We start from the raw sequence: 115343 nt of genomic DNA, 5'->3' as shown, positions 1-115343 counted from the left end.
TATTGGGAAACTTGGCGATCCACAACTGGTTATTCTCATCGGTCACACAGGCCTTTGGCCTTGCTCCGCCTAATGATGACCCCGGTGAAATCAGCATTTTCAACCAGGTGTAATATTCATCACTATCAATATTTTCAACTTTTTCAATGTGCAGGGCGGCATGCTCTAATTCTTGTAGTGCCGCGATTGGCGGGGCGGCAAAATCACTGTTGTTATCCAGAAAATCATCACATCCTGATTTCCTGAATCGAATGCCGCCCATTCGATAAGCATCATGTACGCCCAGAAGATAATCCAGCTCAGTCAGTCGACTATTCGCCCGCATACCCTTACGTGCTTCAATCGCTGCGCGACGCTGCATCAAAATACGCCCCCAGCGATCGGGTGACGAATCGAGAAAAGCACGGAAGTTTTTATTTGCTTCGTCGTTGTAAAGTTCCCCTGAATGAAGCGTCAGCATAGGATCGATTTGCAAACGGTGGGGAGAGGTTAAAAATGCGTTGTCATATGAAAAGCTAAATACACCGCCACGACTGGAATCACTGTAAGAAAGATGGCCCAGCAATAAAGGCTTCTCTATGGGTTGCCAGTCTGCATAGACCTCAATGCTTTCACGACTCATTTTGAACCTTCCAGCAGTTTAATGTTTTGCAGCTTGATACCGACCTCATCGTGAGCCGCCATTTCTGCAAAATTGTTTTCCATTCCCAGCACGGCCATGATTTTTAAATAGGTGCCAATGGCAACGCCCGGATCGCCTGCGAAGGCCTTGTTTATCGTCTTATGATCAAAACCGGTTCGCTCGCATAGCAATTTTTTGGTGAAGCCACGGCGTTTCATCGCCAATAGCAAATCCTCACCAAAGTGCATGAGGATTTTGCGTTGCCTGGGAAACAACACATTGTGCAAATCTCGTTTTGCCATCAACCTATCCCCGGGACTAAATTCCCAATTTTAGTTTAATAATGGGAATATAATCCCTTTTTTGAAGTTGTACAATCAATCTTCGTTTTGACCCTTTCAACGCGAATTCGCATAATTTATGCCTCTGAGCGGGCAGCGAGAACATCACCCCAACCTGATTTCTGTACGAAAAAGCGCAGAACTGTCATAGAAATGTCAGTTCAGTGTATATCGTTAAGCTCATTATCAATGCGAAGCGCAGGGGAAAAAGCGTGCGTGACAGTGGATAGGCTGGCCATTACCGTTTCATGATGGCGATAGCCATGGGGATGCATGTCAGACATGGTGAAAGTATGCGACATTTCTGATCGTTAATGCCCTGCAAAGTTGCTATTGGTTATCCTCGCAGCAGCGCACCCATAGCACGCTTTATCCGGCGCTTGTCACTAAGATTTAGCGCATGACTGGCGCATGTCGTGGAAAATTTGTTAAGAAAGTGGATGTTCTTGAGTGGCTTATTTGCATTAATTGTTCAATTTACTCTGGGCTCAACCGCAATGCACTGTGCGGTATTTCAATTTGTTGACGCACCCTATCCATGGAACCAGACCAGGAGAATTCACGTGAAAGCAATCGCAACGGCAACCACAAGTCAGTTGATGCTTATGAGTGGCATCGGCGCGCACGCAGAAGGGCTGACCACCTCTGCCGATGGAAAAAACCTGACCGTCAGCTTCGGAAAGCCCACCATGAAGCAGGTCCTGCATTACCGTAAAATGTACGACAAAAAACCCTTCCCCGATGCCGAAATTTATTACTACGACAACGGCACCTATAAAATCATCTCGCAGGGGGAAAACCATTATGGCGTGTACGTGATGCAGGGCGATTTCGATGACGAGACCTTCACGGTGCGCTTTATTTCGCTGCCGTCCACTGACTGGGGCAACAAAACCGCCTTCCATCAGTTGACCTTTGTGCGCGGCGATAAGCAGAACGTGTTTATTCAGAACGCGATTGTCGATACCGGCGAGGCGATTGCCCAGCAGAACGGCACTTACACCCAGGAAAAGAACACCGTCACCAACCCGGTGTCCACCAGTTGGAAACACGAGTAGCGTTGAGGTGGCAGCCTGGCTGCCACCGTATTTTACCGACGGCGACCGCCAAACAGGCTGCCCAGCACGCCGCGAATAATCTGGTTAGTAATCTGTCGTCCCGCGCTTTTCGCCATGGTTTGCACCACGCCATCCCGCTTGCCGCCGCGCGGACCGGTGCTGCCAAACAGGATGTCTTTTAATCCCCCCAGAATACCGTCATCAACCGCCACCCGGTTGCCTTTGGCTTCGGGCGCATTGGCCTTGTCACTGGCGGCCTGCACGCCCTGTTGCAGACGTTCGTAAGCCGATTCCCGATCGATCTCCGTGTCATATTTGCCCGACAGCGGAGAATGGTTGATCAGCCCGTTGCGCTCGTCCGTGTTCACCGGCCCCATGCGCGAGCCGGGGGCGATCACCATCGCCCGTTCCACCACCGACGGGCTGCCTTTGGCATCCAGAAAGGAGATCAGCGCTTCGCCGGTGCCCAGCGCCTGGATCGCCTCTACGGTCGTAAAGGCCGGATTGGCGCGCAGGGTTTCGGCGGCGGTTTTCACTGCTTTCTGATCGCGCGGGGTAAAGGCGCGCAGCGCATGTTGCACCCGGTTGCCCAACTGGCCCAGCACCGTATCCGGAATGTCCGCCGGATTCTGCGTCACGAACCAGATCCCCACGCCTTTGGAGCGGATCAGGCGGATCACCTGTTCTATCTTCTCCAGCAGCACCGGCGGGGCATCGTTAAACAGCAGGTGCGCCTCGTCAAAGAAAAACACCAGCTTGGGTTTATCCAGATCGCCTGCTTCCGGCAGATGCTCATACAGCTCTGACAGCATCCACAGCAGGCTGGTCGCGTAAAGCTTAGGCATCTGATACAGCTTCTCGGCCGACAGGATGTTAATGATGCCCTTGCCGTCGCTGTCGACGCGCATCCAGTCGCTAATCTCCAGCATCGGCTCGCCAAAGAAGTGCTCCGCGCCTTGTTCTTCCAGCGCCAGCAGCCCGCGCTGAATCGCGCCCACCGAGGCGCTGTTGATATTGCCGTACTGCGTCTGAAAACTTTTCGCGTTATCGCCGATGTACTGCGTCATGGCGCGCAGGTCTTTAAAATCCAGCAGCAGCAGGCCCTGATCGTCGGCAATGCGGAAGATGATCTGCAGCACGCCGCTCTGTACCTCGTTCAGGTTAAGCAGCCGCGCCAGCATCAGCGGGCCCAGATCCGACACGGTTGCGCGCACCGGATGGCCTTTCTCACCGAAAATGTCCCATAGCACCACCGGATTGCGCTGCGGCTCCCAGTCGGTCACGCCGATGTTGGCCAGCCGCGCCTGCAGCTTTTCACTGCTCTGGCCTGCCATCGCCACGCCGGTTAAATCGCCTTTCACGTCCGCCATAAATACCGGCACGCCGATGGCGGAGAAGGATTCCGCCAGCTTTTGCAGCGTCACGGTTTTGCCTGTGCCTGTGGCACCGGTGATCAGACCGTGGCGGTTTGCCATCTGCGGCAGCAGGTGCAGTTGAACGTCAGGGGTTTGGGCGATAAGCAGGGGAGCGGTCATAGCGCAGTACTCATAAACAGTCAGTCATGCGTCAATCATAGCCAGCGGGGCGGCAGCCGTCAGTAAAGATTACGTGCTGCCGCCTGGAAATTTACTTCTCCACCTCTTCAAAATTCAGCAGCGTGACGCCAATCCCCTGCTGGGCGTGCGTCACGTTTTTGCGCAGCGCGACCTGCACCTCGCCCTGTAGCATCACCACGTAAGGCGAGTTCTGCTGAAGCTGCTGTTGCAGCGAGACGTAATCGGCCCGGCGCTTCGCGGCATCGCTTTCTCCGGCGGCTTTACGGGTCAGGGCGCTCAGTTCAGGAATGTCCCAGCCCACGCGCCAGGCCAGGGTTTTGCTGCCGTTCGGCACGTTATAGGCAAAGGTGCTGGCGTTAGTGTTCGGGTCGATGTAGTCCGCGCCCCAGTAGGTAAAGATGGATTCGAACTGACGGCTGCGCATCTTGCTCCACAGCTCGGATTCCGCCACCGGCTGGATATCCAGATTTACATCCGCCTTCGCAAAGCTCGACTGCAGCGCCTGGGCAATATCGATATACGGCGGCTGATTCACCACCGACAGCGCGATGTGCGTGCCGGGCTTAATGCCGCCTTTGGCTAAAATCGCTTTGGCCTTCTCGACATCGTAGTGGAACGGTGTGGTTTCCAGCGCGCCGTCAAAACCCTGGGGCAGGAAGCTCTGGTGCACGCGATATTGCCCCTTCAGCAGCTGATTCGCCAGGCTGTCGTAGTCCACCAGCCAGCGCGCCGCCTGCCATAAGGCCGGATTGCCCAGCGCAGGCTGCTGCGTGCTTTTGGTGTTAAAGCCCAGGTAGTAGATCAGGCTGGAGGGAAAGGCGGCGATGTGCACGTTGGGATCGCTTTTCAGCGAGGCCAACTGATCCGGCCCCAACTGGTACGCCGCATCTACATCGCCCTGCTGGATCAACAGCCGACGGGTGCCCGGATCGGCCACGCCTTTCAGCAGCACCCGTTTCAGGTGCGCTTTCTGGGTGCTGTTGGGATTGGCCTCCAGCACCAGCGCCTGCAGGGGCACGAACTGCTTGATTGCGTAAGCTGCGCTGCCCGCCGAGTGGGTTTTCAGCCAGCCGTTGCCGAAGTCGTTACTGGCGGCATGGGACTGCGCCAGCTTGCTGTCAACGATGGAGGAGACCGGCGCGGTCAACAGGCGCAGGGCCAGATCCTGCCCGATCTCTGCCGGCCAGCGCAGCTCCAGCTGATGATCGTTGTTCACGGTGAACTGCTGATCGATGTTCTCCGGCGTCCAGCCAAATTCACTCAGGATAAACGAGGGCGCTTTGTTCAGCTTTACCGCGCGGGTGAAGGAGAACACCACGTCCTTTGCCGTTAACGGATTGCCGCTGGCAAAGCGCGCCTGCGGGTTCAGGTCAAACACCAGGCTGTTTGGGGTTTTACCCGGCTGCCAGTGCAGGGCCGCCAGAGGGGACAGCTTCTGCGGATCGTTATGATCCGGCTCCAGTAACGTCTGATAGATATTACGCAGGCTGCTGTTGCTGACGGTTTCAAAGCTTTCCGCCGGGTCAAAACTGATAATGCCGTCCAGCGGCACGGCGACCACAAACGTATCTTTCGGCGTTGCCGCGTGGGCGGCAGAGGAGAGAGCAAGGGCGGTTAGCAGGAGCAGCGGTTTGCGCATGGCGGTTATCCTTAATGATTGATAACCCTACTGTAACCCGCGCCAGAGCAGGTCAAAATGCCGGTTTGTTCTGAGCTATGCCAGTTTCGTCTTAGCCGAGTTGTTTCAGGTGACAGGCCGCCCTGATGCGGGCGGCTCAGATCGTCAGTGGAAGTTATGAATCACTTCCAGCACGCCGTTAATAATGAACTGCACGCCCATGCACACCAGCAGAAAGCCCATCAGACGCGAGATCGCCTCGATGCCGCCTTTGCCCACCAGGCGCATGATCGCCCCTGAACTGCGCAGGGAAATCCATAAAATCACGCTCACCACCAGGAACGTCAGCACCGGCGCGACGTTCAGTACCCAGGCCGGAAAATCCACCCCGCTGCGCACGGTAGACGCCGAGGAGATGATCATCGCGATTGTCCCCGGCCCGGCGGTGCTGGGCATCGCCAGCGGCACAAAGGCGATGTTCACCGGTTCCTGCGCGGTTTCCAGCTCATCGTGCTTGTGTTTGGCTTCGACTGAATGGCCCACTGGCTTCGCCGGAAACAGCATCCGAAAACCAATAAAGGCCACGATCAGCCCACCCGCGATGCGCAGCCCCGGAATGGAGATGCCGAACGTGTGCAGCACCGCGCTGCCCGCGTACCAGGCCACCATCATGATGGCGAACACATAGATGCTCGCCTGCAGCGCCTGACGGTTGCGCTCCCGAAAATTCATCTCACCGGCCAGGCCCAAAAACAGCGCCACGGTGGTGAGCGGGTTGGCGAGCGGCAGGATCACCACCAGCCCCAACCCGATTGCTTTGATTAACTCCAGCATGCCTTATCCCGCTTAGTGTTTAGGCCGTTCCAGCGCTTCCAGCAGCTCCGGGAAGAAGTCTTGCAGGATCTCCGGCGTCATCAGCTCCGGGTACTGCATCAGGTGCTCGCGAATGCGTTCGTTCACGTCCGGGATGAGGCGCTGTGCCGCATCGCTGGCGCTGATTTTATGCTTCTTCATGCTGCGCAGCAGGTCGGCGGGCAGGTTATCTTCGTCTTCGTTGTCTTCCACCATCTCCAGCGCATCCAGCTCGTCGAACATCTCCATCAACGCTTCGGTCTGCGGCGTGCGGGATTCATATTCGCGCGGATGCTCTTCGGCCATATAGCGCAGCATCAGGCGCATCGGCGTGCCATCCGGGGACTTGGGTGGTTCGGCGGCGAACCAGGTCAGCAGCTGGTGGATGGTGACCTGATGGACGTGATAACCGTTATCCACCAGTTCGTCGGCCAGCAGTTCAGCGCTTTCGTTTTCAATCAGGCAGATATGCGTGCGGTTAGGATCGTACTCTTCGAGCCACTGGTAGATCTCTTCGATCACTCCGTCGTCGTACTCGAACTTTTTGTTTACATAGCTCCCTTCTGACGCATTTACGCAGGCTGTGATCAGGTCTGGATCAAAGTAAATTGCGATGTTGATACCTTTCATGCGTGCCGTCCTGTTCAAATCCAAAACATCACTATAGCGCTCAACGCATTAGGAAGGAAAACTTATGACTTAACGTGTTGCGATACACGATGATGCAGACAACGGGCGGGCCACTGGCAGGCGGTAAACAGGCGGAAGGGAAGGGCGATAAACCTGCCAGCGCGGGGCTGGCAGGCGGCGGTCAGGAGATAAAGTTTTTACCCTGTTTCAGTACCACGTCACAGGCTTTTGTTTTGAGCTTCTCGCCCATCGGTGAGTTGCTGAGGCTTTGCAGGTTCAACTGCTGGCCATTACCGGTATTCAGCAGCCCGGCCACGCCCTGGGTGTAATCCGGTTTCTGCTCCTGCGCGGCGGTAGTATTCAGGCCCAGCTTGCTCAGCACCTGGTCTTTTACCGACTGCACGTTGTTTTTCACCACGTTGTGTTCCACGCAGTACTGCATCACGCCGGCGGCATTGGTCATGCTGTTGGCGCTCATGGCTTTGTCGTTGCTGTTCAGCAGGCTGGTAATGGAGGACATCGACAGCCCGCCGTTCTGCTGACCTGCTGCACCGTTGTTTTGCTGGCTGAGCTGGTTGGCGGCACTGCTCAGTTGATCCTGCCAGCTTGCGGCTGACGCATTGCCCGCCAGCAGTAGAGCTGCCAGGGCGCAGGCGATATGGCGCTTTTTCATTTCGACCTCGATTGGGTTTTATGCTTCGTGCTGTTAAGAGGCGGTGCGGATGAGAAAGTTCCGACGAAATGATGAGGGGAAGGCGGTTTGGGAGGATTCTGGCGGTGGTAAAACGTGTGTTTATCCGGTTCAGTGTGTTTTTTCGCCGCTTAGCGCACAACACAGTGGAATTGGGTTGCTTGCTGGGCACGTAACGGTATAATCGCCAACGTTTTCCGCATCCTCTTCAGTGCCGAAGTGGCGAAATCGGTAGACGCAGTTGATTCAAAATCAACCATCGAAAGATGTGCCGGTTCGAGTCCGGCCTTCGGCACCAAAAGCATGTAAATGGACCTCAACTGAGGTCTTTTTTTATGTCTAAAATCCAGTATTTATCTACCTTTCCCGCTATATTAACTCTCTCAAGGTCAACCGACATCAACGTACATCTACCAACACATGTTGGTACAGATGATGGTATTTCCGGCTCGATAATGCTTGTACCAACAGGGAGGGGATAAGCATGGCGTTAACAGATATCAAAGTCAGAACAGCCAAGCCAACGGATAAGCAATACAAGCTGACTGATGGCAGTGGTATGAATCTTCTCGTCCACCCTAATGATTCTAAGTACTGGCGTTTGCAGTACCGTTTTGACGGCAAACAAAAGATGCTGGCACTTGGGGTTTACCCTAAAATCACACTGGCGGATGCCAGAGCACGTCGTGACGAAGCGCGTAAGCTGCTAGCGAATGGCGTCGATCCGGGAGACAAAAAGAAAAATGATAAGGTTGAGCAGAGTAAAGCTCGAACCTTCAAAGAGGTAGCGATCGAGTGGCATGGCACCAATAAAAAGTGGTCTGAAGATCATGCCCATCGTGTGCTATAAAGTCTGGAAGATAATCTCTTCGCAGCGCTTGGTGAGCGTAAAATCGCTGAGTTAAAAACTCGCGATTTATTAGCACCCATTAAAGCCGTAGAGATGTCTGGACGTCTTGAGGTTATTGCCCGTCTTCAACAGCGCACTACGGCCATCATGCGTTATGCAGTGCAAAGTGGGTTAATTGATTATAACCCGGCACAAGAGATGGCTGGGGCGGTTGCTTCCGGTAATCGACAACATCGTCCGGCGCTGGAATTAAAGCGCATTCCTGAGTTACTACAGAAAATAGACAGCTACACCGGCAGGCCGCTAACCCGCTGGGTAACAGAACTCACCCTGCTTATCTTTATTCGATCCAGTGAGCTGCGTTTTGCTCGCTGGTCAGAAATCGATTTTGAAACGTCAACGTGGACCGTCCCGCCTGAGCGAGAGCCTATTCCTGATGTAAAACATTCTCAGCGAGGCTCAAAGATGCGTACACCGCATCTGGTGCCGCTTTCAAAGCAGGCGCTGGCGATCTTAAAGCAAATAAAACAGTTCTGTGGCGAACATTGGCTGATTTTTATTGGCGATCATGATCCGCGTAAGCCAATGAGTGAAAATACCGTAAACAGTGCCCTACGCGTGATGGGTTATGACACTAAAGTTGAGGTTTGCGGGCACGGCTTCCGCACAATGGCCTGTAGTTCATTGATTGAGTCAGGTTTATGGTCCAAGGATGCGGTCGAACGTCAGATGAGCCATATGGAACGTAATTCAGTGCGCGCGGCATATATTCATAAGGCGGAATTTATCGATGAACGTAAACTGATGCTGCAATGGTGGGCTGATTTTCTGGATGCCAATCGGGAGAGAGCGATTACGCCGTTTGATTATGCGAAGATAAATCGGGGCAATGTCTAGCATATGCGTTTAATTAAATAAAACTAATCAGCCATCCTCCTAAGCGAGGATGGCTGATGGACTTTACTGGAAGTAGTGTTTCTGAGTCCACCGTAACGATTACCCCTCATCAGCGATAATAACCACGCAAACTTGTTAGCAACTAGAGTATTAATCAGGTTATTCCACTAACGGGGCATAAAGAATGGCTAACAGGGTATAACGACCAGCCCTTAATGAACACGATTCCTCGTAAACATAGCTTTAAATTGCTGAGGATTGATACGTAGTGTGCGTATGCTATTAAGAACGTGATTCTCGGAAGCTTTAGCCACTTTCGATATCTGCATGGCCCCAAGAAGATTGTGTGGTAGTATACGGACGAGATTAATGAGTTTGTCAAAGGTGAGATTGCAGTAGGGGCTGTGCAAAAATAAAAACCATCAAGACATATTCAAGACTTGATGGTTTATCACTTAATAAAAAAATAATATCGGTTATATCAATCGTAATAATCGGGAGAGTTCATCCAATCTGGTCCAACCTCACCAAGCTCGATAGTTATACTTGAACTAATAACTTCAATGCTATTGATTTCAATATCATTATCATCTTTGTTAAAATTAATTATAATATCGATATCTATATCCTCTGAAGTATTGAAGATTCCTCCCCCCATACCAATAAATTCTTTATCAATACCATCCCAGGTATTGAAGTAAAGATTAGTCTCAATATCAACGTTACAGTTCACTGTATATTGTATCGAGAAAGATTCTTCTTCAGTATCAATAATGCTTAGGTTTGAGAGGAAATTTTCAAAATCATTTATAGGTTGTTGTTGGTCATCAACCATTGTTAACTCTGAAGATTCAACGTCATAGTAGAACGATGAACTTGCTTCTACATTAACTGTTAAGTTATAAAGCTGATGTGGTATTGATTCTATTATTTCTTTATTTAGCTCATCAATATTGAAAGCTTTCAGAGCATTAATGATATTGACTGACGCATTCGAGTGGAATGCAGTTAACGCATTAGACAGTTCATCAATGGAATATAAAAAAGGTGATGTTTCACAAAATCCTTTCCAATCATTATCTTTTGATACGGCTAAGATTTTTGTATTATTGGATTCAGCCCAAACCTCAAGCGTAGAAAGGGCTAATGCGTCAGGGAACTCATTTTTTTTATCTATTTTTACAGCAAATGGTGCTATTTTATTAAAATACAAATCTATTATTTTACTTAGATTTGATAGCTCAGCACATTTTATTTCTCTAGCGCCAGCCATTTCCTTAAACTCATTAAATCGAGATTTAGATATTTCGGACTCATCATCTAGGAAAAGTTCGGCCATTAACTCTTGTCTACGTTGAGGAGTAATTCCCCACGAGTTTCCGATATCTTTAAGGTTTTTTTTCGTTTCAGTCTTGTTCTTTTTAGCATCTTCAATAAGATGAGATAATGTTTCATGCTGAATTATATCTACCACAATAAATTTAATTTCTGTATTTTTGAATTGTGATAGTTTTGATAGTATGCCAACTTCAAATCCATAATGATGATGAATGTAAATAGATGTATCTAAAGTTATTGCACCTATCTCGCCATTTGAAATTAAATTTTTTAATTCATCAATATTAACATTAGGCATTATAGTTACCTTATAATTTAGTTTGTTAAAAATAGCTCATCTGCCAGTTGGTTTAATATGAAATTACCATTCTGCGTACGCATAATTAACTTTGCATGATTTGTTTTTTGTACTATTGCCTTGTATTTTTCTTGCAAAGGAATGGGTGGCAATGATAATTCAAAGCTAAGTAATTCCTTTCGGTTTAATTTTGGTATATTTGCTCTATCAGGTAGTGTTTCAGTATATTTAGTAAATAAATCAGAGAGCAAAAGTTGCCATATAAATTCACGGTTCGTTTTCCCAGAGATAGGTTTTACTGGATACATATCAGCCGAACATAAACCACCGAAATCAGGAAGGGCACATTTTTTTAAGTAAGGTCGAATTTTTGAATACAGCACATAGTTTTCATCAAAAAGGAATTTTTTACTGATTAAATTTTCTTCCCGTGCAGTTAGTGCAGTTAAAAGTAATCCAGTGTTCCTTTCAATCCTATCAGGTCCGATATGTATTAAGTCGATAAACTTGTCTTCTCTTGGATCCACCATTGGTGCGTCCAGAGTCACAATATCACCTAGTTTTACTTTATTTCCACAATCATCTAACTGGGGGAAAATCTCCACAAATGTAGCGCGCAAAAAATCATCAGCCAGTTTAATGGCTTGCTCGCGTTTTTGGCGTATACCATCGGCTTTATCAAGGATAGCAGCAATGCGTTTTTGTTCTTTTAACGAGGGAAGCCTAATTTTAATATCTTGTATCTTTTTTACTGATAAATGTTTTACAGTCACAACATCTGTTGTGGCATGAATTTTATCCAATTCCTTTTGCAAGAAATGATATAGAAAATTTTTATCAAGTGTTTCAGGATTTGGCGTAATTTTACATACCCGTTGGTTCAACAACGCATCAGTACCTTTCCAATACTCACGATTGAAATCTCCATCCATCCCAACAAGTAAATCGCCTTTTTTAATAAGGTATTTTAAGTCATAACTACCTTCATAATAGGTCTCGGTTCTTCCAGAAAGAATATCTCTAATACGGATTAGTGGAACACCATTTTTCTGATTGAAACCACTTGAAGGAAATGCATATCCAGACAATATATCTATATGTTTGCCAAGAGTGACTAATTGATATTTACTCACAGCATCCCCTCCAGCTCATCCAGATCCGCCAGAATCTCTTTTTCCAGATCTTTTAATCGTTTCAGTATCACCTTCGGGTCTTCATACTCATCGGCCTGATACACCACCTCTTTGTAACGATTGATGGAGAGATCGTATTTCTGCGCAGCGATATCCGCTTTCGGCACCACAAACGCCGCCTGTGTGCGATCCTTAAAGTCAATATCAGCATCAATCCCTTCCGGGCTCTGCTGTTTCAGCAACGAAGCAAACTTCTCACCCATAAAGTTATCTACCGGCAAACCACGTAAAGCACGGTAATGCTTCCAGCTTGCCAGCAGGTGCGGAAGATCGTTCTCTTTTATCGGGTTGCGCTTGTCATCCAGGCTGTAGCCGTCATTTTGTAGATCGTAGAACCAGACTTCGTCCGTCTGGCCGCCTTTGGTAAAGATCAGGATTGCCGTTGCTACGCCTGCATAAGGCTTGAATACACCGGAAGGCAGATTAATCACCGCTTCCAGCTGGTTATCTTCCACTAGTGTTTTACGCAGTGACTGGTGCGCTTTACTGGAGCCAAACAGCACCCCCTGCGGCACGATAGTGGCGCTGTGACCGCCCACTTTCAGCATTTGCAGAATCCGCGCCAGGAACAGCAGTTCGGTTTTTTTGGTTTTCACCATGGCCGACAGTGTGGAGTCGATATCTTCCTCGTCCAGTGAACCAGTAAACGGCGGGTTCGCCAGAATCAGGTTGAAGGCGTTTTTACTGGCCTGCGGGAAATTGGTGCTGAAGCTCTGGCTCATGGTGTCCTGATAATGAATATCCGGCTCTTCCACTCCGTGCATAATCAGGTTCATGGCAGCGATACGCAGCATGGTGGTATCAAAGTCGTAACCATGGAACATGTTGTTATCCACATGGTCACGCCACGGCGTCAGCAGATCGCCAGTAAAGATTTTTTGCTCTTCCAGTTTTCCGCGTTCATTGGTGCCAATCTCGGTATGAATTGATTCCAGCGAGCTGTATTTTTCCAGCAGATATTCATAGCTGGTCGCCAGAAAGCCACCGGTGCCACAGGCAGGATCGCAAATCGTCTCGCCGCGGGCGGGATTCGGCTCCATCATTTCAACCATCGTGCGGATAATGTGGCGCGGCGTGCGGAACTGGCCGTTGATTCCGGCAGTTGTCAGCTTGCTTAACAGGTATTCGTAAAGGTCGCCTTTGGTATCGCCGCGATCCAATGGCAGGTTTTTGATCACCTCAACCGCTTTGGTCAGCAGTGACGGCTTAACAATCTCCAGACGGGCATCTTTCATAAAGTTGCCCAGCAGCGTTACCTTCGACGCATCGGCCTGGCCGAGCTGACGGAAATGCTGGAATACGCCGTCGCGCACTACTTCCATCATCTCGTCCGAGCCAAGGTTGCTGTAGTGGCTGAAGCGGAACTCCTGCTGCTCAGGCGCAAAGCGTGGTTTAAAATCAACGCCTGCGATTTGTTTACGCTTCTCGTCCCGTTGTTCCTGGGTATCCAGCATCCGGGAGTACATCAGGTAGGTGACCTGTTCGATTACGGTCAGCGGGTTAGTGATGCCGCCTACCCAGAAATCTTCCCATAGGCCGTCGATTTTACTTTTTAAGTCACCGGTGATCATTGTTAACGTCTATACCTTGTTATAAATACAAAAGCCCCGCTACCGGGGCTTGTCATTTATGCATTATACCCTCGCTGTATCGGTCACAACACCCAACTCTTCGACTATCTTTTGCAACCGGGCGATCTGCTCTATATCCGGGAACACCCCGGTAACGCCTTCGTTGTGGATATGCGTAAACGGTTGTTCAAAGAGCTGCCGCATTTCAATTGTGCCGTAATCACGTATATGGTTTTTCAGCAATGACAGGAAGCGCAGTTGCTGGCTGGTCAGGCTGTTGTCAGCGGCGAACTGGGCAAAGCGCACTTCCACTGCGTCGCTGTCCATCCCGATGATGGTACGCAAAAGTTTATCCAGGCTAGCTGTTGCCTGCGGATAGAACTCTTTCAGCGCCCGGATATCAACGTTCGGATTCTGGATCAGCACCAGCTTCGCCAGTTCATCCAGCTCGGCTTGCGTGACCGGCTCGCCGTTGCGGATTTTCTTTAGCACCGGGTTTTGCTGGAACAGCGGCTCCAGCGCCCCTTGGACCTGCTGACGATAGAGTTTGAAATCAATCGATCGGATGTTGGTTTTACGGGTTTCCGTCTGGATCAGGTTCGCATCTTCGGTAATATCCACCTGTATCGAGCCGAATTGCGGCGTCGCATCTTTTTCCATCAAGTGCATGATGCCGCGCAGATGAATGCGGATATCTTCCAGCTCTTCCAGGCTGGCTTGCTTCCACCAGCCTAAATCACGAAGTTGATTAATCCGTTGTCCCTGTTGCTGCACCTGAGTCAGATGCGGCGGCAGACGTTCCACTTTCTCGATGATTACCGGCCACAGCACATCCAGCTCTTCCGGGTTGGTATAACGGGCGGTTTGCGCCGCCAGAATATCCATATCGAAGCGCATGGCATCGCTTTGCCCGCGTACGTCCAACCACTGCATTAACGGGGCCAGGACAGAGAGCAAATCCTGCTGTGTTTTCGGGGAAAGCTGGCGCAGCACTTTTTCATCGCTGTACTGCGCTTTTTGCTGCCACTTTTCCTGCACGGCAATCGACTTTTCATCCAGCGCGTTGATCTGCTCGCGGAGCTGGTGAGCGACTAAATCCACCGCCTGTTTGTCGAACTTACGCTGTGCGGCAGCCCCCAGCATAACCCACGCTTCGAAGCGTTTTTGCGCCAAAGATTTTGTCGCTGTCACTTCGGCCTCTTCGGTATGCAACTCGTGATACTCAAAATTGCCCCAGTGATCGAAAATGCGGAATTTCTGTTTATCCAGCTGTTTGCCGTTTTCATCGTAGCCGTACAACCCTGAACAAAGACGCGTACCACGGCCAATCATCTGCCAGAACTTCACTTTCGATTTGACTGGTTTGGCAAAGACCAGATTCACAATCTCCGGGACATCAATACCGGTATCGAGCATGTCAACAGAGATAGCGATGGTCAGCTCTTTGTTGGTGCTTTCATCCAGCCCTTTGAAATCGTCAATCAGTTGCTCGGCGCGGGGATCGTAGTTGTCGATGACCTGGCAGAAGCGTCCGGCAAACTGCGGGTACATGTCGTCGAACAATTCATTCAACAGCAGCGCGTGTTTGTGGTTACGGGCGAAAATGATGGTTTTACCTGGCAGTTGCCCATCCACATCTTTCAGGCCATTTTCCATCAGGTTACGCAGGATATAACGGTTGGTGTCTTTGTTATAAATTGCCTCATCCAGCGCCTTGCCATCAAATTCCAGCGTATTGGGATCGATACCCTGTTCTTCCAGCTCACGGATTTGTGCGTCGCTTAATTTCTCCCTTTTGATGCCTTCGCGCAGGAATTCAGTGGTGTGCGTGACAACCTCATAGGGAACCAGATTGTTATCGGCGATGGCATCTTCCAGGCTGTAGTTTGCGGTGGGGATACGTCCTTCACAACCAAACAGGCCGAAAGTAGTTTTACTCACCATGTCGATCGGCGTGGCTGTCAGGCCAATCTGGAGGGCATCAAAATACTTAAATAGATCACCGTAGACATTGTAGATAGAGCGGTGGGATTCGTCGGCAATGATCAGATCAAAATAACCGACATCAAAATGGTCCATGATTTTCATCATGCCGGGATAGGTGGCGATGTAGATTCTGGCGTTCTGCCTGTCTGCTTTTTTAGATTTTCCAACCACATACAGCGGTTCATTGGTAAATTGATTAAAGGCATTAGCCGCTTGTTTACGCAGCTCTTTGCGGTCACAAAGGAATAAGACACGTTTGACCCAACGAGCATCGATCATTAGCTTGCTTAGCGCAATCGCAACGCGAGTTTTACCTGTACCTGTGGCTTGAACAATTAAAGATTGTCGGTACTTATTGGTAAACCGTTCACTTACACGGGCAATGGTTTCAAGCTGATACAAACGTCCTGCAACGGCCTTACCCTCTTTATCTTTTGCGTGCGGAACACTATTCAGGGGAAGACGAGTTCCACGTTGCTGAATAAGATATTGCAGGCTTTCCTTGCTGTAGAAGCCAAATACTCGACGCGGAGGATAGCCATGTATTTTATGGTCGTCCCACAGCCAGATATCGTAGCCGTTGGTGTAGAAAATGACCGGACGCTGACCATATTCTTTTTCCAGCCAATCGGCATACAGTCGGGCCTGAATTCTTCCTTGCTCGGCATTGACGCTAGTTTTTTTTGCTTCCACCACCGCCAGCGGGTTATGCGCCTCATCCCACAAGACATAATCCGCATAACCGTCACCGGTTGCAGTAGGTTGTTCTTTAACGGGGTGTTCCTGCGTAACCTGATCGGTATTATTAAGCCCTTCCCCTACATTCCAGTCGGCGGCAAGCAGGCGAGAATCAATCAAGCGGCGGCGAGTTTCCGCTTCATCTATAGAGAGAATATCTGCAACATGCTGGTTGCGAGCTCTGGCTTCATTCAGGCGCTGAGTAAGGTGTTCGGCCTTTTCCTGCTCTTGCTGTAGGGCGCGTTGTAACGCCAGTTCGCGCTCACGGCTTTCATCTTGAGCCCTGATTGCATCTTCCAGACGTTTTTCATCTGCACGACCTGAAGATTGTGTTAACGGAGGAAGAGAAAATTTGGGGCAATTATCAACATTACCATGGGCATAACGAACATAGAGCCAAACTCCCAGTAAATACGCTTCCTTGAGCAGCCAATAGGTATCTTTAGCTTTAATACGTCCACCGTGTGCGGCGCGGTTGCCATGGATACGCAGTGCATCCATTTTCATGATGATGGCTTCTGGCATCATGCTGGTGAAGACATCGGCGTTCATTAAATCATACAGATTTGCTTTGATGCCTTCAGGCAGCCGTTCCTGGCGGTATAACCAACGTACCATCAATTCGGTGTAGTTGCGTAGCTTGACCAGACAGCTTTCCGGATCGGAGTGAACATAGCGTTCCGCCATACACGCGAGTTCTGCCAGTTCCGGCCACTGGCTGCGCAACATTTCAAAATTGAGAGACTGCTCCATCAATCATCGCCTTATGTCGTGGATACAACAGGAGTTGTGGAAAGGATATCACACTAATTTGGCTGACAAAGTGAGCCCAGATTTATTCACTAAACAACATTACTGTTGTGACCTGAACGGCGACGGCCAGCGTAAGGCGAAGCACGCCGCCTCGGCCTGCAACGCCACGGTTGCCCTGCCGCCGGTGTTCGGCGATGGAACGACGCCTTAACTGTTCGCGACCGCCGAGCCGAACGGCCTGCACATGGGCAACGCCAGCATCAGGCCCCTGAAGCCGAAACGCTACCTCTATCACGCCTGTCTGGCCAACATGGAGGCCAACGGCTAGCGCAACCCGCTCAGCATGAAGGCATTCAGCCAGGCGCTGGAGAGCATCCTGCGCGAGTACGGCAGGAACTACCTGAAGCGGCGTACGAAGCTCGGGATGCAGACCAACCTCGGGCTGACAGACGAAAGCAGCGCCGACTGGCTGCCTAAGTGCGACGATCCGAATGCGACATGACAAACGTTGATCTCATCGCTTATTCGTTTATAGTTAAGCACCAGCTCTGAAAAGAGCTGGTTTCATTGCCGGCGCTCATCATGTGTTCAAGCTGGCTTATTTCAGTCCTGAAGGTGACCTGTTGCCGTAAAGGAGAATTTTAAAAATCATGCGTCTTACGCCACCCTGAGTCGTAACCCTCCCCGTCGCACTGAGTAATCTCAGTCGCGCATCCTTAAACATCCCGTCTGCGGATGTGCTTTTTCGCACCTGAAATTTTTGCCCTTACGGGCTGACTGTATTCAAAATCTGAGAAATTATTATGCTGCTGTCCTCGACGCGTAAGGACTGGCTGGGTAACGTCCGTGGTGACGTCCTTGCCGGTATTGTTGTCGCGCTCGCGCTGATTCCCGAAGCGATCGCTTTTTCCATCATTGCCGGCGTCGACCCGCAGGTCGGCCTCTATTCGGCGTTCTGTATTCCCGTGGTGATGGCCATCTTTGGCGGACGCCCCGCCATGATTTCATCGGCCACCGGTGCTATGGCGTTACTGATGATAACCCTGGTGAAAGACCACGGTCTGCAGTATCTGCTGGCGGCGTCGGTGCTTACTGGCCTGCTGCAGCTGGCCGCCGGTTACCTGAAGCTGGGCGCTCTCATGCGTTACGTGTCGCGCTCGGTTGTGACGGGCTTCGTTAACGCGCTAGCCATCCTGATATTTATGGCGCAGTTGCCGGAACTGACCAACGTCACTTGGCACGTTTACGCGCTCACCGCCGCGGGCCTGGCCATCATCTACCTTTTTCCGTATCTCAATAAAACCCTCCCCTCGCCGCTGGTCTGCATCGTGGTGCTGACGGCCGTCTCCATGTATCTGCATCTCGACGTCCGCACCGTGGGTGATATGGGCAAACTGCCCGACAGCCTGCCGGTGTTCCTGATTCCGGACATTCCGCTGAACCTGGATACGTTGCTGATTATCCTGCCTTACTCTGCCGGCCTCGCCGTCGTGGGGCTGCTGGAGTCAATGATGACCGCGACCATCGTCGATGATATGACGGATACACCCAGCGACAAAAACCGTGAGTGCAAAGCTCAGGGTATCGCTAACGTCTGCACGGCGTTCATCGGTGGCATGGCGGGCTGCGCCATGATTGGTCAGTCCGTGATTAACGTAAAATCCGGCGGCCGCGGGCGACTTTCTACCCTCACTGCTGGTGTGGTGCTGCTGTGTCTGATCATCTTTCTGCGCAACTGGGTGTCACAGATTCCCATGGCGGCCCTGGTTGCGGTGATGATTATGGTGTCGATTGGCACCTTCTCCTGGCGCTCCATTACGGATCTGCGTCGCCATCCGCTTTCGACCAGCGTGGTGATGCTGGCAACGGTGGTCGTGGTGGTGGCGACCGACAACCTGGCGTTTGGCGTGCTGACCGGCGTGCTAATTGCCTCATTAAATTTTGCCACCAAAGTGGCGCGGTTTATGACGGTCAAATCAGCCCTTGAGGGCGGAGTCCGGACTTATACCGTAACAGGACAGGTCTTTTTCGCTTCAGCGAATCGTTTCATGAACTGTTTTGACTTCCGCGAAGCCACTGAGCGCGTGGTTATTGATGTCACCCACGCTCACTTCTGGGACATAACCTCCGTCAGCGCGCTGGATAAAACCGTAATTAAATTCCGGCGCGAAGGCTCTGAGGTGGAAATACGCGGCATGAATGATGCCACCCGCACGATCGTCGACCGGTTTGGCGTGCATGACAAGCCGGAAGAAGTGGAAAAACTTATGGGCGGACACTAACCGAAAGGAGCGAGAGTGATGAAAACTAACGTTATTGCTTGCGTGGATGGCTCACCATCAACCGGGGCGGTCTGCGACTATGCAGCCTGGGCTGCTGCCGGCCTCTCGGCACCGCTGACTCTGCTGCACGTTGTGGAAAAAGACGGCCATCCGGCCGTCTCTGACCTGAGCGGCATCATCGGCATTGACAGCAAAGAGCTGCTGACCGAAGAACTGGTCCGGGTCGAGGGCGAGCGCAACCGGCTCCTCAGGGCGCAGGGAAATGTCATCCTTTCAGGGTGCGCCGGGCGGCTGGCGCTTGCAGGGCATTCAGCGGTGCGCCAGCTGCAGATGCACGGTGTTCTGGATGAAATCCTGACGGAGCTGGACGATGTCAGGCTTATGGTGATGGGCCGTCGTGGATCTGAACACCAGGTAGGCAGTCACCTGGAAAGCGTCATCCGCCTGCAGAAGCAACCCGTTCTGGTCGTGCCGGAAACGTTTACTGCGCCCTCGCGGGTGCTCTTTGCCTGGGACGGCAGTGAGGCAAGTCGCAAAAATCTGACCAGACTGACTCTGAGTCCGCTGCTGCGCGACCTGGCCTGCCATGTCGTGATGGTTAACGGCGACGAGGCTTCGCTTCTTGATGCCCGGTTGATTCTTGAAACGGCGGGTATCCCTGCAGAAGCCCGGTTACTCAAAGATGATTCTGTCCCGCATGCCTTAGGCCTTTACGCGGAAGAGAATGAAATTGATTTCATCGTGATGGGAGCATGGGCACACACGCGGCTTCGTCAGTTCTTCATCGGAAGCAACACCTCAGCCATGCTGGCTGAGAGTCGTCAGCCCTTACTGATGCTGCGTTAAACTACATCGGCCTGCGACCGCGGGCCGCTCTAATCATTATGCTACGGAACCCGGACAGAGGCTTCGTAGCAACGGCTTAGCACGGTACCTTCGTAAACCGTGCTCAGGGAATATCATGCGTCAGTTGTTTCGCTTTATACATCAGCACGGCAGGCATCTCGGCTTTGGCGCCATACTGATGGCCATGTCGAGTTTCGGACAGACTTACTTTGTGTCGCTTTACGGGCAGGACTGGCGGCAGGCTTTCGGGCTCAGCGACGGTGGACTTGGCGGCCTTTATGCAGCCGGCACGGTGATGAGTGCTCTCACCCTGACGTGGGCAGGACGGCTGATTGATTACACCACCACACGGAAGTTTACGCTGGCCGTCACCTTTCTGCTGACGGTGGCCTGCCTTCTGGTTTCAGGTGCTCAGACTGCATGGATGCTCTGCGCTGGCTTTTACCTGCTCAGACTGGGTGGGCAGGGGCTGATGGTTCACACTGCCCTGACCGCGACTGCCCGACAGTTTCCACTGGACGCGGGCAAAGCGCTGGGCGCGATCGCACTGGGCCTGTCGCTCGCGCAGGCGTTTTTTCCTGTGGCGGCGGTGCAGGTCGGTCACTTTACCGGATGGCGTACGGCCTGGCTCATCAACGCGGTGATACTCATCGCGGGCGTTGCGCTGGCGATATCCTGCCTGCCACGCCGCGCCGAAAAACCACTCCGCACGTTCAGAAAACGGGGAGACAGAAAAGTCCGCGCCCCCTCCATATGGAAAAACCGTAACCTGCTGCTGGCCCTGCCGGTGGTGCTTGCATCACCCTTTATTACCACCGGCTTCTTCTTTCACCAGGCGCGCCTCGCAGAAGAAAAGGGGTGGGCACTGTCATGGGTTGCCGCATGGTTTATCGCCTACGCCCTGACGCAGGCAGTCTCGCTGCTGTCATTCGGCCCGCTGATTGACAGACTGACGCCACGCAGGCTGCTGCCCTGGTTTCTGATGCCGCAGGGGGCTGGGATGTTTGCTCTGTGGTTCAGCAACGGCCTGTGGGTGACGCCGTTCTACCTCATCATGACCGGTATCTCGTCGGCCATTGCCTCCACGCTGGCCACCGCGCTGTGGGTTCAGCTTTTTGGGCCAGCCCTGCTGGCAAAGGTACGTTCGGCCGTTGAGGCCGGTACGGTTATCGCCAGCGGAGCTTCACCGGTCATCATGGGCGTCCTGATTGACCATCATGTCTCTTTGCGGTCGCAGGCGTTGATGTGTCTGATATTCATCATTATAGCCAGCCTGACAGCAAGCCGGATTAAAACGGCTACACAGAGCCTCATCAGGCATGAGAACGGGACGGCTGACTGATTCAGAAAGCGCCTTATATGAAAATACTGATGAGCGAGACGGCCTGCCGTTATGGCCCAGGATGTCGTCTCGCTGAAATGGTAAACTGTAAACACATCGTTTTGTGGAGGTTTCATGGGTTCCGTTGAGGACACCAACGAAAACGCGCTTGAGTTGATTGGCAGTATCACCCGCCAGATTTTACTTAACTCACCCAAAGTCAGTAAAGAAGACCTGATAAATGCACTGAATAAGCTCAGCCGTGATACCGACGACTGGTATGTAAAAGCTGCCTGCCTGAGGGCACTGCAGATGTTGAAAAACCGGTTACACTGACCTTAAGCAGGGTACTGGGTAGGTCAGCCCGGCTGTTTTGAAACCGGAGCTTTCTTTTGTGACGACGTTTTTTGTGATGAGGGCCCGCAAGGTTGTCTTAGCATAACTGAGCCATCCGTGGAATAAACCGCCCTCCCGAAAAGCCGGTCAAACTGTTCGATTGCCTGTCTGATTGTTCTGCGACGGGACGCGTTAGTCTCAGCTTCCAGCATCTGATTCAGTTGTTTCGATATCATTTCATTACTGACGTCAGTGTCATTACGAATCAGCGCCATGATTGCTTCGCCAATCACAATATTCACTTTTTCTGGTTCGCTCCTGAACATGTAAACCTTCTTTTTTCCTGGGGGTAAAAGTCCGTTGTCACGGACAAGAAGTGCTGTCTTGTTGCGTTGGTGTCTTTTTGTACACGCTCTCAGTGTAGTCTCTTCTCAGAGGAAAAGTATATTTGAAATATTTTCTGTAACTATCTGAATTATATGTTTTTAGACTGATTGGATTTCACTGCACGCTTTTGTGTAATTACCCTGCAGTGTCCTTATGTTTCAGAGGCTGCCAGAATCGCGCAATGCACACCGCTGAGCCACTGTGTTTTTTATCCTGATGCGCTTTTCCTGTTTGTGCTTTTAGCGGATATGAAAACATGTGCTTTGCCATGCAATCCACCCCTCTGGGATCGAAAACGACCTCCGGGATTAACCCGGAAAAAGGAAATGTTTATTTCCTTTATTCATTGCAGAATTAACGTCAGTTGCCGATAGTGTATATAGTGGATGCAGGGGAGCCGGATATGCCGACACCAGGGCAAAACACTCCGGTTTCCCTGCGGTGCTTTAATACCGACAGCAACCACGTTGAACAGGCCGTCGCCCGCCTGGTCTGATTACGCCAGTTCCCGCGATTCGCTCAAACGCCTGTATTCCTGAGATGCATCATGCAGCGGGCCGCACACAACAATTGTGTTTGTTACGCTGAAATTGATATTGTGTGCAGCGCCGGGCGGGGCGTTACACCTTCCTTCAGGGCGTTGTTCTGCACCCGCGCCGTCCGGCCCGTTCGGTAAACGATGTCAAGCGCCGGCTTTACCAGATGAGATTTTGCGCCAGCAGCGTTTTTAACCCTGCTTTTTGAAGAGTTCATCAGGGCAAACTTTATTGATATGAGGGAAATGTCTGCTCCCTGCCCGAAACGATCATTGCGGCACAGACATCTCCGCGCGTAATAAACTGCCTGTCTTATCTTCTGTCACCTGAGGTCTATCCGTTCGGTAAAAGCCGGAAGGTCGAGGGGCGGATGAGGTTAAGGCAGATGCGTTTATCCGGAACACGTTGGCGCGATGAGCTATGACGGGCCTGAGGGGGATTTCGGGTTTTGTCATTACACCCTTAAGGCGACAGGGCGATGAGGCTGCAGACTGGACAAAAGCCACATAAAAATTGCTGTCAGCCCGGTAAAGCCGCTAGCATAACGTAACCAGTGCACCTTTTTCTCAGAGGTTAGTTCGCGTGACAGAGACAGTTATCGTCTCGCTTATCCGAAACTTTAAATGTTCCGGATCTCAATACAGAGGCCCCGAATCAGCCCCATCTTTTCCTGCAAACTCCATCAATCTTCAGCCAGTGCCAGAATCGGACGTTGCTTGCATCAGGGTATGTTAGTTTCCAGGGAGCAGGTCAGGTCAAAAAAGTTAATGTTACAAAAGCTGGTAAAGAACAGTGTGAGCCTTTTTTAAACTACATGACAGGTCTTAGCCTCAAGGCAGAGCGAATACGTTTAACGTCCTGCAATTCAGTGCGAAATCGGCTGCAGAGCGGTAAGCGTTTAGCATTTTAATAGCGCTCACGTAGCCTCCACGTAAGCCATTCTTCGAGTTCAGGGTCGGCAAGAGGTCGCGAGTAAAAGAACCCCTGAGCCTGATCGCAACCATACTGCGTAAGAGCCGCGACGGTGTCCTCATTTTCCACCCCTTCGGCCAGCACCTCATAATTCAGCTCCTTGAGCATACTGATAATGCTGCGGGCAATGATACGCGACGCTGTGTCAGAAGAAAGGCCGGTAATGAGTGAACGGTCCAGCTTGATAACGTCAAGCGGGATACGGCGGAGATAGTTAATATTGCTGTGCCCGGTACCAAAATCATCCAGAGAGATGCTGAAACCTTTATATTTCAGCGCTTCGAGTGTCTTTATTGCTGCCGCGTTTTCGATTATCTGCTCGGTTTCCAGGCATTCAATCCCTAAAAGTTCGGCAGGGATACCCGCACGGATCATTTTATCCTCAAGTGCGCTGGCAAAATCCGGACGTGACAGATCCTGACCGCTCACGTTAAACGAGACCGGTAACTGGACAGGGCTGTGACGAAACCTGACAAGACGCGCAATCGCCTGGTCCGATACCCAGTCGGTGAGGGCGCTGAGTAAATCTGTCTGCTCTGCAAGCGGGATGAACGCCGCCGGTGAGAGTTCGCCAAATACAGGATGGCGCCATCGAATCAGTGCTTCAAGCCCGACAGGAATACCCTTTTTGAGACAGATTTTAGGCTGGTAAACCACATACAGCCCGGTGTTATTACGCAGCGATGAAGCCAAATCATTGAGCAGAGTAAAATCACGCGTTCGACGCTCGTCTGACGCTTCGCTGAAGCGCCTCCACCCGATATTCTCTCCTGCAGCCTCATGCAGTGCACTGACAGAACGGCGAAGCACCTCCTGAGAGGGCAGCAAATCTGCTGAAAAATCCACCTCGCCGGCCCGGGTAGTCAACGCCACGGTAAGCCCGTCACCGATATCAGCATGAATGCCCTGAAGTTTGTCCACCACCCAGGACGCATTCAGTTTGCTGTCGGCACGCGTAAGGAGCGCAAACCGTCCCGTTGCAACGGTGTAAATCGTATCCGTCTGTGCAGGTTTAAGCCGCAGCGGCAGGAGCGTGGATACGTCTTTCAAAAGGCTTTCCACAGGCTCCATCCCCATGGAACGCGCCAGTTCGTAAGCATGCGACAGGTCAATACAGTCAATAAGTATAAGGCGCCTTGGCGTTTTATCCCCCGAGGCTTTCAGATACTGAAGGTCACGCATCAGACGCTGACGGTTTGGCAGGGAAGTCACGGGATCGGCGAAGCTTGCAGCATGCCAGGCCTCCAGAAAAGACATAACAAGCGCAGCCAGTAACTTAAGCGTGGCAACCTTTTCGACGCCGAAGTCATGCGGTGCTGTATCGGTTACGCAGAGTGTTCCCAGAATAACGCCTTCGCTGTTCTTCAATGGCGTGCCCGCGTAAAAACGGATGTAAGGCATACCGGTTATCAGGGGGTGGGTACTGAACCGTTTATCGTGGAGAGTGTCAGGCACTACCATTGCCTTATCATTATCGACAACGTGCCGACATAGCGAGTCAGCGCGTGAGGATTCTTTCAGGTTAAAATTCCGGGCTGCTCTGACATACTGCTTCTCATCATCCAGCACAGAAATGAAGCTGCCAGGAATACCCAGAGCCTGACTGGCGAGTCGCACGAACTTTTGAAGTACATCATCCCGGCTTTCGTCAGGCTTGCGCAGCGTAAGGAGCGCGCGATGCCGTCGCTCTTCGTCGCCGCTAAGATTGGTCAGCATGTGTAGCACCTCCGCACCGCCCTGAAGCCGGTACGAAAAAAAGGAAAAGTGAAAGCTGCAAATACAGCTTTCCTAATAAATTTATTAAGAAAAATTTTAAGGCTTCAGTACTTATAAGTATTTTTTCAAACTGTTCTACACTTCTGTCAAAGAAGTAACTTTCTTACTTAAGTGTAGACATAATAATGCATATTTGTGCCTGTCAATCCATGAATTAGATTTATCGTTTGTGTCCATTCTCAGCGTTGACGCGAGGGGAGATCTTCATCAGCCATAGAGATACTGAGCACATCGTTACGATGCTCTCTGGTACGGTTTCTCAGCGGCTCATCCTGGTAGATTCAGGCCGCTGAAAAACGGTTCTCATTTTGTTCGCTACGTCTCGAATGCAGTAAAAGGCGCTTCGGCTTTACTTGAAAAAACATCACTTCTTACTTCTCAACTGGCCCGAAATGCCGCTAACCGCTTTGATCTGATGTGAGTTCAGGAAGAGAAAAACAACCTATTTAGTAATCTAATCGGCCGTTTCAACGCATTGTTGACAGGTATATTTGAAAAAAATTAATTGTCCGGGTTTATGCCATGCTAAAAAGAAAAGTTCATCTCCGGCTTCTGCTGACATCACTCACTGCGGGAGGCATTATCGTTACGTGCCTGTTGATGATGGGGGCGATTTTTCTTTTTCAGAAAAAAAACATTGAAGAAAGCCTGATTGAAAACAATATTGCTTATGCTCAAAAGCTCGCTGACACTACCGACCGTTATCTCAGGACAGCGCAGCAGGAGCTGGCATGGAGCGCCTCTCAGATTAAAACGCTGGATGATGTTATCTATCTTTCTCATGAAAGCGACAGACTCAGACTGCAGTCTGGCTTTTTCAATACCGTAGTAGTCGTCAATCGTGATGCGGTTATCGCTGCGACATCTCCGGAAAGCATAAAACTTGTTGGTGTAAAGCTGAAATCGGTTGCCAGTCGTCAGTCTATTGATACAAAAAAGCCATTTATCTCATCTCCGTTTACGTCGGCGACGGGCAACTACGTCATTTTCATCTCTCAACCGATTTTCACTCCTGAAGGCAATTATATTGGTTATATCGGGGGGACAATTTATCTCAAAAAGCAAAGCATGCTGAGCGATATCCTGAGCCAGCATTTTTTAAACAGAGAAGCCGTGGTCAGTATTGTCAGCAACGAGGGGCTGATTATTTTCAGCCATGATCAGTCAAAGACCGGCGAGAAAATGGTCCTTCCTGCATCACTTCAAAAACGACTGGCCGACACGCAAAACGGCAGGTTCATTACGGAGAACGACGGGCATAAACTACTTATCGGTTATGCAAATCTGCGCACAACCGGCTGGAATGTTTTTATGGCGGGGACCTCTGAGACGGTTAATGCCATTCTTCTTCACTCCGTTCGGAATATCCTTTGGTTCATTATCGGTATCCTGGCAATGACCACAGGTATCATGGTACTGCTTGCAGGGCGAATTGCATTACCTCTTGAAAAGCTTGCCGAAATGGTGCGTGAAGGCGGTAGTAATGCCACCGCTGAGTCAGTTCGCGGCGTAAAAGCATGGTATTACGAAGCCGATTGTCTGACTGAAGCCGTTCGGGATCACCGAAAGGCCGTCTCAGGACATATGGCTGCTATCAGCGATGAGGCAATGACCGATCCACTGACCGGTGTGTATAACCGCCGCGGCTTTACTGTAATGGCTGATCGGTTAATTAACACCTCGGAACACTGCGTTATTGCTATTGATATTGACCACTTTAAAAACATCAACGATACATTCGGTCATGATGCAGGGGATGATGCTCTGGTCAGTCTTGCTTCGTTACTCAGACAGGCCTGCAGACCCACTGACATTGTCAGTCGGTTCGGGGGAGAGGAGTTCATTGTACTTCTTACGCACACGGGCCTGGCTGACGGTACGATGACTGCAGAGCGTATAAGACTCACAGTCAGCACGGCTTATTTCCCCGGGGCAGGAAAAATGACTATTTCAGCCGGGGTGGCCGTTTTCATTGGTAATGAAAGCGCGCGCGAAGAGGGTCTGAGTCGTGCTGATGAAGCCCTTTATCAGGCTAAACGGGCCGGAAGAAATCGAGTCTCGGTGAATGACGCTGATTAGTTAACATCAGAGCATCTAAAGCTTAAGTACTTAGTGTTTTGCTGACCCTACGAAAAAAAACAGTGCCATTTAAAATTATAAGTTTGGTGGATTAGGGTGTAGATTAAAAATCAAACAAAAAGAAATGCCGCTCCAGAGCAATACCGCTTGTCCGTTGAAATGGACTATTGTGCCAGGAAACAGGAAGGTTTATATGTTCAAAAGTGAAGAAGAAATAATCAACATTGTCATTGGAGAAGCACTGTTATCGCTGCTGGATGATGACGCTGAAGTCAGTTCGGAAACGCTCTCGGCCCGGCTAAAGCAGATGCTCAGAACCGAGACCTGCGATGCACGTCGTCAGGCCATAAAGGATGCAATACTGGAGACCGGAGGTTACTTAAACAGCGCGGTAAACGGGGCGCTTAACGCAGTCAGAGGGAGTTCTGCTAATGGAAAAAGGTTTTCAGGACAGCTCAACTCACACTGACAGCAGCGGTTGACCGTTTGCTGGTTTAGAGAGCAGGTGATGATTAACATAAGTCAGTTCATCCTGCGCTTCATCATCTTCACAGCCTTTTCACAGCTGACCCGCACCGCCCAGTCACTGGTTTCAAGTCTGAGGCGGTTTAACGCGGATATAATGTCTTCTTGCCTTACGCTGTCTTTTCCTCTTAGTAACTTCCTGGTAACTAAACCTGTCAACGCCAGCGCTTTTTCGTCGGTATCCTCTCTGGAACCTATGAAGCCTCCGCAAAGCAAATAGCCTTAAAGTACAGCATCCTGAGCGGAGCGGTCCGGCAGCACCTGCCGGACTTTGTCTGGGATGCAGAGTATGTAGCCCGTAAAGCTGGTCAGCTTAAACCGCTACTTATGTTTTCTCTGGTATTCCGTCAGCTTCCTGACCAGTGACGCAGACCAGAAAGTTATTCATCATCGCAATCGCCCTGCCGGTCGCAATCAGGTCGGCGGCAAGCAGGACGTCTTCCCGCAGGAGCACGGCCATCACGCCGGGCACCGCCATCCTTGCCTGAACGGGCTCAAAGGCCCGGTTCAGGTGAAGCAGGTTGTTAGTAAACGTGGATGTCGTCAGGTAATTCCCCCGAATCAGCTGGTTCACCATGAAGTCCACACCTTCCTTCAGGGCGCGAAGTGTCTTGTACATCTGTACGGCTTCACGTTCATTGTCTGTGTCGTGACTCATACCTTAAATGTCTCCACCATGTTGCGCAGGGCGTGGGCCTGCCCGGAAAGCGACTGCGAGGCAGAGGAGGACTCCTCAACCAGCGCCGCGTTATTCTGCGTCACGCCGTCCATCTGGCTGACAGCGATACTGACCTGAGAGATACCCTGCATTTGCTCAGAGGACGCCAGCGACAGTTCGTCCATGGATTCGGCCAGTTCGCCGACCATGCCGACAATCTTCAGGATGCTTTGTCCGGTTGAAGAAGCCACGGTCACGCCGCTTTCCACCTGCGCGACAGCCTGTTCTATGAGAACCTTGATGTCACGGGCTGCCGTGGCGCTGCGCTGCGCGAGCGTCCTGACCTCACCCGCTACCACGGCAAAACCGCGACCGTCCTCACCTGCACGCGCCGCTTCAACCGCAGCGTTCAGGGCCAGAATATTGGTCTGGAAGGCAATACTCTCAATCACGGAGGTGATGTCACGCACCTTTGTGGCGCTTGCTGAGATGTCATGCATCGTGTCAGACATACGCTGCACATCGGCTTCACCGCTGCGGGCAAGCTTCGCGGCTTCACGCGCTGAGCTCGCCGTCTGCTGGGCGCCTGCCGCGTTACTTTTTACTGTTGCCGAAAGCTGCTCCATGCTGGCGGCCGTTTCCTGAAGGGCCGCAGCCTGCTGTTCGGTACGTGAGGACAGTTCGGTGTTGCCCTGTGAGATTTCGTCGGCGGCGAGCGCGACGGACGATGATGATTCTTTAATCTGCGACACCAGGCCGCGCAGGTTTGCCTGCATGCCATCAAGAGAGGCCAGCATACTGGTTGAATCGTTACGGCGAAGTATAACCTGGGTCGTCAGGTCACCTGCCGCAATGGCCGATGCCAGCACCTGAGCCTGCGCGGGCTCACCACCCAACTGACGCATCAGCACTCTGATAATGACAATGCAGGCACCCACGCTGACAATAATGGATACGCCAGCCAGTAAAATCAGGATGAGAGATGACTGCGAAGCTAAAGCGCTGTTCTTCGCCACTTCAGAACTACTGGTTTTCTGTTGTATCCCAGTCACGATCAGCAAATCGCTCAACATTGTGTCCTGTATAGGCTGTACTTCTTTTATGAGACACTCAGTAAACTCTTCATTACGATTGGCCAGACCGAGCTGGCTGGCCTTCGAGAAGGTGGCGAAGAAAGATCGCTCCGTATCCGTCAACCTTTTAAATGCCTCACGACCAGCCGGGAGTGAATCCTTCTCCAGCAGATCCCCCAAGGCCTGACGGTTGGCCGTAAACTGCGCTTGCGTTTCCTGCATGCGCTCTGCCAGTGGTTTCATTGCGTTAGTATCTGCCAGTAGCCCAATCGTTCTCACGTCAATGGCCATCTGTCTTATTTCACCCAGCATCTCTTCTGCAATCTGATACTTCTTCATTTTGATGTTTACAATCAAGTCCATACCCTCGCGGGCCCGGTTCAGTGCATTGAGTGCAGTCCCTGTACAGATAATAAACAGGAGAATAAGCAGGCCGAAGCCTGCGGTCAGGCGGGTAGATATTTTCATATTTTTCTCTTTTTGAGGAAGTGCTGCCGTGTATATGTTAGTGCTGTCATTAACTGATATTAAGCCGGGCCTGCTGACGCGCCTGTCAGGCGTAACATTCTGCCGGAGGCCAGCTTCTATCTGGCTGAATGCATTCCCCGAAATACCCTTGCAGATGATTACTGAAACAAAGCCTGTTGCCACAGTTGCGTCGAAAACTCTGTCATTTTTACCGAATCTCAAATCAGTATCAGACTCTATCGGCGGCAACAGGGGGGAACTCCAGAGTTCACCAAAAATAAATTGGGTGCAATTTAATTGATGTCGATATTGTTGCTGTCATCGGCCGTTGGCAGTTGTTTAAGCCATCCATTCCTGTCCGTGATATCCTGTTGTTCCGGCTCCCTGACGTCTGTCGCATCAAACGATTAACCGAATGCCTGCCGGCCCTCAACCTCATCAGGAGCAACGGCATGACAGACTCTAAAGACAGCGGCGAAGATAAACGCGCTCAGCCCCAGAACCTTGAGCAGTTTCTCTGCTTTGCGCTGTACTCGGCTTCGCTGGCCATGACAAAGCTTTACCAGCCGCATCTGAAACCGCTGGGCCTCACCTATCCGCAGTATCTGACACTGCTGGCACTTTGGGAAAAAGACGGTGTGACGGTGTCCGAGGTCGGGCAGCGCATGCACCTGGAATCCGGCACGCTCAGCCACCTGCTTAAGCGACTTGAACTGGCCGGCTTTATCAGCCGCACGCGCGACACCGGTCATGATGAAAGAAGGGTCATCATCCGCCTGACCCAGGCAGGCCGTGAACTGGAAAGCCGGGCAGCCGGCGTGCCAGCGGCGATGATTTGTGAAATGGGCATACCTTATGAAACGCTGGCCAGCCTGCGCGATGGGGTAAGACACGTACAGGAAAAAATTATTCAGGCTCTGCCTTCTCAGGAAAACCAAAAAGCCTGATGCGCTGTCACTGCATCAGGATGTTTAAAAAAGTCGTTTTTTGGCAGATGCGTTCACCTGACGCGGTAAATTTCAAGGGCACTTGCCAGGATTGACTTGAAAAAGCCGCCTCGCTTTGATTGCAAGGACCTGAATAAGAGATTTTGAACGTCAGGCTTTATTTTCAGAGGGAAGATACTGAAAAACGTTGTACTCAGCATGCTGGCAAAGATATCTCACATTGATGCCGGCTTGAATTGATGCTGCTCAATTTTTATCATAAAGTCTTACCAGACTTAGCGAATGGAGGATGCGGATATGGCACGTAATATTGCCCCTGGATATTGTGTAGTAGATCAGCCGGGTTCCCTGGATTTTCAGGCATGATCACTTTTCAACAATGTCCATTCGCCGGCCGCTCAGATGTTTATGCAGATGAATGCTGATACGCTCTGGCTAAAGCCAGGGCAAATTTTGATTGTTGCAGACCCTGATACACCGGCACCTTTAACACTTAACGCTCTGGCTGCATTGAGACAGGCTAAGTCAAAAACGAATGAAGCTTTGATCGGCACCAGGACTGATGAAGCTGAGTATCTGCACAAGTATTATGGACTTATCGCAGGCATTACAAGCGCAGGTGACAAAATATTCGGCATAACCAGTGACGTTGAAGAAAAGTATTTTTCTTCAATTGAGCAAATACTGAAAAAGATTGAGGCAAGTTATCAAAATCAATTTCGTACACAAGGAACGCTGATTAGCCAGCAGTTTTTTGCAGAGCGTAATCAACTCTTTAATCAATTAAAAGAATTGGTTAACAAGCCATTATTGAAATCTCTTATCCGCTATTCGGTTAAATTCAAACCATACGAAGACATCCGTAGAGCATTAAACCTCTCTAGCCGTTCAATAGTTCACGAGTGGTCTACGGTTGGTATTGGTGCAATACCGGGTTATTCCACATTCGTGGGGAATGCTGCCAAAGCTGCACGTTTTCTTAAAAGCGGCGGCTACATTGGTATTGGTTTTTCTTTTGCGAACAGCACGAATGAAGTGGTCAAAAGCTGCACGACGGGCCGAGAGAACGAGTGTGAAAGAACTGCTTTTAAAGAATATGGAAAGTTTATTGGCACTACAGCTGTTGGTTATGGTGGCGGAGCCTTAGGTACGTTTGCTGGTCTGGGTGTATGTGCGGCTATTGGTATTGCAACAGCAGGTGTTGGCGGCGTAGCTTGCGCAGCGGTTGGCTCAGTTACTGGTGGGATGGCTGGCGGCTATGCAGCTGACTTGGGAATGGATGCTTTATATAAACATATTGGCCTTTGATAAATGAAAAATCTTGTTATTCTAACTATCCTTTTTGCCTGTTCATGCTTCGTCCTGTCTGTCCTTCTGTACGCAATAAACAGAAGTAAATATTATGAGATCATTAGTCTTTTTCAGAAAAAATATACGCTTCCTGCACCATATCTTTACAGCAGTATGATTGGCTTCTTTGGTGCTGCCACGATGTCATATTTCTTTATCAGACTTAAAAGAAATAAAAGTATATTTTTTCTGGATAAAAAAAGCGAGGCGTATCAGTTTGTAGATGAGAGTAATGTCGAATTGATGCGATGGATGATTCCATTTTTTTATATTTTTGTACTGAGTGTAGGATGTTTTGTTTTTCTTATTTTTCTTGGTGGTGTGCTGACCTTGATCGATAAGTTCACAGTTTGACTTTAAGTATAATATCTTAAGGCCGCTAATGTTTTTTGTTTACTCTCGATGATGCCAACCACTCAGCCAGCACCTCCCCGTACCATCCCAAATACTGCGCCAGTTCCGGCTTCCTCCGCTCATTCAATATCAGCACCACTTCATTCACAATCCACGCTTTAGCAAGGGCAATCTCTTTCGCCAGCACATCCGCATTAAACCTGCTATTCAACTGGCAATAGCGCCTTGCTAACACTCGAAAGTCTTCTTCTTCGCCCATCCCTTTGACCAAAGGCGCTAAATCTATCGCTGGGTTACCCAGGCCAAAGCGTTCCCAGTCGAACAGCACCAGTTCGCCATTCTCTCTCTTTCCCCAGTTACCTGCATTAGTATCACCGGAGATCACGCAATGCGGTTCAAAAAGAACATTGCTGTGCTTCTGCATTGCCCGAAACTGCCGTTCCGCCTGAGCAGGCAGGCGAAGCAGAGCGAGGCAGCCTTCGAGTTCTGCCTCATCCCACTGATGTGTGCTGAACGTCCATGAGGGATCAGGCGGTACAGAATGTAATCGTGTAATAACGGACAGGAATGCATCGCCTGTAACAGCGTCTTGTTGGATGGATTCAGGAATGTATTCGAGTACGAGCTTTCGGTGTTCGTAGCAGGCTGATTTCACAACGGGCGTCAGAATGCCATGCTGGGCCAGAAGGGGAGCGGCATTGTGATAGAAAGCATATTCAACCTCACTTACCGGCTCTTTTTCAATGGCGCAGGGCTTGCCCTCGCAATCAACCATGCATTTTACACGGGCAGCGCCCATCTTCGCTAAATCGGCTTCCTTCATAGCAACCCTGTATCTGCTTACAACATAACAATCCCACTCACCCCCACCTCCGCAGGGGCAAGCCCCCTCAACGCCTTACCAGTCCGTCAACCCAATCGCCTTCATCACCCGCTTTCTCATATGCACAGGCAATGACGCCAGTTCCTCAATCGTTCTCACCCGTGTCCCGTTGATCACGTCCCTGGGCTTAACGCTGATAATGATCCGGCCCCAGGCCACTTTCACATCCAGTTGCGCACCAATGGGAAAACCCGCTGTTTTCAACCAACAGCCTTTCAGGGTAATCGCCGGAATACGGCGGTAATCTGGAGTGCGGGTCACATAACCCACGGTCGCATAGCGCTGGGTGTAGGTTTGATCTTTCGCTTCAATCTGACCTGAAATAGAATTGATGACAGTCATGATGACTATTCCTTGTAAATAGTGATTGTGATCAGCGATGCGGATGTGGGGCAACACATTCGTATCGCGCTAAATGACCTGATGATTTAATCAGGCAGGCGGGAACGCAGCGAGCGTGAAAAGAGAAAACTGCGAAAGACCACGCAGAAGAACCCCGCTCTTTTCAGCTGAATTCATGCGTTTTCGACGTTGATTCAATTCCCCTCTGTTAACCCGCAAAGGATCGCCATGTTGTAAAAAGACGCTTTCCCTGGCAGGACAAAATGGACCATCATCGCGATTGGGATGCTGGCCGGGCTGACAGGGGCGCTGCCCGATGCGCTACATTTGCCGGCGAGCTATGCGCGTTATCTGTGGCCACTTTCACTGGGTGCGGCCAGCGTGCTGGCGTTCACGCTCAATCGCCTGAGCGCCGTAAAATCCTGGCTGTGCGCGCTTGCGGTATTGCCGTTTATTGCGTTGATGACCGGCTGGCAGCACTGGAATTTTCCTGCGTCTCATGCGATGACGTTTTTTTCAAAAACAGTGGCGCAGTCCTGCTTATGCTCATGCTGGCGATGCCGTTTCTCGCTGCTATCTGCCATTAATCGCCAACGCCGAACAATAACCTCTCCCGCAGTGTAATCATCGTAAAAGCGGTGTGGTGCAACACTTTTACGCTGTACGTGACCGCCATCATGACCGGGCTGTTCTGGCTGGTGCAGTCGCTGTGGAGCAAGCTCTTCAGTCTGATTGGCCCTAGCCTGTTCGAGTGTCTCTTTTTCAGAAATGACTTTTTCCCGTCGATGGCGACCGGCGCGGTCATAGCGGCGGGCATTGTATTTTGTCGACGTCTGCCAGGCGCAGTGCCTAAAGCGTGGCGCGATCTGGAAATTAACGGCCAGCGCTTGTCGGTGGATTACTATGGCGATGAGGGGCACCAGAAAGAGCCGTAGGCTTTGATGTTTTCCAACCCAATGCAAAGCGAGCCCGAAAGACAAACCGGGATTTATGCGCGTAAAGACCGTCCTGAGCGTTGCGCTAATGCCTTATTTCCTTAACGCAGTCAGAGCATCTTCTCGGGATTTCGTCCTGTGCGACATGCCCAAAGTGTCCCTGACACGCTCCCGCAACCTCGACATCAAAAAAATTTTAAAAATAATTAATATTTTATGATCCGCTAATCCTGCTTTTTACTCAGCAATATCCTGTCAGGATTTAAAGGAAGAACGGTAACAGGGAAGGGAGGAGTAATTAATGTCGGAATATACCTGGGTTTTGCATAAGAAAGATCTTACATCATTAATAACATAATAGCCCATTCGGGTGAATAAATGACGTTTTAGGTGTCTTGCCTAATTAAAAAACCGCTACTAGAATGCGCCCTGTCCGACAATGACGTTCTTTAACATGTTTGTGTAAGGCGTTCATTAGGGTGTGCTGAGGTGACAATTTCCTCTGTCACGTTGGCATAGCATATTGTGAAATATGCTGGACGATATCATGCTCTTAGTATTAACTCGTAATAATAAAATAAGGAAATTAAAAATGAAAAAAATCAACCAGTCTGAAGCAAGCGAAGTTATTGGTGGCACCACCACGTGTTCAAATAGCTTTGAACTGAACCTGGTGGGTAATACCACTGTATGTAATGCAGTGAAAACCTGTACTGATAAAAATGGTGCGGTACAAAAAACCTATACTCCAGCGGCTATCATCAACTGCGGAAGGATCGGCTAAGCCCCATTACGTCATACTAAGCAAGAGTAAATTTAACTAATATTTATTCTTACAGGCGTTGTATTTAAAATACAACGCCTTCCTGATGATGACTGAACGCCTTTTTCTTATTGTTATAGCCTGGATTGAATTCCGCCATGAAAAAAAGAATCACGAATGTGCTGGCGTATACCGTTTTTGTTGCGGCTGTTTCAGCATTAATTACCACTGCCTGGTTCCGTACATTTGTACTTAATCAATCCAGCGGTGCAGAGCAACAGGTACTGACCTCTCTCTCCAGCGAAAAACTGAATAAAACACCAATAGCCGATGGCGATGACATTATCGAAATCTTCTCTTACGGCTGCCATTATTGTGAGATCAATGAAAAGAATGTTGAAGCGCTGGAAAAACGTATGCCAGCGGGCAAAAAGCTCGTGCGTGTCCATCTTAGCCTCGACAGTCAGGTCGGGCTGGCGCGCTATGCACCGGTGTTCGCCACGCTGGAAGAGATGGGGATTGAAGAGACCAACCGCCAGAGCGCCTACGATGCGGTGATGAAGGACAAGACTGATTTAGGTGATCCAACCATGCGTGATGCGTGGCTGAAAGCAAACCAGATTGACCTCGCGGAATACCATAAAGTCAGTCAGTCTGCAGAAGTTAAAAAACGGCTGGATTATATGACGCGCGTTTCTCAGTATTACGACATTAACGCAACGCCGACCTTTATTGTCGCAAAAAAATGGGTTGCGATTCAGGATCGGGATTTCCCGGCTTTCTCTGACAAACTGCTCTCAATTTTAGCAACAGGTAAAGTGCCGGAGTCATAATGAAGTTTTATGCGCTGTGGTGCGCACTGTTTTGGCGGAACCTCACCGTCAGATGCCAGTGGCTGGCGTATAAGTTTCAGCTTATTGGCAACCGGGCGCACTGTTTATTATTTCGCGGCTTACACTACCGGATTATTTTTGCCTTTGCCCATGCCAGACGTTTTTTAAAGTTAATACCACGCGATCTTAAATTGCGGGCGGCGGTAGCGGAATCAAATCGCCGCTGCCTGCTGAATGATGATAAAAATTTTGATTATATCTGGCTGACCCAGCGGCGAAAGCTGCTGGAAGAGGGGCTAACCTACGGACAAAATCGCCGCTTATTGCGCGAGCTGGCAGCCTGTTCGGCACAGCTTAATGCTGTAGTAGAGCCGCTTCAGCGCGCGGGGCAGCCGGTACTGCTGGCCCCGCTGCACATGGTCTCGGACGTCCTGGCCACCATGGTCGGCGCGGCGGCCTATCCAGGGAAGGCAACGGTCGTCATCTCCCGCAGCGCAGAGGTCTATTCAGAAGCCGAGCGACGGCAGGGCGGATTTGATCTTAGCTATTGTTCGATTCATGAAGATAATAAAAGTATTGCCGGGAACTTAATGTCGTCGGTCATAGCGGCGGCAGAGAATAAGCGAAATATCATTATATTCCCTGATATCACGCCGGATTTCACTCAGTTCGCCAGTAAAGACAAAGCAGAGAAATTATCTTGTCGCTTATTTGAACGTCCGGCCAGTTTGCACAGCGGCATTATCCGGTTGGCCAGAGTGATGTCCGCACAGGTGGTGTTTTATCATCTTTATTTTGATAACGGATTAAAGATAAGGATTCACGCTCCCATCGCGGCCAGAAAAATAAAAGATGAAATGCCGCGAATTATCGAACAAAGCATCCGTGATTATTCTACTGACTGGATGCTGTGGCATTCACACTCGCTGTTTTTTATTAATGAGTAATCAGGCATCACGGCAGAAAAGAACAGGATGTTTTAGGGGTTAAATTATGGAAAATATTATTCCAAAAATCGTTTATCAGGCTGAAACGAATGAATGTGCGCTGGCCTGTATTTCAATGCTGGCAGAAACGCAGGGAATTGATGCACCGCTGGACATGCTGCGCGAGCATTATCCCGCATCGGCTCACGGCACCGCGCTTTCAACCCTGTGCGAGATCCTCTCCGATCTGGCTATCCCGACGTATCCGGTCGCTTTCGATCTGGATGAGCTGGCGAAAATCCCGTTACCCGCCATTTTGCACTACGGTGCCAGTCATTATGTCCTGCTGGCATACCGTCAGGGCAGCTATGTTTACGTGATGAATCCGGCGATTGGTGAGCAACTGTTACCCATCGCCGCGCTGCGAGCCGAAATCAGCGGCTATGCGCTGGTGCTGGATAACGACGCCATCAGTAAAAAGCCCTCAGTGGCAGCACAAAGCCGCACGCGACGGTTTCGCGTGCTGGAATGGATGAGCCTTAAACAGACGGCGGGGATCCCGGGCATTTACCGTCTGATGCTGCTGGCGTTTCTGATTTCGCTGACGCTGTTTATCATGCCGGTGATGGTCAGTTCGGCCATCAACAACGTGTTTTCATCCGGTGGTGAAACTGAATTCCCCTACGCCTACTATCTGCTGGCGTTTGTGGTATCCACGCTGCTGGCGTTTATCGTGCGTAGCGTCACCGAACGTTTTATTAAGCGTTTTGTGGTGATGCAAAGCGTCAGCGGCTTCGCCAGCCTGCTGATGAACTCACTCTCCTTCTTTGAAAAACGCAGTCCGGGTGAGATTTACAGTCGCTTTTCTCACTGGCAGATGGCGGCCGCGCAAAAAATAGAACTGGATAACGGTCTGCGTACGGACTGGGTGGTGGGCATCATTGCACTGGCGGTGATGTGTTACATCAGCCCGTTACTTGCTGCTATCTCTGCCGTCGGCGTAATGCTAATGGGCCTGGTCAGTGTATGGGCCATCTTCCGCGATCGCTTTTACACCCAGCAGATTCAGGTGAAAAGCGCGGAGCAAAGCGACTTCCTGCTGGAATCGATCCAGGGCTTCGCCACGCTCAAATCGGCGGGCTTAAATAGCCAACGTCAGACGGCGTTTGCCGGCTTTGCCGCGTCCCTGTTTGACGTCAGGCAGAAGCAAAAGGTGTACGAACAGGTCAAAAGCAGTCTGTATCAGCTGATTGGTAGCCTGGAAATGGTGTTGTTCATGTTGCTGGCTTTACCGCTGCTGAAAGACAACCGCATCTCGCTGGGGGAGTTCTTCGCCTACAGCTTTGTGCGCCAGATTTTTACCGCCTACATCACCCAGATTTTCTTCTCGGTCCTGCAAAAGAACCAGCTGCACGTCATTGATACCCGCGCCGCCGATCTATTCCCTCAGGCAAAAAAAGACGAGGATGCCGGGGCAATCGTACCGCCCGTAAACTTTATCCAGCAGCTCAGCTACCGTGCGTTGCAGTTTGCTTACGAGCCAGGCAGGCCGGTGCTCAACGACGTGTCTCTGACAGTATCCCGGGGGGAAACCCTGGCGATTGTCGGCGAGTCTGGTGCCGGTAAAAGTACGCTGCTGAAAGTGATTACCGGGCTTATGGCACCTCAGTCGGGCGAGATCCTGGTAGATGGGCAGCCGGTAAGCGCCCGGCAGGCGCAGAAACTGTTCTTTCTGCAAAGCCAGGGGGACATCCTGTTTAACACCAGCGTCCTGCAAAATATCACGCTGTTCGATCGCCATTGCGATGTGCAAAAACAGCGGCGTATTGATCATTCCCTGCGCGGCCTGAAGCTGACCGACGTGATAGACAGCCTGCCAGGGAAACAAAACGCGCTGATCCGCGAAAGCCATCCCGCTCTGTCGTTGGGCCAGCGTCAGCGGCTTATGCTGGCGCGTGCGATGTACAGCGACCGTCCGGTGATGGTGCTGGACGAGCCGACCGCCAACCTTGATGAACCCACCGCGCTACAGGTGATGCAAACCCTGATCGATCACTGCCGCGAATACGGAAAAACGCTGATCGCCGTGACACACAGTGAAACGGCACTGCCGCTGTTTGATCGCATTTGTGTGCTGAGAAATGAACAGATGCAGGATCTGCAAGACACGGCGGCGATAAACACCGGTCCCCAGGGAGAAAAGGCGTGAGTGTCATGATGAAAAACCTTCTCTCACGGCGGGTCAGTCAGCGTAAATCCTTTTATGCCCTGGTCGTGCTGGTGCTTATTCTGCTGGCGGGTGGCGCATGGGGGCTGCGCAGCATGTTGACGGGCAGCGTCGTACCGCAGATCTCGCAGGCGATCGATCGCGGTGATATTGAAAAAACCGTGCTGGCCACCGGAATCCTTAAACCCTCTGTGCAGGTGAATGTGGGTGCGCAGGTCAACGGCCAGTTAAAAAAGCTCTATGTGCGTGCCGGCGATCGGGTAACCAAAGGGCAGCTACTGGCGGAAATTGACCCCACGCTGCAACAGAGCGAACTGCGCAAATCGGAGGCCGAGCTGGACAGTGCGATAGCGCAAAAACAGGCGTCCTTATTCAACTTAACCCAGTACCAGCTGGAACTGAAACGTCAGCGGCAGATGGATCGCGACGGGGCCGGAACGAAAAGCAGCCTGGAACAGGCGCAGGCCAGAGTGGATACTCAAAAGGCACAGATAAAAGTGAATGAGGCGCAGATCGTGCAGGCGCAGATGGCGCTGGAAACGGCGAAAGCCAACCTGGGCTACACGCGTATTCTGGCCCCGATGGACGGCCAGGTACTGGGCATCGTCACCAAAGAGGGCCAGACCGTTGTCTCCTCGCAAACCGCGCCGACGATTCTGGTGCTGGCGAATGTCGACACCATGACGGTGCAAACCCGTATTTCAGAAACCGATATCCTGAAAGTGCATCCCGGCCAGCCGCTGACGTTTTACGTGGTCGCGGACCCGAATCATCGTTATCAAAGTGTGATGGGCACATTGCAGGATGCCCCTGACGACGCCTTACAGGATGAGGGCACGCGTGCTCAGCCCCAGCAGTCTTCCGCCGTGTACTACAACGGCGTGTTTAGCATACCTAATCCTGATCATCTGCTGCGCACTGCCATGACGGCACAGGTGTTCATCGTCACCGAACAGGCCAAAAACGTGCTGCGCCTGCCGGTCATGGCGCTGGGCCAGCCGCTAAATGACGACCTCTACGTTGTGCAGGTCGTCAACGGGAAGACAACCGAAAAACGGCTCGTGCGCGTGGGGATCAACGACCGACAGTTTGTTGAAGTGAAAGAGGGGCTGAGTGAAGGCGAGCATGTGGTGATGCAAAACGCAGTAGGGGGCGCCAATGACTAGCGATCCGGTAATTGAGCTCTCTCATATCTCCCGGCGTTTTGGGACGGACAATGCCGCGGTCACGGTGCTGAAGGACATTTCCTTGCGTGTATATGCCGGCGAGATGCTGGCGATTGTGGGGGCGTCCGGTTCCGGTAAGTCCACGTTGATGAATATTCTGGGCTGCCTGGACAAACCCTCGGAAGGCGAGATGCGCATTATGAATGTCTCTACCCAGGTCGCGACCAGTGACCAACTGGCGCAGTTACGCAGTCAGTATCTGGGATTTATTTTTCAGCGTTATCACCTGATCCCGTATCTGACCGCCATCGAAAACGTCACCATCCCGGCGCTGTATACCGATATGCCCGTCGCGACGCGTCAGTCGCGTGCGGAATATCTGCTAAACCGCCTGGGGCTGGGACAGCGCATGCGCCACCGGCCTGCGCAGCTTTCCGGCGGTCAGCAGCAGCGCGTCAGTATTGCGCGCGCCCTGATGAATGGCGCACCGGTGATTCTGGCGGATGAACCCACCGGCGCACTCGACAGTGCCAGCGGTCAGGCGCTGATGGGCATTTTACATGGTCTGCATCAGTCCGGGCATACGCTTATTATCGTGACTCACGACCGCAGCATCGCCGCGCAGTGTCAGCGTATTGTGGAAATCCATGACGGCCAGATCGTTGCCGACCATACCAACCCGGTGAGCCAGCAGGCTAAACCGCAGGGATTACCGACGCTGACGACGACCGGACGAACCGCCGTGTGGCAAAGCACTAAAGAAGCGGTGCGCATGGCGTGGCGCTCGCTGCTGGGGCACCGCATCCGTGCATTTCTTTCTATGCTCGGCATTATTATCGGCATCGCCTCGGTGGTTTCCTCGATGGCGGTGGGAGAGGGCGCGCGGCAAAACATTCTGAGCCAGATAAGCCAGCTTGGCACCAGCACCATCGAAATTCAGCCCGGTCTGGGCTGGGATCAACCGCGTCCGGATTTTGAACGTTCACTGACGCTGGAGGATGTCGCACTGCTTGGCAAGCAGCCATTTACCGACAGTCTTTCGCCGGTCGTGGGCAAAACTGTAAGAGCGATCCGCGGAGGGAAACAGGTGTTGGTATCGCTGCTGGGCGTCAGCAACGGCTTCTTTCGTGTCCAGGGCCTGCACTTTGTTGCCGGAAACCGGTTTACCCCACGTGACCTCGACGATCGTGAACCGGTGATCATCATCGATCCAAACGTGCGCAATACGCTGTTTGCCGACGGGCAGGATCCGCTGGGCGAGATTATTCAGCTTGCCGGCGTGCCGTTCCGGGTCATTGGCGTGGCGGATAAACAAGGGCCGAAGTACATCGGCGAACAGCCAGGTGCCTGGATCCCCTATACCTCGCTGCTTGAAAGAATGTCAGGAGATGCGCCGTTGCAGTCCATTACTCTGCGCATTGCGGACGGCTATCCGATTGAAACCGCTCAGCAGCAGATTGAACGACGGCTGGATGCGACGCACGGTAAACGTGATTTTTTCACCATGACCAACGATCAGTTGACGAAGACCATCCGCAAAACCTCAGAGTCGATGACGCTGCTGATCACCGCGATTGCCGGGATCTCCCTGCTGGTCGGTGGCGTGGGGGTGATGAACATCATGCTGGTCTCTGTGACGGAGCGCACGCATGAAATCGGCATTCGCCTCTCTGTCGGGGCGCGCCCGGGGGATATTATGCGCCAGTTTCTGATTGAAGCGATGGTGATTTGTACACTTGGCGGCGTGACTGGCGTGGTGGGATCGGGCATCGCCGGGCTGATTTTCTCCCAGATTACCCAGGAATTCACCATGATTTTCACCTGGCCGCCGATCCTGATGGCCTGCGGGTTTTCCGCGCTTATCGGGCTGGGATTTGGTTTTTTTCCGGCACGGAATGCCGCCCGTTTGCATCCAACCGAGGCGCTTGCACGCGAATGATCAGGTTCACCCAACTCTCAATGCCGATGATGGTGCTGATACTGACCGGCTGCGGCCAGGCCTTAAAGAGCGACTATCAGCGCCCCTTGCTGTCCGTTCCTGACGCCTGGCGCGTGCAGGATACCGGTGAAGGTGTGGCGAAATTTACCCCGCACTGGTGGGACAACTTTGGCGATCCGCAGCTGTCGCGGCTTATCCTGGCCACGCTGCAAAGTAATAACGATTTAGCGCTGGCTGGCATAAAGCTTAAGCAGGCGCGTCTGACGGCGGGCCAGTCCTATCTCAATCTGACGCCCGATTTCTCTCTTAGCGCCAGCGCCAGTAATAGCCAGAATTTACGTCGTAACACGACGCCAGCGGAAAGTTACAGCAACACGCTCACGGCCGCCTATGAACTGGATCTGTGGGGGAAACTGGCACGTACGCGTGAGCAGTCTGACTGGCTGGCAAAGGCGTCGGAACAGGATTTACGCGCAACCGCCCTGACGCTGATCGGCACGGTGTCCCAGCTCTATTGGCAAATTGCCAGCCTGAACCAGCAAATCAGCAATATGCAGCGCAGCCTGGACATTGCACGCGATACGCTGGCAAGGGTGACGTCCCGCTGGAAAGCCGGCGATCTTGGCCAGCTTGATTATCTGCAGGCGCAGCAAACGGTGTTGAGCCGGGAAATCAGCCTCGACGATCTCCGCCAGCAGCGCGATGAAAGCCGTAACGCCCTCACGATTTTACTGAGTCGTCCGCCCGGGCAATACCCGGCTGAACGCGCGTCCCTGGACAGTGAGCAGCAGGTGCCGGTCGCGCAACGCCTGCCACTGGAGACGATAGCTAAACGGCCAGATGTGCGCGTCGCCGAACTGAATCTGCGCGCGGCCCTGGCCGGTTCGGACGTCGCCCGGCTGAGCTTTTACCCCTCACTGACGCTCAATGCCTCCCTCAATGCGGGCGCGGCGGTCTTTCAGCAATGGTTTAGTAATCCCGCCAGAACGCTGGGTTCCTCGCTTGATCTGCCCTTTATCCAATGGAACAGGGTGCAGCTGACCCTTGCACAGTCCGATCTGGATGTGCAAACCGCGGCTGTTCAGTTCAAAAAAGCGGCCTACAGCGCACTCCAGGATATTGATAACGCGATGTCGCAGCGTCTGACCTGGCAGCAGGAAAAACAGCGTCAACGGGATAACCTCGTGCTGAGCCAGAAAAGGCTGACGCTGGTGGAAAGTCAGTATCGCCACGGTGCCGTGGCCTATCAAACGTTACTTGATGCGCAGAATACGCTGCTGGACAGCGAAAACGCGCAGGTACAAGCCCAATACAATTACCTGTATTCCACGATGAAACTCTGGCTGGCGCTGGGTGGCGGGGAAGACGACACAGTGAATCACTAAGGATGAATCATGCAAAGGGACAGTTTACAGACGACAAACACGCCACGTCGCGTCGTGGTCACCGGTTATGGTGCGGTCACCCCACTGGGGATGAATGCCGCTGACAGCTGGGCGGCCATCATGGATTACAAAACGGGCTATCGCTATTGCGACAAGTCTGCCGCAGGGATCAAATCGCGCTTTTATGGGCTGATTGATGAGGAGCCCTCGCTCAAAGGCATACCGGGCCCGATCCGTCGCCGCCTGCCACGTTTCGCGCGGCTTACCTTGGGTGCCGCGCGGGAAGCGATGCACATGGCTTTTGGTGATGAAAAGCCAGAGCAGCACTACGATCTGCGCGATTGCGGGGTCATCATGGGCACCGGCTGGGCCGGGCAGGATGAAACCCATCTCAATCATGAAGACTTCATACATACGCGCGTAGGATCGCCGTTTGGCTGCTTCTTTTCTATGCCAAACGCCGCTACGGCGGCGGTCAGCATGTTGTGGTCATTGCGCGGATATCAGAATACGCCGGTGGCCGCCTGTGCGACCGGGACCATCGCCGTGGGCGATGCCTTCGAACTAATCCGCCATGGCCGTGCAAACATGATGCTGGCAGGCGCGGGAGAGTCGCTGCGTTCTGATTCGGCGGTATGGAATATTGACGTACTGGGGGCGCTGGCCAGTGAGCAGGTGGCGTTAAGCCGTGCCTGCTGCCCGTTTAGCCTGCATCGCAATGGCTTTGTACTCAGTGAAGGGGCGGCCGTGCTGTGTCTGGAGGAGCGGGAATCCGCCATTGCGCGCGGTGCGCAGATCCTGGGGGAAATTCTCGGTTACGGCAACTACTCTGATGCTTTCGATTTTACCGCACCGGCCGACGACAAAATTGCCCGGGTGCAGACCATCCGCCGCGCCCTTAACCAGGCTGGCATCAAACCCGGTGGGCTGGATTACATCAACGCGCACGGCACCTCTACGCCGCTCAACGATCTCAACGAAACTGAAGCGCTTAAAATTGTGCTGGGTGAGGCGGCCTACGCCACGCCGTGCTCCAGCACCAAATCCTACAGCGGTCACCTGATCGCAGCCGCAGGCAGTTTTGAATCCATTATCTGCCTGCAGGCCATGCAGCATCAGATGATACCTGCGACCTGCCACCTTGATGCGCCGGATCCGCAATGTGATCTGGACTATGTTCCGAACAGGCATCGCCCGGCAGCGTTGAACATCACGCTTAACCTGAGTTTTGGCTTTGGCGGTGCTAACGCGGCGCTGGTGATTGGACGGGGCAAATGAGGTCGGTGCGCTATACGTTACGTGACGCAGAGCGTTGGGCGTCGTTTTCCGGAGACCATAATCCGATTCATTTTGATGCTGCCGAGGCAAGACGTCTGGGCATGGACGGACTATGTGTACACGGCATGCGTGTGTTGCTGGATATGAAGTCGGTGCTGAGCCAGGCGCTGGAAAAACACACATTGTTGTCGGGCGGGCTGCTGTTCAGCAGCCGGCTGCGCGATCCCGTGCTGTGCGCCATTCCTTATCAGCTGTCGTCAAGTGAAACGCACAGGGGGGAACGGGTACAGGTCAGCGGCAAACTGGTTAACACCTACACCATGCAAAACAGCATCAACGGTAAGCTGAGCGAGGCGAATCCGCTGGCGTTATCGCCAGTTACCCACGTCAATACGTTACGTGGAGACGTGCTGGCAGCGCTGTATCACCAGTTCAGGGCGGTGGAACCGGGCCCTGTCCCGCTTTGGAGCTTTTTTGACGCGGTGCTGTTCCGTCAACTGGTCAACGCCACGGAAACGCTTGAGACCGCACAGGGCCTGATCCCCGGCCTCAAGGCGACCTGCCTGGGCGAGGTATTCAGCCAGGTACAGGTGGTACAGACGCACCATCAGACGCATTTTTCGCCGGGTCTGTTTCAGACGGCGGGGAACGCGCTGCAAGGTGACGCGATACATTACGCCATCCAGCCCACGCTGGTGACGGGGGAAAAAACGGCGGGTCTGGTGCTGGTAACGGCTATCCAGGCATGGCGGATCAATGAACCGCTGATGGCGGTCACGGTGACGTTGAAAACCGGGCCGCTGGCTGAGTAGCAAGACACGTAGATGTGTCACTAAAATTTCGACCTGAAAATTATTAAAGCATTGAATTAAAGGAATAAAAATGGCTAATTTTGATGAAGTTTACACCAAGGTATGCGAGATGCTGTGTGATGCAAAAGATCTGGAGATGGCCAGCCTTCGGCCGGACATGCCGTTGCCGTTGCTGAGACTCGACAGCCTGGATTATGTGGAATTAATGGTGCTGGCGAAGAGAGAGTTTGGCGTGACGATTGAGGCTGAGATGTTCGCCAGTAACATTAACATGACGCTGAGCGAGCTTTGCCAGTACCTCAGCGAAAAAAGCCAATAAATCATGCGTAATCAATGGATCTTAGTGACCGGCGGAAGCCGGGGGATAGGGCGTGCGACAGTATTGCGTCTGGCAAAACAGTGGAATGTGGTGTTCACCTGGTGCAGGGATGAAAGTGCAGCGCACGAAGTCGAGTTGCTCTGCAAGGCACTCCCCGGCAAGGTGGAGGGATATCAATGTGACGGATGCGATGAGCAGACAGTGACCGGGCTGGCCGCCGATCTTCTGGCGCGTTACGGCGCCCCTTATGCGTTGGTTCACAATGCCGGAATTACCCTTGATGCCTTGTACATTCACCAAAGTCCGGCCAACTGGCGTAAGGTGATGGACACTAATCTGAATGCCATATTCTACTGGAATCACGTGCTGCTCGAACCCATGATGATGCAGGGAACAGGCTCAATTGTGATGATGTCATCGGTTAGCGGCGTCAAAGGCAACAGCGGGCAAAGCGCCTACGCGGCAAGCAAAGCGGCAATGATTGGGCTGGCACGCACGTTATCGGTTGAATTAGGCCGCTTTGGCATTCGGGTTAACTGTCTGCTGCCCGGCTATATTGATACTCAGATTATGGCCAGCATTCCTAATCCAAAGCTGGTTGAACTGCGAAAAAAGATCCCCCTTAAACGCTTTGGCAAAGTGGCCGAGGTTGCGGGCGCCGTTGCCTGGCTGGTCAGTGACGACAGTGCCTACATGACCGGCCAGACCCTCATTTTGGATGGTGGCCTTTCTGCCTGATCCCGATGGTTAATTTTGCTGTGCTCCAACAGGACGTATTACGTCCTGTTTTTTTTGGTCGCTCATCTGTCAGGTGCTTTCTGCCGCTTATCAAGGACTTGTAACCAGTAATCCCTTTCTCCTGCTGATAAAACGCCCGTCACTGCATGCAAAATGTGATCAGTTGAATCCATCCGCAGGTGAAAAACACAATGTTTGCTTAAGTCATTGAGATCAGAATCCTGGAAAAATCCGGGTGAAAAACAGCGCCCTCACGTAAAAAAATGCCTGCAAAGGACAAAATCACCAAAAATAAAAAGGCCCGCCAACGGTTGGGAACGGTGACTTTTTACTTCTTTTTTACAGTATTTACATCAAACGAAAGAATCCATTTACAGATTAAACGTCTACGACACTCAAATTTAAATACTATTAATTTCTTAGGTTATATCCTTACAGTTTCATGGGGATTAATCCCATCTCGTTTTTATTATCTTATGTTTGATGTGTCAGCCTTTAAGACGTATATTAAAAATGCATACGTCATTTATTCGTTAATGACTCAGGGAGAGATATTAAATACACCGATTAAGTATGTTGTTATTGTATAAAACATCATCCGTGTTCTCGGTATTAAGGAGGGTATTTTCAGTATCAAAAAAGCATTTCTGGCTCAAAGCCAGCGAGAGAGACGTCCATCGGAAATCCTATGCATATGAAGAGGCATTATGAAAAATCGTAAATACCTGACGCCGTCTGAAGTCGAAAAACTGCTTGAGGCGACACTGCACGGAAAGCACCCAGAGCGGGATTACTGCCTGATCTGGATGTGTTTCATCCACGGCTGTCGGGTGAGCGAAATCAGCAGCTGGCGGCTGTCTGATATCGATATAGAGGGAAATAATATTTATATTCATCGATTAAAAAACGGCTTTTCAACCGTTCATCCTCTTTATCGACGTGAGCGGAAATCGTTATCACTCTGGATGAATAAAAGAAATCAATATCGTGGCGCGGAAACAGACTGGTTGTTTCTTTCTAATCGGGGAACAAAGTTATCCCGGCAACGAATTTACTGGTTGATAAGAAATTACAGTCAGGCTGCGAATCTGACGATTAATGCACATCCGCATATGTTAAGACATGGCTGTGGTTTCGCTCTGGCAGACCGGGGAATAGATACGCGCTTGATTCAGGATTATTTAGGACATCGTAATATACAAAATACCGTTATCTACACGGCAAGTAACGCGCAACGATTCAAAGAAGTCTGGTAAATAAGACGTAACCAGTTATTACAATGGAGTCATTTTGAACTAAATTGGAGCCTACTTTAGTGAGTGGCTAAATTTCTGTCAATACTGTTTGTATTATCAGGACACATTTATTTTTTACTATTTAATTTCAACACGTTATGTAAGAGTTTTTGTTTAATTCCCTCCTCGCACCGCTCAGTTTATTCTTATGCCCGTGAAGCATTTCTAATTACATACTGGCAATGCATCAAAATTATCAATATAAAATCCTGTTATTTTATTTTTAATTGGTTTTTTATTCTGCCTGTTTTGATTTTTTGGTTTTAAAAACCAATGGAGTCACTTTAGTTCAAAATGAATCGTTTGTCTTTCAGGGAAACCTTTAGGCGATTTATTAATTTGAGACGGAGTCTCAAGAACTAAATAAAGGAATGACAGATGGTTTTGTCATAACGAATTCGACTGCCTCTTTACAGGTATATCGATTTTAATTGTTTACAGGATATTTCTCGTGAAAAAGACTCTTATTGCTATTGCTCTGATGGCTACTTCGGCTATTTCTTCTTCTGCTTTCGCTTCTGATGGCGCAGTGAACTTCACCGGAACCATCACCGACGCGGCCTGTACGATTGATACTGCATCTCAGAACCAGGACGTATTCCTCGGCAACATCGCACGTACTGCCTTCTCGGGTGCCGGCTCTCTGGCCGCCGCGAAGAAATTCACATTAGTGTTAACCGATTGTCCTGACACTGTAACGGGCGCAACTGTCCGCTTTGACGGTACTCAGGTCTCTGGCGACAACAGCATCCTGGCCCTGACCGCTGGCGACAGCACTGCAACAGGTGTGGGTGTGCAGATCTCTGACAGCCAGAACAAGGTCGTTCCACTGTTTGAAGACTCTTCGGTTTACCCTCTGGTCAGCACCGGTCCTAACAATCTGGACTTCAGCGCGCGCTACATCTCCGTGGCAGATGACGTCACCGTGGGTGATGCAAACGCTGTAACGCAGTTCACCGTCGTTTATCAGTAACTTCACTTCTGTTGTAGCAGATCAGAGGCGATTGCTGCCTCTGATCTTTTCAAATGTTTCAGGCAGGTAGAGGCACCATGAACAATTGGCGCAAGACAGCGTTAGCGGTGGTATTAACGACCTTCTGTACGATGGCGCAGGCTGGCGTAGTCGTTGGCGGCACGCGTCTGATTTATGACGGTGCAAAGAAAGAGTCATCTATCAATGTCAGTAATCCTGACAAAAACGTGTACTTAATTCAGTCATGGGTGGATGGCGGAGAAACGGATGCCGGCGTGAAAGCCAGTAAAACCCCGTTTATCGTTACGCCACCCTTATTCCGTCTGGACGGGAATCAGCAGAATATCCTGCGCGTAGTCCGTGCCGGGGGCGATCTGCCGGAGAACAAAGAGTCGCTTTTCTGGCTCAATATTAAATCTATTCCTTCTACAGAGAAGCGGCAAAACACCCTGCAGATTGCGGTGAAAACGCGTATCAAACTGATTTTTCGTCCGGCTGGAGTGAAAGGCTCGCTCGAAGATGCGGCGAAAACACTGAGCTGGAAACGAATCGGTAACCAGATTCGTGTGACGAATCCGTCTCCCCATTACTTCACCTTTTTCAACGTCAAAATCAACGGTACTGAAGTCAAGAACGTCACCCTGGTCGCTCCCCAGGCCGATGCCACGTTTGATTTACCGGCCAGCATCGCCGGCGGATCGCTAACCTGGCAGTTTATCAACGATTATGGCGGTACCAGCAAAGTTCTTACAGGCAGTATCTGATCTTACCCTCAGGGGCGTGTGTGCCCGTCGCCAATAAGGAAGTGATGAACGCAAGCACCAGGCTGCGTCATTCGTTGGAACCAAGAAATGAAAATAATAACCAAGAACCCTGTAACAGCCTGTTTCAAGATGTCCAGGCTTGCGCAACTGGTTGCCTGTCAGGTTGCACTCTTGATCACCGGGATGAGCGCAGTCAGTGCTGCAGAGTACTTCAACCCTGCCTTATTAGAAATTGATAACCCTGTTCAGGGCAACGCGGATTTGTCCATTTTTGAGGACGGGAAGCTACAGCCTCCGGGCACGTATCGTGTTGATATCTATCTTAACGGCCAGGAGGTGGATACCCGGGACGTCACGTTCTTTCTGGCGACCGACGCGAGCGGTAAACAAAGCCTTCAACCTTGCCTGAGTGGTGAGCAGCTGCAAGAGCTGGGCGTAAGAATCGGGATGTTCCCTGGTCTTCAGGCCACAGAGGAATGTGCCCATTTTACTGAGGTGATAGCGCAGTCCTCCGCAACGTTCCGGTTTGAACAGCAGAGATTGGATCTGAGCATTCCGCAGGCGGCGTTGAATTCGCAGGCACGCGGTTATGTCGCGCCGGAGCTGTGGGATCCGGGTGTACCCGCGCTGCTGTTAAATTACAGCTTCAGCGGTGCAAATACCGAAGCGCGGGAAAATAATGCCCGAAATACCAATACTTATTATCTGAACCTGCGTTCCGGAGCGAATCTGGGTGCCTGGCGTCTGCGCAACTATTCAACGTGGAATCGGGACAATAAAGGCAAAGACAGCTGGAACTCCATCAATACCTACCTGCAACGCGACATTCAAATACTGCGAAGTCGGCTGACGCTGGGCGACAGTAATTCGCCGACGGAAGTGTTTGATACTGTGCCTTTTCGTGGCCTTCAGCTTGCCTCTGACGACGATATGCTACCGGACAGTAAGAAGGGCTATTCGCCCGTGGTGCGGGGCATCGCGCAAAGTAATGCGCAGGTCACCATTCGCCAGAACGGTTATGTGATCTATCAGAGCTATGTGCCTGCCGGATTGTTTACCATTTCCGATCTCTATCCAACGGCGGGCAGTGGCGATCTCAACGTCACCATTAAAGAGGCCGACGGCACCGAGCGAACGCAGATTGTTCCTTTCGCTTCTGTTCCGGTACTGCAACGTGAAGGGCACCTGAAATACAGCTTCACCAGCGGTCAGTATCGTTCGTATAACAAAGAGGTGGAAAAAAACCCTTTTACGCAGGGCACGGCAATCTATGGTTTGCCGCATGGCGCAACCGTTTATGGCGGCCTGCAGGCAGCAAGCAAATACCAGTCGATGGCGCTTGGCTTTGGGCAAAACCTGGGTCGCATCGGCGCGCTCTCCGCTGACGTGACGCAGGCGTGGACCCGCCAGGAAAATGCCGTGAAAGAAAACGGGCAATCCTATCGCCTGCGCTACGGTAAAAGCTTCGTTGAGACGGGCACCAACTTCAGTCTGGCCAGTTATCGTTATTCCACCGCGGGTTTTTATACCTTACAGGAAGCGCTGGAAAGCTACGCCAGAGGCAATGACTATTACCGCGATCATAAGAAGAGCCGTGCAGAGCTTACGCTTAGCCAGAACTTATGGCAGAGGGGGGGCGCGCTCTCGCTGAGTCTGGTGAAAGAAGAGTACTGGAATAACAACCGTTCCAGTGAATCGGTCAGCGTCGGCTACAACAATACCTGGGAAGGGATCTCTTACGGGGTGAACTACAGCTATAACCGCAACGGCATGGATAGCTATGGTAACCGGAACTATTACACCGACCAGGTTATTGCGCTGAACCTTAGCATACCTCTGAGCAAATGGCTGCCGGGAAGTTATGCCACCTATAACCTGAACAGCAGTAAAAATGGTCATACCTCGCATAACGTTGGCCTGAGCGGTACGGCGCTATCTGACGACAACCTGAATTACAACATCAGCCAGGGTTATACCACTAACGGGCAGGGTGCAAACGGCTACGCCAGCGCCAACTACAAAGGCACTTACGGCGAAATGAACGCCGGTTACGGTTATGACCATAGTCAACGGCGCATGGATTATGGCCTGCAGGGCGGCGTTGTGATCCATGAAAACGGCGTGACCCTTTCACAGCCGCTCAGCGAAACGGTGGTGTTGGTAAAAGCGCCGGGCGCAAACGATGTCAGTATCGCCAGCAATACCGGGGTGAGAACCGACTGGCGCGGTTATGCCGTGGTGCCTTATGCCACCGCCTATCGCCGCAACCAGATTTCGCTTGATACCTCGACGCTACCGGAGAATGTGGATATGACGCTGACGAGCGCGTCCGTCATCCCCACCCGGGGTGCCGTGGTCCGTGCTGACTTCCAGCCAAACGTGGGGCAGCGCGTTCTGATGACGCTTACCCGCGCCAACGGCAAGCCCGTTCCGTTTGGCGCAACGGTCGGTATTGATGACGAGAAAAAGGGCACAGGCAGCATTGTCGGCGATGGTGGGCAGGTTTATCTGACCGGGATGCCGGAGAGTGGAACGCTGAAAGTGAAATGGGGAACGACAGAAGCGCAGACCTGCCGGGTGAGTTATCGCCTGAATGAACAGCCGGCTAGCTCGGGTATTCAACTTATTAATGGAGCCTGCCGGTAAGGCGGAACAGGGACATGAACAGACCTATGCAGACCTTTAATGTAGACAAGACCTCACACCGCAATGTATTGCGCCGTTCTTTCTGTGGCAAAAGCGCGGCGTTGCTTTGCCTGGCATTGACGGGCGGCATGTTGAGCGCTCATGCACAGGCGGGCGATTGTGCCCCGACCAACGGGACACAAACTTACAACTTTAATCTGTCTTATCTGCTGAACGATCCTTCACAAAATACCGCTGGCAGGGTGATTAACAATGCCTATCAGTGGAACCTCAGCGGTAACTACAACGTGACATGCTCTTGTATTGGTTACTATAGCGGTGCGTACGTAACGGCAAAAGTGCCGGATACCGGGCTGGTTTACAGCGACGGAAATCTTAATTACTACAGCATTAATGAATATCTGGCAGTGGCCAGTGAGGTCTACATTGCGGGAGGATATGGCGCAAACCGGCCAACGCCGTTTACCAGCGTCAGTAACCTGAACAATGCGACCAGTTGCGAAAGGTATCCTTACGCGACAGGTTCACGCGGATCGATATCCCTGTACTTTCGACGACCTTTTGTCGGTGTACAAACTATTCCACTGACTAAAGTCGTTGATGTTTATCTTGCCTCTGATTCGACAACGCAGTCTACCACCCCGGTTTCAACCGTCTGGATGAGCGGCACGGTGACCGTGCCGCAATCCTGTGAAGTCAACGGCGGCGGCGTGATAAACGTCCCTTTTGGCGACATCATGTCAGGTGATATTGCGACTAAGGGAGAGATGGCGAAAAACTTCACGCCTAAAAACGTCAACTTCAACGTCGCTTGCACCAATATTTCAGACGGTGTGAAGGTCAACCTCTCTTTCCAGGGAACACCCGATGCCAACGATCCGACACTGCTTGCAACCACCAACAGGGATGTCGGGGTCAGGATCCAGGATATTGCTGGCGCAACCATCGCGCCGCTAAGTGGACGTTTGCCCCTGGCAATGGATTATGCCTCTCAGACTGGCACCTCGGGGATTCATTTATCGCCTGTTAACACGACAGGTAATGCGCCCGAATCCGGTGATTTTACTGCGACAGCGACGATTCGCGCTGAAATAGATTAATTCCGTGATGCAATGCGTAAAGGAAAATAACATGTTTAGGGAAGCCACATTCAGTTTGAGTAGCACAGTCAAACAGTCGGCGCTGGCCCTGTGGCTGACAGCCGTCGTGCTTTCACCTGCGGCACGTGCTGATACCCAACTTAACATTACCGGCAATATCAGAGTCTCGCCTTGCAACATTGACCTGCCTGCTGGCGGATTGAATGTGGATTTAGGCCAGAACATTTTGGCGTCCTCGCTGGCTGAAGCCGGCTCGTCAACCGAGTGGCGACCCTTTTCGATTGTCCTGAGTGAATGCCCGGTATCGACGCGCGAGGCGACGATGACGCTGAACGGCACGGTTGATGAGGTCGAAAGCGCGATGTACGCGAATACAGGGACCGCATCTCGGGTACAAATTGAGGTACAAAGCCTTGCCGGTGCGCCGCTCGGCAACGCCGCGCAAATGGTCCAAAACGTTGACAGCTCGGGTCGTAGTACGACGTTCGAGATGCTGGCACGCGCTTATAGTGCCCAGGGCCGGGCCACAGCAGGCACCATTGTTGGAACAATGCAGGTCACGTTCACCTATCAGTAGTTGAAGACGAGCGAACAGCGAGGAAACCAACAAATCAAGTAAGGCATTTGTTACAGAGAATGCTTCCGTCAGAGGGCGTTACTGAGAAAACAAGGAGGTAAGATGAACGACGTCACTAGCCTAATGCCAGCGCCTGCCTTATCAGGCACATCCCCTGTCCGGCAGCCGGGGAGTGGGGTGCTGATCATGGATGCCTGTCCCGCCACCGCGCTGGGCATAAAACACATTCTGGTCGAGTCATGTGGGATAACTGACACGGCAAGATATGTACAGAATCTTGCAGGCCTCGCATCGCAAGTGGCCAGCGCGCCGCCTGCGCTACTGATTATGGATATCTGTGGCGAAAAAGAGCGTATGTTGGACGGGCTTCGGCTTTTAGCTCAACTGCACGAAGACTGCCCGACGATGAAGATCATTATCTGCACGGATTTTAACGACTATCGGATACTTGAGTTGCTCGTCTCATCCAAAGCGAATGGCATTTTGTTGAAACACGAACCGGCACTGGCGCTGGCGCAGTGTGTCTCACGATGCGCCTCTGGCGAGCAACAATGGCTAAGCCCAAAAGTGCAGCAGCTGCTTGCAAAAGCCACTCCGAGAAATACCGCGTTGACCGCCAGAGAACTGGATGTCCTTGCATACCTGTTTTCCGGCCTGAGTGTTTCCCGAGTGGCACAGACGCTTCATCGCGATATTCGCACCATCAGCACGCATAAACGCAATGCCATGGTGAAGCTGGGCTTTCACAATGATAGTGAACTCTTTGCTAAGGGGACCTGGATGGCACAAATCGGTCCTGCCAGCCGGCTTTAAGCGTCACCGTGGATGTATTCGTTAATGGATAAACGGCCGGCAGCGCCGGCCTGCAAGGAGCAACAGCCTGATGAATCAGACATGCACATCAACCCGTACCGTCGCGTTAATGGACAGTCACCCTTTAACACTTTTTGGACTCTCAACGCTGATTAAATCTGTCGATAAAGACTGTAAAATCGCCATTCGGGAATCGAGTCTGGGTAAAATCATTGACGCCCTGATGTATCAGCCCGTAGACATTCTTATCACTGATTTGCAAAGTGCGGAGGAGAATCTTCAGGAGGGCATTGATATTTTACGGCAAGAAAGTGCCCAGTTTCCTGAGATGAATATTGTGGTTTATACCTCATGTCATGACGGTCACGGGCTGCGTAGTTTACTTAACCATTATAATATCAGCGTGATCGCGCGCGGTGAGTCACTTGCCGATACAAAGGAATTCTTTAAACAGGCATTTGAGCAACAACGTGTACTCAGTCCAAAAGTGTGCGGTGACCTTGCGCGCGTAAATGAAACTCATCAATGTGATGCGTCGAGACTCACGCGTAGTGAACTTGATGTTTTAAGACACCTTTTTAATGGCATGGATTTACAACAGATTGCGCGAATGAAGCAGTTAAGCATTAAAACGATTAGCGCTCACAAATGCAATGCTATGCGGAAACTCAATGTCAGGACCGACTCAGAGTTATTTTTACACTTAAATGATATTTTTAATCATGGATTTGATTCATTATGATTCAACATGCGCATAGTACTGATTTTTGCCAATGTATTCAGCGTAAAGCGCCGATAATCGTTCTTTCAGATAACTACTGGTTATATTTTGGCGTATCCCAGCTTTATCCCTATGCAAATGTTATACATGTCAGTTTTTTTGATGAGGCACTTTACAGAAAATTATGGGGTAATGTCAGCAGAGTAATGTTAATTGTTGATAACGAAATATTTATTCAGGGTGAATGGTTATCAATGTTGGAAATGCTTGAGATTTGCACTTTTATAAAAATTGTTTGGTTAAAAGGAGATAAAACAGGGGCATTTATTCCACTTAATCATGAAAAAAGCGTTTTGGTTGAGAAGAAGAGTACGCTTTCAGTGTTCGAAAGTGACTTGAATGATGTTTTTTACGGGCAGGGCTCGCAGAACGTCGAAAACCGATATCCAGGCTTAACAAGAAAGGAACGCTACATGATAAAATATCTTGCCGCTGAACATAATATTCAGCGGGTTTCAGAGCAAGCTTGCCTGTCAGTGAAGTCAGTCTACCAGGTAAGATCCACGCTTATGAGTAAGCTTGGTTTCGATAATGCTTATTTTTTTCAGCTTATACTTTTTAAGAACATCCACATACTTTTCCCATTTTTTACTAACATATCGTATTCATTCAATGCCCAGCAAAAAAGAGAAAACGTAAAACCAGTAGAACGGCTATCCCGGCCGGCCCAGGAAAGAACAGGATTGTTATTGTTTCGTCGGGTGACAACCGCACAAAATGAATAAATTCCCTCTGACGAAACTGAGGATTAATGATCTGGCTTAGAGATAGCATTCATCTCTTTTTCTGACCCGGCTAAATAGAAAATTAAGAGTAAACCTGATACAGATAAATGTATCTGATTGAATAGGGTGATAATGAAGTGATATGTTTTTTGCATGAAAGAAAATTACGAGCTTTTATTTTATAACCTCATGTTTTTTATCCTTTTTGATGTTTTTATGATCGCGTAGTTTCATGCGAATCTTAAATAACATCATCAGCCTTAATTAAGTTTTAATTTATTATCTATGATCAGGTGTTGTTAACGCATCGTGTGGTTTAATATTCTTTTTTTAAGGTGTCTTGAGTGTTTTTTTAGATTTATTGTCCTGTTTTTTGGCATTTAAGGAGGTTTGCGTTCTTTAGGGTTTGTTTTGACAACAAGTTCCACTTTCTGGCGTTACAAATTTTTAAAATCACTCTTCCAAACATCTTCATCTCTGTGATTTAATCTTTCGGACATAAAACGATGAAAGTATCTGCTCCTGGTTTCGCCAGTGTGAGAACAATAACTCTCTCAGGGATTTATACTGAAGTGATAATTGAATAAAACAGTTTTTATCAGGCATCTTTATGTGCGCTTGTGGGTTTACATTACGGGCATGATGAAGAGCGCCATATTCAGATATCAATTATGCTTTTGTCTGGGGTTTCTTTAAGCGCTTACGGAAGAGTGAAATGAAAAGTATGGGAATGAAAAGAAGGAAGTATTTGACAGTGAGTGAAGTAGAGCGATTGATCGCCGCCGTCGGTCACTCTAAAAACAGCGAAAGAAATAAATGCATGCTGCTGATGTGCTTTATACACGGGTTAAGAGTGAGCGAGCTATCGCAACTGAAACTAAGAGATATTGAAATTTCAAATAAAATAATCTACGTGTCGAGATTAAAAAATGGATTTTCAGTTCAGCATCCTTTACAGCAGCGCGAACTGTTGGCGTTAGAGGCATGGATGCAGAAGCGTTCCGGCTATCTGGGTTCTGATTCTGAATATCTATTTTTATCCAGACATGGTAAGAAACTCTCCAGACAGCAATTGTACCGTATTTTCAGGATGACTGGGGAAATGGCTAATATAAATATTGATGTGCATCCACATATGTTAAGACATGCCTGTGGCTACGCCCTGGCAGATAAGGGATGTGATACCCGACTGATACAGGATTATTTAGGACACAGGAACATTCAAAATACAGTCATCTACACTGCATCGAATGCTGCCCGATTTAAATCAGTCGTCTTCTGATCTTTATGACACGGTTTTCCCTGGGTTATCCTGCCTGCGCTTTATCGGGGGACGCTATAATGATGTCTGTTGTGGCATTCCCCAATGACGGTTTCTGATTAGATAATAACGCACTGCTCCACCGGAAAGCCGGTGGCGGGTAGCGAAAAGCGCAGAACAGGCGTTGAGAACCTGTCTGAATAAGCCTGTAATGACGCAGGATGCGTTGCGCCTGTGAAGCCTGTTATCTACAACAAAGACGCAGTAAGGCTCCGTAATTGCTTTATCGCCCTGTGTCGCCGTTCTCCTTATAGTCTGGTATACAGACCCGCACCGCGCTTAACGTCAGGATAAAAAATGAAAGTCAGTGAAGAAACCCTTATGCGGGCCGGTTTCACGTCACGTGAGCTGGGCAGAATAAAAAAATCTCACAACGCTCCGGTGATACTCTGGGCGAAGCCATTAGCGAACTGGCCCGACGCTTTATTATTGCTGCTGTCGCCGTGACATTTTGCCTGGTTGTGTTCTTTGTTCTGCTTGTTTTTGGCTCAGCCCAGTCGGTTATCCCTGGTGCTATCGGTCCGGCCTGCGGCGCTGCCGTTGCAGCATTCGCCAGCCACCTTTTATCGCTTACAAAGCCTGGCGTTTCAGACGCACTCAGCGCGGCTGATCGCTGTTTTTGCTGTCGTGAAGCCGTTCGATAATGAGCCAGGCTTTCCCCCGTAGTTCACGATCTTCATTGTAAGCGGTGACCTGTCCATCGTGTCTGTTTTCAGGAAGTCGTCGGTCGGCAGTCACCGAAATTTATCCAACGCCGCTGACTGCTTCGGCGCGACCTTTGTAAGCCGGTTTCTGACAGGCGCATCACCGCAGGAGGCGCTGAGATGGGCAAATGCCAGCGGTTCGCTGGCAATCGGTAAGCGTGGCCCAATGGAAGGAACGTTAACGCAGGCCCAGATCAGGCAGTTTTTAAGTGGGGCAGGCTAAAATTTAAGCTTTAAAATTAACATTGTGGCTTTTCTGCTTCTCTAGCGTCCGGCGTTTTAAAGAAGATAATATTGTCGTTGTGTTATAAAATTGAAATTCCTGAAACATTATAAATAATAATATGCATTCTTTTCTATCATTGAGTCTAACGCTGGCGCTTATCATTTTGCTGATAAAGTATTTTTTTCTGCCGATGTTCAAACGAGACGATTTCTTTGCTGCTAAGGGTGAGTTGAAGAGGATTTCTATCGATACACCGATGCTTAACCGTCTTGGGATGAACACGGAAGATTACTATTACGACGCAGATTTTCTCTATCAAAAGCGCAAGGAAGACATCCTTAATAAAATCGCGCTGGGCCAAATTATTCAGGTGAGACCGACCGGAACGCAGATTAGCAATCGTCGTGTCTGGCAGGTTCGATACCTCACGGGTGCCTCGCGGACAGAAAAAACAGTCAGTATTCTGAATAACTACTCGCTATTCAATCAGGATTTTGCCGGTTTTCTTTCAGCCGTTCGGTTAGCCAATCCCGAGGCAGAAGTAAAAAAAATGACAATCTGGCGTATATAAACCTTTGGAGGCAGATGCTGAAATGAGTCCTGAACTGGAGGAAGTTATCGCATTTGTTCGTGATTATGCGGGATGGAAGTCTAAAGTCGTTAATGAAAAAACATTGTTGGAACGAGACCTTCATCTTGCCGGTATGGATGGCGTCGATTTTTTAGCTGCAGCCGAAACGTTTTTTGCCGTCAGCTTCGATATCGAAGATGACGATTTTCGTACGCTGTTTGATTTGAAAGAGAATGAATACCTGTTCAGCAGTGAAGGACTCGATTTATTGGGTATTGGCTACTTTTTTGAATGGCTGCGGGGAAAACCGCATTCTGTCGTCAAAGATCTTTCTGTTGGTCAGCTTCACCAGGTTCTGGTGAAGCTACGCAGCAAAAATTCGCGAGATGTCCGTCGCGACATTTAGAGCAATGTGTCACGTTGGGCACGGATAAGTGTTTCCTGAGCGCGGTCAGAACCAGTCAGTAAACCTCATCACGTCACGTTATTTAGTCGTGCTTTTTCCATCTTTATCCCAAACACCGCGATACTCAGTAGCAAACAGACAACCGCACTAACGCCGAACAGCAAATTAACGGGCAGGTTCAGGCTGGCATGATCCACCACCGCGCCTAACAGCACGGGCACCCAGTTAGCGATATAGGCAATCACGTAAAACAATGAAATCAGTTTTGCATGACTGGCGGCAGGGGAGATCATATTCACCAGGGTTACGCTTCCTACAAAGATGGCGCCATAGGCATAGCCGGCGACAAGCAATCCTGTACATGCCCAGATCAGAGAGTGGTAGCCAATCGCCCAGGTAAAAAGCACGATGGAAATGGCCCGCGTAAGGCAGCCTGCAGCAAGAGACGTGCGGGCGCGAATCAGGGCGGTCATCACGAACCTGTAGCACTGTTTTGTGGAAGACAGCATGGCAAGTAAATAACGTCGTTGGAAAAATTCTTCAGGCAAGTACATCTGGGCAGCGTAAATGAACCGAGTTGGCAGATTACCCGATAAAGGTTAACGCATCCCTTTTTTAAATCACTGAAAAAATGAAGGCGGCTGAAAATCGCATTTATGAAAGAAGAGAAAAATAGTTAAGTCAGGCCGGATAATTGAGGGGGAATGCTGGCACCAACTTTCGTGTCAGGTTACCTGGTTCAACAGAACATCGCAGTCTTGCCACGAACTGTTATGTATATCGATTTCAGCATGAGGACATCCCATGCACGCTGAGCCAATAAATATCCAGTCTTCTGTTTTTTATATAAGAATGCTGGCTTTATTATTGCTGCGCGTATGATTTCCGACGTTGTCGCAATTCTGTGTATGGTTGTATTATCGACCTGTATTTACGCTATCATGCAGGGTGTGGTAAATGTCAATGTATATTAACCTTTTAAAAAATGCCAAGAATTTATAAAAACATTTATAATTGAATTGCAGGTTTTTGAGTTAAAACTGCCTGCAAAGATGTGTCTCTTGCAGGCGATTTGTCGTTATAAGAGAGAAATCTTACTTTCATGCGGTAGCGCGTTCGTTCCACGCGTCAGTGAACTGAATGTTTCCATCGACAATTCGCCAGGTGATTTTTTCATACTGCAAACTGATACTTTCAACATGGTTCATTTTATCATTGCCAGATAATCGGACATTAGGCACGCCGCAGTGTACGCTGGTTACTTTAACGTTTTCCATCAGGACAGTGTAATAACATACTTCTTGTCCCGCATGGTTTATATGATAGAACTTAATTTCTGCACTATTTAATGTTTGACCAGTAGCCGCAGCTTTATAAAAGTAAGGTGTGGAACTATCAACATCTTTTTCAATCATCATGGATGAATGCTGACGTGTACCCGTGATCTTTCCGTTAGTACTATCGACAGGGAGGTTAATGCCATGACCCAATCCTATAATCTCTATGCTTCCTTCTCGATCCTGAACGTCGACAGATCCTTTAATCTCTGCGCCACCGTCGTCTTTAAGCCACATATAGGGAGGTATTGGCATGCTATTTTCTCCTTTTTTTTCTGATTAACATCATTGTTATTGAATAAAAAACAAGACTGATTGCGAAGACAATAAAAAAGTCAATGTAGAAATAGGCATCATAGAGAGATTCTGCATTAACATCACCCGTCAAAAGAAGGGATAACTGACTGACAAACTCATGGTCTGCGTAGTTCTCGGGATGACCGAGTGAGCGAGCAACAGCAACCGTGATCATAAAAAAAAATATGATCTTAATCGCCACACGGGCAAGTGCTGTAACCATTAGCTACCACCTCAATCCAGCCACGAGCCATAAGATCACGCATGCAAGGTACCTGAACAGGATCCGTTTTGAGGAGAGCATCCCTTATGCGCGAGTAGTCTGAATTATGGGGTAGGGTTAAACATCCTTCTGATACTTGTCCGGGATGAAGCCTGAATAATCCCCGGTAAACACCTTCTATCCATGTTCCGTCATCAATACTTAGGTCATCTTTATACAAAGCAAACCACTCGTCGCGTCCAAAGGCCGTCCTATGGTAAAATCTATTCCATGTATCCTGGATTTGCGTCTTTGTTTTAGACAATAGCCCACCAGAGCCACGTTCTACAATCCAGTATTTACCTAGTGGCAACGGACCGTTATTTTTAACAGCGCCACATGCTCCGTTGTTACGGTAAATACCATTGCCGGAAAAGGCCATGAAAACGCCCACGCCATATAAATTAAAAGGCGCATAATCCGCACCATCAAGCGTCAGCTTTCCCTGTAGTGCCATAATATATCATTCCATAGCGAGTTTTGTGGCTTATCATATAAGTGAATAATTAAGCTATCAACGCTATTTTCGCAAATTTTAATTTATATTCAATTAATGTGGGGTGCGTTTGATTTTACGATTCACTTTGTTAAAAACTGTTCTTAATGGTGAGTTACATGTGTTTTTTTTAAAATTTTCGTTGTGTGAATTCTTTTCATATTCGTAAGTAGTGTGAGCTTTATATCAGGTCAGTGATTTTCATGAATTATGTTGGTCACTCATATCGTCAGACGCGAAAGCTATTTTTTCCGTGACAGATATGAAAGTCGGAATTCACTGATATTCCATTAAGAGAGGGTTAGCAAGCCAGCGGGAGTCGCCTTATGCAATTACTGGTAACGGAGGTGATGTCGCGCGGATTACGCCTCCGAAAATATAATAAAGGTCTTTGAACGGCTTTATCTCAGCGACACCAAAAACCCCACCGCCACCAACGCATAAAACCCCGCACAAACCACATCAAAACTGCGCCGTGCCCGATTGAGGTACGTCTGTGCCAATTGCGAAGCAAAAATCAGCGCATACAGGCTAAATATCATCACTCCGGTCAGTGCGCAGGTAGCAACCAGAACATAGCTCTGCCACTGTGGGGCGCTCTGGGTCAGGCCTATGCTGGTGACAGTGAACCAGGTCAAGGCGGCTTTAGGGTTAGTAAGGTGCAATCCCAAACCCTGCAAATAATAGTCGCGTAAACGCGCGTGGGCCTGGGCTGGTCGTGCCGAAAGTTCTCCAGGGCGAAAGGCACTGCGCAGCGCTTTCGAGGCCAGCCAGAGCAGATAAGCCGCGCCGAGCAGTTTTAACCAGACGATAAAACCGTGGGAAGAAACCAAAATCGCGGACACGCCAAAGGCGGTTAACAGGCCCCAACAAATCGAACCTGAAATCACACCGGTGGCCAGCACCAGACCAGCTTTACGACCATAGTTCATCGCCGCATTGGCAATGGAAAGATTGCCCGGGCCAGGCGATGCCGTCCCTATGCTGTAAACCAGTAATGCTGCAAAGAATGAAGACATATCCCACATCTATCCAACCCCAACAGAAAGCATAAGCATGTATTAACATAATTTTAAAAAACATACATAACGGCTTGTATTGGATGGACGTGCACAGCAATGCTCGACCCCACGTGATTAACGCTGTTCAGCACTGAATCCCGTACTTTCGACGATGAGAATGTTCCCGCGTCGTACTGGGCGCCTGAAGCTGAAAAAGGAGGCACGTCCCTTCACGTGCCCCGGGACACATTCCGCGACAACACTACTGCGATACCGCTAACCCGGGATCCGGTTCTCCTGGTTCCTTTGGTTCTTTGATCAGAATCCACAGAGCCGCCGCACCGATAAGGTCAAACACCGCCAGCGCAACAAAGAACGGACCAAAGCCGATGATGCTGACAAACGCGCCAATAAACAGGTTAAAGATCAACTGACCGGACCAGGCACAGGCGCCAGCCATGCCGACGGCAGTCGCGACCTCATCCTTCCTGAACAGGTCTGCGCCCAGCGTGGCGGCCACGGTAGAAAGCAACTGGTGCGAGAAGCCACCAATGCTGATCAGCAACACGGCGACATAGGGGTTTTGAACAATGCTGACCAGGCCGATGGTGGTCATCAGCACCGCCCCGAGCGTAAAGGTAATACGGCGCGAATTGATCAGGCCGATGCCGCGATCGTTCAGGAACTTCGCCACAAACCCGCTGGCCAGGCAGCCCAGATCCGCCATCAGGAACGGCAGCCAGACAAACATCGCAATCTCTTTCAGGCTGAAGTGCAGGGTTTCCACAAAGAAGATCGGCACCCAGAAATTGATGGTGCCCCAGGCCGGATCGGCCAGAAACCGTGAGAGGCCAATGCCCCAGAAATTACGCTGTTTGAGGATGGCTAATTTAGAGGTCTTCTCTTTCTGCTCGGCATGAAGGTGTTTTTCCTGACCGCCCTCAATATAGGCGCGCTCGTCCGCCGACAGCCGTTTGGCCTCTTTGGGATCTTTATAAAAGATGAGCCAGATAAAGGCCGCCACAATAGCCAGGCCACCGGCCACCAGAAACGCAAACTGCCAGCTGTGAAACAGTATGCACCAGGCGATCAGCGGCGGTGCCAGCATGGCACCAAAAGAGGTGCCCATATTAAATACGCCAGTGGCAATGCCGCGCTCCTTCGCCGGAAACCAGGTGGCAGCGGTTTTCACCCCGGCCGGAATCGCCGAGGCTTCACTAAAGCCCATGATGGCGCGCATAAACGCCAGGCCCTGCCAGGAACCCGTCAGTGAGTGGGCTAAGGTGGCCAGCCCCCAGACGATGGCGCAGATAAAAAAGCCCAGCTTCAGGCCGATGGTGTCAATGAAATAACCCATAACCGGCTGGCCGATGGTATAAGCCAGCTGAAAGGCACTCACAATCCACGAATATTGCTCTTTGCTGATATCCAGCGCTTCCATTATCGTTGGCGCGGCAACGCCCAACGCAGTGCGATCGAGGTAATTAATAATCGTAATAAAGCAGACCAGTATTATCATGTGCCATCGATAATGTTTGATTGTTTTCATGATTCATCCCTCATTGTTACCTTTTACTAATGATTTTTCTGAACAGGTGACATGATTTTTAAATTAGAGGTAGGTTAATTAATTGAATGTTAGTAAATATCGTGATTGCACCTTGTTATTATCAGGCAAGCGATTTTGCAATAAATACGGAATCGCATGGTGTGATGAGGCGCATTGTTTAATGCCGTGAAAATCACTTTTGGTAAATAATGTGATCACCGTAACCCACACAGGCAAAAAGATTAAATAGCGCCTGGATGACCTGGAATCAGGTTAACACTAAAACGTTGCAGTCAAACCTTTATGCCTGAAGACGCTTGCTGGCGATCATAAAGGCATGTCCCTTGCAGGTTGAGAGGCGAGGTGTGCTGTCTATTTCGACTTATTTATAGGTGATGTTAATCACCACAGCGGGTTAGATGTCTGATGGTCAATAAGGCAGTCTTTCATTTTGTACGTAAGAAAGATCGGGCTTGATATAAACATTTTTTATTCAGACGTTTTTCTCATGCGTTCGCTTTCTCTGCCGGTGCGGAGCGTTTATTTCTACCAGAAAAGAAATGATGGCGATGTTAAGCGTTCATGAAAATACGAGAGTGAAGGAATAGATTGCAACTGTATAAAAGGAATCTTAAAAGGTCGTCGTTTAATGTTGAACGGGGATTCAGTATTATTTTTACCCTGTGCCTCCGACTGGATTGCCTCCATTCCGTTTCTGGCCGGTATTCTGGGCGTGCTGGTGGGCGGTAGGCTTTAAGACAACCTGGTGCGCTGGAGCGTCAGCGCCATTACCGCGCACAAGGTGCTAATCGTATCGGGTGCGGCCCATGCGGCCTGCTTCGTGGCGCCGATTCCGTTTATGTTGACGGTTGCCGCGGTTCAAATACAGGGGGCGCTGAGACATCGCTGTGGTGAAGATGGCGTTCAGTCATTACGTCATTCTCGAAGCCAGGCGTTTTTGACTTAGCGAGAGGGGCGGGATCTTTAAAAAACGTAGCCGCTTTGCCTTAATCAGAGACGAGGCATCAACGGGGATATTCCGTCTGATGCCTGGAGCCTGGCGTAGAGCACTGTGGAGTCTGGATGCGTCTCAGCCTACTTTTGCAAGGTAACGATCAAGCGTGTCGATTAAGTCTTTCTGTTCTTCCGGGATATTGCAAAGGCGAATATGCCATTCGTATTGGTCATCAAAACTGACAAATAACGAAAGACCGTCGTGCCAGGGCACATAGTTGTATCCGAGAAAACGCCACTGTTCCCCTATGGGATGATTGACACCGTCATGATCCGTAAAAGGGCGGGATACGATGTACCGTTCTCCTTGTTTGAGATGATGATAATGGGGTTTTAAGCCATGCGCGGTCCAGTGTCCCTGTTCATAAGGTCCTGTCATCCTCCTGTCTCCTTTTGCCGTTTAAGCGTCAGCAACCTGGCTGGCGTTATTCATCCTGAATCAATATTGCCAGCCTGTTAATAATGGCGTCCAGCGTCCCATCCGATGCGGATGTATGGAGCAATCCCTCAATATAGTGATCGCCGCGAGTATAAACGGTCACCAGACTGAGGCACTCAGCGACAGAGGCATGCGAAATCCTTTCTTTTTCTCTCAGCGACATATTGTTGGTTATCCACCGATTCCATCCAAACCCCGTCAGCATGAGTTGATTTTTTTCGGCGGATAGCGGCATGTTTTTTTCAATATTGTTCTGGCAGTCATTGATGAAGCGTTTTAGTACGGTATTGTCTTGTCTGATAATCAGGAGATTAGCCCGTTGCACGATATCATCGTGCCAGGCCAGTCGTGACAGCCAGGATGCAGGCAGGGCACCATAACCATAATAAGCGCCCGCGAGCTGACCATAAATAGCGGCAACACTGTCCGCGTCATCGCCAAGATTCGCCGCCTGTAACGCCCCTTCCTCAAATGTTTCGCTGTGCCAGAAACACCAGAGAGCGGCTTCCAGTGAGTGAATCACATAGCCAGAACTGCTGATTTCATCTCGGGATTTAAGACGGTAGCGACCTTGAATAATGGCTAAAGAATCCGGATGCAGTGTTTTTATCCATGCGTACTGTGCGGAATGAAACGCGTTGAACAGCCTTGCTTTGGTCGGTGTGTTATCGCTGTTGAGCAGCATGTGGATCAGGCCCGTGATGTACTGGCAGGCCTCAATACATCGCTGTTCTGCATGAGTGGTGGCGCTGGCCAGTTTCGTCGTTTCAAAGACGGCAGTGAGGGGGGCATGATGCATGAATAATGCCACAGGCGCGGTGCGCATCAGGCTGCCGTTGCCCGCACTTCTGGGGGCGGTGCTGCCCGCCAGCGCAATGCCTTCAGCGCTGAATTTTTTTAACGCGAGGGCGACAGTAGTGCCAATATCGAAACAGGTTCCGGTGCAGGAGTTATAACCATAATCTCGCCAGTTGATATAGCGTCGCATTTGATCGGCAGGTGCATTTTCGCCCCGTTCGATCAGGCTGTCAGCCAGACACAGCATCATGGACGTGTCATCCGTCCATTGACCGGGTTCAAGCATAAAGGGACCACCGCCAACCAGGTCAGTTACAACCGGTTTTGCCGGTCTGGGCTGAAATTCAAGGGTGGTACCTAACGCATCGCCCAGCGCCAGACCAACTAATGCGCCTTTAGCCCGATTGATTTTATCAGCATTCATCCATTTTTCCTGATTTACCTCAGCGTCAGCCAGACAGGGCGGCACGCTTCGCGGCTTTCCAAACACGATTTGGCACATTAACGCGCGTTGAAAGCGATGTCGATTAAAGACTATTGGTGGGCTGGGGGAGGAAAGGGGAATGGGAAAGGCAGGCGTGGTTTCATTGCAACGCCCAGGCGTAAGCTATAGCGGGGCGGCCCACTGGCCCCCCCAACTGAACCGCTAGTGGCTCTGCTTACTGTCTTCTTCTTTATGCTTCTTCGCCAGGTAATGGCCTGCTGCGCAACCTGCCACGGCACCGGCAACCGCATGATGTTTGAGATGACCCGCTACGCCGCCCACCAGTGCGCCTTTCAGGCAGCCTTCAGCCTGCGCCTGAGAGGTAACCGACATTAAAAGGCCCAGCGTGACCAGCAGAAAGGGAAGTTTATGCATCAATACTCAGTCCTTATAAAGGGGGAAGGTGTTCATGCTGTGACGATAACGCGAATGCGAGGCGGGCGGATGAAAAAATGCGAGTCGTTGCGCGACTGTTGCAGAAAAAGCCACGGACTTTTCATGCCAGAGAGGGCCTGAATTTTTTGAACCGCATCACACCCTGCGTTTTTTGCGTATCCCTTTCCTCTATTCCTGGACGTAAAGATGCAATAACTACCTCGCCATACATAAAACCGGAACCCACGATGAAAAAAACCTTAGCCTGTATTTCATTCCTGGCAGGCAGCCTGCTCGCGGGATATGCACCTGCGCTGATTGCCGCCCCTTTGCCGTTAACGCCAGACACGAGCATTCCGGTAAGCCGCTACATTACGGCGCTGAATCCGGATCACTCCATTACCTTTCGTCTTTTTGCCCCTGCCGCGAAGCAGGTTGCCGTCGTAACCGGTTCCACGCCGCTGAGCCAGCAGTCGCATGACATGAAAAAGGACAGCACGGGGATCTGGTCATGGACCAGCGAGCCAATGAAGCCCAACCTTTATGAGTACTATTTTGACGTAGACGGTTTCCGCACCCCGGATACCGGCAGCCGTTTCCCGAAACCGCAGCGCCAGGTGAACACCAGCATGATTCTGGTACCGGGCAGTATTCTGGATGAGCGCAACGTGCCGCACGGCGATGTGCTGACCCTGACCTATCACTCTGGTGCGCTAAAATCAGAACGTCAGGTGTTCGTCTGGGCACCGCCGGGTTACAAGGCTGATAGCAAGCCGCTACCGGTGCTCTACTTCTACCATGGCTTTGGCGATACCGGGCTGTCGGCCATCTCTCAGCTTCGCCTGCCGCAAATCATGGATAACCTGCTGGCAGAAGGAAAAATTGAGCCGATGCTGGTGGTGGTGCCCGATACCGAAACCGACATCGTGCAGGCTATTCCTGAAAACTTCCCGCCTGCCGATCGCCGCAAGGACTTTTATCCGCTGAATGCCGCCGCCGCAGATAAGGAGCTGATGCAGGATATTATCCCGCTGGTGGAAAAACGTTTTACCGTGAGTCGCAAACCTGCCGACCGCGCGATAGCCGGGCTGTCTCAGGGCGGCTATCAGGCGCTGGTGTCCGGCATGACACATCTGAACGACTTTGCCTGGCTGGCCAGCTTTAGCGGCGTGACCACCAGCACCGTGCCTGATGAGGTCGTCACGCGTCAGTTGAGCCAGCCGCAGACCGTGAACAAACAGCTGAGAAACTTTACGCTGGTGGTGGGCGATAAAGATATCGTGACAGGCAAAGACATTGCCGGACTCAGAACCGAGCTGGAAAAGCAGGGCGTGAAGTTCCATTACACGCAATATCCGGGGCTGGGACATGAGATGGACGTCTGGCGCCCTGCGTATGTGGAGTTTGTGCAGCAGCTGTTTAAACCACAGTCGCACTAATTCTGGCTTCAGCGCTGACCGCGCACAGGATGAGCAGGACATCTTGTGTATCCTGTGCGCATTCTCGCCAACGCGGCGGGAACGCTGCTGTTTCGTTGGTGGCGGATTGCGTCATGTCAGCCAAGCGCTAAGCGCTTAAGCATCACCCGCTGCCCAAACGCATCACTGCCTTATGCGACCCAGCCATTTGCCTGATAAAACCCCTCCGCGTTCGAGCCGGGATCGGTAGTCAGCATAATCGCCTCTGCGCCCCGATCGCTAAACCACTGGACGATCGCGTTCAGCAGGTGCGTCCCGATGCCCTGTTTTTGATATTCAGGTTTAACAAACAGTCCGCCAGTTAGCGGTTCGGGCGCATAGATCCCCAATCCATAACCTGCATAATCATCCCCGACCTGGCAAATCCAGCCGCCGCCCTGACATATATCCTCCCGCGCTTGCTCACGCTGTAAATAGTGAATTTGATGCGCGTGCAGCCGGTTTTCCGTTACGGAAAAGCGTATTTCATCTATTTCTTTAAGGTATCGGAGGGCAAATTTAAAAAGGAAAGAGACAGGGGCGTTCTGTATAACGTGACGATGAAGTTGGAGCATATTGTCGTCTGGATCGCGGTATTTCAAGTCGCCAATATCCAGGTTGACCCCTGTATTTTCCGGAAGCGGTTTTTAACCCGTTTTTTTCCATTTGGCTGGAATCCGGTTGTCATCGGTCTGTCAATTTCATCTGTTTAAGGCTGGCCTTAAGGCCGTCGGGAAGATTGAACCCAGCCCTGTTCCCATTTCCCCTGTACTCTGAAAGGAATCCATCGGGACACATTGCCTCACAGGGATGGCCGGCAAAAAATGCGGTCCATGGAAAAATGGAGTTTTATAGTTTGCCATTCATCATTAAATAACAAGGGTTTAACGATCGATTTTTAGGATTTGATAGGTTTAATCATAGTTTAATCCGTTAAAATTCATTTGATTGATAGCTAAAGGCGATCAATAATCAATCTACTTCAACACTGTTAATCAGAGCATGGGAATGGAAATCCAGAGTCTTGATAATAATAACCGTGCCTGGCGGTTCATTGCTGAACCCATAGTAAACCTGAAATCCGACCTTATTGCTGTTGAAGTATTAACCCGATTTGCCGCACCAGGGACCCCTTTTTTTCATATAAACAGAATGAATAAAGGACAGAAAATAAAGCTCTTAAAAGAGCAACTGTTCTTAATTGATAGAAAAAGACATTTCTTTGAACGTAACCAGTTGCTGTGTTCTGTCAATGTAGATGTAGAGATGGCTTTTGCGCTGCTGGAAGAACGGGATATTTACGAGCTCGCCACAGCGCATTCTTTTCTTCGCATCGAGGTTTCAGAAGACTTTCCCAACCTGGCTGAGGGGCTTAATAATCCTCTGCTGCGAAAGTTATATAATAATTACACTTTATGGCTGGATGATTTTGGCAGTGCATCTTCTCATTTTCCCTGTTTGCAGGAGGGATTATATGAGGCGGTTAAAATCGACAAGCACTTTTTCTGGGAACATCATCATCGTCCACTCTGGAAAGAAACGTTGGCGCAAATTAAAGACTACTGCCAGTTTATCATTGTCGAAGGCGTGGAAAAGGATACTTACTTCCAGTTTGCTAAACCCCATGCTGCCGCATTTCAGGGCTATCTTTTTAAAGCCTTTTCTTTTGAAGCCATTACCTAACGACGCTTTTATTCTTAACGTCGCTGCCTGCTCGTTTTGATTTATTCTGATCCTAAATTTCCTCACTGCCTTATTACTGGCTGAGAGGGTTAAAGCCGACAGCCGACAGCGGTTGGTGAAGCTCGCAGCCTAACGAATGCTGTTCTGGCTGGATAGCTTAACTACAAGAACAGTCCCTCCTGTGATTTACGGCAATCGCGTGGGCTGCAGCCGAACCAGCGGCGAAAGGCGCGTGAAAAAGCGCTGACTTCAGAGTAGCCCAGCAGCAGCGCCATCTCGGAAACAGAAAGATGATGCTGTTTGAGATAATGCGTGGCCATTTCTTTGCGTACGCTGTCCACCAGCGCCGAGAAGCTGGTTTGCTCATCACGTAAGCGCCGTTGCAATGACCAGGCGGATAACCCCTGTTTTTCCGCGATGATTTCCAGTGAAGGTTCGCCGTTCAGCAGTTGCAGATGAATGTCCGTTCGGGTTTGGTTAACGGTGTCCTGACGCACCACGGGCGGGCTGAGCCGACGGATGGCATCCTGCATCACCAGCAGCAGCATCGGATCATGATCCGGCATTTTCCGGTTCAGATCCGCTTTCGCGATGATCATCGAGTTAAAGGGTTGATCGAAATAAACTGGGGCATCAAACACTTTACAGTGTTCGTGCCAGTGCTCAGGGCGCGGATGCTCAAAATGCACTTCGCGCGGCGCCCAGTGCCGACCTGCGGCATGGCGGATCAGGTTGAGGAACATGCCCAGCGTTAACTCGGCATCCTGGCGGCGCATCAGAATCACGCCATGGCGAACCTGATAATCCAGTTGCCAGCAGTCGCCGCGTTCGGTCAGCCGGATGCAGGTGTTGTGTTGATGAAAGGGAAAGGCATTGACGACGTTTTGCAGCGCCTGTTCCAGCGTGGCTGAACACAGGCCAATATAGCCGATCAGCCCCAGTGACTGGGGTCGGAACTGATGACCGTATTGCAGACCAAAGTTGTCCACGCCTGCCTGGCTTGCGGCTTCCTCCAGCACCCGGCAATAGCTGACCAGATCCAGGCTCAGCGTTGGGCAGGCGAGCATATCGGGATCGATCCCGCTGATCCCGAAAATGCGATCGACATCGCCGCCCTGTGCATTGATAAATTCGCCTAAGCCCGTTGCGGCGGCAGACAACACACCGCGATGGCCGCCTGCGCCGGAGATGGCCGTTAACGCGGCCTCTGGAACTCTGCTGGTCATCTTGTTTTCCGCAAAAAGTGAACGTCTAAAGGTTTTGCAAAAAACGTACCAGCTGGAAACCACGCGATAACAATCGCTTACCTGATTCGCTCTCCGTGTTGCACCGCAATCAGGCACTGCGGCGGTGCGTTAAACGCCAATCGGTAGCGCGGCACCTTCAAGATAGCGCTGGCACAGCCGGACAGTGTGGCTGGCCCAGCGATCGCCCAGGCTGCGCGCCATCTCGGTTTCGCGGTGGGAAGCCACCCAGGCCGTCAACTGGATACGCCGCTGGATCAGCATGGCGGGGATCATCGCCAGTTCCCGATCGCTGATGTGCGCGACCTGTTCGTAACCGCGTAACCAGTTTTCCACCCACTTTGGCGCACTCGGATGATGCTCAACAAAACTGATGGCCGCGGCAAGATCGTGCAGGTACCAGCCCATGCCGCAGTCATCAAAGTCGATCACCCGGGTTTCGCCTTTATGCACCAGCAGGTTGGTCAGGCGCAGGTCGGCATGAATCAGCCCATAGCGTTCAGGTGACTGTCCGAAGTCCTGCATCTGGCGGCGCACGTGTTCCAGCGTTTCTTCTACCACCGCGTGTTCAGCGGTGGGTAACCCCGCAACGTCCCGCCAGTCGCCCCAGTGGCCTGCCGGAGACACCATCGTATGATGATCCCAGATGATGCGGCGAAACCCCTGCGGCTTCTGCCATTTCCGGCTGTGATGGTGCAGACGGGCAGTAATGGCACCGAGCTGACGAAACGCAGCCGGATCGACGCTGTCGGTCAGCATATCGCCCTCTATCCAGTGAAACAGCACCGCATAGCGTTCGCCACCCTCGGGCAGCGGCAGGACCTGAATGCGTTCTCCCTGACGATCTTCCACGGCAGCGGGGACGCTGATGTCCGCCGCCTGAAGCGCATCCAGCCAGAGCAGCTCACTTTCAATATCCTGCTTCGCGTGGTAATCGCCCCGGTGAATGCGCAGCGCGTAGCGGCCCTGCGGCGTGCTGACAGATAACGTCGCGTTTTCTGAGCGACACAGCAGCCTGACCTCAGCCTGTGCACAGGCGGGATAGTTCACTAATGCCCGGTGGGCAAGCTGAAGGATGGTGTCGTTACTCAGCGTATCGTACTGTTTATGGCTCATGTCCGGCTCCCGGGTTTCTGCGTGTAGGGCCAGCATGGCGCTGAACCCTGCCTGCACGCTTGACCTGAAAGCAGGGGAAAATTGACTTTGGCAGGCACCTGGCAGCCAGGTCCGGGGCAAGTTGACCTTAAATCACGGTGTTCTGTTTTCTGCGGTCAAGTTTTTCCCTTCTCACTGTGTCCATCATCTACCCGACAGCTTTTGTGCGACATTTTTCAATTAACACAGACGGGGAACGCAGTGATGAAAGAGAAACTGAAACCCACCCTGGGCACCCTGCGACTTTGGGGCATTGCCGTGGGGCTGGTGATATCGGGAGAATATTTCGGCTGGAGCTACGGCTGGGGCGCAGCGGGCACGCTGGGCTTTCTGGTCACGACGTTTTTTGTTGCCGTCATGTATACCTGTTTTATCTTCAGCTTTACCGAACTGACAACGGCTATTCCTCAGGCGGGCGGCCCGTTCGCCTATAGCCGCCGGGCGTTCGGCGACACCGGCGGGCTGATTGCCGGAATCGCCACGCTGATTGAGTTTGTGTTTGCGCCTCCCGCTATCGCGATGGCCATTGGCGCCTATCTCAACGTGCAGTTTCCTGAAATTAATCCCAGGCTTATCGCCGTGTGCGCCTATCTGGTGTTTATGGGGCTGAATATCATCGGCGTGAGCATCGCCGCGACCTTTGAACTGCTGGTTACGCTGCTTGCCGTGATTGAATTACTGGTGTTTATGGGCGTTGTGGCGCCCGGCTTTAGCCTGGCGAACTTCGTCGCCAACGGCTGGGCGGGCCAGGGAACCTTCTCGCTGGCTTCCGTATCCGGTATGTTCGCTGCCATCCCCTTTGCCATCTGGTTCTTTCTGGCGATTGAAGGCGTCGCGATGGCGGCAGAAGAGGCAAAAGATCCCCGCCGCACCATTCCCCGCGCCTATATCAGCGGTATTTTAACGCTGGTGGTGCTGGCGATTGGCGTGATGGTGTTTGCCGGTGGGGCAGGCGACTGGCGTACGTTATCGGGCATTAACGATCCGTTGCCTCAGGCGATGAAAATGCTGGTCGGGAATGACTCGCGCTGGATGCACATGCTGGTGTGGATTGGCTTATTCGGCCTGATCGCCAGTTTTCATGGCATCATCATGGGCTATTCCCGCCAGTTCTTTGCGCTGGCCCGCGAAGGGTATTTGCCGCCCGCCCTGGCGAAGCTTTCACGCTTTAACACACCGCACCGCGCCATTCTGGCCGGTGGCGTAGTGGGCATTCTGGCCATTTTCTCTGACGGAATTAGCTTTCAGGGCATGAGCCTGACCGCCGCCATGATCACAATGTCGGTGTTTGGCGCGATTGTGATGTACATCATGAGTATGCTGAGCCTGTTTAAGCTGCGTCGTACCGCGCCCACGCTGGCGCGCAGTTACCGTGCGCCGGGTTATCCGGTGATCCCCGCCATTGCCCTTTGCGGATCGCTGATCTGCCTGGCGGCGATGCTGTGGTTTAACCCGGAGATTGGCGCGCTGTTTATAGCCTTTATGGTCGTGGGTTACCTCTATTTCCTGACGACCCAGTCCCGGCGCGGCACGATCGCGCAAACCTCTGTCGCGGCGGAGATCGATTAACGCAGACAGACGCTGCCGCGCACTGATGTACGGCAGCGACAGTATTGAATCCGAGGAGTGATGATGACGGTACGTTCAACCATTATGGATACCAACAGCTTTCGTGCAGAAAACGCGGAAGCGCTGGCCCCGGCGATTCGCCAGTTAACCGACAAACGCAGCAAGGTGCTGGGCGAGTCATATCGGCTGTTTTACCGTAACCCCGTGCATCTGGTGCGCGGGCAGGGGCAGTATCTCTGGGACCAGGCGGGCAAACAGTACCTGGATATGTATAACAACGTCGCCAGCATCGGCCACTGTCATCCGGCGGTCGTGGAAGCCGTGCACCAGCAGATGATGCGGCTGAATACGCACACCCGTTATCTGCATGAGTCTATTCTGGACTACAGCGAGCGCATTTTGGCAACGATGCCGGCGGCCATCGATCGGGCCATGTACATGTGCACAGGGTCCGAGGCAAACGATCTGGCGATTCGTATGGCGCATGCGTGGAGCGGCGGCACGGGCATTATCGTTTCGAAAGAGGCCTACCACGGCACCAGCGCGCTGACGTCCGGCGTATCACCGGCTCTGGGCAGCGGCCAGCCGCTGTCATCGCATACCCGGCTGGTGGCATCGCCAGATTTTTACCGCATTCAGCCCGCCGATCAGGGAGCCTGGTTTGCCCAAGAGATTCAAAAACAGATCGATGATATGGCCGCGCACGGCATTAAGTTTGCGGGCTTTCTGGCGGATTCAATATTCTCTTCAGACGGCGTATTACCCGGCCAGCCGGGCTTTTTAAAGCAGGCTATCGACGTCGTCCATCAAAACGGCGGGATTTTTATTGCCGATGAAGTTCAGCCCGGCTTTGCCCGTACAGGGGAATCATTCTGGGGATTTGCGCGCCACGGCGTGGTGCCCGACGTGGTGACCACGGGTAAACCGATGGGCAACGGTATTCCCGTATCCGGTCTGATGGCGAAAGCCCCGGTTATGGCAGCCTTCAGTGACTCGCTCCCGTATTTTAATACCTTTGGTGGCAATCCGGTGTCGATGGCGGCGGCGCATGCCGTGATGGATGTGATCGAGCAGGAGTCGCTTCAGGCGCACAGCCTGAAAACCGGGCAGGCTTTGTTAGCGGCTCTACAGTCCCTTCAGGGTACCTATGCCTGCGTAGGCGACGTGCGCGGCGCAGGCCTGTTTATTGGCTTTGAGCTGGTCACGGACAGAGAGACGAAGCAGCCTGACAAACGGCTGGCGCTTGATTTGGTCGAGGCGCTGCGCGAAGAGTGTGTGCTGACGTCTGTCGCCGGGCCTTACGGCAACGTGCTGAAGATTCGGCCGCCGCTGTGCTTCCAGACGCATGATATCGACTGGGTCGTCAGCGCGATGGATCGCTGCCTGAAAAAACTACAGGGACAGGCCGCTGCCGGGCACAGGACAGGGCGGTAACGGGATGATTTTGCTGAATGTTGCACGCGGCGCATAACGCCCGTCATCACTGCACGGACAAAGCCCGACGTCAGCCGGGCTGGCGATATCCGTAATCCTGATGCCAGGGATTGGCACGGCAGAATTACAAGGGGAGTTCGTGGCTGTCGCCGGAAATTGTCCAGCTGTCAGGATCCAGTAACCGCCCGTGCCCGAAAACACAGCCGTTTGGCTGGAAAAACACCTCGCCATATTGCGGATCGTTGACGTAAAAGGTGCCGTCTTCGCGCCGCTCAACGGTGAGCTGTGCAAATCGCGCCTCAAAATCCGCCAGGTTATCCAGCCGCGGATCGTCATTCAGGCGAATCAGCCAGCAGGTTTCCTGCCCCGGCAAGCGGACTTCACAGTGCTGTGTCGGGCCATGAGCGATCCGCTGGAACGCGCGGTTGCCGGAGATCTGTACTAAACCTTTACCACTGCGCAGCAGGATGCGTTTATCGTAGCAACGCACGTCATCAAAATAGCGCTGCGGCAGCCAGGCGTGAGAAAAATCAGGCTGCCCTTCATGAACACGAAACAGAACGATCGCCAGACCGCGATACTGTTGTACGCGCGGCAGCGTGCCACATCCTCCCCAGTAGGAAGGCCGCCCGAAGCCACTGTGCAGGCGTTCACCCGGATGATTGATCCAGATCTGCGCCTCCGGCGTCTCGCCAATCCTCAGATGAATCGGGGTTTCCTGATAACCCCATTCCCCCCAGCGGTATCCGGCAAGGGAACCCATTGCCACGTCGCGGGTTTTATAGTGGTAAAGGCGCGCAATGCGGTTAAGCCCCTGAGCGAAATACCATTCCAGCGCACTGTCACCTTGCCATACCGCCACCTTTGCAAGTTCAGGTGAGATCGACAGTTTGCCCTGTTTTAACAGTAGCGCCAGCTGCGGTAAGGCATGAAAGCGACAACCAATGTTGCCTTTGCCCCACAACAGACGTGAGATAGCGGACAGCTCCAGCGAGCGACCTGCGCGCAGCGTGTGCTCGTATGAACGACCTTGCGATGCGGTGAGCATGCCCTGATGGGAAGAGCGTGCTATCTGTTCCAGCAGGCGTAGGATAGCGCGCTGGCTGCGGGCAACGATTTCGGCATCCGGTGCCAGGGCGGCGAGGGCGGTTAATCCTTTAAGATCGACAGGGAAGTAAGGCGCGGAATTCCATTCGGCCATCTCGCATTGTTCAAAGTGATCCAGCCATGCCAGCACGCGCTGACGGCCTGCTTCTGCCTGCTCATAGCCCTGACGGCCTGAGCGGGCAAAGGTTTTATCCGGAAAGGTGCTTCCCGCCAGGTAGGCGGCGGTATGAAACAGCAGCGCGTGGTTTTCTGAAAAATACCACTGCACGTCATTTCCCGGCTCATCCATCCAGTAACGAAAGGCTAAAATCGCCCGATCCATTTTCTCGCGAACGGGAGCGGCAATGCGATCGGCCCACTGGATCCGACACCACAGCAGCGGTACAAGCGTAAAGTCGGCGCAGTCATGGCACTCTTCAACCGGTGTTAAAACGCCTTCCAGCATGTTCTGGGTTTCGGCGTCATCCCTCCCGCAGGCTAGCCGGGCCAGCGCTTTTACGCTGCTGTATTCGCCGTGCAGGGCAACATGGTTAAGAGCCTCATCTGTGCGCGCCTCAAGCGTTTTCGGCACCTGCGCCTGTTGCTCTGCATGGCAGATCTCCACGCCCAGGATGCGCCTGATATGAAAGTTGTCTTTTTCCATGCTGATAACGAAATGACGAAAATCAGCCGGCAACGCGTCGCTTTCGGCAATTTCTGCCACCGTTTCGCCTTGATGTAAAACCGCGTTGAGCAGCACGGGCTGGTCCAGCGAAATAAAGTCGCCCTGCACGCGGATATTCAGGTTCAGCGTTTCCGGGGCTGGTATTGGGAAGCACAGGCGAACGGTGCCGCCTGTGTAGGTCGGCTGTTCAAACGCCATGCCTTCGAGCAGGGCTTCCATCTGCCGCACCCGCTCCGCTTCAACCGGCGTGGGAAGTGCCACCTGCAGCGGCGCACCTTCAACATAGTCCAGCTGGAAAAAGAAGCGCACATCGCGTTCGGCCAGGTCATCGAACCAGACCGCGATAGCGTTCACTCCGGCATCCAGCATGAGCGCGAACTCAACGGTGCTTTCCAGATTACGCTGATAGTCCGCCAGCCATGCCACATCACCGCCGTTCAGCGTAATACAGGCGGCACCGCAGGTGGTTAGCCGAAAACGGTACAGACCACGTTGTTCCGCAACGAGGCAGGTTTCTGCCTGAGCGCCGATGCGCGTAGCCCGGAACCAGAAACCTGATAAATCGACCCGATCGGAACCAAAAGGGAACCACCAGTTTTTCAGGGTAGTATCGCCGAAAGGAGTGGGCTTTTTCCCGACATAGTGTTGCTGAAACTGCGTCCGACAGGGATAGGTATGGGGAATAAAGTTTTTATGTTTGCTCAGAAAGAAAAACGGATCCATTTCACCGGACATCGGCGCATTGGGCACATCATAGCGCTGTGAAGAAATCGCGGATAACTGCCAGTAGCGAACGGCGTCATTCTGGTTAAGGGGGAAGTAACAATAATGGTTCTGGTCCATGACGATGTTCTCCTGGTGTCGACGTCCTGTTATTTTTTTAAATGTCTTAACGCTTCGGTCAGGCATAAAATAGCCAGCGCCTGGCCATAACCGGTTGGCTGTAGCGGAATATCTTTGTAGAACTGCAGGGTTCTTCCCATGCGGGTGCCATATGAGACGTTGTGGACTGTGCCGCTGCTGTCAATATTTCGCCGTACCGCGCCCAGGGCTTGTAAACCTGCCTGCAACCAACGTTCATCGCCATAGCCAAGACGAACGCCTTTTAATAAGCCATAGCCAAATCCGGCGGTAGCCGATATTTCTTCATAGCTGTCTGGATGGTCGAGCAGCGTGTGCCATGCACCGCTATCAGATTGCAGCGTGATTAATGTATTAATTTGCGTTTTCAGGCATTCGAGTAAATAGTCACGTACCCCGCCGCGAAGTTGGGTCAGTTCCAGAAACTCAATAATGCCGACGGTTATCCAGGCATTTCCCCGCGCCCAGCGGGCCTGAGCAAAATGGCTCTTCTCGGCAAAGCTCCAGCCGTGAAACCATAAACCGGTCTGCGGATCGTTAAGATAACGGGCATGCAGTAAAAACTGGCGTACGGCCTCATCGACCAGCGCCTGACGTCCGGAAGCTACACCGTAATGGCCGAGAAACAGCACCACCATAAACAGTGTGTCATCCCATATCTCCATGGGGTTAATGCCGTCGGACACCACGTGCTGGAAGCCTTGTTCCGGAGTGCGCGGCAGCTCTGTCATCACCCTGTCGGCCCAGCTATCCAGCACCGATTGATAATATGGTGCCCGGTTATGTGCCCACAACAGGGATAACGGCAGCATGGGGGCGGTGGTATTAATATTTAACGGGGGCAGGCCTTGTTGAATATTTTGCTGAAACCAGTTTTCAATGATTTGGTAAATATCGTCGCGACGGGTCAACTCCCATAATCTCACCAGACCAAACAGGCCAACACCCTGCGGCCATTCCCAGTGAGCAAATGAGATGTAATCGCCTGCTGTGCCATCCATATTGGGTTCGTTAAATTTGCCTTCGTCTTTTAGCTGTGTAAATCCATTAAGTAACAGATCAAGTTGGCGGGCTGTTGATAATAATTCCATTATGTTTCCCTCAATGCTGTATAAATCCTTACTCGTTTTTTATATTTCTGTGATTATTCACTGTAACCTTGACGTCCTTATTCGCCTCGACAGGCGGGAATAACGGTTATCCATAGGTTTCTCTGGGAAATGAAATCCCATGACGTCATCATTATCGGCTGGCCTTAAGAAGCCAGTTTTACATTAACCAGATATATTGACTTATTCATACGGTTGGCGTTCAGGGGCACTATTCTGGCCTCAATCATTATTCTTTCTCATAAAAGAGTAAAACCGGCCTTAATGATGCGATTGCCTGCCTGATTAATCGTGCTGCCTGCCATCATTATTCACGCATAACGACAGGCTCGCCCGGGCAGACGTAAAGGCTTAATGCTCAGCCTTAACGCGCGAGCCAGCCGCCATCGACGGCAATCGTATAGCCATTCATATAGTCAGAAGCCCGTGAGGCAAGAAATACCACCGGCCCCATCAGGTCCTCTGGTTTTCCCCAGCGACCGGCGGGAATGCGATCGAGGATTTCGGCACTTCGCTGTGCATCAGCGCGCAGTTGCTGCGTGTTATCGGTTGCCATATAGCCCGGGGCAATTGCGTTGACATTAATACGGTGCTTCGCCCACTCGTTGGCCAGCAAGCGGGTTATGCCCATTACGCCACTTTTAGACGCGGTGTAAGAAGGCACGCGGATCCCGCCCTGAAAAGAGAGCATTGAGGCGATGTTGATGATCTTGCCCCCATCCCCCTGGGCAATAAAATGTCGGGCGGCGGCCTGCGACATAAAGAACAGGCTCTTAATATTCAGATCCATCACATCATCCCAGTCCTGTTCGCTGAAGTTGATGGCATCCTCACGGCGAATCATGCCCGCGTTATTCACCAGAATATCAATGCGGTCAAAGCAGGCGATGGCGCTGTCCAGCAGGGCAGGGATAGCATCAATGTTACGCAAATCAGCTTTCAGGCTAAGGAAGCGACGTCCCAGCGCGGTCACCTGTTTAATCGTTTCGTCGGGTTCAACCTGATTAATACCAACAATATTGCAACCGGCTTCAGCCAGTCCCAATGCCATAGCCTGACCCAGGCCGGTATTGCAGCCCGAAACCACCGCGATTTTGTCCTGAAGAGAAAACGCATTCAGTATCATGTGGACTCCTTATTCACGCGCGACCTGCTTCTGACAGGCGGCGCATTGGTGAGGATTAGCGCAGATCCTTGACCGATACGTGGTCCATATCATCAAACACCTGGTTTTCACCTACCGTTCCCCAGATAAAGGTATAGGCTTTCGTACCGACACCTGAATGGATCGACCAGGCCGGTGAAATGACCGCCTGTTCGTTATGGACAAGAAGATGACGCGTTTCCTGCGGCTCACCCATCATATGAAAAACGCAGGCATCATCATCCATATCGAAATAGAGATAGACTTCCATACGGCGTTCGTGGGTATGACACGGCATGGTATTCCAGAGGTTGCCGGGTTCAAGCTGCGTTAACCCCATACTGAGCTGGCAGGTTTCCAGGACGTCAGGAACCAGATACTTGTTGATCGTGCGGCGATTGCTCGTGAGGTTATCGCCGAGCGTGACGGCAGCGGCATCGCCAGCCGTCACTTTGCGGATGGGCAATGTCTTATGCGCCGGTGCGCAGTTGTAATAAAACTTCGCGGGACGATGGGGGACCAGGCTGCTGAACAGGACTTCTCGGGCACCTTTGCCGATATACAGCGCTTCACGATGACCGATCTCATAGTCTTCGCCATCAATGGTGACCTGACCGGGCCCGCCGATATTAATCATGCCGAGTTCGCGACGCTCCAGAAAATAGCTGACGCCAAGTTGCTTCCCCACATCGTTACCTATCGCTAAAGCCTGGCCGACCGGCATCACGCCGCCAACAATGATACGGTCGATATGGCTGTACACCATGGTGAAATCATCGGGCACAAAGATCTTCTCAATCAAGAATTCATCGCGTAATCCTTGTGTATCCAGCGCGTTGGCGTGGGCGCTATGAATGCTTTGTCTGACTTCCACGTTAACCTCCCGTTAGTGGTGCAAGTAAATTTATACAGTAATGAATTAAAGCAGCATGAATTCATTTTTGTGCATCCTATTAGGCAAAAAATCTCTTTTCAATTAAAATTGAAATAATGTTTTATTTTTAAATTTAATTGGTGAGGTGGCTCTGGTTTTTTTTGGGTGAATTAATGATTTTTGTAAGTGTAATAGCTAACTTTGCAGCATTATTCTTATTTTTTAAAAGTAGTGTATTAGGACGGTTTTATTTAATTGTTAATTTAAATAAGTACTATCCGAAGGGGAAGAGAAAGTTCATTAAAGGGAGGGGTATGTGATGTTAAATTTTCTATTTATAAAGTTAATTTTTGAAAGAAAGTCCTTTTTCCTGTCATGGCCCCACGCAAGGGGCCATATATTTAAATTAGGTAAATTTTCACTATCGGAAAGCGGTTGTTTTTCTTTGCAAGTCCAACTGTTTTCTCCAGGCTCGATTGTGAAGAATAAAAGCGTAGGACTTATAAAACATCTCGCTATTAAGACACTTAAGAGCGATCAAACTTAACCCGATGCTTAATAATGCGCCAGTAAAAGAAAGAGAGTAATTATTGTTGCCGCTTATTGATGAAATCATAGTGATAAGTAGAAAAAATAAAGCGGTAATCAATGCCAGGATTAATATTAAAATATAAGCCCTTAGCGCCAAATATATTCCGCGCGAAACCATCATCATTGTCGTAAACAATACGAGTACATAGATAAAGGCTGCGGCAATAATACCGATAAAAACGGCGTGTTGTTCCCATCCCATCAGGTCATAGATAAATAACCAGAATGAAAATTGAGGCAGGGAAAAACTGATCACAGTAAGCACCATACTAATGATTAATGGTGCGCCAAAGGTATGTAATCCAATTGGCATGCCCATTTTTTCTTTCATATCATCTTTAATGTTCTCTAGTTCATCAACACCACTAACCTCTATTTTTTTATTTGTTTTTTCGCTTAATTTGATTATTTTATTAATGTATTTCATTTTTGTAACTTATGTAGAGGAAAGTGACTGAATAACGCCGATAACATACTTTCCCGATTGAACAATGTTTTGGGGATTCCTTAATGTGCCTGTCAACGCACTACCAGCAAACGCCGATGAATTAACCAGCGCTGACGTTAATTCGCGCTGCAGAGATTTTTGTATAGCCTCAGCAGGGTAACGTTTAGGGTAAACACCTGCTTTCATCGCTGCCTTAATACCCCCGTTTGAAATACCGGGATTTTGAGCGCGTATTATTTCTTCTGTAATTCTTTTTCTCTCAGCGCGACTTAACGTTTTAAGCCATTCGAAGGCCTTTGCAGAAGAGGATGCTTTCATTACCTTGTATGTTTCAATTGCGCTCTTCAGACCGGCTCCCGCTCCTGCAAGCGATATCACATCCAGCGCAGTCGTTGTTGCAACGTACCAGGATTGTGAATCAAGCCACGCGACATAATCTTCGTTGCCTTCATAGATAGCATACAACCGTGCAGTGCCGATAGCGCATTGCATACCTGTAGCCAATCCGCCTGCGATAATCATACCCGCGACAACACCCGATGCGCCTGCTGTCAATGGCACGGCTGCAGCAGAACCAAATGCAAGGAATCCCGTCACCACTAAAGCACCACATGAAAACATCGTCGATGTAATCTCGCTAGCCAATGACGGTTTGCTAAGCGTTTCCGTCAGCGCCTTTGCAGCAACCTGAGGATTTGTGGCATTAACCTTGGTAATGATTACATGGCTCACACTACTCTTGCTGGCTTGAGCGTGACGACGTGAAGGGCGAACCAGCCATTGTGCAAGACCATCAGAGTATATAATGCCGACCTGACTGAAGTCCCGCGTGCAATCTAAACGATTTGCCAGAGCATTGAAATCAATGTCATCTGCGGACACCATCCCCATCCGTTGGCCAAGGCTGTAATCCGGAAGGTTATTTGAATACGATTCTGGTAAGGCCATTCGCTCACTCCTTGATCATGAAAGCCGAGTTATCAACCCTAAAGGATAAAGCGTAGCGGAAGCTGATAAATTAAGAATAGTCTCAATAACCGATTAGTCCCGCAAATTCATTTACAGAAAAATCGAGTCAGCAATCTGCTTCTGTCTGGATAAGATGTAGAAAAAATATTAATGGGGTTTATATTTTAAGTAACAGGTGCAGTCGTTCGTCGCGCAGGCAAAGACTGAGTGGGCCGCGATGAAACAACGGGGGTTATTGCCGTCTTAGTACGCTTCAGTTGCCAGCGTTTTGGGCGTGAGTCTCTGGTGCCATTTCCGCTATGGCAGGTTTGATGGTGTTAAGAAAATGGCTGCACAAGATGAGCCCGCTAAAATCGGGGCCGGGCTTTCACAAAAAATTAATAAAAACCCGGTCATCAGGTGAGCATACGTTTAACAATCCTGCCTGATAATCCCTCACCTGAAATAATTTAGTCGCTCCCGTGATGAAAAGAAGAGAGGGTTCATGAACTTCCGATTCACCATGCTGGCGGCCAACAGACGGTTATTGCCTAACGTCTGGGATGCCGTGGCTTTTCCGTTGATTATTTGTCTGATTGCTATGGTCGCGGTCGGCTTTCATCAAACGTTGATGCCGATTGAGAGTTTGAAAACCCAGGCTATCTCGCTCGATCCCACTAATCTGCCGGAATATGCCATGCGCACCACGCTGCGTATGCTGGTGGCAATGCTGGCTTCCCTGGTATTCAGCCTGATTTACGGCACGCTGGCCGCCAAAAGCCGCCGTGCTGAAAAGGTGCTGGTGCCGATTCTGGATATCCTGCAGTCCGTGCCGGTGCTGGGATACATCTCCTTTACCGTCACCTTCTTTATTGCGCTTTTTCCGGGGCAGGTGCTGGGCGTGGAGCTGGCAGCCATCTTTGCCCTGTTCACCAGCCAGGCGTGGAACATGACCTTTAGCTTCTATCAGTCATTGCGCACCGTGCCAGCCGATTTGGTGGAAGTCTCGCGTGGGTTTCATCTGACAGGATGGCAACGTTTCTGGAAGCTGGATGCGCCTTTTGCCGTACCGGGGCTGGTCTGGAACATGATGATGTCGATGTCAGGCGGCTGGTTCTTTATTGTCGCCTCTGAAGCGATCACGGTCGGTAATAACACCTTTACCTTGCCCGGTGTCGGTGGCTATCTGGCGCAGGCTATTCTGCATAAAGATATCCACGCGGTAGGCTGGGTGTTACTCACCATGGTGATTGTGATTCTGGCTTACGACCAGTTGCTGTTCAGACCGCTGGTCGCCTGTGCAGATAAGTTCCGTATGGAAAACACCCGCTCAGGTAATGCGCCAACCTCCTGGGTGCGCGATTTAATGCGGCGAACCCGTCTGATTCATCAGATCTTCACGCCGTTACGGCTGCTGCTGTCAGCGCTGGCGCGTATCTCATGGCGCTGGCCGACAGCGGCACCCGTGCGTTTCGAAAACAATATTCGCCGCGCTTCAAGGCTGGGTGACACTGTCTGGGGCGCGTTCGTCATTTTACTGACCTTGTATGTGGTTTACCGGGTCATTACCTACGTTCAGATCGGCGTGACGTTGGATGAGGTGAAACACGTTTTCACGCTGGGGCTGATTACCTTATTGCGCGTGTCGGTGCTGATTCTGATTTCGTCGCTGATATGGGTGCCGTTAGGCGTGATGATTGGCCTGCGGCCTGCTCTGGCGGGGAAGATTCAGCCCGTGGCTCAGTTTCTGGCGGCCTTCCCGGCCAACCTGATGTTCCCGGTTTTCGTGATTATGATTGTGCATTTTCATCTTAATCCCGATATCTGGCTGTCACCGCTCATCGTGCTGGGTACCCAGTGGTACATTCTGTTTAACGTCGTCGCAGGGACGAGCGCGTTTCCGAATGACTATAAAGAAGCCGCCGCGAACTTTCATATTCGTGGCTGGCAATGGTGGCGTCAGGTGATGTTGCCCGGCATTTTCCCTTATTACATTACGGGCGCGATTACCGCTTCCGGAGGCGCGTGGAACGCCAGCATCGTGTCTGAATTTGTGCAGTGGGGGAATACGCAGGTCACGGCACACGGTTTAGGTGCCTATATCGCACAAACCACCGCCGCCGGGGATTTCCCCAAAATCATTCTTGGTATCGCGGTGATGTCGCTGTTTGTCACCCTGTTCAACCGTCTGTTGTGGCGACCGCTGTACGTGTACGCCGAATCAAAATTCCGTGCTAATTAAGGGACACCTGATGTTAAACACTCCACCCACACTGAACCCAGACGTGTCGAACAGAAAACCAGAAGGGCGCAAAGCTATCCTGACGGTGAAAGATATTAAGCACGGTTATGATAAAACGCATGGTGAAGTCCTGATCCTGGATGACGTTAATCTCACCCTGCAGGAAGGGGAAATTGTCGGCCTGCTGGGCCGCTCAGGCTCAGGAAAATCCACGCTGTTACGTATCATTTCTGGCCTGATCACGCCAGGTTCAGGCGCGGTCGAGTATCTGGGCAAGCCGCTTAATGGGCCGGCCAAAGGCGTGGCGATGGTGTTCCAGACCTTTGCGCTGTTTCCCTGGCTGACGGTACTGCAAAACGTGGAAGCTGGCCTGGAGGCGCTTGGCGTGGAAAAAGCGGAGCGCAGAAAACGCGCCCTGGCAGCCATCGACCTGATCGGCCTGGACGGTTTTGAAAACGCCTACCCACGCGAGCTCTCAGGTGGAATGCGTCAGCGTGTCGGTTTTGCTCGCGCGCTGGTGGTCGATCCCACTCTCTTATTAATGGATGAGCCTTTCTCTGCACTGGACGTATTAACCGCCGAAACGCTGCGTACGGATTTACTTGATTTGTGGAACGAGGGACAGATGCCGATGAAGTCGGTGCTGATTGTCACCCACAATATCGAAGAGGCCGTGTTTATGTGCGACCGCATCCTGGTGTTGTCGTCAAATCCCGGACGCGTCGTGGCTGAAATCAAAGTGCCCTTTGGCCATCCTCGTAATCGCCTTGATCCCGCGTTCCGTCGTCTGGTTGATGATGTATACACGCAGATGACCGCCAGACCAACCAGTGATAATGTGAAAAAGAGCCTCAGGCTGGGCACGCACCTGCCACAGGTATCAACTAACCTGATGGCCGGCCTGATTGAAACCCTGGCGGCCGCGCCCTATCACGGTCGTGCAGACATGCCGGATGTTGCGCGTTCGCTGCATCTGGAGGTCGATGAGCTGTTCCCCATAGCCGAAGTGCTCCAGTCACTGGGCTTTGCCGACGTCAGGGAAGGGGATATTTTCCTTACGCCACCTGCCCGGGTTTTTGCCGAATCGGATACCCAGCAACGCAAAGTCATGTTTGCCGATCATCTGCTGCGCTATGTGCCGCTGGCCGCCTTGATTAAAACCGTGCTGGATGAACGTCCCGGTCATCGTGCGCCGCGCATGCGCTTCGAGCAGGAGCTGGAAGACTCGCTGGCTGACAGCGCCGCCAAAGAGACGCTGGACAGCGTGATCAACTGGGGCCGCTATGCAGAAATCTTTTCTTATAACGATCAGACCGAATATTTTAGTCTGGAAGACGTTGAGTTTTAATTCTGCTCGCTCAGCAAAACGTTGCGCTATCCCTTACACCATCCCGTTACTCTGCACGGGATGGTGCCTGAAAGATTCTCAAGGCAATATTCCTTCCTGAAAGATAAATAAACGCGGTTTACACTGTTCTTATTCCTCAGAGGTAAGGGGCTGATTACGGCATTTAATCGATAAAATTCATTGCCTGCACATTGAAAGCCCGCTGTTTATCTATCCCTGAACACGGTAAAGCCAACCTGAACGGCCTGTTGTGGTCCAGTCCCGCCAGGCTATTAATGCCTGGGAAAGCAAAAAGGCCCATTGCTGAGCCTCTGAAAAAGACCTGATGACTCAGGGACGCCAGACTGTGCCATCCGGCGTCCTGGCCATCGTCCAGGTCGGATTGCCGCCCTCGCAGGGGAATTTTGCCGCCAGCGCTTCGTTGATATCAATCCCTAACCCCGGCTTGTCATTGACGTAAGCATAGCCCTGATCCACTTCAGGACAGCCCGGGAAGACTTCACGTAGCGCATCATTCATTGGTGTGTATTCCTGAACGCCGAAATTAGGCGAGCTCAGATCCAGATGCATGTTTGCGCAAACCCCAACTGGAGAGATATCCCCAGGGCTGTGCCAGGCGGTGCGAACACCGTTTAATTCACTGTAGATGGCGATTTTTTTCGCCGGTGTGATACCGCCAATCGAGCTGATATGACAGCGGATATAATCAATCAGCTTATTGTCGATCAACGGCTTCCACTCATTTACGTTAACGAACAACTCGCCCATTGCGATCGGCGTGGAAGACTGCTGGCGCAACATTTTCAGCCACTCCGTATTCTCGGGAGCAACCGGATCTTCAAGGAAGAAAAGCTGATAAGGCTCCAGCGCTTTGGCCATATGAATGGCATTAATCGGCGTAATACGTTCATGGGCATCATGGAGTAGCTCCACGCTGAAACCCAGTTTATTGCGCAGATGATCAAACAACCGCGGAATGCTTTTCGCATAGGCTTCCGGATCAAAATAGATCCCCGGGGCTTTGGTGCGAGGCGAGCGCTTGGGTTGAATATTTTTCGCTTTCACCATGCGATTGGCAATCAGCCGCAGGTCATCAGTACCGGCACCGCCGTACATGCCCATCTGGCAGCGAATATACTGGTAGCCTTCTTCCATTTTGGCGCGAGCGCTGTCTTCCACTTCAACTTCATCGCCGCCATCGGTGTGCACATAGAGCGCAATACCGTCGCGACATTTCCCACCCAGCAGTTCATAAACCGGCAGCCCGGCCTGTTTACCTTTGATATCCCATAGCGCCATATCAATGCCGGAAAGGGCATTATTCATTACCGGGCCATTGCGCCAGTAGCCACTCACGGCGGCGGACTGCCAGATATCTTCTATTCTGGCGGGATCTTTGCCAATCAGAAACGGGGCAAGGTACTCATCAATGGCACTTTGTACGGCGTAAATGCGCTGGGTAAAGGTGGCGCACCCCAAACCGTACAGTCCGGGCTCATTCGTTTCAATTTTAACCACCACCAGATCGATGCCGCCCGGCGCAGTCAAAATTGTTTTTACATTGGTGATGAACAGATTGCTCACACTCGCTCCTTATTATTCAGAACATTAACCGCACCGTACTCATCGCTGCACCCAGATTTAATGGTATGTTGTCATACAACATTGCCTTTCTATCATAAATTTATCCGGCTTGAATCCTGCACTGCTGTTTTTGTGACGGCGATCTAATGAAATAATGCTGGTTAAATAAATTGCTTTTATTTCCAATAAATACAATTGGTTGGTGTGATTTCTTGTTAATCATTTGTGATATGTGCCTCATAAATACGCTTTGTGTATTGATTTAATCTGCCGGCAAATTCACCTTAATAAGATAGTTGTCATACATATTTAAAGGTGGATTATGACTGCAATGTTCGATCTGACCGGTAAAACGGCTTTGATAACGGGGTCCTCTCGCGGCCTGGGTTTTGCCTACGCCGAAGCATTAGCAGCTGCCGGGGCAGAGGTTATTTTGAACGGCACGCGTGAAGCGGTGCTGAACGAGGCCGTTGAACAGCTAAAAAATAAAGGCTATCGCGTCTCCGGCCGGGTGTTTGATGTGACCTGTGAAAGCGCGATAGAGCAGGTGTTCGCCAGTCTGGATGAGCAGGGCATCGCAGTCGATATCGTAATAAATAATGCCGGGATCCAGTACCGCAAACCCATGCTGGAGCTGGAACTGGAAAACTGGCAAAAGGTGATTGATACCAACCTTACAAGCGCCTTTCTGGTTTCGCGCGCGGCAGCCAAACGCATGATTGCCCGCGATCGGGGCGGCAAAATCATCAATGTCGGTTCGTTGACCAGCCAGGCGGCCAGGCCAACCGTTGCACCTTATACCGCTGCCAAGGGCGGCATTAAGATGCTGACCTGCTCAATGGCGGCCGAATGGGCGCAGTTTAATATCCAGACCAATGCGATTGGGCCGGGATATATCCTGACGGACATGAACAGTGCGCTGGTGGACGATGCCCGGTTCGACAGCTGGGTGAAAAGCAGTAATCCTTCGCAGCGCTGGGGACGGCCAGAAGAAGTGGCCGGTACGGCCGTTTTTCTTTCATCGCCTGCCTCAGATTATATCAATGGTCAGATTATCTACGTGGATGGCGGCTGGCTGGCCGTGCTGTAAGCGTTATTGACCCGAAAGAGGAAAAACATGTGCACAGCATAATGACGCATGCCTGCGTGGCAAAGGGCAAAAAAGAGATCGCGGTTGAGCAGCGCGAACTGAAGTATTCGGATGATGATGTCGTTGTTCAAGTGGAGTGCGGCGGCATCTGCGGCTCGGATATTCATTATTACCATGAAGGACGTGCCGGATTATCCGTGATTAAGCAACCGCTAGTGATAGGTCACGAATTTGTGGGGCGGATTTTCCAGGCGCCGGCAGCATCAGGGTTAGAACCGGGACAAAAAGTCGCGATTAATCCATCACAGCCATGTGGTCAGTGTGAGTATTGTCGGGCAGGTAAACAGAATGCCTGCGCCACCATGCGCTTTATGGGGAGCGCCCAGTTCACTCCGCACGTGAATGGGGGATTTGCACAATATGTCGTGGTGCCTGCGAAGCAGTGCGTGGCTTATGATGAGCAGGTTCCGGCCAGCGTCATGGCCGTTGCTGAGCCTACCGCCGTTGTGATCCATGCGCTCAACGTGGCAGGCAGCCTAGTCGGGAAAAGGGTGCTGGTGATGGGCGCGGGCCCTATCGGCGCCCTGGCGATTGCCGCCGCAAGCGCTTCCGGCGCGGCAGAGATCGTGGCGTTCGATCCCAGCGAGCGCTGCCGCCGCATCGCGGTAGAAATGGGGGCTGATGCGGCAGTGGATGCAAGCGACCGTGTCGCCGTTGCCCGCTACGGTGAAAATCGGGGATATTTCGACGTTACGCTTGAAGCCAGCGGAGCCGAAGCGGCGATTGAATCCAGTATTCTGGTCACGCGGCCGGGCGGCGTCGTGGTTCAAATTGGGATGGGAAAAAGTCCGCTTAATTTCCCGGTAGCGCAGATGCTGGTAAAAGAAATTAGCTGGAAAGGCTCCTTCCGTTTTATCGATGAATTTGATGTGGCGGTGAAATGGCTGGAAAAAGGCATTATCGATCCGCGTCCGATTCTTTCCGGCAATTATGCCTATCACGATATTGAAGCGGCATTAAAGGCGGCCAGTGATAAAACACAACATTCAAAAGTCTTGGTTCAGTTTTCATAAAATATCTCAGAACCTGTAGTTATTACTCCGGCTTAAAACATCAGTGATTGTCGCGGGTGAAGAGATCCTCACGCTCCGCGTAAGCGGCACTCGCCTGTCATTTAGTCGCCTGTTAACGCATCGTCGACCTCAGGGTGAAAACATGAGTCATTTAAATACCCACACCACAGAACGTAATACCTCTGATCTGGTCCGGGCATCCGTATCAGGATGGCTGGGTACAACGTTAGAATTTATGGATTTCCAGCTCTATTCTCTTGGTGCGGCATTAGTTTTTCATGAAGTCTTTTTTCCCGAACAGTCGGGTGCGATGGCGCTGATTCTGGCAATGGGAACCTACGGTGCAGGTTATATCGCGCGAATCGTCGGCGCCGTTTTTTTTGGCAAAATGGGCGACCGTGTTGGCCGAAAAAAAGTCCTGTTTATCACTATTGCCTTAATGGGCGTTTGTACCACCTTAATTGGCGTATTACCCACTTACCAGCAGGTGGGTATTTTAGCGCCCTTGCTGCTGGTGGCGCTGCGTATTATTCAGGGATTAGGTGCCGGTGCAGAAATATCGGGTGCCAGCACGATGCTGGCTGAATATGCGCCCAAAGGAAAAAAGGGCATTATTGCCTCGCTGGTTGCTATGGGCACCAACTGCGGCACGTTAAGTGCAACCGCCATCTGGGCGGCTATGTTCTTTTTCTTCACCAATGACGAAGTCATTGCCTGGGCATGGCGTATTCCTTTCCTGGCCAGTTTCGTCGTAATGGGATTTGCAATCTGGCTGCGCTTCAACCTGAAAGAAAGTCCGGTGTTTGAAAACGTTGCCGAATCTGCCACCGTCAAGCCCCACCATCAGCCGGCACAGTCTGTTTTCCAGTTAATCAAAGGCAAAGCCTTCTGGATTGCTACCGGGCTGCGATTTGGTCAGGCGGGTAACTCAGGCATCATCCAGACCTTTCTGGCGGGTTATATGGTTCAGACGCTGTTGTTCAATAAGGCGGTTCCCACCGATGCCATCATGGTGAGCTCGGTAATAGGATTTTTAACAATTCCGCTTATCGGCTGGCTCTCAGACCGGATAGGGCGCCGTATTCCTTACCGCATTCTGACGCTGGGCTCGATTATTCTGGCTTATCCGATGATTTCACTCATCGTCGATAACGCGCAGGCGGTGAGTACCATCATGGTTTGCCTGATCGTAATCCACAACATCGCAGTGTTGGGCCAGGCGGCAATTGAAGGGATCACCATGGCAGAGATGTTTGGTTCCAGAAACCGTTTCGCGCAAATGGCCATCTCTAAGGAGATTGGTGGGCTGTTTGCCACTGGTTTAGGGCCGCTCCTGGCCGGTATTTTCTGCCAGCTCACGGGCACCTGGTATCCGATTGCGATCATGCTGATCGGCTATTCCTGTATCGGCCTGCTGGCTTCACTGATAATGCCAGAGGTGGTGGATAGGGATCTTACTGCAGAGGCCGATGCGTCGGGCGGCGTGCCGGATGATCGTCATCCTGTTGCCCCCTCGATTCGGGCAGGAAGCGGCGAGTAAGGCAAGGTTGAACCCTGTCTGTCACTGCGTTAGCGCAGGACTTTGCGGGAAAGGATAAGATAGAATGGCGTCATGTAGGACATCATATGAGAAGGTGTTGTGAGCATAAAATCCATTCAGAAACAGAACGTCGTTAACGAAGTGTTCGAGCAGATTAAGGCGAAGCTACTGGACGGTAGCTGGTCCGCAGGCACGCGTTTACCTTCTGAAGCGGAGCTGACGCACTCTTTTAATGTCAGCAGGGTCAGTATACGCAGCGCGGTGCAGCGCTTGCGCGATCTGGGTATCGTGATTACCCGTCAGGGCAGCGGCAGTTACGTGTGTGAAGACTTTTCGCCACAGATGCTTAATCACAATGCCAGACCGTTAATGCATCTGAGCCGGGAAGCCTTTAACGACATGATGGTTTTTCGCCAGACCGTCGAGTTTAAATGTGTTGAGCTGGCAGTGGAACATGCCACAGAAGAGGATATTGGCCTGCTGGAGCAGGCGCTCAATAACATGCTTATTAATAAAGGTGATTACAAGAAATATTCGGAAGCGGATTACGAATTTCATCTGGCGATTATCCGCGCCTCTCATAACAGCGTGTTTTACAACGTGATGAAGTCAATCAAAGATATTTATTACTATTATCTTGAAGAACTGAATCGCTCACTGGGCATTACGCTTGAAAGTGTTGAGGCGCACATCAAAGTCTTTATGGCGATTAAAAACCGCGATGCGTCCTCGGCGGTACAGGTGCTGAATGAGGCGATGAAACATAACGTGGTCGCCATCGATATGATTAAAAAAGAAGAGGGGGAATAGGCTGTTTCGCGCTGCGGGAACGCGAAAAAAGCCACCCTTTTGCAGGCTGAGGAAAACAGGGTTCACCGTGGCAGGCTTTTTATTGTCATTGCCCTGCTGGTCCGCTTTATCGCCAGTAACGCTCTGGTCTGGGCCATGAGCACGTAGCGATCCTGCATTCTGTAAGACATGACGGCGAAGCGGCAGGTTAGCCATAAGGCTCTCCCGACGTGAGTGGTGAAGTTAACGGTGGCAGAATAAACAAGGGAGCCAGTGAACCGGGCTCCCTTTTCAATCAATGCAGGCAGCACTGCTTGTATTTTTTTCCGCTGCCGCAGGGGCAGGGATCGTTGCGGCCCGGCTGTTTTTCCACAGTGACCGGCTGCTGCACCTGAGGAATCGCTTCGGGCTGTGAGATCCAGTAATCATGAAGCGCCAGGGCGGCAGGGCGGATAGCATCAATGCTGCTTTCCATTTCTTCAGGCGTCAGCGCATCAACCTTTTCCAGGTTCTCTTCTGCGCCGTGCAGGGCGATGGCGTCCAGTGAATCCTGGAGCTCAGCGGGAAGTGACGACCAGTCTGTTAAGGCCACGCCGCGCATATAGCCGTAGCACCACTCTTCAACGACGGTAAATTCCAGACCTTCCATTTCGCGCACGCCAAACAGGGGTTCAAACTGTTCTGGAAACTCAGACAGGCGGTCAGCAATGTCGTTCATGTGCTGGAAACTGAGTTCCATAAAGCGCGTCATTTCGCGCTCATTACTCCATTTGGGAATATGCTTTTCACCGCCCCAGAGCGCGACCAGCCAGCGACTTGGCTCTACCGTCGTCGGACCTGAAAGCACGGCAGTAAGCAGGCCATCCAGTTCTGAAACATCAAGAATCGACGCTTCACTACCGTATTTTTCCAGCATATCTTCGAGCCATTGCAGCTCTTTTTCGCTTAACGGGCCTTCTTTCATGGGATATCTCCGGACGTGTCGGGTGCAGCAGAAAATTTACTGCGTGTAAAAACGCGCAGTGTACACGCTTATTGCGCTTATCGCAGCGTTGCAAGGCTGCGCAGGACGACACCGGACGCCACTGCGGCATTATCTCCTCTGCTGTGTTGCGATCCGCGACTTGCAAAACGTCTTTAACAGGAGGTAACTATCCTGGTATCACATTGTTGCTTAACCTGACAGAGAAAGACAGGTAAGGTGTAGGTTGGGTCCAGAATGAGTCGTGATTCCTTACACTTACCTTTATGAGTGACGGAACCGCAGCCCTGTTTAGATTGTCTTCAGAGTAGTCTACTGTTATTAAAATCAATTCAATGTGGAAATTATTATGCGCAGGACTCAAATTGCTTTTATTTCAGCGGGTTTACTGTTCGGCTCGCTGAGCCTGATCCCCGCCGCTCAGGCTGCAGGTGAAACCACCGACAATGTGCCACCGCCGCCGCAGATTCAACCGGCCAATCCAACCGCTCAATCTGGCGATAACAACGCGCAGCCCGGTGCTGCGGCACCTGCTCAGCCGCAGGCGCCGATGAGTTCTGACTCCAACGACGGCATCACGCCAACAACGCCTTCGCAGTCAGCGGGTAATCCAGGTAAGCCAAATTACGATCTCAGCACCATTATCATTGATTATAAAGAGCACAAAATCGGCGATACCGTGCCAGATAAGTATCGGAGCAAGACTTACACCATCACCGAGTGGCAGAAACGTAATTTGCCTGCGCCTCAGCCAGATACCCACTGGGCTTATATCAATGCCAATTACATTCTGATTACCAACGACACCGGTAAGATCGTTATGGGCAAATCCGGCGATATCTTCTTCCGCGGATAGTCCTGCGGCGCTTTGTAAGTTATCTCTTCTTTCAACGGCCGCGTTAAGCGGCCGTTTTCTGTTTCTGTCTTTTTTATCAGTAATGACTTCTCAACGTGTTTGCAACATGGCAACGTGTTTTTATTCACTGCAATGGAGAAGGCATGATGTCGCAACACGTCAATCAGTATGGTCAACCTGTAGGGCAATCCATGCCCGACTGGCAGCCACGTCCCTTACCTCAGCGTGAGGTGCTTCAGGGTCAGGTTTGCCACCTTGAGCCCTTTAGCGTGGCTTCGCATGCTGAAGCACTCTGGCAGGCTTGGTCACTGGCAGAAGATGGCCGTGACTGGACCTATCTTTCTGAGGGGCCGTTTAATGATGAGGCCGCCTGGTTAGCCCATGCTGCTACGATGGAGGCGAGTCAGGATCCGTTGCATTTCAGCGTTATTGATGTTGAAACCGGTAAGGCCGTCGGAACGCTATCGCTGATGCGTGTTGATGCGCAAAATGGAGTGATGGAAGTGGGATACGTCACCTTTTCCCGATTGCTAAAGCAAACAAGAATGGCGACCGAAGCGCATTTTCTGCTGATGCGTTATGCCTTCGAGCAACTGGGCTATCGGCGTTATGAATGGAAATGTGACAGCTGTAATCTGCCTTCGCGTCGGGCCGCGCTTCGGCTGGGATTTCGCTTTGAAGGTGAATTTCGTCAGGCCCGCGTTTATAAAGGCCGCACGCGCGATACAAGCTGGTTTTCAATCATCGACAGTGAATGGCCAACTGTTAAAAATGGGCTGGAATGCTGGCTGGCAGAGGCTAATTTTACAGCCGACGGGCGACAGCGTGAAAAGCTGGAAACCCTGCGGGGTCAAGGCCTGAAGCGCGGGTAACGTCTCAGGCAAGCACATATTTAATGGTCGCCATAAGCAACGTGGTGGTCATGATCATCAGCAGACGCTGTACCCAACGCATATCGTTTTTTAAACTCCCGACGTCGGTCTTAAGTACGCTGACATCTGTTTTTAGTTCAGCGACGTCGGTCTTAAGTACGCTGACATCTGTTTTGAGTTCGGCGACGTCGGTCTTAAGTTCGGCGACATCGGTTTTGAGTTCAGCGACGTCAGTCTTGAGCTCGGCGACATCGGTCTTGAGTTCAGCGACGTCAGTCTTGAGTTCGGCGACATCAGTTTTGAGTTCAGCGACGTCAGTCTTGAGTACGCTGACATCGGTCTTAAGTTCAGCGACGTCGGTCTTGAGTACGCTGACATCGGTCTTGAGTTCAGCGACGTCGGTCTTGAGTTCGGCGACATCAGTTTTGAGTTCAGCGACGTCAGTCTTGAGTACGCTGACATCGGTCTTAAGTTCAGCGACGTCGGTCTTGAGTTCGGCGACATCAGTTTTGAGTTCAGCGACGTCAGTCTTGAGCACGCTGACATCGGTCTTGAGTTCAGCGACGTCAGTCTTGAGTTCGGCGACATCCGTCTTGAGTACGCTGCCGTCTGTTATCAGTCCACCCGTCACTGTCTGAAGGAACTCTACGCCTTTCGCCACCTCACCAGTTTCGGTTCTGAGGCATGACTCCGTTTTCTTCAGTTGCGTGCTTAGCGAAAAGATATGCTGATTCTGACGCTGAAAAGCCTGCATGACATCAGCACGGGACAGCGCATTGTCCTGCTTTAATGCCGAAAAAATATCCACCATCGCTTCTGCCTGGCGATCGTTGATACCTGCGCGCTGTAAACGTTTAAACGCTTTGTGTGTATTCATCATGGTGAGTGTCATTCAAGAGCCTTCCCGATTCATCACGTTATTACACTATCATGTCAGGAGAGCCGGTCTGGTCACAGAACAGAAAGAACATACTGCGAAATAAATTCCAATATATCAATTAGTTAAACGCGTAGTTTTCATCTTTTTGCGGGGTGGGCCGCAAAAAAACGTTGTCAGCTAGCCTCTTTTACACAGCCCGCTTACCAGGCAGTGTAAAAGGTGGGGGCTAACAGTCATCGTGAATAACCATCAGGGAACGGGAACAACCTTTAACGTCATCAGACCGATGCCGAGTTTGCGTGGGTCCTGACCTGCGATGTTGTTAAGATTACTGAGTTGCGGCTCTGGTGGGGTAAACGTTAACCGACGGCTTCCGCGGGTGTTATCAAAACGCAGCGTTTGGGTTGACGCTTCTTCTCCCAGCATCAGGGGCTGTTTTATGTCGCCTACCTGCACCGTTGTGGGTCGGTGCGCATTGGGGCCATAGGCGAGAGCGGTAATCACCAGATCAAATCTGGCGGGCAAAGGGTTAACGAATTCTATGGTCACTTCCGGGGCAAGATTGGCGTTTGACCAGCGGCCCCAGTTTTCCGAACGGGAAAGGCCGCTGAACTGCTTCACGCTTGCGGGGGCGCCGGGAACCGCGAACAAAAAGCTGTCGGCATTATAACGAATCGCATTATCGTCGATGCGCAGCTGCGCCACGGCATGTTGATAGTTTGCATCGTTCTGGGGGCCTGCCGGGAACTGCACCTTTCCTTTCCACAGGGGGTTATCCATGCGCATAACGGAGGGATGGCCCGCGAGCTGGCCCATTGCCAGGCACCAGTCGCTGGACAGGGCCAGCGCGGGTTGCCAGATACGGGCAATTTTAAAGCAGCGATCGACCCAGACAAACTTTTCCGCCGAGGTAAAGTCGGCCAGCTGATAACGTAAAGGTGCCGAATATTCCCCCTCAGGCAGTGGCTCCACATGCTTCTCCGTCACCCTCAGCAGAATGGGCAAGGCAAAGCTGGCTCCGGAAAAGCTGAGCGTGTTCTTCGTCTGATCCAGCGTGATGCTGTCGATCTTTTTGGGGAAGTTCCACAGCTGAATGATATCGGCTTTCCAGCTCAACACTTTGGTTTTCATATCCTCAAACTGGCTCGACAACGACACTGCGGACAGGCTGCTACGTCCCAAACCTATCGCATTGTCGCCGCCCAGAATATCCAGTAACGTCGCGCCGTTATCCAGCGTACTGCGTTTCATATCCATCACTTCTGCCTGTGGTTGATCGCCACGGATCACCATAAACAGATCGTGACGAGGAAGCTTGATCAGAAAGGGATGCGCCGTGTTGTTCATGGCCAGATGATCGGATGCCACCACAATTACGGTATTCTTAAACCAGGGTGAAGCCTTAATACGGGAAATCAGGCGTGCGATATGCTCCTGCGAGCAGGATACGGCGCTGAACGACTGATTTGGCTTGCCCGCATAGCTATAACTTTTGCGCTGACAACTTCGGGAAATAAATCCATCAGGATGATGCGTATCCACCGTGAGCGCAAACAGCGCAAAACGTTTCTGCTGGCGCGAAAGTGCCTCATAGGTTTTAAACACCTCGTCCAGCACGGTATCGTCGTAATAACCCCAGTTATTGCGGTAGGTCGGATCGCTAACCTTGTCTTTGAGTTCCTGTGAACCGTACAGGCGCGCAGAGTCAAAGCCGTGAGAACGTAAAAAGACATCTTTACCCGCAAAGCGCAGGTCAGCGCCCTGAATAAACCAGTTTTCATAACCGGAATTTTTTAAAATATCACCCAGGCAAATGTTCTGTGGGTAAAAACTGGAAAGAGAGGCAGAAGCATTACCGTCGAAAGGGGCAAAAAGCGGAATACCGCACATCGACGCGACCATACCGGCAATGGTGTAATCCGTGCCGGGAAGCTGCTCGGTCTGGCTGAAGTCGATGCTTTGCTCTTTTTCCCGGCTGAGTTCGGGGGCCAGTCCAGGGAAGGCAATCGGGTCGAAGTAGGTCCGCTCCAGGCTTTCAGCATAAATATACACCACGTTAAGTGCGGGCTGCGCAATGCGCTTTTTCGGGACCTTGTAGACGGTGGCAAAGTCGGAGTGTTCGCGCAGTGAGTGCGAGGTAATGAGTGAACTCACTTGCTGAAAGGCTGGCGACGTTTGTACCGCGCCGGCGGCACAGGCAAAGGCTACCAGGCTCCAGCCTGAATGAAAGGGCCGCTCGCGGCGGCGCAGCAGCCATGACAGGGTACAAAACAGTAAAAACAGCACGATGACCAGCCCAAGGGCAGGCACAACGTATTTACTCAGGCCGGCACCGGTCAGGCTGTTTGTTAAGGTATACACGACAGCGTCAGTAATGCCGTCGCCGGTAAAATAATTACTGGCGAACAGTGTGGCATTGAGCAGCACGAACAGTATTAACAGGCATAAGGTGAGGGAAAACCAGATTCTGCTTCGGCCTGCTTTACAGGAATAAACAGCAATCGCGGTCAGAAAAAGTATTACTGACACGAATTCAGACAACGTCAAATCCTCTTATCGTATGAATATGTCTCTTATCAACAGGGGGGACATTCCATGGATTTTTGACTCAATCTATAGCGGCTGTCGTCGGGCTGCAACATCTCCGCGCAGATTTGGCTGCAGACTCACAGTACCGTCAATCTGACGTCAAACAGGGGCGAAGTGCCCGGCGATTTCTGTTGAAACGGCCGGACAGAAGGCGGATTACGCGCGTTGTTCCTGCGGCGCTGAAAGTCTGGCGGGGGAGGAGGGGCTGTCGTGCATCGCTTCCCCGACCAGGCTGGCACGATTGTAAAAGCGTAACCGCAGGTTAAAATCGAGGTACGCGCGCGCACTGTCAGTAAGCCGGATGACCGGCGGCGGCGTGAGCGGACGCTGCTGAAACAGAACAGAGCGCACACAGGCATCGCTGCTGCCAGCATGCACCTGCTGATAATAGCCGACGCTGGCTTCCGCTTTGCGTAACCGGGTATTAACCCGACGGTGCTCATCCATAGCCAACTGATGTGCCAGCGCCGTGAGTTCGTCACCGGGGTTGCTGAGATTCTGTTGCACCGCAGGGAAATCACTGCGTTTCATTAACTCCATCAGATAGTTTTGTCTGCCTACGTATTTTACCGGGGCCAGTTGCTTCAGCCATTCGCGAATAAAGGGATTCTGAGCAGGCGCCGCGATAAAGCCGGTTTCAATCATCGGTCTGAGTGGGTTAACCGTGTTTTGCTGACGATAATATCCCAGCACATCCATGGGGCGGTCGCTTTGTGCCTGATGGACCCAGGCAAGATCCTCGAACAGCAATGTGTTGCAGTCGATGCTGATGCCACCGTAGCGTAATAACAGCTCCAGCCGGATGATGTCGCCTTTTAGCTGCGGAGTCAGATCGGAAGAGACAAATTGCAAATCCGGCAGCCACTGTCCCAGCGTCCGAGGGGTAAGCAGATGAATCTCATGATCCGGATTATCACGGCGAATTTTACTGGCGTTAAGGGCAACGGAAGCAGGTAGCCGGTCGCCGGGCCAGTACAGCCAGACTTTTTTAGCAATGGCAGGCAGAGTCTTAGGTGTGGATTCCAGCAGCACGTCCTGTTCCTGCGTAGGATCGTATTCAGGCGCGCTTACGGCCCGGTGTTGTTTCATCGTCCACAGCATGCGGCTGGTGAAAGCAAGTTTTTCCCATTGACGCCAGAGATGATGCAAGGAACGGCGGTGTGAATTCATGTTTCACCTGTTATTTTGATTATAGTGTTTATGCCAGTCGGCAAAATAAGGGCTTGAGCTGTCATCCCGTATATAAACCGCCATAAACGCAGACATGCTGCGCTGCGCAATGAGTATTGTATTTCCCTGGTAGGGTTCGATGGCGAGCCACGACAGTTTCTGCGCACAAGCGTGACCTGAGCGGCCGCGGCTCAATTATTTAATAGAACACAATTCAACAATTCGCTATTCCTGATGAAAACTTTAGGATAAAACGGAAATAAGTATTCGCCTGAAATAAAAATAAATATTTATTTACGCTAATGTTTTATTCCGCTATGGCAATATCTTTATATCGACAGAGGGAGAGTTTTTCTGTCCTGATACTGATCAACAGTGCGTGAGTAAGGGAAGCAGTGCTGAATCGAGATAAGTAAAATATTCAGCATGAGTAATGAATTTACAGATGCGCGCAGCCTGACAGTCATTGTCTACGCTTTAGCGATACAGACGAAAAGGAGATGACATGCCATTTGAATCTCGAGGATTACTGGCGATTGACAGGCAAACCAGACGGGCGCTGTTTCTCGATCCTGACACCTTTGACGTCAGCCAGGCCGTGGACGTTATCCCAACGCGACTGCACGAGCTTTTGATGCTCGCGCCCTGGGAAAAGGCTTTTCTGCCGCTGTACGGTGACGATATGCAAGGCGATGCGCCTCATCCTGGCCATAAAGTGGCGGTCATTGATTTACGACAGCGGGCGATTAATGACTATATCGACCTCTCACCGTCACAAGCGCCGCACAGCGGTCAGTTAGGGCGCGACGGCAAAGTGTATCTGTGCTGTGAAAATCCTACTGTCGTGGTGGTGATCGATCCCGTAACCCACCGCGTTGAAAAGACGATTCCCATTCCGCTTGATAATACCCATCGCCTGACGCTTTCGCCCAGCGGCCGCAAGCTCTTTACCGACAATGAGCAGGATGCCACCATCACCGTCGTCGACCTGTGCGAAGCGGAAGGGCGAGTCATTGATACCATTTTGATGCCCGGCCCGGTTTCAGGCCTTACTGCATCTCCTAAGCACCCCTATCTCATCGCCAGCGCCGCCGATGTGCCGCTGCTGTATGTCGTCGATCGCCAGAGCCATCGAATCCGCCAGCGGCTGGCGCTTCCGGGCCACCAACAGCCCTGTCAGAAGGTTCGCTTTAGTCCGGATGGCGAGTATCTGATGGCGATCGGGCACCAGGAACCCATCGTCACGCTTTTTGATGAATTGCTGAATCCTTTGGGGCATATCGCGCTGACTCACCAGCCGCTGGATGGCTGTTTCAGTCCGGATAATAAACGGCTATTGATCACCCATGATGATAACCGGACGCTGAGCGTCATTGATCTGGTACTGAAAATCGTTCTTGCGACAACCGAGGTAGGGGCAGGCTACGAAACGCTGAGCTACTTTCAAATTGGTTAAATAAAGGGGCGATGGTAGATGGCCGAACTCCAGTGACGGCTGCTGGCGTGTTTTTCCGCCTGCCAGCCGCGCTTACGCAATTCACGAGCAATCATCTTGTTCATAATGCCGTGTCCCAGTAGCAAAACCGTCCCCTGCTGCGACAGGGCGATCAGGCGATCGGCGGCACGCGAGGCGCGGGCGCGCGCATGCTGCAGCGACTCGGTCTCGCCGGTATAGCCACAAAACCACATGGCGCGCAGGATGGCCTGCCACACAAAGGTGGGCAACTGAATGCGATCAGCCCGGAGCAAAGGAATACCGACTTCACTGAAGAGCGCATCAACGTGATGGGGATGCAGCCCAAGGCGCTCCAGCGAAGAGTGGGCGCGGGGCAGAGGACTGCAGACCACAACCGCCGCTTTTCTGGCGATGCTGATGCTGCGATCGGGCGGCCCATCGCTCACCAGTGACAGATCGTAGGCTTCACACCAGTCTGCCAGCCCCTGTGCGCTTAAACGTCCGGCAAAAGGGTGGTCAGGTTTACCATGTCGCATCAGGATAATGGTCATAATGATTTAACGGCGTTCTCCGGTTTATGCGCCAGTCAGGTATATCTGAGGATGCATTATGTGGCAATCGCTGCCCGTGCTGTCATCGGGCAGTCACACCAATGTGCGACAACATCAGGCGATGAAAGGGTCAGACAGCCAGTTTGGCTTAATGTTAAAGGAAAAGTGCCTCTGGTTCCGGTGTATGCTGTTTTTTTGTGCGCCGGATCGGGATTAACCGCCTGATTTTGCGCGTAAAATGGCATATTAATTAAGCTTGATAGTGAAGAAAATCTAACAAATTTTCGCAAAGGCTATTGATTTATCTACGCGCGTAGATAACACTAGATTCCAGTGATTGCTCACGGTGCTCGATGCACGGTAGGCCGATCGAGGATCAAGTTACATTCGCCAGATTAATACGACCGCTGAAATATACAGCGGCGAAGCTCGCGATACTGCGGATTCCAACACCAGGGAATCTTTAACTTTCCTTTCATCATGGTTAGCCAACTGAATGTCGCCACCGGGGCGTTCTGCTCGTAGTCAGGGAACCGTCTCTCGGAATGGCATTTATCGATCTGCATATTTTCAAGGGACAGCGTTTATGACGGCACAGCACTCCGTTACGCAGCAGGCAGCACAGCCTTCTACCTCCGCCGCTGATGAGCGGTTTACTACCCCAGCCGGCCGCAAAGATTTTTGGCGCGCGACGGTTTCATGCTGGTTAGGGACGGCAATGGAGTACGCGGATTTCGCACTCTATGGCCTCGCCGCCGGCATTATCTTCGGTGATGTTTTCTTTCCTGAACAAACCCCCGCCATGGCGCTGCTTGCCAGCTTTGCAACCTGGTCGGTTGGATTTGTTGCCCGCCCCATCGGCGCGTTATTTTTTGGCTGGCTGGGCGATCGAAAAGGTCGCAAAGTCGTCATGGTAACCACCATTATTTTGATGGGCGCATCCACAACCCTAATCGGCCTGATTCCCAGCTACGCCGCCATTGGCATCTGGGCGCCTGCCTGTCTGGTTCTGCTACGTTTCAGTCAGGGGTTTGGCGCAGGCGCTGAGCTTTCCGGCGGAACCGTGATGCTGGGCGAATATGCGCCGGTTAAGCGGCGTGGCCTGGTGTCTTCGGTTATCGCCCTCGGCTCTAACAGCGGCACGCTGCTGGCATCGCTTGTCTGGCTGCTGGTGGTGCAGATGGATAAACAAAGCCTGCTGGAATGGGGATGGCGTATTCCCTTCCTGAGCAGCGCCGTCATTGCCCTTGTGGCACTGTGGATCCGCCGCAACCTGCGGGAAACCCCGGTGTTCGAGCGCAAGAAAGCGCTACTGGAAGCGGAGCGGGCGAACCTTATCGCCGCGCAGCATCAGACGGTTGATACGCGCCCCTTCTTTCAGCGTACCCGTGCTTTCTGGACCATGGTCGGCTTACGTATTGGCGAAAACGGTCCCTCTTATCTGGCGCAGGGGTTTATCGTCGGGTATGTCGCTAAGGTCCTGATGGTCGATAAATCTGTGCCGACCACGGCGGTCTTTATTGCCTCGCTGCTCGGCTTCCTGATAATTCCCCTTGCCGGCTGGCTGTCAGACCGCTTCGGTCGCCGGGTCGTTTATCGGGTTTTTTGCCTGCTGCTGATGATTTACGCCTGGCCAGCCTTTACGCTGCTGGATACGCGCGAACCGGCGATTGTTATCCCGGTTATCGTGGTGGGCATGGCGCTGGCTTCTCTGGGCATCTTTGGCGTCCAGGCGGCCTGGGGCGTGGAGCTGTTTGGCGTGAACCACCGTTATACTAAGATGGCCGTGGCCAAAGAGCTGGGCTCAATTATTTCAGGCGGCACTGCACCCTTGGTGGCGGCGGCGATGCTGTCGTATACCGGGCACTGGTGGTCCATTGCGACCTATTTCTCAGCGATGGCTTCCATTGGTTTCCTGACCACCTTTGTGGCACCGGAAACACGCGGGCGCGATCTTAATCTGCCAGAAGACGCTATCTGAATACGATGATGTTACATGGCAGGCGGCATGAGATGAGGAGGGCGAAGTGGCGAAACCGGTAAAAACGACGGTGACGCGCAGCGACGTGGCAAAAGCCGCTGGGACCTCGGTTGCCGTGGTCAGTTACGTCATTAATAACGGACCACGCCCGGTCGCGGATGCCACCCGTCAGCGGGTGCTTGCCGCCATCGAGCACACCGGCTATCGCCCGAATGCCGCCGCCCGCGCCCTGGCGTCGGGCCACACCAAAACCTTTGGGCTGGTGGTGCCGAATATCAGCAACCCCTTTGTCGCATCGATGGCGCACATGCTGCTGCAGGAGTCGCTCAATCACGGGCATGTCATGCTGCTTGGTGATGCAGGCGACGATCGCAAACGGGAGCTGGAGCTGATTCAGGGGCTACTCAATCGTCAGGTCGACGGCCTGTTTTATAACAGCGTGGATCGCCATCCTTTCATTGATATCATCACAGCCAGCGGGACACCGCTGGTTATGCTTGATCGGGTTGAAGCGCAGCCCGGGGTCAGCATGTTACGGGTGGATGAGCGACAAGCCGCCTTTCAGGTGTGCGCACATTTGCTGAGCCATGGTTATCAGCAGGTCGGCATGATTAGCGGACCGCTGGATATGCTCAATGCCCAGGATCGTATTCAGGGCTGGCGTGACGCGATGCAGGCGCACAATGTACAGATTGATGAATCACTGATTTTCCCCACCACCTATACTCGTGAGGGCGGTTATCAGGCCACACTACGCATGATAGCCAGCCAGAAGCTGCCCCGCGCGCTGTTTGCCAGTAACGAAGGCCAGGCCATTGGCTGTATCCGCGCCTTGAGTCAGCACGGCATTCGCGTGCCGGAAGATGTGGCGCTGGTCTGTTTTAATGGCACAGAACAGTCTGCCTATCACGTTCCGGCATTAACGACCGTGCGTCAGCCGGTTAAAGATATGGCACGCTGCGCTATCCATATGTTGAAACAGTGGAATGGCGAGGCACGCATTGAATCGTTTCCACACCACCTTGAAATTGGTGAATCTTGTGGCTGTCGGCCATCACAGGCCAGAGTAAATAAATCAAATAATGAAAAGACTGATTATTGATTGTGATCCGGGGAATGGTATTGCAGGGGCGAACACGGACGACGGCCTTGCTCTTTCTCTGGCATTAGCCTCACCAGGGCTGTCGTTAGAATTAATTACTACCGTAGCAGGGAATACGCCGAGCGATGTTGGTGCGCGGGTCGCCAAAGATTTGGTGACCCGGCTGGGCTGTGCCGTGCCTGTCGTGCAGGGTGCCCGTCAGGCACTGTGCGAAGATCCTGGCCCCTGGCGCGCTGTGCTGGACAAGCGGGTTGAACAGCTCAATCTGCTGTCACTCTGGCAGGGCGTTCCTCAGCCTGCCATGTTAGAGGCCGATGCAACGGATGCCGCGCAGGCGATGGGGCAACTCATCTGCGATAACCCCGGCGAAATCACGCTGATTGCGATTGGCCCACTCACCAATGTGGCGCTGGCCATGGAGCGTTTTCCGGACATGGCGGAATCGGTGGCAGAGATCGTGATTATGGGCGGCGTTTTTGCGCTGGATGATTACATCAAAGACACCAATTTCGGCATCGATCCGGAAGCTGCTCATCAGGTATTACACAGCGGCGCCGCCATTACGCTGGTCCCCATGGATGTCACCACGCAAACGCTCCTGACTCAGGACGATCTGACGCGCATGACCCGTCGCGAACATCCGCTGACGCGCTTTGTGCATGACACTTTGCAGCCCTGGATCGACTACTCAATGCAAACCCGTCACCTGGCCGGATGCTGGATCCATGATGCGCTGGTCGTCGCCTGGCTGCTTAATCAGCGCGTGGCATGGGGAACGGACTATCGTGTGGATATTGAGCTGCGTCCGGGCGCGACGCGCGGTAAAACCTGGCGCTATCGGCAGCCATTGCGTCTGGACGTGGGTATTCCGCCTGACGCCGGCGCGCTGGTGCATGTGTTGCACAGTGTGGATAACGCGCGCCTGCTGTCAATCATTGAGCAGGCCTTTAACCACCTTCCCGAGTAAAACCCAGGCGATTCGTCGCCTGGATTCTCTGCCGTCAGACACGCTTTCTTACAGCCTGATCCACTGCCTGACAATTGCGCGGTACGCTCTCCTCTGGAACATGATGTATACATTTGATTAACAATTACATCACTCTCCGACAGCGGCCAGGAACGTTATGGGCGATGCGCCAGAGTGTCTCAGAGAGGAGACGTGTATGCTTGACTGGACATCGACCCAGCGCAACGTGGCTTTCGCCTGTTTTGCCAGTTGGACGTTGGACGCATTCGATTTTTTTATTCTGGTGTTTGTACTGAGTAATCTTGCTCAGTACTTCCACAACTCTGTTACCGATGTGTCTGTCGCCATTATGCTAACGCTGGCGGTGCGCCCGATTGGCGCGCTACTGTTTGGGCGGATGGCGGAGAAATATGGCCGTAAACCAATCTTAATGCTGAACATTATCTTTTTCTCCGTGTTCGAACTGCTGTCCGCCTGGTCACCAACCTTCGCTGCATTTCTGGCTTTCCGCATATTCTATGGTATTGCCATGGGCGGCATTTGGGGCGTGGCCTCTTCACTGGCAATGGAAACTATTCCCGACCGCTCTCGTGGTCTGATGTCGGGACTTTTCCAGGCCGGCTATCCGTGCGGTTACCTGCTCGCGTCCATCGTCTTTGGTTTATTTTTTGATGCGGTGGGCTGGCGCGGCATGTTTCTCATCGGCGCTATTCCGATTCTGCTGTTACCCTTTATCTATTTCAAGGTCCCTGAATCGCCCGTGTGGCTGGCGGCACGTGAGCGCAAAGAGAGCAGCGCACTGATGCCGATACTGCGTCAGCACTGGAAAATCTGCATCTACATGGTGCTGTTAATGGCTTGCTTTAACTTCTTTAGTCATGGTACGCAGGATCTTTACCCGACCTTCCTGAAAGTGCAGCACCAGTTTGATGCCCACACCGTGAGTATTATTGCCATCAGCTATAACATTGCCGCTATGCTGGGGGGCATCTTCTTCGGCACGCTGTCTGAACGTATCGGCCGCAAGAAAGCCATTATTATCGCCGCATTGCTGACGCTGCCGGTGCTGCCGCTGTGGGCCTTTTCCAGCGGTTCATGGGCTATTGGTCTTGGGGCCTTTTTGATGCAGTTTATGGTGCAGGGCGCATGGGGCGTGATACCGACTTACCTGAACGAACTGGTGCCGGGGAATGCAAGAGCGGTATTGCCCGGCTTTGTTTATCAGTTAGGTAACCTCATTGCGTCCGTCAATGCGACGCTGCAGTCACGTATTGCTGAAGCGCATGGTGGCAACTATGGGCTCGGAATGGCCATCGTAGCGGGGACCGTGGCCGTATTGATTTGTCTCTTTGTCGCCTTTGGCCGTGAAACGTGCGGAATTAAAATTTCCGGCGCGATGGCAAAGCAGACAGATTAACGCGTTTCACAGACGTCTACCCATTTTGCCGCAGTGAGTTCAGCCATCTGCTGCGGCGAAATGCGTACGGCACTGTTAACCGCGCCCGCGGCGGGCAACACTTCATCAAAGCTTTTTAACGAGATATCACAATATACCGTGACCGGATTTTCCAGGCCAAAGGGGCAAACTCCGCCAACCGGATGCCCTGTCCAGTTGATCACTTCGTCCACGCTTAACATCCGCGCTTTGGCACCCAAGGCGGCTTTGAGTTTGCGGTTGTCTAACCGCGCATCGCCACGGGTCACCACCAGGATCACCTCATTCCTGACCTTGAGGGAAAGGGTTTTGGCGATTTGTCCCGGCGCCACACCGTGAACGCGAGCCGCCATTTCTACCGTTGCGGTACTGTAAGGCATCTCAATGATGTCGATTTCCGGCGCACGCTCGGCAAAAAACTGGCGTACAGACTCCAGGCTCATTTTTCTCTCCATGCTAATTGAAGGCGTAAAAATTGCCACAAGCCCGCTGCGGTGTAAACGAGAGAGAGAAAGAATAGGTAACAGAATGCATAGCGGCGAGAGGGTTGGGGAAGAGCAGAGGCAAAACGAGAGGGCGCTAAGGGGCTGACGCGGTTTTATTTCTCTCTGTTTTCACTCCAGGGGCGCCGGATAACATGGCTATCCGGCACGCGCTTATATGACGTCACTCGTCGCGGGGCTGAGAACACCGGGCAGATCTTCCCAGGCCAGAATCGTATTTCGCCCCTGATTTTTCGCGACGTATAATGCGCGGTCAGCATTGGCAACGGCCTGATCAAATTCATTGTCGTAAATCGGCGCAATGCCTGCGCTAATGGTGACATGCGTCGAAACGCGCTCATTAAACAAATGGGGAATTTCCAGATTCACCACATACTGGCGAATTCTTTCCGCCAGTTTCATGGCGATTGATGCATTGACGTTGGTCATTAATACTAAAAACTCTTCTCCGCCGTAACGTGTTACCACATCGCGTGAGCGTACCGCATCGCGAATGGCAACCGAAACGCGTGCCAGCGCCTGATCACCCATCGCATGACCATAATTATCGTTGTAAGCCTTAAAGTGATCGATATCTAACAGCAGCACATAATGACTGCCGACATGATTATCCAGAATGTTATCGAGGCGATTTTTCAGTCCGCGTCGGTTATATAAGCCTGTTAGCGGATCGAGCATGCTGAGATCGCTGAATGACTCTTTTTCTTCATACAACTGATACATTAAGCGCAGCGTAAAGTCTTCCGAACGGCGACGCATCAGATGTTGCAATGAAAAGCCAATCAGCGGTAAGGCAATCGTCAATAAAATCAACGGCAGATGTTGCCCGTGATCCAGCATGAGCACTGTTAACATGGAAGGTGTAATGTGCAGGCAAAACGCGACCAAATAATCGCTCAGTGCAATGGCGCTGATAAAAAAAACGCACAGTAGACTGACAATCAAAAAACCGCCATCGTCAATCAAAACAGAATGATAGCGATACTGAATATGCCATGCCCATAGCCCGCCCAGGATTAGCGCGACGGGATTTAACAGTGGTAATTTTAGTTTAGTTTTTATTAAACACGTGCTCAGCATGGTCAGGCTAAAGAACGCCACCATCATCACCGGCACGGTGACTTGTGTTTCATTATTTTCGGCCAAAGGGAGCAGACAAAATAGCGAAACGGATGCGTTTAAAAACAAAAAGAGCATCAACGAGAGGCGGTATTTGCTGTGTTTCAATTCATCATAAGATTCTATTTTCATTATTCATACTCGTGACGGCCCTGAAATAACAAAGCAAAAACCGGCGCAGGATTTCAGCCGGTCAACAGGCATTATATTGCTGTTATAAAAAGTGTAATCAGTTGCAATTTAACATTTTCTTGTTTAGCTGTCATCTTCCCACCCGCCCGTGAAAAAACCAGCTGAAAGTTGAGAATTATTATCATATGATAATGGGAATTGTTATCATATGATATCGAATCAACTAAAACGGCTCACAGGTGGTCAGGGGGAAGGCAATGCGCGGTATCAAACTGGATAGTGCATGGGGAAGTATGCTGGCATGTGCGGCAATACCGGTAATAACAGCATGGCAGCCAACCTTTGAGCAGTGGCGCGTCGTGATGTTAATCGCGTTATTGCTCACCCTGCTGATGTTGTTTAGTCAGCGCATGCGGCACTATGTTTTGCTGCCTTCCTGTCTCGCGCTGGCAGGCGGCATTGCGGCAACAGGCTTCACATTCAGCGGGCTGTAGTGTGTCCGGGGAGTGAAACGGGTAAGGCAAGGGAAATACAGGAATAATAGAGTGGGAATGACAACGTTGGTGCGAAGAGAGGGACTTGAACCCTCACGTCCGTTAAGACACTAACACCTGAAGCTAGCGCGTCTACCAATTCCGCCACCTTCGCATCGTGTTGTCTTTTCATATCACCGCAATGGTGCGAAGAGAGGGACTTGAACCCTCACGTCCGTTAAGACACTAACACCTGAAGCTAGCGCGTCTACCAATTCCGCCACCTTCGCGCAGTGCTCGCGATATGAAATATGTGATTTTGGTGCGAAGAGAGGGACTTGAACCCTCACGTCCGTTAAGACACTAACACCTGAAGCTAGCGCGTCTACCAATTCCGCCACCTTCGCATACCCGCAATACGTTACCGTATTACAACCACGGAGGCGCATTTTAGAGATTTTACTCAATGCGTCAACACATATTTCGCCAGACGGAAACGATCGCTGCAAAAAGCAACGTTTTCAGCCTGGCGACGCGCTAAAACGGCGAAAAAGGCAAAGAAAACGTATTAACGGGCTTTGGCACCGCGACCGTAAACCGCACGATAAACTTTAAAGCGGCCGGTTTGCGCCAGCACTTCGTGATTGCCAAAGGCTTCGTCCAGCACCTGGGGATAAGGCAGGAAGGCGTTCGCCACAATGCGCAGCTCTCCACCGCTGTTCAGGTGCTTAACGGCACCTCGGATCAGCGTTTGGGCGGCATCCAGGCTGGTCTGCGTGCCTTCATGGAACGGTGGGTTAGAGATAATCATGTCAAAGCGCCCGGTCACGTCAGAAAAGACGTTACTGGCAAAGACTTCGCCTTCCAGGCCGTTAGCGGCCAGGGTGGCTTTACTGGCCTCAACGGCGGCGGCATGGACGTCACACAGCCACAGGCGCACTTTGGGTGAATGCGCCGGTAACGACGCGGCGATCACGCCTGCGCCGCAGCCGATATCCAACACTTTCCCTTTGGTGTGCGGTGTGAACGTGGAGAGCAGTAATGCGCTGCCCGCATCCAGACCGTCGCGGCTGAATACACCAGGTAAGGTATGAACGGTCAGGTCATCCAGCTGGTAGCTGTTACCAAAGGCCGAGGCATCAAAGGCAGGCTGCTTCTCCAGATGACCATGATAAAGACCACAGCGGCGTGCACTGTCGATTTTTTCCAGAGTCGCCCACTGCTCCAACATGCCTTCAGCACTGCGCACGCCGCTGCGGTTTTCGCCTACCACAAAAATATCGCAGCCAACCGGCAGCAGAGACAGCAGATTTTGTAACTGGAATTGCACTTCCGGTTTGTTCTTGGTCCAGAAGTAAACCAGCGTATCGCAGCCCTGAACATCCTCTGCCTGAGCGACCAGTCCATAACGCGCCTGTTCCCCCATACGGCGGCTCAGGTTTTGCCAGTGATGATATTGCTGAGTGTGCACGCGTGAAGAGGCGGTCTCAAGCTGTGCGGGTAGGTCATCCTGCAAATCGCCAGCAAATAAAACGTGGCGGGCGGTAAATTCATCACTGTGGCGCAGAATGACTTCGCTGGCCGGGGTAAAAGCAGACATGTAGGGCTCCTGTAAGATCTGAGCGGAGATTATAGTGGTTTGTTGGCGCATGTTCGATGGGTTTGCTAGCATAGCGTCGCATTCAGCGAGCAAAGCAGGTATATCATGACGTCCAGGCGCGACTGGCTTTTACAGCAAATGGGGATTACGCAGTATCAACTGCGCCGCCCGCGCGTGCTCCAGGGCGAGATCGCCGTACGGCTTTTGCCGGATACGCAGCTGATTATTGTGGCGGAGAATCCGCCAGGTTTGCAGGAACCTCTCCTGCGTGATGTCCTGCACACGCTCAGTCTTAAACCAACGCAGGTGATGACCGTGACGCCTGACCAGCTGCAAATGCTGCCGGAAACGCTCAACTGCGCGGGCTGGTTATTAGGTGTTGAGAGCGAACAAACCTTCAATGGCGTTGCCTTAACCAGCGCTTCTTTTAATGAACTGCTTAGCAGCGGTGCCGCCCGGCGCGCGCTCTGGCAACAGATGTGTGAACATGACAGCCATTTCTTTCCTCACGCCTGACGCGATTCCCGAGGCCTTTGCTATTGAATGTCGCAGCCATGCATTCCCCTGGCGCGAAGAGACCTTTGCCAGCAATCAGGGCGAACGTTTTCTGAATCTGCGGTTAGATGTCGATAACCAGATGGCCGCCTTCGCGATCACCCAGGTGGTTCTGGATGAAGCGTCGCTGTTTAATATTGCGGTCGACCCGGCTTATCAACGGCGCGGCCTTGGCCGGGCGCTGCTGCAGCATTTGATCGATCAACTGATTGCGCGCGATGTCATGACATTGTGGCTGGAGGTGCGTGCGTCAAATGCCCCCGCCATCTCGCTGTACGAACAGCTGGATTTCAACCAGGTCAGCCGCCGTCCGAACTATTATCCCACCGCCAGCGGCCGTGAAGATGCCCTGATCATGGCGCTCACGCTCTAGCCGTTTCTGAGGAGTTTTGATGTTAGATAACTGGGATTGCATCCTGTTTGATGCAGATGACACGCTGTTTCACTTTGACTCGTTTGCCGGCCTGCAACGTCTGTTTGCCGGGTACGATGTGCAGTTCACCGCTCAGGATTTTGCGGATTACCAGGCGGTCAACAAGCCGCTCTGGGTGGAGTATCAAAATGGCCAGCTGTCTGCACTGGAGCTCCAGACCCGCCGCTTTGTCGGCTGGGGGCAGAAACTCAGCGTGGCTCCGGCGATCCTTAACGATGGCTTTTTGTCAGCCATGGCGGAAATTTGTCTGCCGCTTGAGGGGGCAGTCAGCCTGATGACGCTGCTGCACGGCCGCGTCAAAATGGGCATCATCACTAACGGCTTTACCGCGCTGCAGCAGCGTCGTCTGGAGCGCACAGGCTTTCTCGAGTATTTCTCTGCACTGGTGGTGTCAGAAGAAGTGGGCGTGCCTAAACCTGACGCCAGGATTTTTGACTATGCGCTCGAACAGATGGGGCATCCGCAACGCGATCGCGTGTTGATGGTTGGCGATACGCCAGAATCAGATATCCTCGGCGGCATGAATGCGGGCGTTAAAACCTGCTGGATCGACCACGGCTCGCGCCCGCTGCCCGAAGCGATCAAACCGGACTGGCGGGTGAATACGTTATCCGAGCTGGAAGCGCTGCTAAAAGGCTGAGCCTGGCGCGTCACGCGGATCTGGAAAGGAAAAGGCCCTTGAGATGGGCCTTTTTTGATCAAGCTTGTTGGTGAGGCATGAGGGCAATGTCTGGCAGGCGGTAAAGTAAACCGCGCCGGGCCGTCGCGTCAGACCGAGGGCTTTGCGGCATCGTCCTTTTTCTCGTCCTCCTCATCATCCTCTTTCACAGGCGTACTGGCCGTGAGCAGGAACGGAGACTGCTGCCAGCGCGTGCGGCGGTCACGCAGTAACGTACGGCTGAGGATGATGCCAATCGCCAGCGCCAGCAGCATCATCAGGCGCAGAATATTCGTGGTATTATCCACCTGACGCGATTCGGTGACCAGCACGTGCGTATCCAGCGTAACCCGCAGAAACCCTGCGGGGCCGTTGCCGCCGGTGAGCGGTTGCACGATTTGGTGATTGAAGTAACTTCCCGCGCGTTTGCCATCCAGTGCCAGCCGATCGCGCACGTTAATATTTTCGCCGCTGTGCGCCACCAGGCTGCCATCGCCGGCATAGACGGACGCATCCAGAATACGGCTGTTCTCGGTCATCTGATTAATAATGGCTTCAATCTGACTGCGGTTGTCTTCGCTGTTATCCATCAAGGGCTTAAGGCTGAACGCCACCTGGCGGGTCAGCGTTTGAGCCAGCTCTTCTGCCTGTTCAGAACGCGCCATCTGATGGC

98 protein-coding genes, 4 tRNA genes and 6 pseudogenes (2 of these 108 only partly in view) are annotated in these 115343 nt (G+C 51.5%); 60 read left to right on the top strand and 48 right to left on the bottom strand.

All coding sequences use genetic code 11. The annotated features are described in order from the left end of the window. A protein-coding gene (locus tag GKC68_RS19360; protein WP_058706446.1) for a type II toxin-antitoxin system HipA family toxin crosses the window boundary here: on the bottom strand, nt 1-622 show its start. Its footprint begins 629 nt before the window's first position; only the first 622 of its 1251 coding nucleotides appear in the window; it begins with the start codon at nt 620-622; its stop codon lies off the left edge, out of view. After that, nucleotides 619-924 (bottom strand): helix-turn-helix domain-containing protein, encoded by a 306-nt coding sequence (locus GKC68_RS19355; protein ID WP_014606711.1) that lies wholly within the window; start codon nt 922-924, stop codon nt 619-621. Before GKC68_RS19355 ends, GKC68_RS19360 begins: the two co-directional genes overlap by 4 nt. Nucleotides 925-1526: 602 nt before the next feature. Between GKC68_RS19355 and GKC68_RS19350 the strand changes: the two genes are divergently transcribed. Next, complete coding sequence (locus GKC68_RS19350) at nt 1527-2021, top strand: hypothetical protein (protein ID WP_264214900.1); 495 nt, start codon at nt 1527-1529, stop codon at nt 2019-2021. 32 nt (nt 2022-2053) lie between these two features. Here the strand turns inward: GKC68_RS19350 and GKC68_RS19345 are convergent, their stop codons facing one another. From GKC68_RS19345 to GKC68_RS19325, 5 genes are all read right to left on the bottom strand, one after another. After that, nucleotides 2054-3556 carry a helicase HerA-like C-terminal domain-containing protein gene (locus GKC68_RS19345; RefSeq protein WP_263793469.1) on the bottom strand — a complete coding sequence of 501 codons (1503 nt, stop codon included), beginning with the start codon at nt 3554-3556 and terminating at the stop codon, nt 2054-2056. 91 nt (nt 3557-3647) lie between these two features. Then, entirely contained in the window at nt 3648-5216 is a 1569-nt protein-coding gene (locus GKC68_RS19340; protein ID WP_342656429.1) for an ABC transporter substrate-binding protein, read from the bottom strand. A gap of 144 nt (nt 5217-5360) precedes the next feature. After that, nucleotides 5361-6029 carry a MarC family NAAT transporter gene (locus GKC68_RS19335; RefSeq protein WP_028723026.1) on the bottom strand — a complete coding sequence of 223 codons (669 nt, stop codon included), beginning with the start codon at nt 6027-6029 and terminating at the stop codon, nt 5361-5363. 12 nt (nt 6030-6041) lie between these two features. Further along, nucleotides 6042-6677 carry a hypothetical protein gene (locus GKC68_RS19330; protein WP_006121820.1) on the bottom strand — a complete coding sequence of 212 codons (636 nt, stop codon included), beginning with the start codon at nt 6675-6677 and terminating at the stop codon, nt 6042-6044. Nucleotides 6678-6858: 181 nt separating this feature from the next. Beyond that, on the bottom strand, nt 6859-7350 hold the full coding sequence (locus tag GKC68_RS19325; RefSeq protein WP_006121821.1) for a DUF2501 domain-containing protein: 492 nt from the start codon (nt 7348-7350) through the stop codon (nt 6859-6861). A 231-nt stretch (nt 7351-7581) separates the two neighbouring features. Between GKC68_RS19325 and GKC68_RS19320 the strand changes: the two genes are divergently transcribed. Both GKC68_RS19320 and GKC68_RS19315 read left to right on the top strand, forming a co-directional pair. Then, nucleotides 7582-7666: transfer RNA gene (locus GKC68_RS19320), tRNA-Leu, on the top strand. Nucleotides 7667-7852: 186 nt separating this feature from the next. Continuing rightward, nucleotides 7853-9115 (top strand): annotated as a pseudogene (locus GKC68_RS19315) (integrase arm-type DNA-binding domain-containing protein). Nucleotides 9116-9596: 481 nt separating this feature from the next. Here the strand turns inward: GKC68_RS19315 and GKC68_RS19310 are convergent. The 4 genes from GKC68_RS19310 to GKC68_RS19295 form a co-directional block, all read right to left on the bottom strand. Beyond that, nucleotides 9597-10751, bottom strand: a complete 1155-nt coding sequence (locus GKC68_RS19310) for a PIN domain-containing protein (protein WP_342656428.1) — start codon at nt 10749-10751, stop codon at nt 9597-9599. 17 nt (nt 10752-10768) lie between these two features. After that, nucleotides 10769-11884: a restriction endonuclease subunit S gene (locus tag GKC68_RS19305; protein ID WP_288390213.1), complete on the bottom strand. Its 1116-nt coding sequence runs from the start codon at nt 11882-11884 to the stop codon at nt 10769-10771. After that, on the bottom strand, nt 11881-13515 hold the full coding sequence (locus GKC68_RS19300; RefSeq protein WP_288390214.1) for a class I SAM-dependent DNA methyltransferase: 1635 nt from the start codon (nt 13513-13515) through the stop codon (nt 11881-11883). Before GKC68_RS19300 ends, GKC68_RS19305 begins: the two co-directional genes overlap by 4 nt. A gap of 63 nt (nt 13516-13578) precedes the next feature. After that, nucleotides 13579-16992, bottom strand: a complete 3414-nt coding sequence (locus tag GKC68_RS19295) for a DEAD/DEAH box helicase family protein (RefSeq protein ID WP_342656427.1) — start codon at nt 16990-16992, stop codon at nt 13579-13581. A 226-nt stretch (nt 16993-17218) separates the two neighbouring features. Here GKC68_RS19295 and GKC68_RS19290 point away from each other — a divergent pair. From GKC68_RS19290 to GKC68_RS19270, 5 genes and pseudogenes are all read left to right on the top strand, one after another. After that, nucleotides 17219-17494: pseudogene (locus GKC68_RS19290) on the top strand (winged helix-turn-helix domain-containing protein); the annotation flags it as partial. A gap of 301 nt (nt 17495-17795) precedes the next feature. Continuing rightward, nucleotides 17796-19274, top strand: coding sequence for a SulP family inorganic anion transporter (locus GKC68_RS19285; RefSeq protein WP_028724526.1), 1479 nt, complete (start codon nt 17796-17798; stop codon nt 19272-19274). Nucleotides 19275-19292: 18 nt separating this feature from the next. Beyond that, entirely contained in the window at nt 19293-20120 is an 828-nt protein-coding gene (locus tag GKC68_RS19280; RefSeq protein ID WP_028724527.1) for a universal stress protein, read from the top strand. 115 nt (nt 20121-20235) lie between these two features. Then, nucleotides 20236-21462: an MFS transporter gene (locus GKC68_RS19275; protein WP_050598427.1), complete on the top strand. Its 1227-nt coding sequence runs from the start codon at nt 20236-20238 to the stop codon at nt 21460-21462. A gap of 114 nt (nt 21463-21576) precedes the next feature. Further along, nucleotides 21577-21777 (top strand): hypothetical protein, encoded by a 201-nt coding sequence (locus GKC68_RS19270; RefSeq protein ID WP_028724528.1) that lies wholly within the window; start codon nt 21577-21579, stop codon nt 21775-21777. Between the two features lie 23 nt (nt 21778-21800). Here GKC68_RS19270 and GKC68_RS19265 read toward each other — a convergent pair whose 3' ends face one another. Next, the gene (locus GKC68_RS19265) at nt 21801-22079 is read right to left on the bottom strand and encodes a hypothetical protein (protein ID WP_162150531.1); all 279 of its coding nucleotides are present in this window, start codon (nt 22077-22079) and stop codon (nt 21801-21803) included. Nucleotides 22080-23606: 1527 nt separating this feature from the next. Next, nucleotides 23607-25388, bottom strand: a complete 1782-nt coding sequence (locus tag GKC68_RS19260) for a GGDEF domain-containing phosphodiesterase (RefSeq protein WP_028724529.1) — start codon at nt 25386-25388, stop codon at nt 23607-23609. Nucleotides 25389-25970: 582 nt separating this feature from the next. Between GKC68_RS19260 and GKC68_RS19255 the strand changes: the two genes are divergently transcribed. After that, complete coding sequence (locus GKC68_RS19255; protein WP_064366347.1) at nt 25971-27527, top strand: sensor domain-containing diguanylate cyclase; 1557 nt, start codon at nt 25971-25973, stop codon at nt 27525-27527. A gap of 193 nt (nt 27528-27720) precedes the next feature. Further along, the gene (locus GKC68_RS19250) at nt 27721-27996 is read left to right on the top strand and encodes a hypothetical protein (protein ID WP_110957414.1); all 276 of its coding nucleotides are present in this window, start codon (nt 27721-27723) and stop codon (nt 27994-27996) included. A 381-nt stretch (nt 27997-28377) separates the two neighbouring features. Here the strand turns inward: GKC68_RS19250 and GKC68_RS19245 are convergent, their stop codons facing one another. Both GKC68_RS19245 and GKC68_RS19240 read right to left on the bottom strand, forming a co-directional pair. Beyond that, entirely contained in the window at nt 28378-28710 is a 333-nt protein-coding gene (locus GKC68_RS19245) for a hypothetical protein (RefSeq protein ID WP_050598428.1), read from the bottom strand. Next, the gene (locus GKC68_RS19240; RefSeq protein ID WP_028724532.1) at nt 28707-30251 is read right to left on the bottom strand and encodes a methyl-accepting chemotaxis protein; all 1545 of its coding nucleotides are present in this window, start codon (nt 30249-30251) and stop codon (nt 28707-28709) included. The genes GKC68_RS19245 and GKC68_RS19240 overlap by 4 nt, the downstream gene beginning before the upstream one ends. Before the next feature lie 452 nt (nt 30252-30703). Here GKC68_RS19240 and GKC68_RS19235 point away from each other — a divergent pair, with 452 nt between their 5' ends. Both GKC68_RS19235 and GKC68_RS19230 read left to right on the top strand, forming a co-directional pair. Then, nucleotides 30704-31198: a MarR family transcriptional regulator gene (locus tag GKC68_RS19235; protein WP_028724533.1), complete on the top strand. Its 495-nt coding sequence runs from the start codon at nt 30704-30706 to the stop codon at nt 31196-31198. Nucleotides 31199-31495: 297 nt separating this feature from the next. Then, a pseudogene (locus GKC68_RS19230) lies at nt 31496-32506 on the top strand (hypothetical protein). A 421-nt stretch (nt 32507-32927) separates the two neighbouring features. Here the strand turns inward: GKC68_RS19230 and GKC68_RS19225 are convergent. Together GKC68_RS19225 and GKC68_RS19220 are read right to left on the bottom strand one after the other, a co-directional pair. Further along, nucleotides 32928-33725: an aminoglycoside phosphotransferase family protein gene (locus GKC68_RS19225; RefSeq protein WP_028724535.1), complete on the bottom strand. Its 798-nt coding sequence runs from the start codon at nt 33723-33725 to the stop codon at nt 32928-32930. A 75-nt stretch (nt 33726-33800) separates the two neighbouring features. Next, nucleotides 33801-34127, bottom strand: coding sequence for a SymE family type I addiction module toxin (locus GKC68_RS19220; RefSeq protein ID WP_047713392.1), 327 nt, complete (start codon nt 34125-34127; stop codon nt 33801-33803). A gap of 285 nt (nt 34128-34412) precedes the next feature. Here GKC68_RS19220 and GKC68_RS19215 point away from each other — a divergent pair, with 285 nt between their 5' ends. The 26 genes and pseudogenes from GKC68_RS19215 to GKC68_RS19090 all read left to right on the top strand — a co-directional run bounded on the left by GKC68_RS19215 (nt 34413) and on the right by GKC68_RS19090 (nt 60350). After that, complete coding sequence (locus tag GKC68_RS19215) at nt 34413-34751, top strand: hypothetical protein (RefSeq protein ID WP_206115328.1); 339 nt, start codon at nt 34413-34415, stop codon at nt 34749-34751. 14 nt (nt 34752-34765) lie between these two features. Next, on the top strand, nt 34766-35062 hold the full coding sequence (locus GKC68_RS19210; RefSeq protein WP_342656426.1) for a hypothetical protein: 297 nt from the start codon (nt 34766-34768) through the stop codon (nt 35060-35062). A gap of 592 nt (nt 35063-35654) precedes the next feature. Then, complete coding sequence (locus GKC68_RS19205) at nt 35655-35846, top strand: DUF4762 family protein (RefSeq protein ID WP_028724538.1); 192 nt, start codon at nt 35655-35657, stop codon at nt 35844-35846. A 137-nt stretch (nt 35847-35983) separates the two neighbouring features. Then, nucleotides 35984-36658 carry a DsbA family protein gene (locus GKC68_RS19200; RefSeq protein WP_342656425.1) on the top strand — a complete coding sequence of 225 codons (675 nt, stop codon included), beginning with the start codon at nt 35984-35986 and terminating at the stop codon, nt 36656-36658. Next, complete coding sequence (locus GKC68_RS19195) at nt 36658-37605, top strand: ABC transporter (RefSeq protein ID WP_263793453.1); 948 nt, start codon at nt 36658-36660, stop codon at nt 37603-37605. Before GKC68_RS19200 ends, GKC68_RS19195 begins: the two co-directional genes overlap by 1 nt. Before the next feature lie 46 nt (nt 37606-37651). Next, nucleotides 37652-39793: an ATP-binding cassette domain-containing protein gene (locus GKC68_RS19190; RefSeq protein WP_342656424.1), complete on the top strand. Its 2142-nt coding sequence runs from the start codon at nt 37652-37654 to the stop codon at nt 39791-39793. Between the two features lie 113 nt (nt 39794-39906). Continuing rightward, on the top strand, nt 39907-40977 hold the full coding sequence (locus tag GKC68_RS19185) for an efflux RND transporter periplasmic adaptor subunit (RefSeq protein WP_342656909.1): 1071 nt from the start codon (nt 39907-39909) through the stop codon (nt 40975-40977). Next, on the top strand, nt 40970-42916 hold the full coding sequence (locus GKC68_RS19180) for an ABC transporter permease (RefSeq protein WP_089528200.1): 1947 nt from the start codon (nt 40970-40972) through the stop codon (nt 42914-42916). The genes GKC68_RS19185 and GKC68_RS19180 overlap by 8 nt, the downstream gene beginning before the upstream one ends. After that, nucleotides 42913-44301 (top strand): efflux transporter outer membrane subunit, encoded by a 1389-nt coding sequence (locus tag GKC68_RS19175; RefSeq protein ID WP_342656423.1) that lies wholly within the window; start codon nt 42913-42915, stop codon nt 44299-44301. Before GKC68_RS19180 ends, GKC68_RS19175 begins: the two co-directional genes overlap by 4 nt. 9 nt (nt 44302-44310) lie before the next feature. Then, entirely contained in the window at nt 44311-45579 is a 1269-nt protein-coding gene (locus tag GKC68_RS19170) for a beta-ketoacyl-[acyl-carrier-protein] synthase family protein (protein ID WP_110983437.1), read from the top strand. 5 nt (nt 45580-45584) lie between these two features. Next, on the top strand, nt 45585-46391 hold the full coding sequence (locus tag GKC68_RS19165; RefSeq protein ID WP_176438573.1) for a MaoC/PaaZ C-terminal domain-containing protein: 807 nt from the start codon (nt 45585-45587) through the stop codon (nt 46389-46391). A gap of 70 nt (nt 46392-46461) precedes the next feature. Then, a complete protein-coding gene (locus GKC68_RS19160; protein ID WP_028724547.1) occupies nt 46462-46710 on the top strand; it encodes an acyl carrier protein in 249 nt (82 codons plus the stop codon). A gap of 3 nt (nt 46711-46713) precedes the next feature. Further along, nucleotides 46714-47448: an SDR family oxidoreductase gene (locus GKC68_RS19155; RefSeq protein ID WP_089528196.1), complete on the top strand. Its 735-nt coding sequence runs from the start codon at nt 46714-46716 to the stop codon at nt 47446-47448. 707 nt (nt 47449-48155) lie between these two features. After that, a complete protein-coding gene (locus GKC68_RS19150; protein ID WP_028724549.1) occupies nt 48156-48704 on the top strand; it encodes a tyrosine-type DNA invertase in 549 nt (182 codons plus the stop codon). A gap of 490 nt (nt 48705-49194) precedes the next feature. Beyond that, nucleotides 49195-49716: a fimbrial protein gene (locus tag GKC68_RS19145; RefSeq protein ID WP_028724550.1), complete on the top strand. Its 522-nt coding sequence runs from the start codon at nt 49195-49197 to the stop codon at nt 49714-49716. 77 nt (nt 49717-49793) lie between these two features. Further along, a complete protein-coding gene (locus GKC68_RS19140) occupies nt 49794-50480 on the top strand; it encodes a molecular chaperone (RefSeq protein WP_028724551.1) in 687 nt (228 codons plus the stop codon). A 129-nt stretch (nt 50481-50609) separates the two neighbouring features. Next, nucleotides 50610-53126: a fimbria/pilus outer membrane usher protein gene (locus GKC68_RS19135; protein WP_342656422.1), complete on the top strand. Its 2517-nt coding sequence runs from the start codon at nt 50610-50612 to the stop codon at nt 53124-53126. Nucleotides 53127-53140: 14 nt separating this feature from the next. Next, nucleotides 53141-54226, top strand: a complete 1086-nt coding sequence (locus GKC68_RS19130) for a fimbrial protein (protein ID WP_342656421.1) — start codon at nt 53141-53143, stop codon at nt 54224-54226. Nucleotides 54227-54257: 31 nt separating this feature from the next. Continuing rightward, nucleotides 54258-54803 (top strand): fimbrial protein, encoded by a 546-nt coding sequence (locus GKC68_RS19125; protein ID WP_047713561.1) that lies wholly within the window; start codon nt 54258-54260, stop codon nt 54801-54803. A 102-nt stretch (nt 54804-54905) separates the two neighbouring features. Continuing rightward, nucleotides 54906-55616: a response regulator transcription factor gene (locus GKC68_RS19120; RefSeq protein WP_028724555.1), complete on the top strand. Its 711-nt coding sequence runs from the start codon at nt 54906-54908 to the stop codon at nt 55614-55616. A gap of 70 nt (nt 55617-55686) precedes the next feature. Continuing rightward, a complete protein-coding gene (locus tag GKC68_RS19115; RefSeq protein WP_050598431.1) occupies nt 55687-56358 on the top strand; it encodes a response regulator transcription factor in 672 nt (223 codons plus the stop codon). After that, the gene (locus GKC68_RS19110; RefSeq protein ID WP_028724556.1) at nt 56355-57122 is read left to right on the top strand and encodes a hypothetical protein; all 768 of its coding nucleotides are present in this window, start codon (nt 56355-56357) and stop codon (nt 57120-57122) included. The genes GKC68_RS19115 and GKC68_RS19110 overlap by 4 nt, the downstream gene beginning before the upstream one ends. 730 nt (nt 57123-57852) lie before the next feature. Then, the gene (locus GKC68_RS19105; RefSeq protein ID WP_342656908.1) at nt 57853-58404 is read left to right on the top strand and encodes a tyrosine-type DNA invertase; all 552 of its coding nucleotides are present in this window, start codon (nt 57853-57855) and stop codon (nt 58402-58404) included. Between the two features lie 780 nt (nt 58405-59184). Further along, nucleotides 59185-59370, top strand: a pseudogene (locus GKC68_RS19100) (sugar kinase); the annotation flags it as partial. A gap of 121 nt (nt 59371-59491) precedes the next feature. After that, entirely contained in the window at nt 59492-59944 is a 453-nt protein-coding gene (locus GKC68_RS19095; RefSeq protein WP_342656420.1) for a hypothetical protein, read from the top strand. A 22-nt stretch (nt 59945-59966) separates the two neighbouring features. Then, nucleotides 59967-60350 (top strand): hypothetical protein, encoded by a 384-nt coding sequence (locus GKC68_RS19090; RefSeq protein WP_064366364.1) that lies wholly within the window; start codon nt 59967-59969, stop codon nt 60348-60350. A 68-nt stretch (nt 60351-60418) separates the two neighbouring features. Here the strand turns inward: GKC68_RS19090 and GKC68_RS19085 are convergent. The 6 genes and pseudogenes from GKC68_RS19085 to GKC68_RS19060 form a co-directional block, all read right to left on the bottom strand. Beyond that, nucleotides 60419-60826: pseudogene (locus tag GKC68_RS19085) on the bottom strand (MFS transporter); the annotation flags it as partial. 624 nt (nt 60827-61450) lie between these two features. Then, complete coding sequence (locus tag GKC68_RS19080; protein WP_028724558.1) at nt 61451-61942, bottom strand: type VI secretion system tube protein Hcp; 492 nt, start codon at nt 61940-61942, stop codon at nt 61451-61453. Nucleotide 61943: 1 nt separating this feature from the next. Beyond that, complete coding sequence (locus GKC68_RS19075) at nt 61944-62207, bottom strand: hypothetical protein (protein ID WP_047713428.1); 264 nt, start codon at nt 62205-62207, stop codon at nt 61944-61946. Further along, on the bottom strand, nt 62176-62703 hold the full coding sequence (locus tag GKC68_RS19070; protein WP_342656419.1) for a DUF2778 domain-containing protein: 528 nt from the start codon (nt 62701-62703) through the stop codon (nt 62176-62178). The genes GKC68_RS19075 and GKC68_RS19070 overlap by 32 nt, the downstream gene beginning before the upstream one ends. Nucleotides 62704-63143: 440 nt before the next feature. Beyond that, on the bottom strand, nt 63144-63770 hold the full coding sequence (locus tag GKC68_RS19065; protein WP_342656418.1) for a LysE family translocator: 627 nt from the start codon (nt 63768-63770) through the stop codon (nt 63144-63146). A gap of 235 nt (nt 63771-64005) precedes the next feature. Then, nucleotides 64006-65292 carry an MFS transporter gene (locus GKC68_RS19060; RefSeq protein ID WP_342656417.1) on the bottom strand — a complete coding sequence of 429 codons (1287 nt, stop codon included), beginning with the start codon at nt 65290-65292 and terminating at the stop codon, nt 64006-64008. A gap of 685 nt (nt 65293-65977) precedes the next feature. Between GKC68_RS19060 and GKC68_RS19055 the strand changes: the two are divergent. Beyond that, nucleotides 65978-66154, top strand: a pseudogene (locus GKC68_RS19055) (MFS transporter); the annotation flags it as partial. A gap of 228 nt (nt 66155-66382) precedes the next feature. On the opposite strand, the gene GKC68_RS19050 reads toward GKC68_RS19055, so the two are convergent. From GKC68_RS19050 to GKC68_RS19040, 3 genes are all read right to left on the bottom strand, one after another. Further along, complete coding sequence (locus GKC68_RS19050) at nt 66383-66685, bottom strand: hypothetical protein (RefSeq protein ID WP_342656416.1); 303 nt, start codon at nt 66683-66685, stop codon at nt 66383-66385. Nucleotides 66686-66731: 46 nt separating this feature from the next. Then, nucleotides 66732-67967 carry an ADP-ribosylglycohydrolase family protein gene (locus GKC68_RS19045; protein WP_342656415.1) on the bottom strand — a complete coding sequence of 412 codons (1236 nt, stop codon included), beginning with the start codon at nt 67965-67967 and terminating at the stop codon, nt 66732-66734. Between the two features lie 222 nt (nt 67968-68189). Then, entirely contained in the window at nt 68190-68402 is a 213-nt protein-coding gene (locus GKC68_RS19040; RefSeq protein ID WP_028724566.1) for a hypothetical protein, read from the bottom strand. Nucleotides 68403-68650: 248 nt separating this feature from the next. Between GKC68_RS19040 and GKC68_RS19035 the strand changes: the two genes are divergently transcribed. After that, entirely contained in the window at nt 68651-69841 is a 1191-nt protein-coding gene (locus GKC68_RS19035) for an alpha/beta hydrolase-fold protein (RefSeq protein ID WP_110146052.1), read from the top strand. Nucleotides 69842-70011: 170 nt separating this feature from the next. Here GKC68_RS19035 and GKC68_RS19030 read toward each other — a convergent pair whose 3' ends face one another. After that, nucleotides 70012-70434, bottom strand: a complete 423-nt coding sequence (locus GKC68_RS19030) for a GNAT family N-acetyltransferase (protein WP_342656414.1) — start codon at nt 70432-70434, stop codon at nt 70012-70014. A 433-nt stretch (nt 70435-70867) separates the two neighbouring features. Here GKC68_RS19030 and GKC68_RS19025 point away from each other — a divergent pair, with 433 nt between their 5' ends. Continuing rightward, nucleotides 70868-71542: an EAL domain-containing protein gene (locus tag GKC68_RS19025; protein WP_230624158.1), complete on the top strand. Its 675-nt coding sequence runs from the start codon at nt 70868-70870 to the stop codon at nt 71540-71542. 161 nt (nt 71543-71703) lie between these two features. On the opposite strand, the gene GKC68_RS19020 is transcribed toward GKC68_RS19025, so the two are convergent. Then, nucleotides 71704-72768, bottom strand: coding sequence for an AraC family transcriptional regulator (locus GKC68_RS19020; RefSeq protein ID WP_028724569.1), 1065 nt, complete (start codon nt 72766-72768; stop codon nt 71704-71706). 129 nt (nt 72769-72897) lie between these two features. Next, nucleotides 72898-73902: a phosphotransferase gene (locus GKC68_RS19015; protein WP_342656413.1), complete on the bottom strand. Its 1005-nt coding sequence runs from the start codon at nt 73900-73902 to the stop codon at nt 72898-72900. A gap of 243 nt (nt 73903-74145) precedes the next feature. Between GKC68_RS19015 and eat the strand changes: the two genes are divergently transcribed. Both eat and GKC68_RS19005 read left to right on the top strand, forming a co-directional pair. Then, the gene (eat, locus tag GKC68_RS19010) at nt 74146-75510 is read left to right on the top strand and encodes an ethanolamine permease (protein ID WP_028724571.1); all 1365 of its coding nucleotides are present in this window, start codon (nt 74146-74148) and stop codon (nt 75508-75510) included. Nucleotides 75511-75573: 63 nt separating this feature from the next. After that, on the top strand, nt 75574-76944 hold the full coding sequence (locus tag GKC68_RS19005; protein WP_263794316.1) for an aspartate aminotransferase family protein: 1371 nt from the start codon (nt 75574-75576) through the stop codon (nt 76942-76944). Between the two features lie 124 nt (nt 76945-77068). Here GKC68_RS19005 and GKC68_RS19000 read toward each other — a convergent pair whose 3' ends face one another. The 6 genes from GKC68_RS19000 to GKC68_RS18975 all read right to left on the bottom strand — a co-directional run bounded on the left by GKC68_RS19000 (nt 77069) and on the right by GKC68_RS18975 (nt 84690). Further along, the gene (locus tag GKC68_RS19000; protein ID WP_342656412.1) at nt 77069-79558 is read right to left on the bottom strand and encodes a hypothetical protein; all 2490 of its coding nucleotides are present in this window, start codon (nt 79556-79558) and stop codon (nt 77069-77071) included. Between the two features lie 29 nt (nt 79559-79587). Continuing rightward, nucleotides 79588-80667, bottom strand: a complete 1080-nt coding sequence (locus tag GKC68_RS18995) for a glycoside hydrolase family 88 protein (RefSeq protein ID WP_342656411.1) — start codon at nt 80665-80667, stop codon at nt 79588-79590. 382 nt (nt 80668-81049) lie between these two features. After that, nucleotides 81050-81811: a 2-dehydro-3-deoxy-D-gluconate 5-dehydrogenase KduD gene (gene kduD / locus GKC68_RS18990; protein WP_014606664.1), complete on the bottom strand. Its 762-nt coding sequence runs from the start codon at nt 81809-81811 to the stop codon at nt 81050-81052. A gap of 55 nt (nt 81812-81866) precedes the next feature. Further along, nucleotides 81867-82703 carry a 5-dehydro-4-deoxy-D-glucuronate isomerase gene (gene kduI, locus GKC68_RS18985; RefSeq protein WP_342656410.1) on the bottom strand — a complete coding sequence of 279 codons (837 nt, stop codon included), beginning with the start codon at nt 82701-82703 and terminating at the stop codon, nt 81867-81869. A 421-nt stretch (nt 82704-83124) separates the two neighbouring features. Next, nucleotides 83125-83721 carry a hypothetical protein gene (locus tag GKC68_RS18980; RefSeq protein WP_342656409.1) on the bottom strand — a complete coding sequence of 199 codons (597 nt, stop codon included), beginning with the start codon at nt 83719-83721 and terminating at the stop codon, nt 83125-83127. A gap of 9 nt (nt 83722-83730) precedes the next feature. After that, nucleotides 83731-84690 (bottom strand): hypothetical protein, encoded by a 960-nt coding sequence (locus tag GKC68_RS18975; RefSeq protein WP_342656408.1) that lies wholly within the window; start codon nt 84688-84690, stop codon nt 83731-83733. 505 nt (nt 84691-85195) lie between these two features. On the opposite strand from GKC68_RS18975, the gene GKC68_RS18970 reads away from it, so the two are divergent. After that, a complete protein-coding gene (locus GKC68_RS18970; protein ID WP_342656407.1) occupies nt 85196-86932 on the top strand; it encodes an ABC transporter permease subunit in 1737 nt (578 codons plus the stop codon). A 10-nt stretch (nt 86933-86942) separates the two neighbouring features. Beyond that, nucleotides 86943-88280, top strand: coding sequence for a nitrate/sulfonate/bicarbonate ABC transporter ATP-binding protein (locus GKC68_RS18965; protein WP_028724578.1), 1338 nt, complete (start codon nt 86943-86945; stop codon nt 88278-88280). A 330-nt stretch (nt 88281-88610) separates the two neighbouring features. On the opposite strand, the gene GKC68_RS18960 is transcribed toward GKC68_RS18965, so the two are convergent. Continuing rightward, nucleotides 88611-89864 carry an enolase C-terminal domain-like protein gene (locus GKC68_RS18960; RefSeq protein ID WP_089528175.1) on the bottom strand — a complete coding sequence of 418 codons (1254 nt, stop codon included), beginning with the start codon at nt 89862-89864 and terminating at the stop codon, nt 88611-88613. 322 nt (nt 89865-90186) lie between these two features. On the opposite strand from GKC68_RS18960, the gene GKC68_RS18955 reads away from it, so the two are divergent. The 4 genes from GKC68_RS18955 (at nt 90187) to GKC68_RS18940 (ending at nt 94377) form a co-directional block, all read left to right on the top strand. Then, nucleotides 90187-90954: an SDR family oxidoreductase gene (locus GKC68_RS18955; protein WP_014595262.1), complete on the top strand. Its 768-nt coding sequence runs from the start codon at nt 90187-90189 to the stop codon at nt 90952-90954. A 41-nt stretch (nt 90955-90995) separates the two neighbouring features. After that, a complete protein-coding gene (idnD, locus tag GKC68_RS18950; RefSeq protein WP_342656907.1) occupies nt 90996-92027 on the top strand; it encodes an L-idonate 5-dehydrogenase in 1032 nt (343 codons plus the stop codon). 142 nt (nt 92028-92169) lie between these two features. Next, nucleotides 92170-93567: an MFS transporter gene (locus tag GKC68_RS18945; protein WP_342656406.1), complete on the top strand. Its 1398-nt coding sequence runs from the start codon at nt 92170-92172 to the stop codon at nt 93565-93567. A gap of 99 nt (nt 93568-93666) precedes the next feature. Beyond that, nucleotides 93667-94377, top strand: a complete 711-nt coding sequence (locus GKC68_RS18940; RefSeq protein WP_013024491.1) for a FadR/GntR family transcriptional regulator — start codon at nt 93667-93669, stop codon at nt 94375-94377. A 274-nt stretch (nt 94378-94651) separates the two neighbouring features. On the opposite strand, the gene GKC68_RS18935 is transcribed toward GKC68_RS18940, so the two are convergent. Further along, nucleotides 94652-95320, bottom strand: coding sequence for a YecA family protein (locus GKC68_RS18935; protein WP_342656405.1), 669 nt, complete (start codon nt 95318-95320; stop codon nt 94652-94654). 367 nt (nt 95321-95687) lie between these two features. Here GKC68_RS18935 and GKC68_RS18930 point away from each other — a divergent pair, with 367 nt between their 5' ends. Together GKC68_RS18930 and GKC68_RS18925 are read left to right on the top strand one after the other, a co-directional pair. Beyond that, on the top strand, nt 95688-96194 hold the full coding sequence (locus GKC68_RS18930) for an RcnB family protein (RefSeq protein WP_028724584.1): 507 nt from the start codon (nt 95688-95690) through the stop codon (nt 96192-96194). 143 nt (nt 96195-96337) lie between these two features. Further along, complete coding sequence (locus GKC68_RS18925) at nt 96338-97066, top strand: GNAT family protein (RefSeq protein WP_342656404.1); 729 nt, start codon at nt 96338-96340, stop codon at nt 97064-97066. Nucleotides 97067-97070: 4 nt separating this feature from the next. On the opposite strand, the gene GKC68_RS18920 is transcribed toward GKC68_RS18925, so the two are convergent. The 3 genes from GKC68_RS18920 to GKC68_RS18910 form a co-directional block, all read right to left on the bottom strand. Beyond that, complete coding sequence (locus tag GKC68_RS18920) at nt 97071-97958, bottom strand: hypothetical protein (RefSeq protein WP_342656403.1); 888 nt, start codon at nt 97956-97958, stop codon at nt 97071-97073. A gap of 237 nt (nt 97959-98195) precedes the next feature. Next, on the bottom strand, nt 98196-100487 hold the full coding sequence (gene opgB, locus GKC68_RS18915) for a phosphatidylglycerol--membrane-oligosaccharide glycerophosphotransferase (RefSeq protein ID WP_342656402.1): 2292 nt from the start codon (nt 100485-100487) through the stop codon (nt 98196-98198). Between the two features lie 204 nt (nt 100488-100691). Next, complete coding sequence (locus GKC68_RS18910) at nt 100692-101705, bottom strand: capsular polysaccharide synthesis protein (protein WP_028724587.1); 1014 nt, start codon at nt 101703-101705, stop codon at nt 100692-100694. Between the two features lie 505 nt (nt 101706-102210). On the opposite strand from GKC68_RS18910, the gene GKC68_RS18905 reads away from it, so the two are divergent. Beyond that, nucleotides 102211-103161, top strand: a complete 951-nt coding sequence (locus tag GKC68_RS18905; protein ID WP_028724589.1) for a hypothetical protein — start codon at nt 102211-102213, stop codon at nt 103159-103161. On the opposite strand, the gene GKC68_RS18900 is transcribed toward GKC68_RS18905, so the two are convergent. Beyond that, a complete protein-coding gene (locus tag GKC68_RS18900) occupies nt 103158-103712 on the bottom strand; it encodes a histidine phosphatase family protein (protein ID WP_047715052.1) in 555 nt (184 codons plus the stop codon). The two genes, GKC68_RS18905 and GKC68_RS18900, sit on opposite strands and share 4 nt — an antisense overlap. Nucleotides 103713-104298: 586 nt before the next feature. On the opposite strand from GKC68_RS18900, the gene GKC68_RS18895 reads away from it, so the two are divergent. From GKC68_RS18895 to GKC68_RS18880, 4 genes are all read left to right on the top strand, one after another. Next, on the top strand, nt 104299-105693 hold the full coding sequence (locus GKC68_RS18895) for an MFS transporter (protein WP_342656401.1): 1395 nt from the start codon (nt 104299-104301) through the stop codon (nt 105691-105693). Nucleotides 105694-105739: 46 nt separating this feature from the next. Then, nucleotides 105740-106795 carry a LacI family DNA-binding transcriptional regulator gene (locus GKC68_RS18890; protein WP_028724592.1) on the top strand — a complete coding sequence of 352 codons (1056 nt, stop codon included), beginning with the start codon at nt 105740-105742 and terminating at the stop codon, nt 106793-106795. Beyond that, on the top strand, nt 106776-107762 hold the full coding sequence (locus GKC68_RS18885; protein WP_342656400.1) for a nucleoside hydrolase: 987 nt from the start codon (nt 106776-106778) through the stop codon (nt 107760-107762). The genes GKC68_RS18890 and GKC68_RS18885 overlap by 20 nt, the downstream gene beginning before the upstream one ends. A gap of 196 nt (nt 107763-107958) precedes the next feature. Next, a complete protein-coding gene (locus tag GKC68_RS18880) occupies nt 107959-109179 on the top strand; it encodes an MFS transporter (RefSeq protein WP_288427851.1) in 1221 nt (406 codons plus the stop codon). Here the strand turns inward: GKC68_RS18880 and GKC68_RS18875 are convergent. Together GKC68_RS18875 and GKC68_RS18870 are read right to left on the bottom strand one after the other, a co-directional pair. After that, nucleotides 109176-109640 carry a YbaK/EbsC family protein gene (locus tag GKC68_RS18875; protein ID WP_047715050.1) on the bottom strand — a complete coding sequence of 155 codons (465 nt, stop codon included), beginning with the start codon at nt 109638-109640 and terminating at the stop codon, nt 109176-109178. The two genes, GKC68_RS18880 and GKC68_RS18875, sit on opposite strands and share 4 nt — an antisense overlap. Nucleotides 109641-109853: 213 nt before the next feature. Further along, nucleotides 109854-110951, bottom strand: coding sequence for a diguanylate cyclase (locus tag GKC68_RS18870; RefSeq protein WP_028724596.1), 1098 nt, complete (start codon nt 110949-110951; stop codon nt 109854-109856). Nucleotides 110952-111208: 257 nt separating this feature from the next. On the opposite strand from GKC68_RS18870, the gene GKC68_RS18865 reads away from it, so the two are divergent. After that, a complete protein-coding gene (locus tag GKC68_RS18865; protein WP_050598432.1) occupies nt 111209-111445 on the top strand; it encodes a DUF1435 family protein in 237 nt (78 codons plus the stop codon). Nucleotides 111446-111512: 67 nt separating this feature from the next. Here the strand turns inward: GKC68_RS18865 and GKC68_RS18860 are convergent. The 4 genes from GKC68_RS18860 to rsmC all read right to left on the bottom strand — a co-directional run bounded on the left by GKC68_RS18860 (nt 111513) and on the right by rsmC (nt 113024). After that, nucleotides 111513-111599, bottom strand: a tRNA-Leu gene (locus tag GKC68_RS18860). A gap of 28 nt (nt 111600-111627) precedes the next feature. After that, a tRNA-Leu gene (locus GKC68_RS18855) sits at nt 111628-111714 on the bottom strand. Nucleotides 111715-111744: 30 nt separating this feature from the next. Next, nucleotides 111745-111831 (bottom strand) — tRNA-Leu (locus tag GKC68_RS18850). A gap of 161 nt (nt 111832-111992) precedes the next feature. Further along, a complete protein-coding gene (rsmC, locus tag GKC68_RS18845) occupies nt 111993-113024 on the bottom strand; it encodes a 16S rRNA (guanine(1207)-N(2))-methyltransferase RsmC (RefSeq protein ID WP_342656399.1) in 1032 nt (343 codons plus the stop codon). Nucleotides 113025-113129: 105 nt separating this feature from the next. Between rsmC and GKC68_RS18840 the strand changes: the two genes are divergently transcribed. The 3 genes from GKC68_RS18840 to yjjG are packed head-to-tail and all read left to right on the top strand — an operon-like array spanning nt 113130 to nt 114652. Further along, nucleotides 113130-113540 (top strand): DNA polymerase III subunit psi, encoded by a 411-nt coding sequence (locus GKC68_RS18840; protein ID WP_028724599.1) that lies wholly within the window; start codon nt 113130-113132, stop codon nt 113538-113540. Beyond that, nucleotides 113512-113952, top strand: a complete 441-nt coding sequence (gene rimI, locus GKC68_RS18835) for a ribosomal protein S18-alanine N-acetyltransferase (protein WP_342656398.1) — start codon at nt 113512-113514, stop codon at nt 113950-113952. Before GKC68_RS18840 ends, rimI begins: the two co-directional genes overlap by 29 nt. 19 nt (nt 113953-113971) lie before the next feature. After that, nucleotides 113972-114652: a pyrimidine 5'-nucleotidase gene (gene yjjG / locus GKC68_RS18830; protein ID WP_047715047.1), complete on the top strand. Its 681-nt coding sequence runs from the start codon at nt 113972-113974 to the stop codon at nt 114650-114652. A gap of 128 nt (nt 114653-114780) precedes the next feature. Here the strand turns inward: yjjG and GKC68_RS18825 are convergent, their stop codons facing one another. Next, nucleotides 114781-115343: the 3' portion of a YtjB family periplasmic protein gene (locus GKC68_RS18825; RefSeq protein ID WP_028724602.1), read on the bottom strand. 106 nt of this gene lie beyond the right edge of the window; 563 of the gene's 669 nt are visible here — the last part of the coding sequence; its start codon lies off the right edge, out of view; its stop codon occupies nt 114781-114783.

Source organism: Pantoea sp. RSPAM1, assembly GCF_038816185.1.
GTDB classification, from domain to species: Bacteria; Pseudomonadota; Gammaproteobacteria; order Enterobacterales; family Enterobacteriaceae; genus Pantoea; species Pantoea ananatis.
This window is presented reverse-complemented; position numbering and strand designations above follow the sequence as displayed.

Excerpts from the sequence above, each read along its gene's own strand:
- GKC68_RS19075 (WP_047713428.1), bottom strand. The coding sequence starts at position 62,207 with ATGGTTACAGCACTTGCCCGTGTGGCGATTAAGATCATATTTTTTTTT.
- GKC68_RS19020 (WP_028724569.1), bottom strand. The coding sequence starts at position 72,768 with ATGACCAGCAGAGTTCCAGAGGCCGCGTTAACGGCCATCTCCGGCGCA.
- GKC68_RS19200 (WP_342656425.1), top strand. The coding sequence starts at position 35,984 with ATGAAAAAAAGAATCACGAATGTGCTGGCGTATACCGTTTTTGTTGCG.
- GKC68_RS19190 (WP_342656424.1), top strand. The coding sequence starts at position 37,652 with ATGGAAAATATTATTCCAAAAATCGTTTATCAGGCTGAAACGAATGAA.
- GKC68_RS19135 (WP_342656422.1), top strand. The coding sequence starts at position 50,610 with ATGTCCAGGCTTGCGCAACTGGTTGCCTGTCAGGTTGCACTCTTGATC.
- GKC68_RS18970 (WP_342656407.1), top strand. The coding sequence starts at position 85,196 with ATGAACTTCCGATTCACCATGCTGGCGGCCAACAGACGGTTATTGCCT.
- GKC68_RS18965 (WP_028724578.1), top strand. The coding sequence starts at position 86,943 with ATGTTAAACACTCCACCCACACTGAACCCAGACGTGTCGAACAGAAAA.
- GKC68_RS19125 (WP_047713561.1), top strand. The coding sequence starts at position 54,258 with ATGTTTAGGGAAGCCACATTCAGTTTGAGTAGCACAGTCAAACAGTCG.
- GKC68_RS19215 (WP_206115328.1), top strand. The coding sequence starts at position 34,413 with ATGCTGGCCGGGCTGACAGGGGCGCTGCCCGATGCGCTACATTTGCCG.
- GKC68_RS18895 (WP_342656401.1), top strand. The coding sequence starts at position 104,299 with ATGACGGCACAGCACTCCGTTACGCAGCAGGCAGCACAGCCTTCTACC.
- GKC68_RS19245 (WP_050598428.1), bottom strand. The coding sequence starts at position 28,710 with ATGAGTCACGACACAGACAATGAACGTGAAGCCGTACAGATGTACAAG.
- GKC68_RS19275 (WP_050598427.1), top strand. The coding sequence starts at position 20,236 with ATGCGTCAGTTGTTTCGCTTTATACATCAGCACGGCAGGCATCTCGGC.
- GKC68_RS19040 (WP_028724566.1), bottom strand. The coding sequence starts at position 68,402 with ATGCATAAACTTCCCTTTCTGCTGGTCACGCTGGGCCTTTTAATGTCG.
- GKC68_RS19285 (WP_028724526.1), top strand. The coding sequence starts at position 17,796 with ATGCTGCTGTCCTCGACGCGTAAGGACTGGCTGGGTAACGTCCGTGGT.
- GKC68_RS19150 (WP_028724549.1), top strand. The coding sequence starts at position 48,156 with ATGAAAAATCGTAAATACCTGACGCCGTCTGAAGTCGAAAAACTGCTT.
- GKC68_RS19335 (WP_028723026.1), bottom strand. The coding sequence starts at position 6,029 with ATGCTGGAGTTAATCAAAGCAATCGGGTTGGGGCTGGTGGTGATCCTG.
- GKC68_RS18945 (WP_342656406.1), top strand. The coding sequence starts at position 92,170 with ATGAGTCATTTAAATACCCACACCACAGAACGTAATACCTCTGATCTG.
- idnD (WP_342656907.1), top strand. The coding sequence starts at position 90,996 with ATGACGCATGCCTGCGTGGCAAAGGGCAAAAAAGAGATCGCGGTTGAG.
- GKC68_RS19250 (WP_110957414.1), top strand. The coding sequence starts at position 27,721 with ATGTTCAAAAGTGAAGAAGAAATAATCAACATTGTCATTGGAGAAGCA.
- yjjG (WP_047715047.1), top strand. The coding sequence starts at position 113,972 with ATGTTAGATAACTGGGATTGCATCCTGTTTGATGCAGATGACACGCTG.
- GKC68_RS19155 (WP_089528196.1), top strand. The coding sequence starts at position 46,714 with ATGCGTAATCAATGGATCTTAGTGACCGGCGGAAGCCGGGGGATAGGG.
- GKC68_RS19185 (WP_342656909.1), top strand. The coding sequence starts at position 39,907 with ATGTTGACGGGCAGCGTCGTACCGCAGATCTCGCAGGCGATCGATCGC.
- GKC68_RS19045 (WP_342656415.1), bottom strand. The coding sequence starts at position 67,967 with ATGAATGCTGATAAAATCAATCGGGCTAAAGGCGCATTAGTTGGTCTG.
- GKC68_RS18920 (WP_342656403.1), bottom strand. The coding sequence starts at position 97,958 with ATGACACTCACCATGATGAATACACACAAAGCGTTTAAACGTTTACAG.
- GKC68_RS18865 (WP_050598432.1), top strand. The coding sequence starts at position 111,209 with ATGCGCGGTATCAAACTGGATAGTGCATGGGGAAGTATGCTGGCATGT.
- GKC68_RS19295 (WP_342656427.1), bottom strand. The coding sequence starts at position 16,992 with ATGGAGCAGTCTCTCAATTTTGAAATGTTGCGCAGCCAGTGGCCGGAA.
- GKC68_RS19060 (WP_342656417.1), bottom strand. The coding sequence starts at position 65,292 with ATGAAAACAATCAAACATTATCGATGGCACATGATAATACTGGTCTGC.
- GKC68_RS19300 (WP_288390214.1), bottom strand. The coding sequence starts at position 13,515 with ATGATCACCGGTGACTTAAAAAGTAAAATCGACGGCCTATGGGAAGAT.
- GKC68_RS19105 (WP_342656908.1), top strand. The coding sequence starts at position 57,853 with ATGAAAAGAAGGAAGTATTTGACAGTGAGTGAAGTAGAGCGATTGATC.
- GKC68_RS19090 (WP_064366364.1), top strand. The coding sequence starts at position 59,967 with ATGAGTCCTGAACTGGAGGAAGTTATCGCATTTGTTCGTGATTATGCG.
- GKC68_RS19110 (WP_028724556.1), top strand. The coding sequence starts at position 56,355 with ATGATTCAACATGCGCATAGTACTGATTTTTGCCAATGTATTCAGCGT.
- GKC68_RS19355 (WP_014606711.1), bottom strand. The coding sequence starts at position 924 with ATGGCAAAACGAGATTTGCACAATGTGTTGTTTCCCAGGCAACGCAAA.
- GKC68_RS19070 (WP_342656419.1), bottom strand. The coding sequence starts at position 62,703 with ATGGCACTACAGGGAAAGCTGACGCTTGATGGTGCGGATTATGCGCCT.
- GKC68_RS19025 (WP_230624158.1), top strand. The coding sequence starts at position 70,868 with ATGGAAATCCAGAGTCTTGATAATAATAACCGTGCCTGGCGGTTCATT.
- GKC68_RS19030 (WP_342656414.1), bottom strand. The coding sequence starts at position 70,434 with ATGCTCCAACTTCATCGTCACGTTATACAGAACGCCCCTGTCTCTTTC.
- GKC68_RS19065 (WP_342656418.1), bottom strand. The coding sequence starts at position 63,770 with ATGTGGGATATGTCTTCATTCTTTGCAGCATTACTGGTTTACAGCATA.
- GKC68_RS18905 (WP_028724589.1), top strand. The coding sequence starts at position 102,211 with ATGCCATTTGAATCTCGAGGATTACTGGCGATTGACAGGCAAACCAGA.
- GKC68_RS19310 (WP_342656428.1), bottom strand. The coding sequence starts at position 10,751 with ATGCCTAATGTTAATATTGATGAATTAAAAAATTTAATTTCAAATGGC.
- rimI (WP_342656398.1), top strand. The coding sequence starts at position 113,512 with ATGACAGCCATTTCTTTCCTCACGCCTGACGCGATTCCCGAGGCCTTT.
- GKC68_RS19205 (WP_028724538.1), top strand. The coding sequence starts at position 35,655 with ATGAAAAAAATCAACCAGTCTGAAGCAAGCGAAGTTATTGGTGGCACC.
- GKC68_RS19270 (WP_028724528.1), top strand. The coding sequence starts at position 21,577 with ATGGGTTCCGTTGAGGACACCAACGAAAACGCGCTTGAGTTGATTGGC.
- GKC68_RS19225 (WP_028724535.1), bottom strand. The coding sequence starts at position 33,725 with ATGAAGGAAGCCGATTTAGCGAAGATGGGCGCTGCCCGTGTAAAATGC.
- GKC68_RS19235 (WP_028724533.1), top strand. The coding sequence starts at position 30,704 with ATGACAGACTCTAAAGACAGCGGCGAAGATAAACGCGCTCAGCCCCAG.
- GKC68_RS19015 (WP_342656413.1), bottom strand. The coding sequence starts at position 73,902 with ATGAGCCATAAACAGTACGATACGCTGAGTAACGACACCATCCTTCAG.
- GKC68_RS18930 (WP_028724584.1), top strand. The coding sequence starts at position 95,688 with ATGCGCAGGACTCAAATTGCTTTTATTTCAGCGGGTTTACTGTTCGGC.
- GKC68_RS19080 (WP_028724558.1), bottom strand. The coding sequence starts at position 61,942 with ATGCCAATACCTCCCTATATGTGGCTTAAAGACGACGGTGGCGCAGAG.
- GKC68_RS19160 (WP_028724547.1), top strand. The coding sequence starts at position 46,462 with ATGGCTAATTTTGATGAAGTTTACACCAAGGTATGCGAGATGCTGTGT.
- eat (WP_028724571.1), top strand. The coding sequence starts at position 74,146 with ATGAAAGAGAAACTGAAACCCACCCTGGGCACCCTGCGACTTTGGGGC.
- GKC68_RS19325 (WP_006121821.1), bottom strand. The coding sequence starts at position 7,350 with ATGAAAAAGCGCCATATCGCCTGCGCCCTGGCAGCTCTACTGCTGGCG.
- GKC68_RS18980 (WP_342656409.1), bottom strand. The coding sequence starts at position 83,721 with ATGAAATACATTAATAAAATAATCAAATTAAGCGAAAAAACAAATAAA.
- GKC68_RS19170 (WP_110983437.1), top strand. The coding sequence starts at position 44,311 with ATGCAAAGGGACAGTTTACAGACGACAAACACGCCACGTCGCGTCGTG.
- GKC68_RS19095 (WP_342656420.1), top strand. The coding sequence starts at position 59,492 with ATGCATTCTTTTCTATCATTGAGTCTAACGCTGGCGCTTATCATTTTG.
- GKC68_RS18910 (WP_028724587.1), bottom strand. The coding sequence starts at position 101,705 with ATGAATTCACACCGCCGTTCCTTGCATCATCTCTGGCGTCAATGGGAA.
- GKC68_RS18995 (WP_342656411.1), bottom strand. The coding sequence starts at position 80,667 with ATGGAATTATTATCAACAGCCCGCCAACTTGATCTGTTACTTAATGGA.
- GKC68_RS18840 (WP_028724599.1), top strand. The coding sequence starts at position 113,130 with ATGACGTCCAGGCGCGACTGGCTTTTACAGCAAATGGGGATTACGCAG.
- GKC68_RS18875 (WP_047715050.1), bottom strand. The coding sequence starts at position 109,640 with ATGAGCCTGGAGTCTGTACGCCAGTTTTTTGCCGAGCGTGCGCCGGAA.
- GKC68_RS19330 (WP_006121820.1), bottom strand. The coding sequence starts at position 6,677 with ATGAAAGGTATCAACATCGCAATTTACTTTGATCCAGACCTGATCACA.
- GKC68_RS18925 (WP_342656404.1), top strand. The coding sequence starts at position 96,338 with ATGATGTCGCAACACGTCAATCAGTATGGTCAACCTGTAGGGCAATCC.
- GKC68_RS18955 (WP_014595262.1), top strand. The coding sequence starts at position 90,187 with ATGACTGCAATGTTCGATCTGACCGGTAAAACGGCTTTGATAACGGGG.
- GKC68_RS19140 (WP_028724551.1), top strand. The coding sequence starts at position 49,794 with ATGAACAATTGGCGCAAGACAGCGTTAGCGGTGGTATTAACGACCTTC.
- GKC68_RS19280 (WP_028724527.1), top strand. The coding sequence starts at position 19,293 with ATGAAAACTAACGTTATTGCTTGCGTGGATGGCTCACCATCAACCGGG.
- GKC68_RS18975 (WP_342656408.1), bottom strand. The coding sequence starts at position 84,690 with ATGGCCTTACCAGAATCGTATTCAAATAACCTTCCGGATTACAGCCTT.
- GKC68_RS19345 (WP_263793469.1), bottom strand. The coding sequence starts at position 3,556 with ATGACCGCTCCCCTGCTTATCGCCCAAACCCCTGACGTTCAACTGCAC.
- GKC68_RS19000 (WP_342656412.1), bottom strand. The coding sequence starts at position 79,558 with ATGGACCAGAACCATTATTGTTACTTCCCCCTTAACCAGAATGACGCC.
- GKC68_RS19180 (WP_089528200.1), top strand. The coding sequence starts at position 40,970 with ATGACTAGCGATCCGGTAATTGAGCTCTCTCATATCTCCCGGCGTTTT.
- GKC68_RS19130 (WP_342656421.1), top strand. The coding sequence starts at position 53,141 with ATGAACAGACCTATGCAGACCTTTAATGTAGACAAGACCTCACACCGC.
- GKC68_RS19255 (WP_064366347.1), top strand. The coding sequence starts at position 25,971 with ATGCTAAAAAGAAAAGTTCATCTCCGGCTTCTGCTGACATCACTCACT.
- GKC68_RS19115 (WP_050598431.1), top strand. The coding sequence starts at position 55,687 with ATGAATCAGACATGCACATCAACCCGTACCGTCGCGTTAATGGACAGT.
- GKC68_RS19120 (WP_028724555.1), top strand. The coding sequence starts at position 54,906 with ATGAACGACGTCACTAGCCTAATGCCAGCGCCTGCCTTATCAGGCACA.
- GKC68_RS18935 (WP_342656405.1), bottom strand. The coding sequence starts at position 95,320 with ATGAAAGAAGGCCCGTTAAGCGAAAAAGAGCTGCAATGGCTCGAAGAT.
- GKC68_RS19050 (WP_342656416.1), bottom strand. The coding sequence starts at position 66,685 with ATGACAGGACCTTATGAACAGGGACACTGGACCGCGCATGGCTTAAAA.
- GKC68_RS18870 (WP_028724596.1), bottom strand. The coding sequence starts at position 110,951 with ATGAAAATAGAATCTTATGATGAATTGAAACACAGCAAATACCGCCTC.
- GKC68_RS19005 (WP_263794316.1), top strand. The coding sequence starts at position 75,574 with ATGACGGTACGTTCAACCATTATGGATACCAACAGCTTTCGTGCAGAA.
- GKC68_RS19035 (WP_110146052.1), top strand. The coding sequence starts at position 68,651 with ATGAAAAAAACCTTAGCCTGTATTTCATTCCTGGCAGGCAGCCTGCTC.
- GKC68_RS19340 (WP_342656429.1), bottom strand. The coding sequence starts at position 5,216 with ATGCGCAAACCGCTGCTCCTGCTAACCGCCCTTGCTCTCTCCTCTGCC.
- rsmC (WP_342656399.1), bottom strand. The coding sequence starts at position 113,024 with ATGTCTGCTTTTACCCCGGCCAGCGAAGTCATTCTGCGCCACAGTGAT.
- GKC68_RS19175 (WP_342656423.1), top strand. The coding sequence starts at position 42,913 with ATGATCAGGTTCACCCAACTCTCAATGCCGATGATGGTGCTGATACTG.
- kduD (WP_014606664.1), bottom strand. The coding sequence starts at position 81,811 with ATGATACTGAATGCGTTTTCTCTTCAGGACAAAATCGCGGTGGTTTCG.
- GKC68_RS19195 (WP_263793453.1), top strand. The coding sequence starts at position 36,658 with ATGAAGTTTTATGCGCTGTGGTGCGCACTGTTTTGGCGGAACCTCACC.
- GKC68_RS18880 (WP_288427851.1), top strand. The coding sequence starts at position 107,959 with ATGCTTGACTGGACATCGACCCAGCGCAACGTGGCTTTCGCCTGTTTT.
- GKC68_RS19240 (WP_028724532.1), bottom strand. The coding sequence starts at position 30,251 with ATGAAAATATCTACCCGCCTGACCGCAGGCTTCGGCCTGCTTATTCTC.
- GKC68_RS19220 (WP_047713392.1), bottom strand. The coding sequence starts at position 34,127 with ATGACTGTCATCAATTCTATTTCAGGTCAGATTGAAGCGAAAGATCAA.
- GKC68_RS18900 (WP_047715052.1), bottom strand. The coding sequence starts at position 103,712 with ATGACCATTATCCTGATGCGACATGGTAAACCTGACCACCCTTTTGCC.
- GKC68_RS19260 (WP_028724529.1), bottom strand. The coding sequence starts at position 25,388 with ATGCTGACCAATCTTAGCGGCGACGAAGAGCGACGGCATCGCGCGCTC.
- GKC68_RS18885 (WP_342656400.1), top strand. The coding sequence starts at position 106,776 with ATGAAAAGACTGATTATTGATTGTGATCCGGGGAATGGTATTGCAGGG.